Source organism: Collimonas sp. GW821-FHT02H07 (assembly GCF_059421505.1).
On sequence record NZ_JBWKVC010000019.1, the window covers coordinates 1 to 88,116 of the forward strand.

Here is an 88,116-nt window from a genome sequence, read left to right on the forward strand (position 1 = left end):
ATCCAGCTCGCAAAACCATTGCACCGTTGCGATGCAGGTGCGGCTGTGCAAATCGACGTGGGTGGTATTGCTTTTATTTGTTTTGAGAACGGTATTATTCATGATGCGTCCGTCGGTTTGGCGCCGTCGCGGCTCTGGATGAGATGAGCCCGGTAACCCTGGTTCGATAGCTGATGTTCACCACTGGCGGATAATTTCTGATGAACTTGTAGTTCCAGGTTCGTCCCGTCGCTTAATTTGACCTGATAGGCGGTGGTATCGCTTTGATGATTTTCAATTAAAATCTGTCCATATTCATCCGCCATACCGCTTTGTATCTTCGTTCCAGATTTGTAGAGTTGGTAGGGTTCGTTGGCAAATGCGCGACTTTGTTTTCCATGCGAAGTCAGATTCAATACCAGGCTGGCCGGCTCCGGCCGAGTGATTGGGGTAGCCAATATCGGGCTGGACAAGTTCGCCGGCCCAGTCAAGTTCTTGCTGGCTGAATGCACCAGCCAGCTGCCGCGAGTGCCGGTTTCAACTCCGCCAGCCTGCCACTTGGTATAGCTGCCGCCGCCGTTGATCAGTACCTCTTCCTTCGCAGTAATGGTGATACGGTTGGCGGTATGCGTAATGTTCAGCTTCGCAAGCACATTAATGCTGTCCTTGAGTGCCTTGATATCGATGTCGCCCGCCGCGGCGATCAGCTTCATGCCGAGCTGGTAGCTGAACAGACGGATGCCGTTCATGACACTGGCCAGGAGACGCTGCCCCACCGACAAGCTCAGATGCCCGCCGCTGGTCAGCGCAATATGCTCGCCGCTGGCAATATGCGTCGATTGCGGGGTGGTGCTCTCGATGCCGGCAGGGCTGGACAGCAGCAAATGCGGTGCCGTCAGTTCGCCCTGTTCGCCGTCTCCCTTGAGCGCATCGTTCTGCTCCTTGATTGCCTTGGCGACGTCGCTTTGGTCACCATTTTTGTCTTGAGCATCGAGCTGCTGTGCGTAGCCGGCATACTGCTCGATCTGGTCGCGAGCGTTGGTTAAACGCCGTAACGGTTCCTCAATTTCTTTGATGTGACCCTGGGCTTTATCGCGTGCATCGGTGGAAATGAGCATCCCCTTGCCGGCTCGGATAGCGCCGTGCCCCCCAGTCTCCAAGGCAAATCCTTGGCCCCGTTCATCCTTGCGGCCTTGATTATCTTCAATACGGGTGATGTACCCCAAACTCAGCTGGCTGTGCAGGTGATCCGATTTCAGCTGCGCCTGAATCTTGCCCTCACTGTCGTCCATCACCAGATGGTTGCTTCTCCCCCCTGCGGCGTTACCTCCGCCCGGTGTGAGCTCCCTGGAGCGAAAACCGGACAACGCTTGCTGGCTAGGTAATTGCCATGGCGGTAAATTGCTTTGGTTATGGACGCGGCCTGTGCAGATTGGCAAATCCGGATTGCCGCTGATAAATCCGATGAGAACTTCCTGCCCCATACGCGGGATATGCACGCCGCCCAGCTGGTTACCTGCCCATGGCGAAGAAACGCGGACCCAGCAGCAGCTGTTTTGGTCGTTTTGTCCGAGGCGGTCCCAGTGGAACTGTATCTTGATGCGCCCCAGATGATCAGTCCAAAGATCCTGATTTTCTGGCCCAACCACGATGGCAGACTCGACGCCAAACATCTTTGGCACCGACGTCTTGCTGGCAGGACGATAGCTGCCGGCGCCACGCAAGGGATAGACATCGAAATCGACCTCCACTTCGTGGCGTTGCGCGTTCGGATTACCCGGGCTTTGGGTTTCCTGGGCGACTTCCCGGATGGTCAGCTTGGTGCTGAGAATCAGGTAGTCGATATTGGCGGTGTTGCGTGGGTGAGCGTGGAGTTTGAAACTGTGACCTGGCTGCATACCCTTGAGGTGGCCACTGCCGTAGGCACGATAAGCCTTGCAGTGCAGCTGCTCCATGCGGATACGGGCCAGGAATTGGCCCTCGTCCAACGGTACATTGGTCGCCTGGTTCGGACCGGCTTTCGGCTGCGCGTAATGGCTATGACCGCTGCCAGCGCTGTGCCATTCATACACCTCGTGTTGATTATGGCCGGCATCCTTAATCGGGTCTTCCTGGGTGACGGTCAGGTCGGCGCGCGGTCTGGTGTAGTCGAAATCCCTGGTCGTAAAAATACCGGAAGCGAGTTTATTGGCGGGGACAAAGGCGTGGATATATTCTTCGTCAATCTTGGCGTTCGGCGTGTGGAACAGAACCGTTTGATAGGCTTCACTGGCATTGGGCCGATAACCGCCCATGTAGTCGGTAAAAATAAGACGATGCTTGCCATCGCTATGCTCAAAGAAATAGGAAATTCCCCAGGTTTCGCACAGCCGGCTCACAAAATGGAAAGTGCTTTCATTGAACTGGGTGGTGTAGTCGCGCTTCGGATAGGTGTCGATTAACCGCCATTCAATCGAATAGTTCAGACCGGACAACGACTCGTCGATGACTTCCTTGACCGTCTTGTCCTGATAAATTTTGCAGTCGGTGATCAGGGTGGCCATAGACAGCCAAGGCTTGAGCCGGACTTCGTAGAAGGCGTATCGGCCCTCGATGCGTAGGAACCTGGCATCGTCAATGATGCCGTTGATTTCGCGCACGCCGGCGCCGACGTTGCCCATGCCGCTCACGCCCATTTGTCCAGCAACGAAACTGCCGCTGCCTTCAAGCTGAATCTGTACGGACATTTCCTGGCCCAGCCATTCCTGCGTGTCGAAGTCAGCAGTTTGGCTAATCAGATGGTTTAAGGCATCGGGCGTCTTGAGGATGACTTGATAATCGAACAGGCTGTCCACGCCCTCTGTGCCAATAATCGATACCGCCACCAATGCTGGCTCGCTCATCAGTATCGGAATTACGGAACTGCTCACACTGAGTGTGCGGCTGGAGAATTTGTCAAATAGGGAAGTCATGCTCGGTCATCCTTTAGCTGTTTGTTCATTTCGCGACGGTGTGCTGCGGTTACTTTTCCCGCACGCCCCAGAGTTCCAGGCGCAATCCAGGGAAGTCGCCCGCAATGTGCATGGCCAGGCCGCCGTGCTTGAGAATGTGTTCCCACATCGGGCCGCTGTTGCCGAGCTCGTAATAGACGAAACCGGCATTGAACGGAATTTGCCGCGGCGGTACCGGCAACGCCGACATGCTGATACCAGGTAGATGCGAACGAATCAATTCCAGCAGGCGGTCGGATGGACCTACCTTGCTTTGCGCGGCGAATTGGGTGACCAGCAAATCCGGTGGCATCTGTGCGGCGACCGCGAGCACCACGTTGCCAAAACTCTGCAGCGTGGCTGGGTCAATCGACGCCAGGCGCATCCCATGCGGCCGGACTTCGAAGTCAATGCGTTGCGCGCTGCGCACCAGCACTTCGTTCAGCATCGCATGTACATCGTCAGTCAATTCCTTGAAAGTGACGTATGGATTGACGTGCTGGTAAGCTGGCCACTTCTTGGGACGACGGGTGGTGGTCCGAACGAAGGTCGACAGTTCGCCGCCAAAGCTGCACAGCAATGCATATAAGGCTTCTGGCGAAGTTTCCTGCACCGTGAGCATATGGTTGAGCAACGGCTCGTAGCGGTTGAGGATTTGCAGCAGCAGATAGTCGGAGACCTCGGCGGCGTCGGACGCCTTGCCGTCGGCGCCAGTCAGGCGCGATGCCAGCGTATTCCCGCGCAAATGGGTCAAACCTTGTATTTTTGTCACCCAGCTGGACAACAGCGTATTCGTGCCAATACCCGTCACCGGCGGAATCAGGTTGAAATCCAGTTCGGCGCTGCCATCCGAATGCAGCGCGGTGACCTTGGCAATCGGCAGGCCTATCCAGGCGTCCGTCAATTCCTTGTGCGGCAGCAGGCGTAAGCGCAACTGCGCCAGCTGCACCAACTTTGGGCCCTGGCCAATCGAATTGGCATCGCGCAGCTCTTCGTCTATCACAGCGTAGCGCGCCAGCGACCCGCCACTGCCTTCATCGAAGGTAGCTTCTTCGGCGTTCGGTGTGCGAATCGGCACTGCCAGATAAATCAGCTGGTCGATATGCTCCGGTTGAATGGTCAACGGCGGAGGCGGCGGCGTTTGCGCCGGCATCTGGAATGGCGTGCCGTCGGTAAAAATGCCCGCAGCACTCGAAATCACCAGTTTGCCAAGCGAGAGCGAGCCAATGTCGATGGCATAACGATGGAAACCCCAGTAGAACGGGGTCGACGATGCCGCGCGCAAATGCGCGTAGCTCTCCAGATAGCGCTCTTGCTGCTGAAAGAGTTGGGGCCGTAGGAACAAACCTTCGGTCCAGATGACTTTGTTATGCCAGCTCATGAAATACGCGCTTTCTACTTGATTTCGGTGATGTTGATGTCTTTGGTACGCAGCTCAATATTCAGCTTGGCCTTAGGCGAAGGCAGCACGCTGCGATACCAGGCGGCTTCCGGCGCGTCGGGCAATTTGTAGACTTGACGCCAGGTGGCATTGGGCAAATCGCGATACGCGGCCAGCACACCAATGGTGGTGGTGTCGGCATAGGATTGACGGCGGATGGTTTTACTGTCGCCAGGGCGCAGGATAAATTCGTCCTTGACCAGCATGTCGGCGCCTAACACAGCTTTGTCGGTATTCTGTAAGGTAAAAAAATCAGCTTGCTTGAATGCCTCGTCCGACTTCAATTCATAGATGCGTACCATGATGGGCGCGGCTTGTCCCTGGTCGGTTGGATTGACGCCGTCGGCGGCGCGAATCGCGATGTCGAGCTTGGTCGGCTCCTTGATCACCTGGGCATGACCGAGCGCCGGGATGGCAAGTAGCAGGAGCATCAAGCTCGACAAAACTGCAAGACGCCAGCGACGGAAATGTGTTCGAAGAGGGTTCATGAAGTTATCTGGTCATTCTCGGGGAGAGAGCATCGAAGCTCCGGTCTGACTAAATACCTGGGACCGGATATGCACGCAGGCATACCCAATCCCAGACGTGTCGATGCAACGGCAATTAGCCTTCTTTGTTGGCCTTGATGTCGTAGCTGGCAGTGACTGCGCCGCCGCTGCCGCCTTGCGCGTTCTGCACCATGTACTCTTGCATGACTTTGGCGAACGACAGACGCACTTGCTCGGAAATCCGTTCGTCTTTGCTGCTGCCGGAAGGCTTGACCATCGTCACGATGACATCGCTCATCGTGAGTTTCAGGTATTCCAACGGATTGCCGCCGGCTTTGCGCACCACGAGGACCGCCGTGTCGATGTGTTTGCCGCTCAGGCAGTACTTCATCAGGTTAGGGCTGGAACGGTCTACGAAATGGTCGAATGTCAGGTCTTCCACAGTCGCCTTGCCTGCACCGCCGCCGCTACCCGAATGCATATTGGTGTCCTGGCGGATTTCCCATGCCCAGTTGCTGACTTCGATTTCGTTCTTGTGCTTGTCGTCGCCAGATTCACCCTCGATGCCCGCGATTTTGATAAAAATATCTTGTGCCATAGTCATATTCCTTCTATTTGCGTTGAAAAAGTACTACCTAAAAATAGCAGACGAACTTGCGATATTCACGTTCCTTCTGCTGACTGCTACGAATCTTCGGTAAAACTAAAGTCGCAAAATGAGGCGCCGATTAAAGCTCCCCATCTTTCATCAAGCGGCTTGCTTAATAGACGGCAGCTTGGCGACGAGTCGCAGCGAAACAGTTAAACCTTCCAGTTGGAAGTGAGGGCGCAGGAAGAACTTGGCGCTGTAGAAACCAGGGTTGCCTTCGATTTCTTCCACAACGACTTCGGCCGCCGCCAACGGACGCTTGGCTTTGGTTTCCTGCGAAGAATTAGCAGGATCAGCATCGACGTAATGCATAATCCATTCATTCAACCAGCGCTGCATATCTTCACGTTCCTTGAACGCACCGATTTTGTCGCGCACGATGCATTTCAGGTAGTGCGCAAAGCGTGAGCTGGCAAACAGGTACGGCAGGCGTGCCGACAGGTTGGCGTTGGCCGTTGCATCGGCATCGTGATATTCCTGTGGCTTTTGCAGGGATTGGGCACCGATGAAGGTCGCGTGATCGGTGTTCTTGCGATGTACCAAGGGGATGTAGCCGGCGCGTGCGAGTTCAGCTTCGCGGCGGTCTGAAATGGCGATTTCTGTCGGACATTTCATGTCGATGCCACCATCGTCGGTCGGGAAGGTGTGGCATGGCAGGTTTTCGACAGTACCGCCGGATTCGACGCCGCGAATCATCGTGCACCAGCCGTAGTTCTTGAAGCTGCGGTTGATATTGACCGCCATCGCGTAAGCCGCGTTGCTCCAGATGTACTTCTTGTGATCCGCGCCGTCGGTTTGCTCTTCAAAATTGAATTCATCCACCGGGTTGGTTTTAGCACCATATGGCAGACGCGACAGGAAGCGCGGCATGGCCAAGCCGATGTAGCGCGCATCGTCGGTGTCACGCAGTGAATTCCAGGCGGCATGTTCCAGATTCGAGGTAATCTTGGCCAAATCGCGTGGGTTGGCCAATTCCTGCCAACTTTCCATTTGCAAAGAAGATGGCGACCCGCCCGCAATAAACGGAGCGTGTGCCGCGGCAGAGATTTTGGCAATCGCGCTCAGCAGTTCTACATCAGGTGGCGTGTGGTCGAAATAATAGTCGGCCACCAGGCAGCCGTATGGCTCCCCGCCGAGTTGACCAAACTCTTCTTCGTAGATGCGCTTGAAGACTGGACTTTGGTCCCACGCAATGCCCTTATGACGGCGCATGGTGCGGCGCAATTCGTCCTTGGAGATATCCATTACGCGGATTTTGAGTTGCTCATCCGTTTCCGTATTGGTGACCAAGTGACTCAGGCCACGCCAGGCCGACTCCAGTTGCTGGAATTCTTCCTTGTGCAGAATCAGATTGATTTGCTCGGACAGCTTGCGGTCAATCTCAGCGATGACAGATTCGATAGCCGAATAGGCGTCGTCGCTGATGGTTTGCGTATTGGCCAACGCTTGCTGCGCCAGGGTGCGCACGGCAGCTTCGACGGCGTCGCGCGCCTGGTCGGTTTTTGGCTTGAATTCGCGGTCAAGCAATGCCGAGAATTCATCGGGAGTAGCAAATTGGGTAGCAGCTTGACCGACAGATAATTTGGCAGTTGCGCCGGCAGCAGTCGTTTTTTGGACGCTCATGGTTTTCCTTCTCTTTTAATTCAACTTGGTTGCGGTGTCGGCGCCATTCGGCTTGGGAGTTGCCGCCAGGGCCTGCATCAAGGCAGGGTCCTGCAACAGCTTGTTGACAAGGCCTTCCGCACCGGACTTGCCGTCCATGTAGGTTTGCAGATTGGAGAGCTGTGTGCGCGCCTGCAGGAGCTGGTTCAGCGCATCGACTTTGCTGGCGACGGCCGCTGGCGAGAAGTCATCCATGCTCTCGAAAGTGATATCGACCATTAGATGTCCGTCGCCGGACAAAGTATTCGGCACCGAGAAGGCGACACGTGGGGCAATCGCTTTCATGCGCTCATCGAAATTATCAATATCGATTTCAAGAAATTTGCGGTCTGCAACCGCTGGCAGCGGTGCGACTGGCTTGCCAGACAAATCGGCGAGCACACCCATGACAAATGGCAGTTCGATTTTCTTTTCGGCGCCGTAGATTTCAACGTCGTATTCAATCTGAACACGGGGCGCGCGATTGCGGGCGATGAATTTTTGCGAATTATTGCTGCTGCTCATAAAAACTCCCTTCAAGTAAGGTGGGGCGATGATGCGATTGTTAAAATGGGCTTAGTCGTAACTGGTCTCGTAGCGAAGCCCTCCATCTGCGTGTTGTGGGTCAAAGTCGAGATGGATACGGGTAATACTGCGATGCGTGTTACGGTTTTCTTCCATTGAGGAAAACCAAAGCCGCGACAGCTTGGGCAAAATGCGCTGCTCAATAAAACTGACCAGCAACCGTGCGCCGGACTCGGAAGTGCCGCATTGGTCAACGATGTGGGCAACCACCGCGTCGCTAATTTCCAGGGCAACGTGGTGTTGCGTGCGCATACGCGCAATGACTTTGTCCAAATGCAGTCGAACAATACGAATGAGAGATGCGTCATCCAGCGGCAAATATGGCACCACGGCGAGACGGCCAAGGAAGGCTGCAGGAAAGACTTTGCGCAACTCAGGTTGCAAGGCTGACGCAAGCGCCTCCGAGGTAGGCGCCGTATCAGGGTCCTCACACAAGGCAGAAATCAATTCCGAACCGGAGTTGCTGGTCAACAGAATGACGGTATTCTTGAAATCGATGAATTTGCCTTCGCCATCTGCCATCCAGCCTTTGTCGAAGACTTGAAAGAACATTTCATGTACATCGGGATGGGCTTTTTCGATTTCATCGAGCAGTACTACGCTATAGGGCCGGCGACGTACGGCTTCTGTCAGCACGCCACCCTCGCCATAGCCGACATATCCTGGCGGCGAGCCTTTCAGCGTGGAGACGGTGTGCGCTTCCTGGTACTCGCTCATATTCACGGTGATGAGATTCTGTTCACCGCCATAGAGCGTTTCGGCCAATGCCAGTGCCGTTTCGGTTTTACCGACACCGGAAGGTCCGACCAGCAGGAATACACCAACCGGCTTATTAGGGTCCGTGAGGCGCGCCTTGGAAGTCAAAATGCGCTCACCCAACATTGCCAGAGCGTGCGGCTGCCCTATGACGCGTTGCTCCAGGGTCTGGGGCAACTCCAGCACCGCGCTGATTTCGTCCTTGACCATTCTACCTAGGGGTATGCCGGTCCAATCTGACACAATCGCGGCAACGATGGCTTCGCTGACATGCGGCGTGATAAGTGGCGTATCTTGCTGTAGCCCGGCAAGTTTCACTTCCAACTCACTCAGTTCCGCCAATGTCGGAGGTGATGCGCTATTGTCCTTATCCTCGGTTTTATCTTGTGCGGCAAGTAGTGCGCTGCGTTTATGAATGATTTCTTCGACGAGCGCGCGCTCTTCATGCCAACGCGCGTCCAGTTCGGATAGTTCTTGTTGAAGAGTTGACAGCCATATTTCAACCTCTGACAGACGCAGCGTATTAGCGTGGCCGATGCTGGCTTCACGAACAATAAGTTCGCGTTCAAGTTGTGCCGCGGCCATGCTTTGACGAAGATATTCCACACGTGCAGGCGGAGCGTGTAATGACATGGCGACTCGTGCGCAGGCTGTGTCCAGCAAACTAATGGCCTTGTCTGGGAGCTGGCGGGCAGGTATGTAGCGGTGGGACAGGGTGACGGCAGCGCGTACTGCATCGTCCATAATCCACACCTTATGGTGCTCGGTAAAAGTTCCGACCAATCCACGCACCATGTTGATTGCGGCGACTTCTTCCGGTTCCATCACCTGTAGCACCTGGAAGCGGCGAGTCAACGCCGGGTCCTTTTCGATATGGCGCTTGTATTCGCTCCAGGTGGTGGCGCCAATGGTTCGTAGCGTGCCGCGTGCTAAGGCTGGTTTCAGCAGATTGGCAGCATCGCCGGTACCGGCTTGTCCGCCGGCGCCAATCAAGGTGTGGATTTCATCGATGAACAGAATGACCGGAACCGGAGAGCGCGTGGCTTCTTCAAGTAGTCCTTTTAGGCGCGACTCGAATTCGCCCTTCATACTGGCGCCAGCCAGCAACGCGCCCACATCCAGGCTCAGTAGACGTACCTCGCGCAATGCCGGCGGCACCTCCTGTTTCGCAATCGCGAGTGCCAAGCCCTCGACGACTGCAGTTTTACCGACGCCGGCTTCCCCAGTCAGCAGGGGATTGTTTTGTCGTCTGCGCAGCAGGATGTCGACCATGGTACGGATTTCATGTTCGCGACCGATAACGGGGTCAATGCGCCCAGCGCGGGCGCTTTCAGTCAGGTCCGTGCAGTACTGCGCCAAGGGTGACTTATCCGACGCCGGATTCGTCATCGCGCGACTGGCTTCCCCTGGTACGGCTGCAGGCAGACCAGAACCATCGTGTGACGACTCGTGACTTTCCGGCGACTCAAGCACAATCGCAGGTAAAAGGTCGGCAAGGTCTTGTGAAGGAATTTTGGAAAATGCAGGAGAAATACTGAGCAGCACGCGCCGTAATTCAGGTGTTTCAACCAACGCGCACAGTAACCAGGCGCCGCGGATGCGGTAGTCGCCCGCGAGTAAAGTGGCAGTCACCCATGCACGCTCAATCGCAGTTTCAACATGATGAGAAAAATCGCTGATGGACGTCGCACCCGCTGGAAGCGACGCCAATGCGGAAGCCAAATCTCGGTCCAGTGTCGCTGTGTCGATTTGAAAATGCCGCAAGACACGCTGCCAATCGCCGTCAGGAAGTTGATGCAACTGGTTCAGCCAATGCACCAACTCGACATAGGGATTACCGCGCAGTTTGCAAAAGGTTGTCGCGGATTCTATCGCCTTGAAAAGCGTGGTATCGAGTTTGCCGAAAAGAATATTGCGGGAAAGACTCATCGCGATGTACCTATTCTGGGTTATTTTTCTGCGCGGCATCGCAGTGGGGGGATAGAAATCATAGTGAGCAACAACAGTATTTTTCGTAAATACCGCGTACATTTCACGACTCTTCATAGAATTTCAGAAGGGTCCATCTCTTTTCTGAAATTATTTTTCGCCGTACTACATGCCTGCAAATAATTTCACAGATAAATTAAACTAGCTATAAGACAAATCCCAATTTCGCCATTGTTTGCAAATATTTTTATCGAGAAAAAGTCATAGAATGTTAGGCAGTGTCATGATCTATAAAGTATGTTTTTCAACGTGCTATTTATTATCTGAATCGGCTCAGTAAAATGAAAACAGTCAGCGCGAATAATGGTGCTCAGCTTGAAGTTTTTCATTAATTGCACGCAGCCTTTACTGGCGCAAATCACATTTGAATTGCATAGAAAAAAACGAACGAATCAAGAGTCAATTGTCTGATTTACGATTGCGAAAACCAATAGGCCTAATTTCTAGGGGAAGTTAAAAATTGAGGTAATCTATAGGGTTACTAAAAATTTGCGCATTGCGGAAAATGGACGACTTTAAAAATTACGACCTCATCATCGATGCACGTTGCCCCCGTGAATTTGCGGAGGACCATATTCCTGGAGCTGTCAATTTTCCAGTGGTGAACGACGATGAATATGCAGAAGTGGGAACGTTGCATCGCACAGACCCGATGGGCGCCTATAAAATCGGCGTGCAGTATTCGTTGATGAACATCGCCAGGCATTTGGGTGAAAGTTTCGATACCTATAACCGCAAGAGCCGCATACTTGTTTACTGTTTTCGCGGCGGCAAACGTAGCCGCCTGTGGTGCGATGCGCTCGAGGTCATCGGCTATCGCGTAGAGCGCCTCAAGGGTGGGTGGAAGGAATATCGCCGCAGCGTCAACGAACAACTCAAGAACTTGCCAGGAACGTATCGCTACAACGTCTTAACCGGCCCGACAGGATGCGGCAAAACACGCTTGCTCACTGCATTGCATCTGGCCGGCGCCCAAGTCCTGGACCTCGAAAAATTAGCCGTTCATCGCGGCTCAGTCATCGGCGCCATTCCTGGGCACACACAGCCATCACAAAAACTGTTTGACAGTTTTTTGTTGCGCCAACTTTCCACCTATTCAGCCGACCGTCCAATATGGGTAGAGGCCGAGAGTAAGAAAATCGGGAATGTTCAGTTACCGGAAAATTTACTGGTGGCCATGAGAGCGGGCGTCACTCTGCAGGTGGAGACATCCATGCCGCAACGGGTAAAAATGTGGCGGGAAGATTACGCGCATTTCGAGAGCGACCCGAATTCGCTGGTGGCGAAGCTGCAATTCCTTCGGCCTTTGGTCGGCAACGCGGAAGTGGCCGCATGGGAGGATTTGGCCAACAAGCGCGAAATTCCGGCCTTGTTTGAACGCCTGATGCGCTCGCATTACGATGTTGCATATCGCCGGTCCAGCTTGCGCAACTATCCAATGATAGACAGTTCCCCAGTCCTGGCGCTTGGCGACTTATCCCCGGAAGCTCTCTTTCCAATTGCAAAGCAACTCATCGATCAATATGAGTGATGCAGCGTTAGCTGGCGTTCTATTTTTTCGAATGGCCGACAGCTAACGCCCCATACCTGCTTGTCGTAATTCTTAAAAGCAGACTCTCAACGCGATTGACCCTGCATATTTTTTTATTGTCTGTATCTGAGCAGTTTTTTGCCACCGACAGTTCAACTGGCAGCAGTTTAACCTCCGCTTCCGTCGAGTCAATCTGCATCACACTAAGTCGACAAATTTTATTGCCGATATCAAGCGCAACCGAGAAGCCGTGCTTGCAGCACCGCTCATTTCCCGATAGACCGGCATCGATTTCCTTCAAAAATCCAATGATCTGTTCTTCATTGAATCGCTTCTTCATCGTCCGTTCTTTTGAGAATCGGACCCTGCTGCGTTATGAAGCTTATGTTGGGAAGCAGACCAGTGGCGGGTCAGTGAGTGCCGCTTAATGGTTTTTAAAACGCCGGATATTTTTTGCATATTGCAATAAATATAGCTGCACGGATTTACTTGGATGTTTTTTTAAGACACGTCCAATTGCTAAATGTTGAAAAAAATTGCAAATTCATAAAAGACAATTTTCATCATCATTACGGAGATCAAAACTGTGAATCGAGATTTATCAGATAGCAATGGGCTCTGGAATGAAGACCTGGCACCGACCAAGGCCAGTCAACGTACATGGCGCTGGTATCACTTTGCCGCGCTGTGGATCGGCATGGTGATGTGTATTCCTGCCTACACACTTGCCGCCAGTCTGATTGAAGGCGGTATGTCGTGGAAGCAGGCTGTGGCGACGGTGTTTTTGGCTAATGTCATAGTGCTGTTGCCGATGTTATTGATTGGCCATGCCGGCACGAAATATGGCATTCCTTATGCCGTGCTTGCACGTTCTTCGTTCGGCACTGCTGGGGCACGTTTGCCAGCCCTGTTGCGCGCGATTGTCGCCTGTGGCTGGTATGGGATCCAGACTTGGTTTGGCGGCATGATGATCTATACCTTGATCGGTGTGATGCTCGGCCATCCTCTCGGCGGCGACAAGATCGCCGGACTAGGCATCAATGCTGCGCAATTTGCGTGCTTTGTCGGGTTCTGGGCCATTCAATTCTGGTACATCCTGCATGGTATCGAGTCGATTCGCAAGTTGGAAACTTATACCGCGCCGATCAAGATCGTGATCTGCTTTGTCCTACTTGGCTGGGTCTACAACAAGGCTGGCGGTTTTGGCCCAATGCTTGAACAACCGTCGCAATTCGTAGCCGGAGGAAAAAAAGCCGGGCAGTTCTGGGCGGTCTTCTGGCCGTCGCTGACTGCCATGGTCGGTTTCTGGGCCACCTTGGCATTGAATATCCCTGACTTCACCCGTTTCGCCAAAACGCAACGGGATCAGGTGATTGGGCAGGCGGTTGGCTTGCCTGTGCCGATGGGTCTGCTGGCAATGCTGGCCGTGGTCGTGACGTCGGCCACCGTTGTGCTCTATGGCGAGGCGATATGGGATCCCGTCGACCTGGCCAGCCGCATGACCGGAGTTGCAGTGTTGATCGCTCTGATTGTTCTCTTGATTGACACCGCCAGCGTGAATCTGGCCGCGAATCTGGTTGGCCCGGCTTATGATTTTTCATCGCTCAGCCCGAATCATATTTCCTACAAAGCTGGCGGCTATCTGACAGCATTCATTGCGATCGCGATGATGCCGTGGAAAATACTCGAAAGCTCCCAAGGCTACATTTTCACTTGGCTGATCGGTTATTCCGCGCTATTAGGCCCGATCGCCGGCGTTCTTATTGTTGATTATTATCTGATCCGAAAAACGCAACTCGACGTCGATGAACTCTATAAACATAACGGAAAGTATTCATATGGAAACGGCTGGAACACGGCCGCGATCATCGCCTGTGTTCTTGGGGTGTTGCCGAATATTCCGGGATTTTTGAATGCGGCTTTCCCGGTGTCTTTTGCGGATATCCCGAATGGATTCAAGATAATTTACACCTACGCCTGGTTTGTCGGCGTTGCCATTTCTGCTCTTGTCTATGGTGTGTTGATGGTCAGGAAGCAAGAGTCCTTTCCGGTTGCACCTGTGCGTCAGCGCTGAGGAAAAACATCATGTCTATCGTAATTTGCGGCGGTACCGTGGTTAACGCAAACAGTGAGTTTCGCGCAGACGTTCTGTGCCAGGACGGAAAGATCGTCGCCATCGGTGAAAATCTCGACGCCCCGCCGGGTGCGGAAGTGATTGATGCCGGTGGTCAGTATGTGCTGCCAGGCGGTATTGATCCGCACACTCACATGCAGTTGCCTTTCATGGGGACAGTCACTGCCGATGATTTTTTTACCGGAACGGCTGCGGGCCTGGCCGGCGGCACGACCACGATCATGGATTTCGTCATACCTAATCCACAGCAATCCTTGATGGAGGCGTATCAGACTTGGCGCGGCTGGGCCGAGAAGTCGGCAGGCGACTACACTTTCCACGTCGCGGTCACTTGGTGGGACGATTCAGTACACACCGATATGGAAATCCTGGTCCGGGATCATGGGGTCAATAGTTTTAAGCATTTCATGGCCTACAAGAACGCGATCATGGCGGACGATGAACTGTTGATGAAGGGTTTCGCCCGGTCATTGGAACTGGGGGCGATACCGACGGTGCATGCGGAGAACGGCGAACTGGTTTTTCAGTTGCAACAGGCGTTGTTGAAACAAGGGAGGACTGGTCCGGACGCGCATCCCTTGTCGCGTCCGCCAGTGGCGGAAGATGAAGCCGTCAACCGTGCAATCGCCATTGCAAATGTACTCAACACGCCCATTTATATCGTGCACGTTTCGTGTGCCGACTCGCTGGCAACGATCGCTCGGGCGCGCGCCAAAGGTCAACGGGTATTTGGCGAAGCACTGGCCGGCCACCTGGTGGTTGACGACAGCGTGTATTGCAATGCCGATTTTAATTTCGCAGCCGCGCATGTGATGAGTCCGCCGTTTCGCTCCAGGGAACATCAGGCAGCGCTTTGGCAAGGTTTGCAAACCGGCGATCTGCATACGACCGCAACTGATCACTGCACTTTTTGCGAAGAACAGAAAGCGAACGGACGCGGTGACTTCACCAAAATCCCGAACGGCTGTGGTGGCGTTGAAGACCGGATGGCCGTAATCTGGGACGCCGGAGTAAACACAGGAAAATTGACGCCTTCGGAATTCGTCCGTGTGACATCAAGTAATGCGGCGCAGATTTTTAATATGTTTCCGCGTAAAGGCGTCATTGCGGTTGGCGCAGATGCAGATATCGTGGTCTGGGATCCGCAAGGCACGCGCACTATTTCTGCCAAGACGCAATTTGCCAAAGGTGGCTTCAACGTGCTGGAAGGACGCACCGTTCGCGGTATTCCCAGCCACACGCTCAGCGCTGGAAAATTGGTGTTTCGTCACGGTGAGTTGCGCGCCGTGAGAGGTGCGGGACGTCATGTGGACCGCCCGCCATTTTCGCCGATGTTAGATGCCTTGGGTTGACTGGCCAAGACGTCTATCTCGATCCATTTTCCATGATGAAGTGCATTGAATGCGTAGATAGCAGGTACAACGCCCGCGTGGGTAGAGTTAAAAAAATAGGATTGCAAAGAATGGATACCGACACATTGGCAGTAAACGGTGAGCGCCTGTGGCGCTCCCTCATGGCGCTCGCCGAGATCGGAGCGACAGTAAAAGGCGGTGTTAAACGCCTGGCTTTGACCGATCTGGACAAACAAGGCCGCGACTTGGTCATTTCGTGGGGGAGGGAAGCCGGTTTGCATATCACAGTCGACAAAATCGGAAACGTGTTCATGCGGCGGGATGGCCTTAACAAGACGCTGCCGCCAATCATGTCAGGTAGTCATATCGACACCCAGCCCACAGGCGGAAAATTCGATGGCAATTATGGTGTGCTGGCGGCTCTGGAGGTGGTTCGTACGCTGAATGAACAAAACATCCAGACCCAAGCGCCGATTGAAGTCGCGATTTGGACCAATGAAGAGGGATCGCGCTTTGTTCCCGTGATGATGGGCTCTGGCGTGTTCTGTGGCGCTTTCACCTTGGAGCATGCGTACGCGGCGAGGGATGCCGACGGCAAGAGTGTACGTGACGAACTGGAACGTATTGGCTATATCGGCGACGAGCAGTCAGGACAACATCCGGTTGGGGCTTATTTCGAGGCGCATATCGAGCAAGGGCCCGTATTGGAAAATGCCGATAAAGTGATCGGTGTGGTACCTGCGGTGCTTGGCCTTTCCTGGTACGACTGCGAAGTCACGGGAATGGAGGCGCACGCAGGCCCGACCCCAATGCCACTGCGCAAGGATGCCTTGCAGGTAGCAATAAAAATCATGGAGGAAACGGTAAATATTGCGCATCGTTATCCGCCCTACGGACGCGGCACTGTCGGGTTCATCGAGAATTTTCCGAACAGCCGCAATGTGATTCCGGGGCGAGTCAGGTTCAGCATCGATTTGCGCAATGTAAGCGAAGTTTTGCTCAATAAAATGCACGACGAGATGTTGTCGTTTGTCGAGAAACTGCGTAAAGAAACCGGGCTTGAGATTAAGATTCAGCGCGTATCACATTACCCTCCGTGCCCATTTCATCCAGATTGCGTTGCTGCTGTACGGCAAGCGGCCTCCAAGCTTGGTTATTCCACGATGGACGTGGTCTCCGGTGCTGGTCACGATGCCATTTATGTCGCCCGGGTGGCGGCGTCTGGCATGATCTTTGTGCCTTGCAAAGACGGAATCAGCCATAACGAAATCGAGGATGCCAAGCCAGAGCATCTCGAGGCTGGTTGCAATGTCTTGTTGCACGCAATATTGGATCGCGCGCAGATCACTTCTACTTGACCAGACACAGACGGCGCGCAGCATGACCATTGAGGGCAACAAGCGGGTGTCCGACAATGCATGCGGGACTGTAGAAAAGGGGGATGCTGCTATTCAGATGTGGCTTGCCAGTGTCGAATAATTCCACGTCTATTACTTCCGTCCCCTTGCCCACTCAATAATTTTCAGCAAAGAACTTTATTTCCGAATATTGGACGAGGGCGCAGTCGAAGGCCTTTCAGCACATCTGAACCTGCTGGTGGCGGCGGAGATGACCGAGAGGCCGTGCCTTGCCGGGCGAAGTGCTGAAAGGAACGGTGGAAAGCCTGGGGCCGGCCAGCGGAGTCAGATATTCTGCCGTTGCGCCACACAACGCCACCGGCAACTTCACGAAGATCGTTCAGCGCTTGCCTGTTCGTATTCGCATCAATGCTGGCCAGCCTGTGGCGGCGAAGCTGCGAGTAGGTATGTCCGTAACACCGAAGATCCATATCGGCAATTGACTTTAACCAATGTTCAACCAAAGCTACCCCCAGTAGGGCCTTCGGCGTCAACCGTGCAATCAGCCAAAAGTGAAGGCAAACGCGCCGACGCCTGCATCGAGAAAACAAATTTCGAAGGTGGATTCCTTCACCCTGCCAAACTGGCGCACAAGTTGGTAAAGGCGTGACTCGGTGACGATACCGTTGCCTTCCGCATCGGTAACCCCCGCCGCTTGGCTATCGTAGCGTCGACGTGATGCGAAACCCCATGGCCCAGCCACGCGCGTGCGCACCAACACCAAACCGTCGGCGCAGATCGCTTTCAACCAACCGTTCAATGCTTGCATCAGCCCACTATAGCAAGATGAGACGAAGTGATATGTAGTTGCGCGATATCGGCATGGATCATCTTCCTCCAATGGTTTCTAATGAGGTTCTTTCAAACCTTAGGGGCCAGATATGGAAGCTAGAGACCACATCAAACAAGTGATAGAGACCATCTACGACAAAGTCTTCAACCAGGGACAAGGGGACTTGTATCCGGGCCTCGTGGCTGGCCCGTACATTCAGCACAACCCATTATTCCCGGATGGGCTGGAGGCCATCGTGGGCTACATCAATCAGGCCGGGCCCATCCCCTGTGAGGTCAAGCGCATCGCGATCGATGGCGATCTGGCCTTTGTGCACGTGCGCTACTTGAACTGGGCTGGCCAAGAAACCGCAGGCGTCGACATCTTCCGTTTCGATGCCGACGGCAAGATCGTCGAGCACTGGGATGTGCTGCAGCCGGTGCCGAAGAATGCAAACAACGCGAACACGATGTTCTGAGCGAACAGAAAGGATATTGACATGACGAAACCGATAGATATGGGTAACGTGGAATTCATCGAAGTCGATGGCTTGAAGATCCGCTTTCAACGCCATCGAGTCGGCGAGGGAATTCCCTTGGTGCTCACCAGCCCCTGGCCGGAAAGTCTCTACGCTTTCCACCGGGTCACTTCGCCTGGGAGGATTGTGCGGACGAGTACGCAGCGGCGATCCTTGAATGGATTCGAGGCAGCTACAAAACAATCTAGGGCGGCATGTGGTGGTGTCGTCGCCCCGCACTATGCGTTATTGCTTGCCACTCCCCCCGTTGTCTGGCAATGCCAGTTCCCACTATTCATCGACGTAACGGAAGTCAGACATTCTCGCGCCTGCCAATTCGCTGCGACTCCGACCGGAGCTCGGACGCGCCCTGGTTGAAGAGGCGCGTGTAGATGGTGCCGATTGCGGCTTAGAGACGATCCTATTCATGGTTTCACCCCCTGGTTGTGGTGGGCTGTATTAAATTAGCAGCGAAGAAGATGAACCATGCATAAAATTCATAAACACATATCAATTCGTCTTATTCTGCTAACGTATGGTGATGGACGCATTAAATGGTTGGTTGAAAGTAGTTCGGGCCGATGGCTTGGTGCTGGTGCGCACTCGCGTGGCCGGGCCATGGGGGTTTGCGGCGCAAGCTCGCGATGCTGTGGTGTTTCATTTCGTCGCAGAAGGACGAGCCTTCGTCCGCCAAGTCGATGCAGAACTCATCGAGCTTCAGGCTGGCGAAATGGTCATATTTCCGCGTGGCAGCGCGCATGAGGTGGCCTATTCGAAGCGCGGCCGAGTCATGCCGCTCGAATCCTTCCTCGCCCTACGCGATGGTGTTCTCGACAGCGTTCCAAAGGCCACCACGTTAATTTGCGGCCAGTTCGACCTGGATCAGCACCTGACGCTTCCTGCCCTGCGAGCATTACCGCAAGTCGTGGCGTTGCGCGCTGGAATGGAACCTGGCGATTCATCGCTGAGCGATACGCTGCGCATGCTGCGCCACGAAGTCGAGACGCCGAACTTCGGCAACCATATCGTAGTGCGCAACCTACTCTCGTCCCTGTTTGTTTACTTCATGCGCGGGTGGGCCGATGCTTCCTCGCCGGAGGCGAACGACTGGTTTTCAGCTTTGCGCTCACCGCACATGACGCGGGTTCTCGCGCGCATACACGAAGCCCCCGGCCATGCCTGGACATTGGAGCAACTCGCAAAAGAAGCTGGCTTGTCGCGCGCTGCTTTCGCCCGCAACTTCTGCGCTTTGGTCGGCGAGCCGCCGCACCAATATCTGACGCGCTGGCGCATGGGAATTGCCGCGCAACTCTTGGAGGAAACCGAGCTGCGACTTGGCGAGATCGCCTCGCGCGTTGGCTATAAGTCGGAGTTTTCGTTCAGTCGTGCCTTCAAGTTGGCGCGCGGGATCTCGCCGATCCAGTACCGCCGCGCACCACGGCGCCATGCTCCTACCGGCCAGCGTGATCCTGGATCAACTGCGACATAGGCCTTCGTACGAGTGCATTCAGGGACAGACGCTGATTACTATGGCCAAGACAGATATGTTCAAACTGACGGCCCACGCTTTCTGCCAAGCTCCCAGGACACGTCACCACCGCGGACTGTCGCGGCAAGTTGCTACCCCAGTCGACGTTCAAGCACCAGCTTCCACGGCACCAGGCTGAATACCATGCCGTCATCAAGCGTGCTCCAGCAGACTTTTTTCGTCGCCTCTTCTGGCAACCAAAGCAATATAGATTCGTCGCATTAGATCCCGACGATACTAGGCACCCATGTCATTTTCCGAATGGAATCGACAGTGTGGGCGAGAAAATTGAATGGCTGGAATTTCGCATTGATGAAACCCAAGAAGTGAAACACCGATTCGCCCTCCTTGATTGCCGCCCCAAAATGGGAGGATGAACACAGAGTTACGATTGTGATTCGCGACGGTATTCCAATCGGCATTGACGACTACTCGGTAGATTTAAAAAAATATGACAACGCCTAGCAGTCGTTCACTAATGCCTGTTATCGGCCAGGAGCTGCCGGTCATACAACAGCGGAAAAAGGTCTGCTTCACCGACTGATTGCGGACAGTCGGTTTTACGATCGGTGGGTGACGACCTTTATAGCGGACCTTCCCGCCCGTTGGAAATGTCACCCGCCAACGTTTCTGGTCAGTCGCTTGGACACGGGCTCGTCTCGGTCTAGCAGGCAATCAATGAAAGCGCGGAGCGCTGGTTGAGGGTGGCGACGATTCGAATAGTAGAGGTAGAGGCCGGGACTCGTCACTGACCAGTCTGTCAGGACGCGCTTGAGCCGTCCGTTCGCCATCGCCTCGCCTACGCGATCGTCGTCGTAGGCGTAGAGAATTCCGAGGCCCTGCAATGCGCCTTCGATGACGACATCCTGGTGATTCGAGATCAACGGCCCTTCCACGGCCATTTCAAGCTTCTTGCCCTTCTTCTCGAATTCCCATCGATAGATCCTGCCGCTGCCGGGAAAGCGCCAGTTGATGCAAGCATGGCGGTGTAGATCGGCGGGCGTCCTGGGCTCGCCGCGACACGAAAGATAGTCGGGTGACGCAAGGGCAAGCATCTTCACGTCAGGGGTGAGGCGCACGGCGATCATATCTTTCTCGAGGCGCTGTCCGACACGAATGCCTGCGTCGAACCGTCCGGCAACAATATCGCTCAGGCCATCGTCGATCACGATGTCGAGCACAACATCCGGGTGCGCCAAGTGAAACCGACCGAGTCGCGGCGCGATGATCTTCTTCGCCGCCATGCCCAAAGTGTTGATGCGCAAGGTGCCTGCTGTCCGGCCCGTGGCGGCGACCGCTTCGGCGACGGCAGCATCCATCTCCAGAATCATCGGCGCGACGCGCTCGTGGAGGCGGGATCCCGCCGTCGTCGGCGCCACGCTCCGTGTCGTGCGATTGAGTAGCCGCACGCCGAGCCTGGCTTCGAGTTGGCGGATGGTCTGGCTCAGGGCCGAGGGGGACAGCCCGAGATGATCGGCGGCGCGCGCGAAGCTCGCCCACTCGACGACGGCCGCAAAGGCTTTCAACTCGGCAAATTCCGATCCGCGCATTATGTATTAATTGCTAAATAACATATTCATATTATAGGTGATTCTCTAATCTTCGAAAGGAGGTCATAGTGATTTCACTGTACGAACAGAGGAGACCGCCATGACCGACCTGATTCTTCCCGAACCGATCGCCGCTTACTTCGACGCCGACACGCGCGACGGCGAAGCCGTGACGCGCTGCTTCACGAAGCAAGCCGTTGTCAAAGACGAGGGACAAACCCATTCCGGTCCCGAGGCCATCAAGGCGTGGAAAGCCGCGGCGTCTGCCAGGTACTCGTACACCAGCGCCCCCTTCGCCGTGGTGCAGAAAGACGAGCGATACATCGTCACGAGCCGGCTGACCGGCAACTTCCCGGGCAGCCCGGTCGATTTGCGATACGCCTTCCGCCTCGAGCGCGGAAAGATCGCGTCCCTGGAGATCACACCATGACCTTCGATCTACAGCTCGCCAATCGGCGCGCACTGATAACTGGCGGCACAAAGGGCATCGGCGCTGCGGTAGTGGAAACACTCCGCGACGCTGGAGCACGAGTCGTCACCACGGCGCGTTCCGCGCCTTCTCGGCCGGTCGACGGTGTACGCTTTCTTGCCGCTGATCTTTCGACCTCCGAGGGCGCCAGCGCGGTGGCCCAGTCGGTGCTGCAGCAGCTCGGCGGTGTCGACATCCTCGTCAACGTGCTCGGGGGCTCCAGCGCCCCAAGCGGAGGATTCGCGGTGCTGGACGACACGGAGTGGTCGAAGGAGCTAAACCAGAACCTCATGCCGGCAGTTCGTCTCGATCGAGCCCTGCTGCCGTCGATGATTTCGCAGAGCTCCGGCGTTATCATTCACGTGACGTCGATCCAGCGCGTTCTGCCGCTGCCCGAGTCGACGACCGCCTACGCTGCGGCCAAGGCGGCGCTGTCGACCTACAGCAAGGCCCTTTCGAAGGAGGTGGCACCAAAGGGAATCCGCGTTGTCCGCGTTTCTCCCGGCTGGGTCGAAACCGAGGCGGCAGTCGAATTGGCGCAGCGCCTCGCAGCCCAGGCCGGTACGAACTACGAGGGCGGCAAGCAAATCATCATGAAGGGCCTCGGCGGCATTCCGCTCGGCCGGCCCGCCAAACCGAAGGAAGTCGCGGACCTCATCGCTTTCCTGGTGTCGCCACGAGCCGCTTCGATTACCGGTACGGAATACGTGATTGATGGCGGGACCGTCCCGACTGTCTGAATGGTTGGCATCCGCTTCTGGCAGGGGCCTGCCGGCCGGCCGCGAAGATGGCCGACCGCTTCAGCTGCATTTCGGACGTTCGGACGCCAGCATCGTACTTCCGCTTTGGATCGTTTGCTGCCTGTCGCAACGCGCATCAGTCGGTCAATCGCGGACCGTAAGGCCAGCACCTTTTCAGGATAGGTCAGCGTAGACCAGCATAGTAGGTCAGTCAGAACCGGCCCAGTGACCAATTTGTACCAGCGCCTGCTTTCACCCCCAAAACAGCCTACAGATTCGAGGCCCGGCGATTTTCAACCTCGCAATCGATAGCAAGTTACGCGGTTGCGACCCCTCGTTTTTGCTAAATTCAAGACAAAAAAATGAGCTACGACTTTCATCGTAACTCACTGTTTTAATCGCTACTATATGTGCTGGCTCCCCGACCTGGACTCGAACCTGGGGCTTATGGGTTAACAGTCTTCCAAAAGGCATTATTGTTTCGGTTGTTAATGCCGATCGTTTGTTTTCAACTTTAATTGTAAGAAATATCGGGATCGAAATTTGCCTGCCCCAACCGGTTCAAAATGGCGTGTGCTTACGTCGTACCCATGCGCAGTTCATTGGCGTCAATAGATGATTTCGTGTGCAAGGTTGGAATTTACTATCCCAATCCCTCTTTTTTAGCGCAGGGGGGAGCATTTTTACGAAAGACAATAGTTTCGGATACAGCACATCAGCATTACCTTTCCGGCCTATATAAGGCATGCGTATCCGAAACTAATTGGTGTTCCCAACAGATATGTTCCGTGCAAATAAAGTCTGAGACAAAAATGGCCCAAAAGGCTCACAAAAGTCGACATTTTCATCAATTAATGTCTGAGACAATTAGCGTAATTCTACGCATTTTTTTGCACAAATTTCTTAATGTCTGAGACAAGTTGGGCTTAAGTATAACTCCTGCGTTCGTTTGCTTGCTGAGTGCCCCAGTCAGTTTGACCCGCCCGCCATACCCATGCGCACGCCGCGACCCTGTCCAGAGAGCCCTCAAAGCCCAATTCTTCAGGTCTTCATAGATCTGCTTAAATGTCCGCCGTTGCTTGCGTGACTTGGCTGCCTCGGTCTTCAGCAATGCCGATATCCGTTACGACATACCGTAATGAAATACACAATGGAAAAAGAAAGCGGCAGAAGCCTATGTCGCTTCATAAATTATCGTTACACTAAGGCAATTGAGAAAATGCTAAGAGGGCCATTTCATGCAGAAACCAACGATATTCTTTAGCCACTCATCCAGAGACAAAGATTACATCTCAGTTCTTCGGAAGAGAATTCTCAAGGTAACCGCCAAAACAATAGAGATATTTCAATCAAGCGACGGAGAAAGTATTCCTTTCGGGAACAACTGGGTGCACAAAATTGAAGAAAATCTGGACAAAGCAAAGATCATGCTGGTTTTTGTGTCGCCTCAATCTATCAATTCGAATTGGATTCATTTCGAATCTGGCTTTGCATACGCCAAGGGGGTAAAAGTAATCCCGATAGGAATCAAGGGGATAGATGTAGGAAAATTATCTCCACCGATTAATCTGTTGCAGGGATTTAATATCATGAGTGAAGCAGGGATGAACAACATAGTGACTGTCATTAATAGAGAGTTCAATTGCGATTTTTTGGAAGATTTTGAGTCGCAAGATTATGCTGAATTGTCCCTGCATGATGAAACAGCTGCCGTAATCATTCCCTCATCGGTTGATTATTTCCAATTCGATTTTCCGGCAAAAATTTCACTGGGGAGAAGTAGTGAGGTCCTAATTTCGGAAAAGCCTCTCGAAGCAATCGGACAATGCCTGGATAAGCTTGGTATTGAATTTGGATACAGCGCAGAAAAGAAAATATATTCCAACGGGGTGGTGATTGAGCATAAGCCCCCATCAAATGGGGAGCAACCTCCGACTCTAGGTCCCGTGAATTTAAAGATGGATCCATATAGATTTTCCACGAGCAAGGAAGTCGTTGAGGGTATGTGTAATGCTTTATACGGCGAGAATCAGTTAACTAAATTCTGGTGTCGGGTCTTTTTCAATGAGGGTACGATACTTGAAACTACAGAATTTAAAGTATCTGCTCGCCTACACAAAATCGGCTTGTCTATGTCCAAGCTAAATGCCAGTTTCTTTACATATAAAGGGTTGGATTTTGTATTGAAGAGGGACATTAACTCGCACCAAAAGATGGTGCCGGTAAAGAATCACATTCATGTAGTTTTTGACCCGAAAAATCTTGTCCCAAGTGAAATCCTTGAACTCATTTCCCTGATGTATGACGCGAAGGTAATCTGTCAGCAAAAAGAATAGTAATGGGTTTTGACGAGATTGTATGGTGCGGTAAGTCAACGCTCTGAGTGAATTTCCCCAAGGCGACCCTGTTGTATTACTGCCGCTGATTACTAGAGCGACCCGGTAGCCCGAGGGCGTCCTGATCCAATGCACTTGTTGTGAGTCGAATTTCGAATTGGGGTATATAAAAATGCCCATCAAATCCACGTTCTAATCAGTCGGTTTCGTCAGTCCCACTTGATGTGCTTCCGTCATTGCATGTTTGACCCATGGGGGAGTCAGATCGTCCGATAGTTGTGTGAATATATTATCCGTTGCATCACCCTTTGCCTCTGGAAACGTCCAACCCTTTTTTGTATTCAGCTCGATCACGGCTATCCCGTCGGGTAATAGACTGAGCGAGAACTGGCTCTGCGCTCTTGCAGTGTCTGTCAATGAACCGAGAAATTGCCCGTCAGGGTCAAGCACCAGGTTAGCTAGCGAGCGCAGGTTTTTTCTCATGCGAAATAGGGCGGACGTGACCATTCCTGATGTGGCAGCGGTCGTAACTCCCCCACCGGGTGAGAAATAGGCATTTCCATCAATTGTAAGCATCGGATCGATTCCTGCTTTGCGAAGTTGTGCCCGTTGCTCGTCAGTGTAGGAATTTTTTGGTGTAAGGACACCCTTAAGCCGAAACTGATCTATGTACGACGGCCAGTTTCTCGCGATAATTTTAATAAGTTCTTCCCTTGAAAAAAGGAATTTATCGCCTTTATGTGGTTGAATGTCGATGAAGAGAGTGTGATCTCTCCCGAAAACGGCAAATAGCAGAAAGCCAGCTCGACCAGAGAAATAACTACCTTCACCAACGGGACGATCAGAGAGATGAAGATGATGGATACCCCAATCGGCCCAAAGCAAGTCAGTTCTTGAACTCCGATTCTCCGCGCTGGTGTCATGGAAAAGCGTCAGGCCCTTCCCCTGGTAAGGGTTTACATCTTCCCCCGTAATGATCTTATTCTCGATCAAGTGAAGTGCTCGCTCAGCTTCATCATGAAGTTTCATCGGGAACTGATCTGAAACGTAGATTTTTCTTGGGCGAGGGTCGATAAATCTCAACCGAAAATCCAGCCAGCGAAGTAATGGTGAGTGCAGACGATCGACAGCGCGGTCATGTTTTACGCCAAAACCATCCAACAGTGTTTCAGCGATTTGGTTCGCGCTTTCAACGAACTCAGCTTCCAATGCTTCAAACTTCTGCATAGCATTTTCTTCTTGTCGATGTTGTTGACAATTTCCTAGACCTATAGCGATTGACGGTTTAATCAACTACAAGAATACGTAGGTAAGAAAATAATCAATTGGACGATTTGTATTTCTTGAGCATCGTTTCAGGTACAAAATACAAATTGCCTCTTGCCCTTGAACAAGCAACATAAAATTTGTTCTTGGTCTGCGGAGGCAGGCTTATTAAGTCCTGTTTTTTGTAAAGCTGATAGGTCGTTTTATTCAAGACAACACAAACGTCTGCGTAATGATCTTGACCTTTTGAGCCTCCCCAGTTTTGAGAGTAACAGTCATATTGGTCGTGGCCTTGGTAGAATAGTTTGATGGTCGTTTCGCATGAAAATAATTGATCAACTCCATCTTGATCATCAATCATTTGAACGTTAGTCTCTCTGTCCGTGTGAGAGTCAATTTCTATTCCAATATTTTCTTTGATGAACTTGCACACGGTTGCGCTACATCTATGACTATTAACAAGGGTTTTTAGATCAATATTTACATCGATCTTCTCAAAACGCTTTTGATACTTCAGATAGTCCTCATGTAAGGTTCGATTGGTTGCCCCATCTCGGCTAGTATCAAAGGTATGCTGATAAAAATCTCCTACGAGCAGTGTCCCTAATTTTGACGCAGAAATTGCAGTTAGTAGATTGAAGTCGTGGCCGGCAAAATCTTGGACTTCATCGACATAAAAAGTATCAAAATATTTTTCAACCCGTTTGATGACTTCATCAAAGACGTTCTTGATCGTCAGAAATTTGGCTATGCGGTTGTAATATAGCCGCTGACTGGCGTGTATGTAACGTCGCGTGTCCTCTAGTGGCAATTTGCCAGTCCACTCTGGTGGCATGTCCCAGAAGATACCCTTCGTACGGAGCTCAAGGGCCAGAAATGGGCGATAACAGAACGAATGCAAAAAGGAAAAATACGAGTAGAGCGTTATATTTGGGGGGAAGAAACCAAACTTTTGAATGATTTTGAAGCGTAGATTTTTTAGATTATTCTCAGTGTAGGTTACAACAAGAAACCGTTTCTCAAGATTGAGATTTGCGATGAGTAGAGTTGTTTTTCCTGATCCTGCTACAGCGAAAATTATTCTCTTATCCATTCTATCGCCTCCTTGATGTAGCTTGGCGATTTGAGATATTCCCCCTTCTTGCTCAACAATTCAAAGGCGACGTCCGCTTTATTATTGAGCATGTAATCTTGGACCGAGACAGTCCTCCGACCAGGTTTGAATAGTTCATCGCAGATTGCCACGTTGTCTTGATAGAGGCATATTTCAAAGGTACTTCTGGTATTGTCGATGTCTGAAAATACCTTGATGTGATCAGCTTTATATTCGTTGTAATTCTCGACGCAATTTTTATTGTGGTTCTTGTCATTGTCACGAACAATGGCGGTCTTAATGCCCAAAATTTTTGCAATGTCCAAATAACGTTTGAAGCTGGTTCCGCCGACGGAGATAACATGCACATCGTCTTTCTCAAGTGTCGAATCGGAAACGATCGTCTTATATAGAGCGTCAATTAGGATGAATTCAGCGTCACCTTCAACCAGGATGACTTTTTTTGACAGGACGAATTCAAGTATGTTGTTGTCGGGTGCTTTGATAAAAAAGCTTGCTGTACTCTCTGGCAACTCCTTCAATAGCAAAGGTTTGGCGCTGCTACTGTTAAGCATGATCGCCTTACGCAAATCAAGTCGGGTGCAAATGAGGTTGTTGTGCGTGGCGATGAAAAGCTGCTTCTTCTCGCTTTGATAAATTCGCTGAACGAGCTTCTTCATGCTCACGTGACTTAGATGATTCTCTGGCTCTTCCAGCAGTAGAGCATCGATCTTGTTTTCCACCGCATTCTTCTTGAGTGCAAATTCTGTCTTGATGAAACATTGCCGACCTTTACCCTTATTTTCAATTGGGATGTCATCCTCAGTGATGACTAAATCCGTTTCCAAGTTGGATTTGGAATTTGTTCGGAGGGAAAATTTGTAGTCTTCAAGTTTGTCGTTCATATCTGCAAGAACGGTGTCTTTGAATTCGGATTTGTGTTTGCGATACTCATTTTGATACCGGTTCTTTTGAGCGGTATCCGCATTGGCGCTGTAGATTGATTTGGTATATTCCCTGGTCGCATATTCATTGTTGATCTGCGAACTATCAATGATTATGTGTTTTAGGAAGCGTCTGTAGCCAGTGAATGGTTGATCAGCAAAGGTAGTAAACCTAATTGAATAGTACTCAAATGGAAAATTCGGACGATCCTGCTTGAGGATTTCTTGTATCTCTTTGCTATATTCCTCAATTGGTTCGCAGTCTAATCTAAGGCCGTCACAATCGATGTTGTCGAAGTTATTCCTGCCGAACAAATCTGGATTACCTTGTTCGTTTAAGTAAACTTCAACATACATGGATGGCAAATCAGTAATTTTCTTTGTGCCAGCTAAAAATTTACTCACAACGTCTATGTTGAGTAGACTTTCAATTCCAACTGTTTCAATCTTGCTTCTGCTTCCGCTCAAAACGAGATCCAGTGCCAGTAGAATTGAACTTTTCCCCGCTTCATTGTCGCCAATCAGGATATTTATTTCATCATCAAAGTTGACCTCAAAATCTTGAAATTTCTTGAAATTGGAAAGCTTAATTTTTGTTATGACCTTCATACATCATGTTCCCTGTTGTAAGCAGTCCAATACTCACGCGATTGACGAAATACTAAAGTTCCAAAGGGGGGGTAAGTTGGTTTATCAAGAAAATTTAAAAGGCTAATTGCTCACGCAGTATTGAGCACTCGCTTCTCAACCACCAGTGCTAGACAGCCAATCCAGCCAGTACAATTTTTTGCACAATTCAAGACGTTGCGCATATCTTCCTTTCGAAGCTTCAACTTTCCCGTTGCCATGGCGAGCAAGAATTCTCCCGCGGCAGCACCGGCCGGATCGTTATAGTATTGCAGCCACTTCAGAAGCAGCCGCTCCATGTCATGACTCATCTCTGGACTGACGCCGTAGTTCAGCTCCGCTGGATAGGCGGCACGCAGCAAGGCCGCTTGGATAACAGGGTCATTGAAACGTGTGAATGTCTCGGGGCAAATCAGTGCGTGTTGGAATAGCCCGGTTCTAAGACTGGTCTCATCCGTTTTCGATGCCGCGATCCTTGCCGCCTGAAGCAAGGCCGCAATGGAAAGAAGCACAGCCCCACCAAAATTATCGCCTTCGATTTCGCTGCTACCGGGCCATAGAAAAAATCCTGTTGACAAGGGTAGCGGCTTTTCTAGAGCCGACGGAAGAAAGACCGATTGGTCTTCGAGTGTTTTGAAATCGTCCAATAAATTAGTTCGCGCAGATACTGCGACGGCATTAACATTTTTTTCCGCCATGAGTTCGTCCAACTCATGTAAAACCTCGATCTCTAATGGCCATTGCACCGCTGTGTCTAATCTCCCAATTGGCAACGCAAACTGAAATTTAAACTCGTAACGGCTGTCGGCCGTAGCAACTGAAGCAATGTCACTCTTCAGTTGGTTAAGATGGGCCTGGGATTCCGGTAGCACTGCAAGTGCCAAAAATAGGCGCGGACCTTTCGGTTGTTTATGCCGTAATAGTGCACTGATTTGCTTAAAAGCGAATCCATTTCCAACAATAGGAGCAACAACTATGATGCTGCAATGCTTTAGATCGTGTTGGAATGGCTTACTCGATTTAGCGAGTTCGTCGCTGCTGAGCTTGAACACGGTAGCGCTCGGAGCCAATTCCTTTAAGACATCTTCCGTGCGTTGTGCAAGATCTAGCGCTGCTTGAGCCACTTCTGTTGCGGAAGAGCCATCCGCCGACGGATACACAATTGCAATTGGTGACGGTGAACTGTAATTTTTGAGCCAACTCTTCAATAGTGAATCTGCCTCATGATTTTCCGGCACGCATGCCATATTTATCAACTTAGGAAAGTCAAACGAAATCGACCATCGTGATCGTGCGTCGAATCGTCCACGTGCGATCTTAACTACATGCTTATTCGCAATTTTTGCAAGGATATTTTTCGTGGGGTCGTCAAGAAGCTTGTGAACCAATCGGACGCGCTTTGGCTTCGCTGGCTGACTCAGAAAGCGTTCTCCAACAATACTAATCGTTTCAGTACCTGGAGGAATAGATTTAATATCAGCTTGAAACTGGTCGCGCAGGCCGTCTAAGGCGGGTCGTCCTCTCAACCGACGCGGCAGTAGTGAAATGCACTTTGGTTCGGGGAGCTGAGCATCTTCCTTTTCTACAATCAGGGGAGCCAATGCCAGCAACGTCCACACCTCTGCGTTGGATACGCCAAGTTTCATGCTTACTCTTTCCGCCAGACCGCCGGAAGTTGAGGCAGAGATGATAACAAACGCCGGGCGCGGAGGAGGACTCCATTTCATTAGTCCGTCATAAGACTTGAAGCTCTCGATGTTGCATCGGATCGGAGCGGGATTACCAAGCTCATGAAGTTGGCGTAATTTTTCTGCTACGGGCCAAACACTCATTGTATCTAAGAAAATTCCAGCTTCACCGGTACCTTTTATCGTCGACTTTTCATACCAGTCGTTAAATGGTTTAAGTAGGCGCAAGGCAAGCATTTCAATGCAAGCGGTTGATTGAAGTAGTGCTTCTGCGCGGATAAAATGGCTTGAGAATCGAGTCGAAAGTTTGTCAAAATATGTGCCAGGTGGAGCGGGAATGACGACGTCAGCTTCTTCAATTTGAAGTTCGACGTATGCACGCACGGCGCGGTAAAACAATTGGGTCAGGTCAACAGGAGCATTTTCCTGACCATCTATCTTGGTCACATGGCCGGTAAAATCGAAACCACCTAGCACCACACTGCCTTGCGCACCGTGACCATATAGACGGTCCAGGCCAGGAAGTCGCCCCTGTGGATTGGCTAACTGTTGGAACTGCCGCAAAGCGTCAGCCCTTCCAATAATCAAGGTGGTGGGTGGCGGCACGTGAGATGCTGTCCAGCGGACATAAGCATCGTCAATTTCGGCGGCCACCGGTGTATCAAGACCAAGGAATATCACAACACAATCCGAATACAGATCTGTTGAATTGCCGATAGTTTCGAAAGGAAATACGTGCATATTGCTAGACCGGCAGAAGAATTGAGTACGAAGTTCCTTCAACCGCGCTGAGTGCTTCTTTATTCCACGGTCGAAGAAAGAACGCGACATCGTTATCTTCGGTGAACACATGAGTTCCGTCGTCAAGTGTATGCTGCAATGCTTGTCCGATCTTCCCCATGCCTTTCGTTCGTTGCTCAACGTCCTTCGCGGCTGATTCGGTTCCGAAAAGATAGGCGAGACGGCCGGTTCGTAGACGCATAAATCCGTTCTTTTCTCGCAGCATGCGAGCGACTGAAAACAAGCCGATACCACGCGTTGAGCTATGAGAAGAAGTCGCCCATTTTCTGAAGCACTCCACAACTGCTTCCTCTTCTTCTTTTAAGCTAATTTCATCCAGATTACTGACAAGGCGTTTCCCGTTCTCGCGGGAAGCTAACCAACGTCTAGCTAAGCCGGGGCCTGAGTCGACAACAGAAAGTTCGATAAATGTATTTCGTTTGATCGAACGCTTTCGTGAGCTAGAAATACCACCATCGGACTCACCATGTTCAAGCAAAATAGTTTGCAAATAACTGTGGAGGTGGTGGTTAGATCCACCAAAGCTAGCCGCGTTGTCGTCGTCAATCTCCACGAGGCGGAAACTCAATACTCTAAAGCTTTTCCCGCGGCGGTATAGTGTTCCTGTTTCGTCTGTCCGAGCCCACCAGTCCGCATTTTCCATAAGCTCTTTGACGAGCTGAGCAAGCGGTGCTGAAACCTCTCGCAATTCTCCGCCGGTCCACGTCGATGCCAACTGGGATAAGATATCTTGCACAAATAAGCGCACATCCGGATAAGGGCGAACAACCATTTTCCCCTTAACTTCGTGATAAAGCGGCTGAATAAATTCTCGTTTGGCTCCCTGCACGCAAACAAGATTAACTCGAAGTTGAGGGGTCGCATGGGTTCGCAGGAACTCGTATGAGTCCATCGCGTCCAAGTACCTGGAAAAAACCTGGCTCTCCGACTTAGGGATAATCTCGCCTTCTTCATCAAGAACCTTTGCTGCCATAATCCATCCACATAAGGCATGGGTGGTGCCTAAAGCATTGGCGAGCGCATAGTCGTAGTTCTTGCTTCCTCTTACAAGACCGTCGAGATGAACTGAGAATGCGTCGCCGGCTTTACGCGAGGCGGACGCGATAAGTTGGAGCAACGGCGCTTCTACACAAAATGGGAGGGGGGTCGGCAAAGAAGTTGGTAGCCATAGCGATGGATCAACCTCAAGTTTCCAGGCTGTATACGCTGCTTCTAGGCTATCCACGGTCAATGGGTCGGGCAACTTCATACGTTTCCTTGGTTATTGGCAAAATCTTAATCTGAATTAGGCAATAATGCGAGGCAAATGAATTCCCCCGGCTCACCACGAGTTTTGCTGATGCATTCGACCGGTCGTTGTGCGGGGGATTTCGGCTATTGTGGTAAAAAAAACAATGTCCGCTTACAGTTCGTAGCGGATTATCGTTGGGCACGCTCGACCGGTTCCAGTGGAACTGCTGTAGTGATTCAAAGGCGGCCCGTTCGCGATAAAATCTGGCATCCTACGGTAGGGTTGAGTCTGAATTAATACATTTGATAGATTAAGGCCTACGCTACATTTTCCCAATATGCAGCTTGTTTCTAATCCCAAATGACTCCGGAAATTAGACAGTCTGAACTCTTTCCGTTGACCGGAATTTTGGATTGGCTTCCAGATGAAATTGTTTTCAGTCTTTGTAGTAGGTACCATGCTTTAAGCGGAAATTCACGCGCCTCCATCACTTGCCAACAATTGTTCGGTGACTCCCTCAAAGGGACCTCGCATGACTTCCCGAGTCGATTAGCACATTTCACTAACAGGACCGGCGGTGTTCTCGGGGCATCTGAATCTGTAATACGACGTCGAACAATCCTCTCCTATTATTTTCCTTTTCGTTCAGCGGCAGATGAACTTGATGCGATTGCTTCCATGCAGGGCAACGGGATTGGATCGCTGAAATTTCGCTTGGGCATCCTGACCAGCAAGTTCGGCGCAAATCACCCTTTAAAGGCTTGTCCTGACTGTATGGTCGAGGACCGCCGGAAGCACGGTGTCGCATTTTGGCATTTGTCGCATCAATACCCTGGAACCTGGTTGTGTTTGGACCATCTTTCGCCACTCTTACAGTCGACCGAAAAATCTACAGGGGTTGGCCGTTTTCTTTGGTTACTTCCGGAAAAAGAGCTGCTATCTCGAGGTTTGTCGTTTGAGAAATCAAGCTCAACGGACCGTCCATTGACGCAATTACTTCTGGAGTTAGCAAAGAGCGCAAATCAACTCGCGGCACTTTCAGAGGGATTTCACTTTGACGCACAAATCTTGTTACGGACTTATCTAGCATCTCTCAGCGAGTATGGGCTGTTGGCTGCCAGTGGAACTCTTAAGGGGGCTTCAATCGGTGCATCATTTTTCTCTATGTTGAAGCCGTTGATCGGCACACCAGAATTTCCGACATTGCCAGAAAATGAAACTGCGGCATGGAATCAAATATCGCGCCTATTACGTATACCTCGTTCCGGCGTGCATCCGCTTCGACATCTTCTACTCATTCAATGGCTGTTTGGAGACTGGAAGAATTTTTTGAGTGCGTATCGCTACAACGAAAATACAAAACATCAATCAAGCTCAACTGACACAAATTATATCTTCGACACACATTCGGATTCGAAGAATATCGATCGCGAAAATCTACTTAAAATGCTTAGCGAAGAAGGTCTATCGATCACAGCGAGTGCACTCCGAATAGGCATTGATACCGCGACAGCTATGGCATGGGCCGCTGACGCTGGCATATCAATAAAAAGACGCTCAAAAAAACTCAAGCCTGTTGTTCGAGAACAACTGATTGCGGATTTGAAGCGAGGTCTTGATAAAAAAATAGTCGCCGAGAAGTTTGATATTTCTGTACAAACGATCACAACTACGTTGCGATCGGAAATCGGTCTCCATGAGACCTGGGCATCAGCAAGGAAGGAAGCTGTCCGCAGTTTCATGCGAACTCGATGGCAAGAGTTATGTGTCACATATGAGGATATGGGAATTAAACATGTAAGGGCGATAGATCCGCGCGCCTATGCCTGGCTATATCGGAATGATAGAGTTTGGTTAGAAAAAGCATCCCTTCAATTGGGAAAAGTAATCCGCGACAAGCAGAATAGAGTTGACTGGAGTAGTCGCGATCGTCAACTTTCTAATGACATCAAGCGCGTAGCATCAGAGATTTTTTTGAAACTTCCTGGTAAGAAGATAGCGCTCTGGCAGTTGTATCAGGTACTGCCAGAGTTGAAAATCAGACTTTCAAGCTTGAGTCATCTACCACTTACTAGGCGAGCAATTGATGTGATCATTCGCAAGAAACTGCCTCCGAACAAGCAACAGCATCTTTTCTGAAAATTTCATGATCTAGGACATGAACATGCATATTCCAAAGCCGTTACCGGATGAACTGGCACGGGGCTTGTTGGGACGTATTAGAATATTGAATGTTTTAGAAACGATAGAGGATGCTATTAGACGTCTTCACAATTTCATTGGGGATGACGGCCCTCCCAGGGCGAATCGGCATGATGCCTCATTGCTTCCCTCTGCTGCAAATATGTCTCCCATTGCTTTCGTCATGAAGCACACATTGGTGCCTTTTAATTTCGCGTTCTCAAACAATCGTGAAAAGGGGCGTCATGAGAGACGATTAGATGAATATTTTTCGACTTCACATCATGAGGCTAAACTCACAGAGGCATTCCTGTGTCCGAACTGCGTCCGAGAAGATCAGTTGTTATTGGGTTTTTCTTATTGGAGACGCACCCATCATTTACCAGGTATTCATTGGTGCTTGAAACATGAGTGTTCATTGCTACGCGTGATTGGCTTGAATCCTTATTTCGACACGCCAGCATTTCATGCAGATTCCGCGTTGTCGTATAGCCCTGACTATATTTTGGCAGCACAAGAAAATTCCGTCATCCAACGATACGTCGAAATTTGTTGTAATTTGCTCGATCGAGAAGCTTCTTTCGACTCTACAATTGTTGCAGATGCATTGTGTGGAAAGGCCGAAGAATTCGGACTCCATGTTGGGAAGCGGGGTGGCGCCGGTCGCCCTCTACTAAGCGACGTTGCTTTGACGGCACTACCAAACAGTTGGCTTACTACAAATTTTCCGTGGTTCGCTCAAAAAGTTCCTGGGCAAGATGTCCAATCTTTTAACCGACTAACTAGCCATCTTTTCAGTAGTATGTACGCTGAGAACTATGTATTGGCCGCGGCGTTGATGTCGACGCACCAATCTGTCGATCTAGCAAGAAAATTTGGTATGGAAGCGCGACAATATCGTCGTTCGATCGGACTAAAAACTGTGCGGCAGGTCTCGAGGCGACATGAAAAAAATCGAATCCGTGGAGTCGAAGAGAATCACTATTCTGACATTGCCCGAGATCTCTTCATCAGTCTGTCCTGAATAGGTCATTTTTTCGGAGTATTTTCTTCAGATTTGTCTTTGGGGCCGGTTACCTTCTCAATTTTATGGACGATGAGTTCTGTGTCTTTGCGTTCGATAACACGAGATACTTGGTCGTGTGAATCAAAAATCGCAATGTGAGTGGTGGAACTATCTAGAATAAAGCCGGTAGCGATTTTCTGTCCATTTTTTTTAATTTCATGACACTGCGAATCAGTAGAGATAACTTCGCAACCTTTGACATAGATTGCTCGTTTATTTTCCGCCGAGATTTTTCCCTGGCTTACTCCGATATATAACGGCACGCTAAAGATCATCCCGATCAGAATCAATATAATGGGTACGGTCAGAGCTAGCCCTCCCGTTAGGAGGAAACTACCAAACAGTTCTGACAGCCACTCTGGAATATCTCGCGTTTTACCTAATGGTTTCTTTGCGAATTTTCTAGTCGCAACCTGCATACCCCAAATGTAAAGCGTAACTATGAGCGCACCCAAGAGCAGGAATTTGAGGTATTTATTTATTCCATTCATCGCAGTGGTTACAAAATTTAAAAGCGTCACCGCGCCATAAATCTGAGTTTCATATGTACCTTTGGGGAAGTCAGATGAATTCACGCCGAAATTATCCAAAAAAACACTTTGCTGGATATATCCAAGGAAGTAGAACAAGATTCCTGCCCCGATAATTAACGCGGCAAAAATTTTTGCAAGCAACCCAAAAAAATGCAGAATCCTATTCTCGGAGGCGGAATTTCCGCTATTAGTCTGGGCAGGGAATTTATTTTTCGAAAGAGTTTTTGCCATATAACGATCAAAGATTATCGAGCATAAAATGCCGGGTCATGGGGGGGCGTTGGCCCATTGTAGATTAATCGTCGCACCCCGCGCATATTCCGGTAAAGTTGATCATCCGCGCCAGTAGTTGTTGACCGGCTTAACTACGTTTCGCTGGCATTGACTGTACCTATCAATGGCTTGAGGCAAGCTCCAGCCCGCTGTTGGGCGGTGTACCTTGAATGACGGATTAGGTCGGCGACGATAGCCGCGCAGGGTTGTGATATTCCGATGAAATAAAAAATGGGGCAAAAAATGGCAAATTGTTGGGCGGCGTGCATCGGAGATTGCAATGGCGGTATCAGTCGCGAGCATGTGGTATCGAAGTGTCTTTTCATATCACCCGGAGTGACGGTCCAAGGCCTTCCTTGGTGCAAGGACGAGCCAAAAACAGTAGGCCTCGAATCGCTCACCGCGAAGATCCTGTGCCAGTCCCACAATAACCGGCTCTCACCGCTGGACACGGCGGCGGGATTTGCTTTCGAATCGCTCAGAGAATTAATGTCGAAGGAAAACCATCGCCATAAGACCTCATTGTTGACTCGACTCGCGACGCCGCCACCGATCATCAATGCCAAGCTTCTCGAACGTTGGTTCTTAAAGACATTACTGAACCTCTCGCATGGCAGTGAGCTGTTTATCGGAGTGAATGGGGCCGAAAAAGGCATCGTTCCGGCCGATCTTGTCAAACTCTGCTACGGCGAAATGCCATTTGAGGATGCTGCGGGAATGTATGTGGCGGCCAACTCCGGCATGATTTTGAACTCGACCGACACCCTCCAGTTCTCCCCACTGCTCAAAGACGATCGAATCCTCGGAGGATTTTTTGAATTTCGAGGTGTGCGGTTCTTCCTCGCGCTAATGCCGGAGGGCTTGCGATTTCCCCTGTCGACTATTCCTGGCTTGGGCGACGGCTGGAAGCACGCCAACTTATTGCGGCCATTTCTAGCCATCAAAACTCAGATATCCGAACTCATCACGCTACCCGTGATACAACTCCAGTGGTGAAGACAACGCCCATCGCAGAGCACTCAAACTGGCTGCTTCGCTGAAGCAGTCGAGCCTCTCTACTTCCCTAGAATTATGGATCAAGAGCGTCTACAAGACTCGTGGTGATTTTTTTCTCATCGTACTTACATCAGGATAGAATGCAATGGAACTAGCTTTCGGAGCATCAGTCAAGGTGCACAATCGGACACACGCGGCCAGTCAGTTCCGCGACTGATGGTTGTTCAACGAATTTTCAAGCTAACGATGCCACAATCATCTGAACTCGCCGGCGGCGAGGGTTTCACCTTTGAGGGCGACGCGGCTGCGTTCTATCTCACCTCGCTGCTAGCCGAAGCATACGCACCCGGTATCGATGATAGAACTGTAGTCCGCGTGTCAGTTCAACAGCGCGATTTCGGTGAACCGCTCGATGATGTGATCGTCGATTTTGAAGACGCGGCAAAGAACCCCGCACGCCTTAGTCTTCAGGTGAAGCGTTCGCTAACGATCAGTAAAGCACAAACAAACACTGACTTTCGCGACATCATTCGCGACAGTTGGGCCACTCTCAAGAAGTCTGACTTCCGCATCAACACCGACCGATACGGGGCAGCAGTTGGTACGGTTACCCCTACCAAAGAACGAGCGCTCAAGACCCTTTGTGATTGGGCCCGTGAAAGTCTGACGGCTGACCATTTCGAGGCTCGCTTTGCCCAGGGCGGCAACTCCGGTGCAAACGTCAAAGCTGTTAAGAACGACGTCGTTGCTCTACTGGACGAAGATGCGAAGGGAACCCAGTGCTCTAGTGAATGATGCGGTCCAAGCAGCAAATGCGCGACCGGTCCGTAAGACTCAACTCAGTTGGATGGTGCCTAAGTTCCTCTTTGCGACAGGGCCGATCCGCGACCGCGCTTGTGAAGCAATCCTTAGTTTTAAGAACGATCTGCCATATCAGTACGAAGAGCACCGCGACCTTCCGGAGGCGAGGGAGCATCTTACCGCCCAAGCCCTTGAATATGCCGAGCTGACGGACCCGAAAAACTATCAGGTATACCGCACTGAAGAGGATTCAGACCAGTTTGCGATCGTCCATGTCAGTCCTTCTGCCACTAAACCTGAAAACATTGCTAGGTCCGAAGAGGCCTCCAGGTACCTTCGGCTGTCGAGTCTTTGGACATGGGCGTCCAAGTCCTTTGAAGAAAGGGCAATCCAAGGCACGTATACGATCGAGGACGCCATCTCATTGGCAAAAGAAGCTGACACCGGCGATTTGTTCGTGCATTCGAACGACGAGAATGAGGAACAAAGCTTGTCTATGAGTCGAGGCGCGGTCGCCGCTACTGCGGCCATCGTGCTCAACTTTCGAGAAGGGCGCATGCAAGAGGACCTTGAGTGGTCTCGTAACGTCTTAGGGCGCGCGATCCGTCTGCCAGAAAAGCCCGGTCTAATGTGGTCGCCTAGTTCAGATATCCCGTGGCACCAGGCGATCTGCGTGGCTCGAGGACTTGCAGCAGATCTCCGTGAAGGTACAGCAGTAGGCAACGCGGCTCGCGACCTCCTCGGACTGATTGCGCACCCACTTGAAATCGTTTCGTTGGCTGCGCTCGAAGAAGCCTGCAAGCTTTGGTCCAAAGACCCCAAGCTGACTTGGGCCGGACTGACATTGGCATTTTCGCTGTGCCACGTTCCACTGCGACCGCGCGATCAAGCCCGTCAACACGGTGAAGCGCTCCACTCGTTAGCTGAAGCACAAGCGGCGGTCGACGCGGCGCTTACGTTCTGTGAGAAAGGAAGCGGATGGGCCTCTCTTCCATTACCGCCTCCAGCCTGGGTCAAGGTCAAACCAGAGAATGGCCGGCGTAGGCGCCAGAGCAATGAAGAATACGACGTGGATGATGCTGCCGATGCGACTGAGGAGTGGGGTGAGCCGGATGTCTTCTGGCACTCAAAGCAGGCGGCAGAAGTCCTCAAGCGTATCCCCTTCGCAGAGATTCTCAACAGTAGCGCGAGAAGTGTACTCCTCGAATTCCTCGCCGGTGTTCTCGACTGGACCAACCAGAAGAATGCACCGCCTTGGGTGAAGCCAGGACGTCGAGATCGTTCGGCGACCCGCATCTTTGAATGGACTCACGCCTTAGGGTCGAGGCTCGGCCGGGTGGCTGGACTTCTCCCGCTTAGCGACTTTCAGGCCCGCTTCCTCGCCCCGATTTTGGGGCTCGAGGGTGACAATTGCTGGGCGCTGCTCTCTCCATTCGCGAGCACCTACGTCTGCGCCCACGTGTACGATGCGCCGGCCGTTCCGGCCGACGCAGTCGCGACGCTTGACCTCTGTCTAGGGCGACTTCTCCAGGCCCCTGCCTTCAAGCGCGACGCCTACCGGAGCGGTGAGTTCTCTGGCTTCGATCAGCCAGAACTTGTTCGAACGTTGATGTTTGTATCAGTCGAATGCGCGGACTTGGCCGCTCGCTACGTCAATGGCGACTGGTCCGAAATCAGCCGCATCCTGCCCTTGATTGATCGTTTCGTTCGTGCTGGCGGATGGGCTGCCTCCGTGATGGATCCGTTCCTTACGCTCTGTGAGCGAGCTAAGGCCTACTACCCCGCCGAAGCCTTCGCAGACCAAGCACTCGCGGTTATCGGTGGCGGTCCTGACAATCTAAAGGGTTGGCATGGTACGTTCATACTGGCTCGCATCGCGGAGCTGGTGCAGCACTTCGCACATCGTGACGCACCGATGACGCTGGCGCTGGCTCAGAAGTTCCTGCGGATTCTCGACATGTTGGTCGACATGGGTGATCGGCGAAGTGCAGCACTTCAGCTTGGTGAGGCGTTCCGCGAGATTCGTTTGCCTTCCTAGTCCGAGACGCCTGGGGCAGCAGGTTGCGCGGCGGGCGCTCATACTATGCTCTCTATGAAAACGTTATATCGATGACCTTTGCACGGGGGTATTAAGTCGTCGTCCTGTGCTTGGGGTCTTAGATGGCTGTTTCTCCTGCTTTTGCTAATGAATCCATCTGATGGCCGATTCCAGCATGGAACGTGCGGAGGCTACAGTATCTCCACCTCGATACGGACCAAGACGCGGTCGTTAGGCGAGTAATCATTTTTTCTGAAAAAACAGCCTCTTTTATAAAAAAGTACAGGCCGGAATATGGGACTAGGGTGACTCTGGATTTTTTAGGCGATTTCCTCTCAAAATACAATTTAATATGTTTTGAGAGGAAAAATGAATATGGGCAGTCATTTCGAAGAGCTTTCGCCGCTGCAAGCCAAAAATTCTATTGATATTCGGCAAATATTTGATGCTTGGCGCGTAGCGTCCGCGCAATACTTAGTGCAGTTAGCACTATTTAAGAAAATGACAGAATTATTCAAGAATATCGTTAATTAAGAGAAATTAATTTAATGGCAATTTTCGTTAAGTGCGCACCATCAAGCTCAGATTAAATAGCGCTATTCCAGAATTCCTTCCTACAAAGAGGATCAATTAGATCCGCTTCCGCCCGCGCCCAACATGCCCATTCCCGCAATTGCAAAACATCTTGCATAGGTAGTCCCTCTTGCGATTGCGCTAAGGCTGCTTCTACACAAGCACGTATGTCTGAAGCCCGTCGCCAATCCGCTGCGTCGGAAAATAATTTCTGCCGTTTTTCTTCTTCTATCTTTTCTATTCGTTCTTTCTCCAGCCGGATTTCCTCCTCTTTTCCTCGACGAATTGCTTCTTCCAAATCATTCTTCCGCTCCACGTGCAATTCATGCCGATAGACTGCTGCGGTCCGATACATCCACTCCCCGGCAATTAGGAAGCCGATAACAATGTCCTTGATTTGATTTTCAAGTGGAAAATCTGGCCTATCCTCCCACTGAAGGGTAATTTCAGACGGAGCTTTCCACCACGAAATCTCTAGTCGCAGTTTTTCTACTTCAGTCTCGGTAGCTGGTGCGCGATGGGTGACGCGTTTCCGCTGCTCCTCTATGGTGTCCAGCTCGAATAGCATGGATTGATCACCTACACGAACATGCAAATCTTTAGCATCGCTTCGGGGAGTAGAAGGCTTGCAACCGCAATGAGAAAAAGCCACGAACAAACTATTTAAAATAAGGAGGCGCCTGCGCCCCGGTCGTGAATCAAATAATGGGGGATTCCAAGAAAAACCAAACGGGCTGCTTATTTGTTTTTCTTTTCGCTCATTGTCTTTTGCGAGTAATTTGGCAATGATCGGATGAGGATTCGAGAGGCTTTTTCGTATCGGCGCCTTGTCAGCAATCTTGCGCGCGCGTTCAGTTACCACGTCCAAACTTTCTGGAAAATACGGTAGCGCTGGTATAGGTTCAGACAGAAGTTTATGTTTATCCTCTTCTGTTCCCCAGTTTCGATATTCGCCAAAGACGATTTTCTCCGTCTGACCGAGCTTACGCTGCGGTAGCGGTGGCTGAACAGTGGACTTTCCTGACTGGCGCTTCGCCCAGTAGCCTACGCCTGGCTTTGGAATATCTGCTTCCACACATATTTTCCCCAGTCGGACATCGGAGATTTCGAACCGTTTAGCTAAAATCGATAATGGTTCGGCCCACACTAGGTCATATAATTCTTGACGAGTAACTTCGTGATCGATCATTCGCCCCCCGGTTTTCGAAACGTTTAGTTTTTCCAGATCTCACCAGTATCTCAAATAACGAATTGTCTCGAATCACTATGCAATATTTGGCCTTTAGCCGCCACGCTTAGCGCAAGATTTTTCCGCTTCGCGAACTGATCCCTTATAGATGTCCGCTGCGTAATCCTGCTTGGCGAGAGGCGCGCAGCTCGTCGATGTCGCCAGGCCGGATTACGCGGCCGTTTTCGTCAGTGATGCCGCAGAAGCCGACCCCGTAGGCATCGAACCCCAATCGCTCCCGGCGGCTGCTGTAGTCGAGTCGGTCATGGTGGTGGCCGTGGAAAGTCGCGTGCACGCCCAAGTTGTGCGCCAGTTCGTCAATTTGCGCGAAGCCGTGGGGGTGGCAACTCGGAGCTTCGTGGGTCACGAGGATCTCCGCTTGCTCACTAGCGAGCCGGAAATAATCGCTGGGGAAAATAGAGCTACGATGCTTGCGCGGCAATCCGCCGCGCCACAGATTGCCTTTACCGCATCGAGCGACGAAATCCTCGGACGTCTCGAATGCGAATTGCTCGGGTGGTGCCCATACTTGGCCGCGAAAGATCCCGCCAAGGCCTGCGACAAGCACACCGGCAATTTTTACAACGCGGCCATGCAAGTTGCGATCGGCCAGCGTCGAGCCGAATAGGTGATCGTAATCGGCATCGCTATCGGTATCGTGATTGCCGTGAATCCACCAAATGTCGGTCAAATTGAGGATTTCTGCCAGCACGTGGTCAAGCGCCTGTGGGGACTGTAGGTCGCCCAAGAACACTACAGCCTCCGGCCTATGCTCCCTGACGGCTTCGATCACATGTTGAAAGCGGCCGTGCACGTCGCCGCAGAAGAAAATCCGCCCCATAAACTTTCACCTTTCAGGTAATTACTGTCAGACACGGGTAAGCGTGGTTCATGTTAATCATTGAAGGAGCGATATTTGGTTGGGCAACAAATCTTCATAACGCGATAATTTGTTAGGATCGTTTGACTGAAGTGCCTCGATCGCAGGTCGTAGTGGTGACATGTATGTATTCATCGCTAATACGAAATCTTCAACGGCAAGTGATTTGGCTTTTCGCTCCAATACACATCGCTGTGCAAAAAACCAGAGACAAGAGATGATGCGCTGTACGCCACCGGTCCAATCGAACATCATTTTTCGTAGCTCATCACTTGGGGCTAGTTTTTTGTCAAACCATTGGTATTCAAATAGTTTAGGGAACATATATTGTTTGAAATAGAAATCATTGGGTGATGCTATTTGAGGAATTTTATGAAATCCCCCTGTGATCAATCTCTGCGACATACTAAACCGTGTAGAAAACGCTGCCATTCCATCTGGTGTGCCAGCCGCGACGATAGCAATGCCCGACGTATTTGCTAACGTTAATACAAATTTGAGGGCTTCGTCTTCAACGATGCGTAATGCAAGACGATTTTCTTCTCTAAGTTTTGTTTGACGAGCCCTTTTCGTTGCTAGCTTAAAAAAATTCTGAATCTCATCCAATACTAAAATCCCTAGAAAGTGCGATTTGGCTTTTTGTTGCCATGCCCGCAGCATCTGAGGGCCATTTTTTCTAGAACTTTGTAAAATTGATTCGAAATGCTCCGAGCCGAGCGCATGGTCCAAACTAAGCATGAGTTGTTCTGCCAGGTCGATAGATTTTCCGCTGCCAGGAACATCAACTTTTAACCAAAGCACTTGTTTGAAATGACCTGCAATGGATGGGAATTGGTCGTGGAGAAAAGTTTGAGGATAGAGAGCGAGTGCTTTCTCAATGGCCCGAGTTTTTCCCACACCGGATATGCCAAATACTGCAGCTAACAAAGGTGACGGAAGTGTGTTGTCTTTTGTATGTGGCTCGTCATATAGATCTCGCCAAGTACTTGGACTGGTTGGCTTGCGTGGGACATAGCTCTGTCGAAGTAAGAAATCAATGGTCGACGCCACCTGAATACTTTCTTGCGTGGGGATATGCAGAGCATTTACGCTGCCTAGTTGATGAAGACGAATGTGATGCTCCACTTTCCCGGCATTACAAGGATATGGCGGAAAGTAGGTAAGTCTAGCCATCGTTTGGATCGGACTGAGAATAGGACCACAGGCATCGATAAGAGGATTGTTGGCATAATTCTCGACAGGTCTGTGTTCAGCATTTTTCATGATGTTCTTTGCTCCGATGATTCGAGTGAAAATAATTGATTCATCAGATCTTCATAGACCTCATTTCTACTCTCGGTAGGAGCTTTTACATCACTTGGTGTGGAAGCAACTGCTGACAAATCCCCAGACTGGTGCAGAGTATTCTCCAACGATTTTGCTTCGCGCAAACCGAGAAGAGGCCCCTGATAGTTGGCCTCCGCCTCTGCGGTCTTTTCTTTGGCATTCGTAATGAGCGCTTGTGTAGCATTGTGGTGCTGCAGAGCTCCCACTATTCGGCAATGCTCTCTGTCATTTGCTTTGAGCTTCTCGTAAGTACGTACATCCAACCATTCGTCGAAAGATGTTCTTGGTGAAGCTAACGCGGTCGGTGAAAGAGTTAATGTATCCAGTCCACGTTTTTCGGGATCGCTCCACCATATTTGGGAGTTACTACCAGGGAAATAGTGCATGCGTTCTTCCATGACACCGAAATTTCGTGCGAAGGCGGGCCACTCCTTTTCTTGTACAAACGGCGCCTCATATTTCAAACCACCAAAGTACACACCATCCTTGCGGATAATGGCGTTTTGAGTTGGCAATAGAGAGGTTATTAAGCGCGAAGATACCTCTTCTTTTTGGTAGCCAATGCCAACTTCATGACCAAAGCGCCATAGGCCAGACGGAGTAGGATCGACTCCGGCCGCCATCATTTCTGTATTGAGTCGATGAGAGCGATCAGAAAAGAAATTGTATTGGGCGAAGATACCAGAGAGATAAATCACGTACTCTTGTAAGGTGAATAGACTGTCTCTTGGATTGGCACGAAGCTCTAGCTCTCGTCTGCGGGCGTCGATTGTTCCCGGAATGAATTGAAATTGCTGGTCTTTAGCAATTCTATTGAGTACCTCAACAATTCCTTTTAAATCTGGACGATAGGACGGGTTATATTGCATATTTACGCCAAGACGATGTCCCGTCGCCGCAGCGCCCTTAGAGAGATATTCACCTCGATCACAAAGGAACGCATGCGGCAGATTCGGAGAAGGGGAGAGATGCAGGGTTGGTTCATATCCCCATAGTTCCCCAAGAACTGCTGGATTCGAAATCGTCGAGAAAAGCGCGACCTTAGCGGTTTCCCAAGACGGCCCAGACAGACAAACGTAAAAGCCAACCACCGCTGTTGACCATACATCTACGACGATATAAACGATCGGTCTGCCAATACACCAAGCCCGATTTATGCTGCTTCTTAGGAAAATGTCGCCAATCGTGGAATCAATTGCGTATACATGGCCAGGACCGGCAATGCCATTCCACGATTTCCCGAACAACCCACGAAAATTTCGAGTGAAATGACCAGCGGTGGTCTTGGCCATTTTTCGTTGTAGCTTATTTTCAGCTTGATGGATGATCCGCCTGACTTGCTGCTTATTGGGGTATGTTCCTTGCACAGGATCAATGGGGACGAGGCCGTTCTGTGTTTTTCGGTAGCTCTGAACAAAGCAGTTGGCTATGATTTTTGTATACTCACTGCCAAATTTCAGTTTCGGGTCCCGCTTAATGACTTGGTGCGCGGCGACTATTTTCTGTCGCATTTCTTCAGTGACGCCAACTTGGAGAAATGGCTCTTCCACTTTTAAGCGCTCTTTGAGAGTCTTGCGCCCTGCTTTTTTCTTGATTGCGTCGCATAACCGTAATTTACCTGGTGCACCTGATAGATCGTATCGAGGATTGAGAGCTCCTAAGTTGAACCCATGCAGGCAAAGTAGATCCCATAGTCGATAGCAGGTGGCGCGCGAAACCTTACAATTTTTTCTAATCTCTGCAATCAGGCTACCGATTCCACGGCGGGATAAAAGTGCGTCGCATACGTTTTGATGGTCTAGAAAGAAAGGTGCTATCTCGCTACGCTTATCAAATATCCGTTTGTCCGCCGGCGAAAGGGTATCTGGCTCAAAGAGGAGTTTTGCATCGACCTCGAGATCAACCTCTTGAAGCGAATGCAATTCCTGAAGAAGTAACAAAATCTCGGTTGGAACACGTTTGATTTTTACTGACCTCATTGAGATACTGATTGTTTCGTCTGAGCTTGGCTCAGTAATATTTCTCGGGATGTCCTCGTTGTCCTTCATACGAAATAGAAAAACGCTATCGTGCCCTGCGGGTCTGGCAATTATTCGATAAATCCCACCGAGATTCTTGTCAGTGATTCGAATCACTGTATTGAAATTCAGAGGCATATCGACCTCCTTGATGCCACTGGGTTTTGAGCCAGAAACTGTACGTCATTTAATAATCGTATGGGGGTACTTGGCCATGGTGAGCGACATAAATCGATTTTTAGGCGATTTTTCCAGACGGTTTGCCAGAACGCCCTTTGTGCCAAATCCATTGAAACGCCTAATTGGCTGCGGAGTAGCTGCAAGCACTCGGTAAGTGATTTTCCATTGAAAGAGGTTGCCTTAGCGGCGCATGCATCTAAGTAATTGATCTCAACAATGTCGCAGTTTTTCTTGGGAAGCCCCCATGGTAACGACATGCGAATGGTAAGGCCGACGGATTTCTCATATAGATCCGGCGTGATCAGTAACCATTCAACACCTTGTCTATTCCAATACTCCTTTTCGAGCTGAAGCAGTCGTCGTTGCCGTTTAGTTAAATTATTATTTGGCTTAACACTGACAGCTAAAAGTTCATAGTGTCCAACCTCGAATTGCAGCGCGACGACAATATCGGTAGTCATTACCCATGATTCTTTGTCAGAGTGCGTCTTCACTAAGGGATGCTTTATTTTCATTTCCTCAGCAATGGCTAGCGTCCCCGCGCTACAGATGTTTGTATGTGTTGCGCTGTAAGCGGCGAGTTCTATTTGATGCTCGTGTAAGTTAAGAGGAAATTGCTCGCAAACATCAATTGCCTGAGGAAGCATAGTGACAAAGCCAAAAACATCAGATTCGGTATCAGATAGGTAGTGATGACTTCGATCTGTGCGCGCCCATAGAGCCAGCTGAGATCGACCGCGACTAGCTGGATCGCCGCGCGTAATTTGATGCCATGGCTGGTAGTCTGCAAACGTACCAGTGCCTCGGCCGCTGTCCATCCAATTTCGAATCTTCGTAGGGGTGAATCTTTGTCCTTTTCGCATGTTTTTCCTTTTCGATGGACGAGCGAATTCCTCGCTTCAATATCGCTAATTAAAATCAATGAAAAAGGGGGATTGACGTGCTCCGACGAAGCGCGTAGATTTCTAGTACCTGCTATAGAAATCTGGGTTATCCCCCAGAGAAAAGCGCCAACGGTTTGCCGACCGTGGCGCTTTTTTATTGCCTATTTTTTTGTTGCCATGCAGTCTTCCCTTTCGTAGCTATAAGGAGATTGATCGTTATTTTTCTCAGACCTATCTTTGGAATGGTGGTCTTCATTCCGGATGACTTCATGTAACTTCTGTTTTAAGCCCAGGGCCACTGCAATTTTGTGACCTTCTCCGCGAAGACCCTTTTGGCGTCCAGCGAGAATTGCGTACACCATCTCGGCGCGAAAATTATTTTGCTTTGCCCAATCGACGATGCTTTCACCCCTTGCAATGAAAGCGTCTCTCAAAGCCTGTAAGCGCACTCGGTCAATTTCGTACACATTGGCACCTTTATGCATAAAAGCAGTTAAATTCGTACGTATTCTCATTTTTCACCGAGGGGCAGTGAAAATCTACGTACAACTGTCGGAATTTTTGTCGTTAGAAAAAGACGTCACGATCACTTGCAACACATGATCACAGTGGTCGAAAAGCACAGGTTGTTGGTGTTCGTGGGGGGACCTGCAGCAGTTGCTTATCCGTCGAACACTTTGAAAAAAATACTGAGTAGATTTTCAACGACACCAGTCTTTCGAACATGGTCTGCGAAGAGATCGGTGATCGGATGCGAAGCTCACCTTCTTTACCGGTGTTGCCGGATTGAACTCATAGACGGGGAGAATCCTCGGGAATGGAAGGTTTCGTATTGAATTCTTGAGCACGAGCCATCTTCGGCAAAACGCTTGGGTTGATACCTTGAAAGAAATCTAAACGGGAATCTGCGGGGCGCTTCCAAGTATGTGCGCAGGCACCTCATAATTTATCCAAGTAGGTAAATTGGTTGATTTCTTGTTCCCGGCGTTTTATGAGCGCGTAATCAGCAGGGGGAGGAGCTATGTTTCATATTGGCAAATATCTATAGAGTGTGATGTATAGTAGGTCGTAGTCGCCCGTGTTTCGCTAACCCATTTACAGGGAATCAGGTTAAATGACTACGAAATCCCGGGTGTTAAGGGAAGTATTTGCAGAGCTAAGACGGACTCTTGGTCCTGAAATTCCAGCAAGGCAGCTATTAGTATTGGCGAATGGATTGCTAGAGTTGTATCTAAATGACGACGAGCCTGGGCCATTATTTGACGATAAAACTGGATACATTCCTTTCGATGAGTGGCCCGTCGATATTGCTATGAAGGACGGCGGCTGGCGTATTGCTAAGTATGAAGAAGATCTTGAAAGATCGTTTGAATTATCTGAACTACGAGATTTGGTCACATCGGCGGGGATGCGAAATCTCAGACATTTCACTCGAATGGCAGGAACTTGCCGAACTAGCTTACGAGAATCGGATATTGAACAGGATGTCGACGAGAAATAATGGAGGATGAATAGATGAAAGTGACGCATGGACTGAGCGCGGCAGTGAGAGAGCATTTACTGACCGGGCAGCCAATAACGCGACTCGAAGCTCTAATATTCTTTGGCGTATCAAATTTGACTGATGTTATTTCTGAACTGAGGAAGCAAGGCTTCATCATAAAATCAAAATCAGTCACTTTCGCTTCTGCCGTCGTCCGTGTGAACAAGGTTGCCACGCTCCTGCCTCCCGCTAGCCTACCGACTAGAGAGATCTACCTGACGGAATATTGGATTTCTAAGTGAATTTGAATGGGACGAAGATTCTCATCAATTCAGCGCCGAATTTTGTTGTTCGTTGCGGGTGGATATTGCAAAAACTGTGGGACGCGGCTATCAGGCCGCTTTCATGCAGATCATATTGTTCCATGGTCCAAAAGTGGCAAAACGATAACAGCTAACGGCCAAGCACTATGTAGCGCATGTAACCTTAAAAAAGGGGCGAAAATGGCAAATCAACTCCGACCATGGCAGGAAAAGGCAATACATAAAGCTTTGAAATGGCTTGTTACGGAAAAGAGAGATCGACATTTTCTGATCAATGCAGCTCCAGGCTCGGGTAAGACGATAGCGGCTTGCGCACTCGCTAAGCAACTTTTTGATCTCGGTGAGATTGATCGAGTTGTCGTCATCGCACCCAGACGAGAAGTAGTAAAGCAATGGTCAACCGATTTTAAGACTGTTACTGGCAGATATATGTCGAAAGTGACAGGCGCTGACGGGGATATTGTTGAAATGGATCTCGATATTTGTGCCACGTGGGCGGCTGTTCAAGGACTTCAAGAAGCATGCCAGGCAATCTGTCGGTCTGCAAAGACGTTGGTGATTTGTGATGAGCACCATCACGCAGCAGTGGAAGCCACCTGGGGCGATGGGGCCAGCAGCGCATTTCTTGATGCAAAATATGTCTTGATTTTGACTGGTACGCCAATACGGAGCGATGGAAATAGTACTGTTTGGCTTGCCTATGATGATGCTGGCGCCATTGCTCATCCTGAAGAGGGGAGCTACACGCTTACGTATGGGGAAGCTGTTGATTTAGGGTATTGTCGGCCAGTGACTTTCCACCGTCATGATGGGTTCTTTACTGTTGATTTCGCCGATGAAAAAATTACTGTTTCGGGAAACAATCCACCTAACTTGACTAAAGAGCTAAAGCGAATCCCCGCGCTTCAAAAAGCGCTATCGTTTTACAAGCTTGCCTGTACGCCACAGTATGAGCCAATTGATTCTTCTAAGCCGCTAAAGGGCGGGTATCAATGGACGATGGTTGAGTGGGCAAGCGAGAAATTATCTGATCTGCGTAATCGAATGCCTGAGGCTGGTATTCTTGTTATTGCTCCAAATATTGAGATGGCAGAGTATTTTTCAAAAGTCATTGAAGCTGTTGATGGCGAAAAACCTGTAATTGTCCATAGCGAAAGACCTGACTCCGAGGGGAAAATTCAGGCCTTCAGAAACACAAACAAACGCTGGTTAGTATCTGTTGCTATGGTGTCCGAAGGTGTTGATATTCCCCGTCTTCGGGTGCTGATCTATCTTCCTTATGCCTCAACCGAGGTGGCATTCCGACAAGCGATAGGCCGGGTTGTGCGCACGTCTGGTCGCGATGACGATACTCGTGGTTATGTTGTAATGCCAAGCTGGGAGATATTTGAAGCCTATGCCAGGCGTGTCGAAGAAGAGATGTCAGCAACTGCAAGAAGGCAAGAGCATGTGACGACAAAAAAATGCCCTGCGTGTTCTACGGAATTGCCGCTAAATGCCGCGGTTTGTTCCGCTTGTGAATATGAGTTCCCTGTTCGCCCAAAGCAATTGAAGCCATGCGAAAAATGTGGCGCATTAAATCGAATGTCAGCAGGTGAATGTCATAGCTGTGGCAACAGTTTTCTTCAGGAATTTAAACTGACGCTTGACGAAGCGCTACGTGCTGGCGCTATTGTCCGAGGGATGGACATCACCGAGGATGAGATAAAAGAGTCAGAGGAAATTGCCGATGGTTTACGAACAATGATTCTCTCTTCGGGCGATAAGAACCTACTCAAATTTCTTAAGCTATTTCCCGAAGAGAGTTTCTCTAGGCTAGCCTCTATGATTTCCGAGGTTAAGAAGAAGCCATAAATCGATGTCGTAGGGAGTCGAGACACATCTTTTTCGATTTTGATCTCTTTTTATCAAAACGTAACGCAAGCCGTACGAAAATTTTCCCGAAGGATTTGAATTTTTGAGTGTTGGCCGCGCCGGAAATGAACCGGCGTTGGTAACTACAAATCTTACAAGCAGAGGCGCCAACCAGTGACGGTTGGCGTTCGCGAGGCACATTCCTGGTGGAAAAGAGGAATCGAACTACCGCACAAGATTTTTAATCCCTTACTTACTGATTAAATAGTTCTAATAAAATCAGTATTCGAAGAAAATAAATGTCTCAGACATTATTTGAATGTCTCAGACTTTAATTGCATGTCTCAGACTTTATTTGCACGAAACAAGATATATTCCTTACAATTAAAGTCGAAAACAGGGCCATAGCATCCATGCGGGTTCCAGGGCATGGAAATTCAGCTACATATCGTTCAAAGTCGAAAACACATTGACGTAAGCTCGGGGACTCGGCGTTCCTCGGGAAAATAAAGTCGAAAACTAACCGGTTCGATACTTCGGGATGTCGCCACAATCTTGTTCCAGCCTGAGAGTTTCTGTCCAAGGATGGATGAAGAATGAGCGAAAATCACCACCGGGGACTACGGGGCATCCAAAATTATCGTCGTATCATTCCTTTGAATCCTGGATGGGCCCGAGCGCGAATAGTATCGGCATTCATTTTCAGATACACAGATTTTCTGCTTGATAAGTCTCGATGTGACGACAGCTTGGTTGAGTCAGAAATCAGATTTTTCACCCGATAATTTGCGGAATGATCGCCGAGTGACTCAATAGTCACATCCCCGGTTTTAGTAGTGTAAATGGGGATTCCGAGTTCATGCAGCAAATCTCGAACATTCTGAGTTGGATGGTCATATTGATTGTCATAGTTACTGCTGCATATCGCAACGCTCGGTTTCACCGTCTCTAGAAATTTTTTTGTAGTTACTCCGCAGTCTGAACCATGGTGAGCAAGAATGAGAACATCCATTTCATTTGCGAAAGTTTTGCTTCTCCTAAGCATTGATCCGATGTGGGGCGACTCAATATCCCCAAGACTCCCAACATTGAAACAGCCACGGCGAAACAGCTTCACTGTCGAGTTGTTGTTGGAGCTTTGCAAATCTATTACCTTTGGGTGATAAAAAATATCCTTGTAACCTATTTCTGCCGCGTCCTCTAAGCTTGAGATATAAGGAGGATCAACTCGAATTAATTTTGTATCGAGTTGTTTGACAACGCGAAGCTCCCTGTATTTTTTTATGATTGCAAGACACTGCCTCGCAGTATCGCTATGCGGTTCATAGCCAGGGTATTCGATTTTTTTCGGACAAAATTCGTCCAAAATCCATTCAAGGTCAGCAGTTGCGCAGTGATCCTGATCCCAGCTAGTGATATGGAGAGTATCAATCTGGGTTTTTCCACACGTCTGAAGTTCCAGCAAAATGTTGGGATAACTGAGTGCCGTAAGCCTTGCTTCAATGAGTACAAACCGATCGTCTGCGAAATACGAAAATGATGATCCAGCGCTTCCCAATTGATATGCTCGAAATCTGGTTTTGACTTTTTTTAACATGTTGTTTCCCAGCTAGTCCTTTGTCATGTTGAATACTAGATCGTTCCAATAAGTGGACTCGTATCCATGTCGGGCGATCAAATTAAAGTCTGTCTCGCTCATTTGTCGTAGAGACGTGCGGTAGCACGCAGCTTGACGAACCATCGCAGGAGGCAGCCAACCGATTTCTTTTGCTGCTTGTAGTATCGTGGGTTGATCACTGGCATATGCTGTAATTCTTGATGCCGCGTCCGCACCTATCTGGAGGTAATAACCATGTCCTGGATTGGTTTTTGAAAAATTGGTTAGTGCCCGTACCCGAAGAGAACGTGTTTGGTCAAATGCGACGTTGGCAATACGCAGCAAGCGAGCCGGATTTAACGGACCTGGTATGTCGCTTCTGGCAAAAGCAGCACCGGCATCAGCAACAATGATTATGTCGACGTGTGGGCTGGATTTAATCTTTTGTGTACCGACATCGAATAGCGGCTCCATCCCGAGATTGTCATATAAGCCACCATCGTACAAATGCAGCAGTCGAGATTTGAGAGTGATCTGCTGCGCGGGTTCGGTGGTGCCCCACGACGCTCTCTTTTCCCATCGATAATTGGCGCTCCTCAGACTCAAAGGGCCAATCCCTCCAGGAAAAGCAGCAGAAACAGCCATCGCAGCAGCGATCTTCAGTTCCGGAGCCTCCGCATAGCCCGTCTCGTAGTCACCAATCTGAGTTCCTTTGAATCTGAAACGTCTGCCATTCTCCGCCGTTGTGGCATTTACGGACCAGACGGGAGTTTTAGGCAGATCTCCCAGACTTCCCTTTACTCCCCAATAATTTTCAATAACCTTTGCTGTGATGTTGGCACGAGAGAGAATAAGGGGCCAGTTGAAGGGGTTAAAAATGAGGCAGACGAAGGATCGCCATTGCAGCGATTTTTTTGTCAGTAGCCGAAAAATTTCGGGATATACTTCAGACAAATACTCTTGAGACGAAGGCCATTTATTGTCGGATAAACTGAATACCAAGCCCATAAATAGGCTGCCCCCCGATACCGTCGAAATATGATGAATCCGTTCCAGGCAATTATTTTCGGCAAGGTATTTGAAGACGCCGGCGTGAAAAGCAGCGGCTCTAACGCCACCGCCAGAAAGTGCTAGCCCAATTTTTTTCTGTGTATGCATCCTAGCGAATACTTTCTGTCACTTGTATGCTGATAGATTTATCGCCGACAATCATCGTGAGGAGTGGTTGGCCTGTTTCGCCCAATTCGTTGGCAAGCTCTGTTTGTTGTAGTTGATCGTGCTGGCTAGGCTTAGCAGAGCAATACCTTGGATGAGAATGCCACTCGCCGACGTAGTCGACGATGCTTGCAGTTTTTTGAAGAACTGTATTTCGCACCTCTGAAAGCCCATTCACTCCACGTATAAATTCATGTTCACGCTCGATGCTATCTGACGGCGCCGCTAGCACGTCCACGACGTAGATACCGCGTGACACCTGGTCGACATATCCTAAAATAATCCCGCCGGTTTCAACCGGTAGCTTCATTTCACGCAGCGTATTCAGCTTTGCTTTGATGCCCTCGTCCCAGTAGACTTTCCATCCTCGACATACTTCCGCCAACGAATGAAATATCTTGATATTGTCATTTTTGACCGCACCGGTTTCGGCGTTATACATCCAAATCCGTACTTGGGCATCTGGAAGTTGGCTAAGGGATCGAATCTGGCGAGCAAGAATCGATCCATGAAGATGAATCTGACCAACAGACATTACCAATGAGATATCGCGACATCCCGCGCCTACTGCAAGCTGGCCGCGGTGCCCAACGAGATGCGACTGCCCCCATTCGCTGTTAATTACAGCTCGATAGTACTGGGCCTCTAGCGCATCAAGCCGTATGCTTTGATTGGCAGGTTCAAAAAGGAGTACGGAATCGGCGCCAGATGGAGTTACGAACGCGGAACAGCCTCTAGGCATATCGGAATGCATTGAAATGGATCGAGGAACGTCAAGAGTCGTGGTTACATCTACCCACAAAGCTGCACTGTGGTACGCATCTAAGAGAGCCTGATTTGTACGCGAGGCGGCTCGATCCACGATCGCACAACTCTTATATTGCTCCTCAGGATGCGCCGCTTCGGTCAAGACCTTGACCGTGTTAGCTTTGGCATATCCAAGAAATTGGTCCAGTGCAAGGTGTCGAACCAAATTGTGCGGTTCAACGTGGTCATGATCGACGAAAGTCCAATTGCCCCAACATTCTCTTGACCATATCTCTGCGATGGCACTTCCCAATGCGCCGACACCAGCCAGCACACCTGAAAACGAGGCCGTCGTCACGTCAACTCCGGAGGCGCGCTGGTTAAATTCAGACGTCAACGCCGCTCTCACGCCCAAGGAGGCAATTTTTAAGTCTCTCCAGCCGCGGTCTTGCACTGCAGGCTCGACACCCACTTCAGTATCGACGCAGTAATTGGGGGAATCTGGAACCTCAGTCAGGACACCCAGTGACGATCCGACTTCGCAGCGGTTGGCAGCGATGAAATATGCTCTTCGCTCGATATTTTCAACGGTATTTTCTTGAGAGCGGATGATCGGGATTGATAAGATCAACAGGCATTTTTCGACTTTCGGCTCTAGTAACCCGCCTTGCAATCGCGAGCGCAAGACTTGATATAGCTCCTTAACAAGACTTGAACCTCGCTTTACCAGCTGATCGTCTAATTCACCCAACGTAAAAGGGAGGCTTTCCACCTGCCCGTGTACCACCGGCGCAAGCTCCAGCGTGATCGTGTATGCCGTAATTCGATGGTCGCTAGCCTTTTCATTGGATACGAAAAATCCACGCAGAAAAATTGGATTATCATTCTCCTTATCTGCGGCATAAAGTGCGAGCGACGTGTTGTTATCCTTCAGGTGTTGCTCGAATTGAGGCGGAAGAATTATTGTTTGTGGCGGTTCAAAGTAGATTTGTTCAACATGCTGCTCAGCAGGATGCAGCGTTCCCTTCGCGGTACCTGTTAGCCACCAAAGAATGTCTGCAAGGAATTTCTGTGGTGTCCAAGTGCGAGCGACAGCCTCCCATTTTTGCTGATGTAGACATAATCTCGGTGGCTGATTTTCCGATGCATAGCCCAAATGAGCCAAGTTCGCGGGGAAGTTTTCGCGAAGTGCAAACACTTCCGGTTCAGAGCCTGGATCGATGGGTAAAAGTAGGGCTAAACGTTCACGCCACTTAATACCTGGAACATTTTTGTGGCCGACGGCATCGTTAGTGCAATCGACGATCAGCACATCGGCAATGGTCTTTTCTCCACTAAGATACTGTCGAATTTCAACGAGTTCGTATTGGCGATGTCGTGCTACGGCTTGAAATACGGACCGCGCGCGCGAAGTGGACAGGGAGCCGATTTTTTCGTTGTCAGATGGCGCCCCAAAATTCCTATACGCGACCATTGCCAGCGCGAGGGGCAGGTTTACTTGTGATGGCGACTGCCGGGGCGGCAATGGGCATCTTCCGGCTTAAGCCATCATTTCCGATCTCAAATATGAGAGGAAGAGGTTTGGCCGCATTCGGCTCTGACATGGTGACCAAAAATGATCGTCCGTGGATGTCTTTTAAATAGCCTTCGTAACAATAGCGTGCTTGAATATGTGGAGGTCGTTCCTGTTTTCGGGAAACGGGGGTGTCGTTAATTGGGTCACTGGAACTTACAATGTATGCGTCTTCCTGCCCCGACAAGAGAAGCTCCTTGATCAAGGGTTTAGGCTCGGTCTTTTTCTCGCCTTTTTCATCGCTCAGTGCCAAATAACTACAATGATGAGGAATATTGAACAGATTCCACCTTAAACGATCCTCATTGTGATGGTCTTTGGTGGTTTGTACGATGTCCTCTAATACATGCCAAGTGGAGTCGCCTACCGCCAGATAATCGACTGTTTCATTGCCAGCCTTAAAGCGGACATTAAAGATCAACGATGCATCGTTGCGCAGGTCGTCCCCGTCGTCAACATGCTTGACGTAAGGGGAGTGACAGAAAAACTCAACGCCATCGTTCGCTAGCGTCAGGCCTTTGGCCAGCTTGCCGGCATCTGTAATAACGTTGAGGCGATCTTCGAGCTTGATTCCCTCATCTGCCAACCATTTCTTGAGTTTGTCAGGCTTGGAAAAGACTTGAATACCCTTTCCCTCTCGCAAACGGTGACGTGCCTCTTGGCGCCAGATCACAAACTCCGCACCTTGATTGTCTTTTGTTGCTTCTTCCAAGATCATTGCTGCAGGAACCCAGAGTTCCTTAATCTTAATGCGGCCATCGCCCTGATATTTTGCGGCATGCAGCAGCTCGAAAAATTCGGTGCTGTTATTAATATGATCTGCGTCGCAGTGTGTGAAGGCAACGACATCAAAGTAATCGCGTTTTGCCGCTCCCAGCTCCTCACTTAAATGTTTCTTTAAGTCAATTTCCGGACCTTTTCCTTCTTCAACGGACTTCAAGTGCCGGAAGTCAAACATGAGACGCTTGCCATTTTCGAGAATGATTTGGCTCGAATCTCCGTTCCCTACTGGATAAAAAATGACTTGATGCATGGCTCCTCCAATTTATCGGCTAATTTTTGCGCGGTAGCAAGCCAATAAACGGAAATTAGGCTTCCACTTCCTCCGGATATATGGTTGTGTTGCCATCTTTCAAGAGCAACAATGGTTCAGATGGAAATATTTTTTGTGATGCTCGATCAAAATCCAAAAATCGAGCTAGAAAATTACTTGCAGGGAGCGGTACCATTTCTCATCTGAAAGCCATCATTGTCAGCATAAAATTATTTTCCCAACACAATTTGTGTTCCAATATATTTTCATATCATCAATGTTTCCTATGGGTATATGGTAAATTGGCAACGTATTCAACTATGTATCTGCAGGCCCCGTGTTACCCAGACGTGACTCAGGTGAGTGCGGCAGATGCCTCGGGAAAGCGCGTTGCTTTTGCGTTTAATTTCTAGACTCCATGGGAAGCACAAATGTCTATCGTCAAGAGCTATGCAGTGGGTGCCGGCGACATGTTCTACATTCAGCATAACAGCGACAATTTCACAATCATTGATTGCGACCTCAGCGACGACAATGCGGATGAAATAATCGATGACATAAAAGCCGCCAAAGCAGGAAAAGGCATAGACCGATTCATCTCCACCCATCCTGACGAGGATCACTTCGGCGGAATCCACCTGTTCGACGACGCAATTCCTATCAACAATTTCTATGTCATAAAGAATAAAGCCATAAAAGAAACTGAAACCGATTCATTCAAGAGATATTGCGCACTACGAGACGGCGACAAGGCCTTCTACATTGAGAAGGGCTGTTCGCGCAAGTGGATGAACCAAAACGATGACGAGCGTAAAACGTCGGGCATCGCTATCCGTTGGCCCGAAGTGACAAACCAGCACTTCAAAGAGGCGTTGACAGCGTGCGAGGCCGGAGAATCTTATAACAATACATCCGCGGTGATTAGATATTCGGTAGAAGGAGGTGCAAGCTTTTTGTGGCTAGGCGATCTCGAGACCGAATTCATGGAGAACATCATCGACAGCATTGAACTCACCAAAACAACAATTGTATTTGCCGCTCACCACGGAAGAAAATCTGGAAAGATTCCCGATAGCTGGCTAGAGAAACTGGACCCTCAAATCATCGTTATAGGGGAAGCACCTTCTCGCCACCTCAATTACTACACTGGCTACAGTACGGTGACGCAGAATATGGCAGGCAACATAACCATGGACTGCGTAGACAACAAGGTTCATTTCTATGCATCCAACCAAAACTACTCGAACAAAAAACTGACCAATGAGGGTCTAGCAGATTTAGCTGTCGATAAATATGTAGGTAGCATCACGGTTGAGATGGAATAAACCTTGTAAATCGCCTCAAGCGTTCACATGCAGTCAGTAGAGACTGTGGCCACTCGTGAATCTAACAAACTGGGAAAATCTCGATGGACTGGACAGCAACAGTGGCAAAGTTTCTCGATCCATATGACCTAAAAGCACGAGTCTTTCCCGGCCTCCTCATTCTGCTTCCCGCCATAGTTTTTTTGGCTTTGATTTATGGGCCAAAAAATCCTGTATCAATGGCATTAAGCTCGGTGTTGATCAGCTGCGGCGGACCATATTTTTTGGCAAGCTTTATTCGCACTTGGGGCCAACGAGCCCAAGAGAGGCTGTATCGTGAGTGGGGAGGTCAACCGACAACCATTTTGTTTCGCCATAGGGACACACGCTTGCCCGTTCAAACGAAGCTCCGATATCACAAACTTGCAGAACAGAAGCTTGGGGTAGCAATGCCAACATCGGCCGAAGAAAGCGCCGATCCATTGGCGGCTGATCAATCTTACGTTGCCGCGGCCAACGTGTTGCGTCCGCGGACAACAGATAATCGGAAGTTTCCCTTCGTGTTCAAGGAACTCGTGGCCTACGGCTTCAACCGAAATGCATATGCGTCGAAATGGATAGGTGCCGGCGTAGCAGCATTGACAGGACTGGCTGTGCTCATTCACGCGGGGGGATTTTCCACCACAAATATTTTTTTCGACCTGGCACCACTGAAGTCGCTCAGCATGCCCCACGCACTCACTCTCATTGTGGCGGCCGTTTTACTTAGCATATGGCTACTGCACTTCACGTCAAAAACGGTCGAACAGGCTGGATTCAGCTACGCGCTGAGGTTGTGGGAGGCGCTGGAAAGGATTCCGAAGAAGTAGCTATTCTTGGAAACGGCGCCTATGGGGCCAGCAAAAGGAAAATGTAATGTCAATAGATCTGCTGCCAGAGCCAGCGGTGTACCTGTTAGCCGTCGTTGAGGTGAGTCGAGATAATCGCATCCTTTGCCAGGTTATAGGCTGCGGCCATTCAGTTTTTAAGCGCATTCACGTCGTGAAAGTTGATGGTGTATTTCAGGTGCTGGGTTCGGAATGTTTCAAACGTTTGTACGGGCAGTTGGGAAGGGATGCGTCGACCCCACGATACGCTTCTTCAGATGGAATGCGTTTGACCGATGATGAACGCCTCGTGTTGATTGATAACACCGAGCGCTTCATTGCTAGGCTGGAAGCAGAGAGGCTTGACGCCGAACATGCAGAAGTGCAACGAGCGGATGAGCGGCGACGAAAAGACGAACAACACGAAGAAAAGCGACAGCGCTTGGAGAAGCTTGCGGTGCTAAACAAGACTGCACGCAACGCGACTTACGTGAAATCACAACGTGTATCGTTTAGTAATGTCGCTGGAATGCGTTGGATGTGGGCACGTTCGCTTGACGAGGGGCGTAGCCGGATCGAACAATATAAATCCGGCGGACAGCGAACCCCAGAGAAGGATCTGATTGTCAGATATTTCGTTGGTAGCTTGCTGTCCGATCCTTGGGTATTTTCGCTCACGCTGAAACACCACCATGCCATTCTTGAGGAAACAACGCTCAACGTTTTGCATGAACTGGCGCTGATTGAACCGCTTCCAGCTTACGTATAGTCGGCATCCGCCATTATTAGTGACGAACAGAATTTCACGAATAAGACAAAAGGAAATCTTGCAGCGGTAACTCGATAGGTGCCTGGACGATGCTACGATGTTCACTAGTAGGCAACAATCCGCTGCTGACACAACGTTATATGTATGTGTATGTGTATGTGTTTGATGGTGGCATCATTGCTGACGATGTAGTCGTAAGCTGACTAAGGAAAAATTAGATGGGCTTCAAAATTGAAGGTTTAGACAAGCTACAGCGTGACCTCGAACAAGCAAGTAAGGCATTCGCGGCCTTAGATGGTCACCTCACGACCTTGCAGTTCAATCCCCTCGATCATGCGTCTGTTGAGGCTGCGATTGGCCAGGTGGAGCAGGCGATCGACGAAAAAACCGCGCCATATTTGGGTAACCAAATTATCATCGACCTTGCCGCTCAGATGAAACAGAAATATCAGAACGAAATCTTGGAACGTGCAACTACTGCCCGCCTCGAAAACGACAGTCCAAGCGTGAACAAGAGCGCAACACCAGCTGAATTGCGGCAGATCGAGGACGCTCTGACGGATTTGCGTTCTGCAAATTCCCAAACTTTCGATCGGCCTATCAAGAAACTGTCGAGGCTCTTGCATTCTGACGCCCTTGCGCCTTTCACGGATCGATTGACAGCAGGGACTGACATTGATGGCTTTCTGAAAAATGGCCATGCGACACAAGGCGGCATGATTGGCAGTGCAATATTAACGTGGCCTGAAAAACATCAAGACGAACTTGGCTTGGTGATTGCTCTGATCGATCGATTCGCAGCCAATTTGAGCGATGCTATAAATTTTTCCCATACGTTCTATACGAATGGCCGCAATATCACGGCCAACCTACGCAGCATGGTCGGACAAATGATCGTCCCGTTCACTCGGGACTACCTCAATTTTGTAAAGAATGAACGTGGAGTAGGTATGAGTGATACCAAAGCGCCAGAGGCAGCGACGTACAACCAGCAGTTCAACTTTCACCACTCATCAATCGGCGCGGTTCAGACGGGCAGCCATGCCATAGCAAATGTCACTCTGCAAAACAACTCGCATGAAGCAGCTGAACTCCTGAAGGCGCTTGACGTTGCTGCAGCCGCACTCTCGCAAATGGACGCCATCCCTGGGCATAACAAGGACGAGGTCTTAGAGCTGGTAGAGGACGGCAAGGCCGAATTGGCAAAACCAAAGCCCAATGTGACCAAGTTGACCTCCTATCTGGGAATGATCGGAGGAGCCTTGGGGGCTGTAGCGAATATGAAACCTGCATATGAAACGCTCAAGGCCTCAGCCGCCTTGGTTGGCATTCTCCTGCCCTGATTGAAAGAAAGGACATCCATGTGGCTATCGCCGCTTTAACAAGTGGAAGTTGTGATAGGAACGTCGGTGTGGGCTGGGAAGGGAAATCATGACTGAACAAACGGCGGGAACTATCAGCTATGCCACATTGGGCATGTTGAAGGAACGCGGCCTGACGACTCATTTTTTGGCGTTTGTCGCAATGTTTTGCAAGTTGGAAAGTGCATCGCAAGCAAACATCCATCAATATATGGAATGGGCAAAGCAGCAGCCAATAGTTCCAACTTATAAAAAACAACCAACGCAGAAGCAGTGGGTAGAAAAATTTCAGAAGCATGCCCCAGAATTCTTAAAATTATGATCTGAAAAAATGCGTGCATATATAGTTAAAACTCCTGATGGCTACTTGTATCCACACGATGGCGATGTGTCGTGGACAGACGACGAATCCAAAGCTGGTCACTTTTTGGACGAAGGGGAAGCGAATGACACTGCTCAAGCTCTCCAATATTCGCAAGGTGTGTACCAGGTAATTCCAGTCGAAGTCCTTATGGAAAAGCTCATCCGTTGATCAAGGAAAATCGAATCGTGCGGAAAGAGAACTCACCCCGCCCCCTCGAATCCATGTCTCAATTCGCGCAGCGAAGAAAAAATGGTTAACACTAAAGACGAATACTTTGCCTTGTCGCGACAGCAAGCTTTACCGAATCGCTGCCCAATACTCGACCGGTGCGAACGTCGTGCTCATACAATTGCGCTTGCAAATAAATGGGACGTCAATCAGGCACCAGTTTTTTTGAAAATGACGATGCCATTGGTTCCGAGTGTGGGCGAATCGGCCTATCTGATAAGCGGCGATAGCAATTTGATTATGGGTGGCCTATGCCCAGAGGTTAGTTTGTTCGAGAATACTATGATGATCGACCCGTCTGGAGTACCCAAGACCAAGTGGCAATATGATAAGTCCATGGACCCACAAGAAGAAGTACTTGAAACGGGTCATTTTTCGGAGTGCGCGGAATATGCTCGATGGTGTAGTGAGGTTTCTATGGACGGAATTGAGTCGGGGAACGGGAATGCAAAGCTGGAAACGTATAACCAGCAGTTTAATTTTCACAACTCTTCAATTGGTGCGGTGCAATCAGGTAGCGATGCCGTTGCAAACGTCAATTTGCAACACAATGCCCAAGCTTCAACGGAGCTCTTAAAGGCGCTTGATGCTGTTGCGGCCGCGCTCTCGAAAACAGATTCTATTCATGGCCACAATAAGGAAGAGGTGCTGGAGTTGGTCGAGGACGGCAAGATCGAATTGACGAAACAAAATCCCAACGTTACCAAATTGACTTCTTATTTCCGGATGATTGGCGGAGCCTTGGCAGCAGCTAACATGAAACCAGCATATGACACCTTCAAGGCCGCCACGGCTTTGTTCTGCATCTCATCGCCTTAGTCGAACAAAAGTTCGCTAGCAGGAAATGGGCGCGGCGCCAGGTGATCCAAGACAACGTTATTTGACCAAGGAATTTTTGTGCATGAGTAACTTTTCCGCAGTGAACGTTTATCAGATGTATGTCATGTCAAAAGGCGATCCAGGTGGTGTCTGGATACGACGCACAACTTGGGCAAACCTGTGCGCAAGGATCAAGTCCATAGGTGACTTTAAGGGGCCGGAGCCATACTACGGCAATCCCGAGATGCGGGCCGATATCTATACACTTGGCGGAGTACTACATCAAACAAATGTAATCATTCCGGTTCCTGGGACGTACAAAACTTGGCGGCAAATTGAAACACCCGCGTGGTGGAAGGAATAGCCTGTTAAAGAATTGAAGGATAGAGATATGCGCCACTCCTTCAATATTTGTTCAAATGGTCTTGTGCTTGGCGTGCTGAGGGTAACTATGGAGCAATATGGTCTTGGAACATCTGCATTCCTGTAGTTGAGTAATTTCTCAAAATATTTCTACAGTACGGATCTCAGACCGACAAAAATCACGCCCGTCATTGATCGCTTACCAAATTTCAGGCGGCGGAAAATAGCTCGTATCTTTGTCGTCAGAAAGCACATTTATGCGTCCCCAAATTTGGAATCGAATTTTTTGTTCAATGTCCTGTTGCATTTCCTCACTCCACGGCCCCAAGTCTTTGTCTGGGCCAATCACCGGATCGAAAGCAAATTTTACATATAGTCCCGAATCACCTCTGAGAAATTTCCACATTTGGTAATACTCTTCGCGCCACGAAATTGAACGTTTTTTAGCGTGTTGAGCTGTAACTCGCGCAGATTGATGAAGGATCTGAGCCCACAGAGGAAAATAATATTCATCAAAATAGAATTTATTTCCATTCCATCTTATTTTGTTAAATATTCGCTCAACGTAAATGTTGAACAGTGCTTCCGCAAGCCCTCGTTTCTCAAGTTGATACCCAATCATGAGAAGTACGCGAAAAGTGCTCAGCGCAAATGCCCAAGCGTGCTCATGACTGCCAGCTTCATAACATTTTATTGTCAAAATTGTCAGGCAAGCCAGTGCATCAATGCTGGCCCTCCGTTCCAGCTCACTTATACACGGTGCACCGCTATGACTACAGAATTGGTCGCCTTCTGCAAAAATTAGCAGTTGCAGTTCCGGTTTCAATTGTCGGAGCAAGCTCACCGCGTGTTTGGTGACGTTGACATCAGGGCGCAAAACTTTCCAAAGTACATGATCGAGTTCGTTGCGCGAGCCAGTAACGAGGTATTCCATCTTCAATACGAGGGGTTCACTCGGCGTGTGTCGACCATGTTGATAGGCTGCCCACTTGTTTCGATGGAATAAGGTGCCGTCCTTATTCCTCCCAAAACCTTTGGGCTCAACTCGACGTTCAAGTGCATAAGCAGTCGGCACTCTCGCCACAAGCCGAATGCCTTCGAACCAATAAATTGTCCGAATTCGGTCGATATCATCGCGTTTAGGGCGAGCCATTTACTTTGGGCTGAACTTATTGGGACAGGAGGTTGAACCCAGATATTTTAGCGGGAATTTATATAGTCCGAAGAGTCAGGAATATTTATTGTAAAAAAAGCGAGTAACGAAACGGGGTTTCGTGCCATCTAGATTTCTCGTATCGCTGTCGTTAATATTTAGTGTGACTACACGTGACGGTATAGGCGAAATGGAACTTCCAACTGTTGATGAGCCGCTTGCAGTTCTTCTGGATAGAGAGCTGACGAGTAGATACGGGCCGATGGTGTCAAACGACAATTTGCGGCTTGTGTTGGGTTACGCATCTAAGGAGGCGTTCAGGCAGGCGTTGTCACGTCAGACCATACCTATCCCAGTTTTTGAAATCGAAAATAGGCGAGGGAAATTTGCGCTGATTAGAGATGTTGCAGTTTGGCTGGCGGCGCAACGCGAAGGCGCTACCAATAAAAAGAAAGCAACAATTGTCGGAGTCGGGGTACAAACCACGCAGAAAGTTGGAGGAGTCCTATGACATAACACAAAGTCAATAATCCGAACCATAGCTGGGACGCTGAAACGACCAAAGCCCAAGAGCTAGAACTCTCGGGCTTTGTATTTGCTGCTTGGATATCGAACTCTCCAGCTTCAAGTATCGTCTCTCCCGAATCCTCTGTCAATACTTTGGCCTATCCCTGGATAGGCCGAATTGGATTCGCACGTCCCCCTTTTTTACCCATTTTCACGCCAGCGGAAGTGATTGCCGCAGCGCCGCATGCGCTCGCACGTCTATAAGCGGCGGGCACTGTCGCATCCAGATTCTAAGTCTTTTAACGAAGGCTGACGCGCGGCGTGAGATTTCTTTAAATAAAAGAGAGATTTATGCGAACTCAAAAGAGATTTACCCCAGATTTACTTGAGCGCTACGCGCGCTTGGGCCGCGGCCAGGGTACATACGAAAACTATATCCCATGGCATCGAGTCGGTCGCAGTGACCCCGCCAGCATCGGACGATCGCATCTGCAGGTTTGGAGGGGGCGGCAAAGAGAGCTTCTGAGTGATAAGGAATGGGTGGCATTTTTGTCTTGTACGATGCTCCCCGATATTGTTGATTGCCGAGAACAATTTCCATTAAGGCAAAAATACTCAGTGCATGAATTATCGATATATTTTCCGATGCGGCAATGGTCGCAGTACCCCGGAACATTGGAGATTGCGCGGGTTCAGCAGGTTAAACATCCAAAAGTATCTGGCGCCGGCCGGTCCGCAGATTGGGTAATGACGACCGACATGCTACTCACGTTGAAGCGCGCTGGACGCGAACTGGAACTTCTTGCCATTGCCATCAAGTTGGATGGAGAAATCAGTAAAAAAAGAACACGACAACTGCTTGCTATGGAGCGCCAGTACTGGCTGGAACGTGGCGTCCAATGGCTATTGATAACGCCTTCGATGTATCACTCTCTTTTTGCGGACGCACTGCGTAATTGTGTGTCGTGGTCACTGGGTACCGAAGTCGACGCGGCAGCAATCGACTATGTCGCCTCGAATCAACAGAAATGGGCCGGCCGCGCGGTTACCGACGTTCTCAATAAATTGGCGGTCGAATTCAACAGCTACGAACGGGCACAACGCGCATTTTGGCAAGCGGCATGGTCGGCTCGCCTGCCTCTTGATTTTCGTCGAGGATGGCGTCCACATGAACCCATAGTGCTCATCAGTGAATCGGATTTTTGGGGGTTAAATCCCATTGCATCCAGGAGGTCAGCATGGAAAGCCTGATGCAAAACCAAGTCATTCGGGTTCTTTCTGGCACTCTTGAAGGACTCTATCGCATGATCTTAGTCGAGAGGCGAATCGACATAGCAGTGATGGCAAAATTGGATTGCATGCCTTCAACGGACAGGAGCCGGGGAGGGAGAAAAAAAGCTGTTCGAAAAACATCTCGGAAGAAGGCGCCGCTACCGTTAGTTGGTGATCTGATCTGGGTCAATTACATGGAGCTTGATTGCCTTGAGGCAGAAAACATACTCACCAGAATAGAAATCGAGCACGAACAAAATCACTTCAATCCAATACTCGGAAAACGCGATAAGGATCGATATGAAAATCGCAAAAAAGTGATGGCTGGATTTCTTGACTGCGATAACCTGAGAGACAGTATCCTTGCCAGTCACGGGCTTGGGACTCTGGTAAAAGAGGCGATAGAAAAATCCGGTTCAAGTCGGGCACTCGTATATAAACTCTGGTCACTCTTATGCCGTTTTGGCATTAGTGAGGCCAGTCTCCGCCTTCGTAGTGATCGCTGCGGAGCACCCGGTATTCGCCGTCCCTGCGACCCAGGTGGTCGCAAAAAGGCGGGGCGAAAAACGGACAAGCAGCGGATTTCGAAAGTTTGTGGAATATCGCTACCTCCAGAACAACCTGGGATGAGTACTGTATGGCGTCAATTGATTATGGCCGCTGATCAAAAGATTCCAACGCCAAAACCCGATCATCCTGCCCGATATACGCAGATACTCAACAGTCATTTTGTTCGACGATATCACTTTGAAAACGGTGAATTGGTTCCTCTTGAACTAAAAAAGGGCGAGTATCCCAACAGCAGGCAAGTACGTCGGGTTTTGGCCGTCGAGGTGCCACGCCTGCAAAGATTATTGGAGAGAACCACCAAAGGTCACTTTTTGCGCAGTTACAGGGGGATGACCGGACGCAACTGGAAAGGGGTCGCAGGTCCAGGGCATACGTGGGCTATTGATTCAACGATTGGAGATATCTACCTTCGCTCCAGCGTGAACAGGGCGTGGATCATTGGACGGCCAGTGGTCTACATTATTGTCGATATTTGGTCTACTGCCGTAGTTGGCTTTTACGTGTGCCTGACTGGTCCCAGCTGGAATATGGCGAAGATAAGCTTATTTTCCGCTGCCGCCGCCCCTGATTTGCTTGCCGATCTCTGGCAATGCCAGCCAATGGAATGCCTCTCCCCATCGCCTACAATGCCGGCGGCTCTGATGTGTGATCGTGGTGAATACCTATCGCAGGCTGCGAGCGTGACCGGTTTAAAGTTGATTCCATGTCTGTCGTATGCGCCTTCCTACCGGCCCGACATGAAAGGACTGGTTGAGGTACTCCATCGCATCAAAAAAGGCCGTCAGTATTTATGGATACCGGGAGCTATTGATGCGCGCCGTGCAGAATATGAACTGCGCCGATTTAACCCCAATGACGCTGTCTTGACCGTGCGGGAATATGCCTGTTGCTTATCCGTGATCTTCAATGAGTACAATCTCACGGCGAACCGTAAGGCGCGGGTCGATACCCATATGAAAGCGGCTGGCGTGGTGGAGAGCCCAGCAGGTTTATGGCGTTGGGGACACGCAATTGGCATCGGAACGCGCCGAACCTTCCCTCAGTCGGAATTGATAACATCACTTTTACCCAGCGAAGGTGCAATTGTGTCGCGCGCCGGCGTCAGATTTGGCGGGCTGCATTACGAGTCGGACCAAGTCAATGAGGAACAATGGACTGCTTACGCGCGAAATTTCGGAAGTTGGAAGATTTCTGCTAATTACTTCCCAGGGTCGGTTTCGCGTATTTGGACTCCTAACGTAGCGGGAACAGGTCTTTTGAATTTGCAGCTTTCCGAACAAACACGCGCCTCACGCGAGCAAACATATGATGAAGTGCTAGACGCGTTCATGTTTGGCAAATTGAATCAAGCGGAAGCCGAGCATGCCAATGTGCTGCAAGCAATTAGGTCTCGTCAAAAAATGGAGGCTATTATTGCCGGCGCACGCGTTCTCACGGAAGAGGCCCTGGAGCGACAGCGAGGTACTGTGCCAAGCATGACGGAGTCTCGACACTTGGAAAGCTTGGTCGAGGGGCAATTATCGGTCGAACCTCAGGCGGCAAAACCGCCTCCTATCGATGAAGCCCAGGAGGCCTACGTCGATATGATGAAAAACGTGTTTGCGGCTGCAAACGCTACGGGAGATTGACAATGGCTATGTCCATTCATGATCCGTATAAAGGTAACATCTTAGTCCAAGGTCTTGGGCCCATTTTGTCGCGCAAAGAAGCACTAGCCGCGTTACTTCATTTACCACCAATCCCGGGAGAAATGAAAGGTATACCGGTCCATATCCGCCTACATTATTTAATGAGTCTGCGCGATCTGCATATTCCTTTCCTTGAAACCGCGCAATTGCTGACCACAATGGATGCGATGACCAGGCAGAACTATAGGTACCGAGATCCCATGCTCGCTGAAACCTGGCGCTTGGTGAGTGGTGAAGCCGGGGCACGCAAGACTACTCGTGCGCCAGCGTCCGCGGCAGTCGTTGTGGGACACTCAGGAACCGGGAAGACAGAAGCGATATTGCGGGGATTGAATACCAATCCTCAACAGGTCATTTTTCATGAAAATTTTCCACAAATGGCGCATGGCTTATGGCAGGTTGTTTGGCTATCCACAGATGTGCCTGCAAGCGGGCGTACTGCCGATTTGGCGAGCAATTTGATGATGGCTTGGGATAATGTCGTAAAGGGAGGACGTTTTGCCCATTCACTTGCCAAAAATCGCCGTAACGGGGTCCAAATGCTCGATGAATGGCGTCAGGTAGCATCGAGTCATTTTCTCGGGATTCTGCATCTTGACGAGGTGCAGAATTTCTTCAAGATTCAAAGCCTTGAGCGTCGCAGGAAGCAGAAGGAAATCGACAGCGGGCCTGAGCTGAGTATCGTGGAGGATGCCTGTCTTAAATGGATATTGAATCTAACTAATAACTGGCAAATTCCGTTAGTTCTATCAGGTACGCCTGATGGTGTCGGCGCTTTGACGAAACGAATGAGTACAACGCAAAGATTGGTGACGGCGGGTTATCATCCCTTGACGTACTTTGTGGGTGCTGAGGATCCGCGCTTTTTGGACGTGTTTTTCCCGAAGCTGTGCGAATATCAATACGTGAGGAAAAAGCTGCCTGCAAGCGACACATTCAGGGCAAAGATCATAGAACTCACCGGAGGTATTCCGCGTATTATCATTGCACTTTGGATTGCAGCTCATCGCGTGGCGTTCGAACGATCTACGGACGATCTAATAATTGAGGATTTCATAAAAGCATCGAATACCTATCTTGCGCCTGTCGGTCCGGCTGTTGCCGCGTTGCGTTCGAATGATCTGACACGTATGGGCCGGTATGAAGATTTAATGCAGCGAGACGACGGTTTCTGGGCGACGTTTTGGAACCCGGGCAATTGATTGATTTAGATATATAAATCATCAATAGATCTGACAAGATATGTTTGAACGTGGAGATCGCAAATCGAGCAAAAACGTCCTGTCAGATCCCTTTCCTTGAGTGGTTGAATCCACAAGTGCAATGAGTTGTTCACGATGCGCGGTCGACGGGCCGCAGTCATCGATCCAATAAATTCTATTTCTCTCATTCGAATTCCAGTGATTGCAACTTGCCAGGCGCAATCCAAAATAAAAGAAAATGGATGGCCTGTAGGAATGAGGTAAACCACGTGACACAAGTGGTCCGCGCACTGCAGAAGGCGACGCTCTCGACTCTGAATTGCATACGGTTACTTTATGCCTCCGCTACGCCACCTCGAAAGCGGGCGCAACATGCAAGTGGGTCGTCTCACAATGGTCGGCACTGTTGGTGGCCTCAGATTTAGACCGTCTGAAGTTTAACCACGGTGGGAGACTATGTCTTTCGGGTTGTTTCTTCAGGGCCCAAAGAGCTTCATCGGCCGACGCAAATAAGACGCAACAGGCGAGAATGTAGGGCGTAGCTGCGAATGCCAACCCCGATGCGGAAAATACATTGTCCATTTGATCCAGTTCCACGCCCGGTTCTTTATCTATGAAGACGGGTAATATGGTGCATAGCCAATCGTGCGGAAATTTCGCCAACACTTGGTCGCTTAACAAAGGTCTGGAAGATCTAGCGGTATGTGCGCACGAACGTCTGTTTCTGACGCCGGCCTTTCGACGAAGCAGCGCACGAATAGCGTTCAGATCAAATGGCTTTTCACGCTCCAACAGGGCAAGCGACATAACGAGAAATTGCTGGATGTAAGGGTGTTGCTGACTTAGTGCAGCCCATTCTTCGCTCACCATTTTGCTATCTGTTATGAAGCGCGAAGGCGCATTTAAGAATGCCTCCCCGTTGTTTACATATCGCAACGGTCGAAGATGCTTTGTACACACCGCAACTCCTGGTAATTGATGATAGCGTCGCCAATAACTCATGCCGTAGCTTTCAAGATCCAATCTGATGCAATCACTGCAAAGATATGCACCAAAACGCGCTGATCGCATACTTGTTTTGCGTACCATCGACCGAGCTTGACTGCTGCCATGAGCCATATTGAATCGGCATGACGTGAACGATCGGTGCAATGGAATCATTGTATGGTGACGAACAAATTGCGTGAGCTCCATATTGGCTGCACTACTGAGATGATCCACATAACAGGTATCACGGTGTAATGCTTTGGCGACGTTCGAGCATTGTGTGAGTAGATTAATTACCGCCGCAGGAGATGGTAGGCCGTTCACCCGCATGAGGCGCCCCAAATAGGAGCGATCTAGTTCGTCTGGTAATGGCAAAAGTGTGATCATCGGGAGCTCGCTTTCTCCGAGACGGGCTAAGTTTTAGTTTCGATGGGTGTCAGAAGCGCCAAGGAGCGAATAACTGCAGCAAGTGCTTTCGAATGAGCCGCGGTACCATCCCACGTTTCTGCTAGTGCATCGACCAATTCTTTGTTAGCGCGAATTGAGTCGACGGACGTCTTTTTTGCCATATTTTCTGCATAAATGCATAATTCTTCAAACACTCGGGACTGTCGTAGTCCTCTGCCATTTAAAATTCGGCTTACCTGCGACTGGCTGGCATGGATCGCAGATGCGGCCTTAGCCTGAGTGATGCCTTTGGACTTGAATACTAGAGCGGCTCTGAATGCGCGAGCCTGAGGATCTGTTTTTGTCATGGGTTAAGCATAGAAATATGCATATATGCATATTTCTACTATAGTTTAGATATCCGAAATGTCCAGTATTCAAACGAGCATGTCGATTTGACGAAGGGATTTATCGCGGCGTTTCAAGGCGATCTCAATGGCACGTACGGTACGCGGTAGGCGATCTAGTGCTGATAATTTTGCTTTGAGTTCGGGGATTTCTTGATAGAGATGCCAGAGCATTAGCTTCTTCTGGCCAAGTGTAGGTCGTAGGGCTAGCGCGGCTCGTTCGACTTCCCGACTTAACATCAAATCTCTCTCATCCCATTGCACTCTAGGCCGACGTTCGGGAGCACTGGTGTTGCGCGCGGGGGAGCGTTCGGTCAACCAGGCGCGGTCATTTCGATATAGCCAAGCATATGCGCCGGGATTCATGTTGCGGATAAATTTCACACCTAAAGTTGCATTCTCTGCCACAAGAGCTGACCATGAGGCGCGGGCAGCGTCTTGCGCGGCTTGGTACCGAGCATGTTGCCATTCGGCGTGAAGACCAATCTCTGTGCGGAGCACATGAGTCACCGTTCCGATGGATATATGAAAATTCTCAGCCGCATCAATTTTTTCCGCACCCTGTCGAAGTTGTGCAACGAGGGCCTGGCGGATCTCCGGCTTTAACCTCTTTGGTCGTCGAGAGACGGCGACACCCATTTGTGCCGTCCACACCATCGCGGTGGCGGTATCAATATTGAGTTCTGCAGCCGCGACCCGTACGGATCTGTGATCTTCCTGAATCCGTTTAGCTAATTTCAGTTTTTTGTCGTCTTGATCTATTGTTGGGGGAGGTGTCGCTAGTTGGCATCTCGGTGCAAGACCGACACCAGGTTCGAATGCCGGCAATATTTGCTCATAGCACCGAAAAAAATTCTCGTGGTTGCCGAGAAGCCAGTCGATCATCACCACGTGCCGCAATGGATGTGTTCCGGTACGAGGAGCTCTGAGGTGGCGAGACAATTGCTTATATGCTTCATCTACTGTTGCCGGAAGGGCAGAAAGCTCGGGAATCAGTCGTAAGGTTTGCGTATGCTGCATGAAATCGATTGCAATTTCACGGAGTCGGAATCCACCTTGAGGCGTCAACAAATTTCGCTTCGCTAGTTCTGCGTGATAAAGCCTGTGCAGTTTTGCCGTGTCGATTCGAAATGCCGCATCGCTTTCTATAAGGCCCAATGTTAATTGTGTCAGCCGAGAAAAATCATTAAGTGACGCATGATTTAAGTCGTTGAGGACGGGGGGCAATGGCCGAAAATGTGTCTCGTTCGGCAGGTGCCACAAAAATCGTTGGGCGCCACTGGCTTTGAGATTCGATTCTTGCAATGACAAGTCGTGTATGGGGCATACCCACACTCCCGGGTATTGGTGTTGCAAGTGCCAGTAAGCCCAACCCCTTGTTTCACGGTCTGCGGCCATACATGCCGTACAGGCTTTGAGAGGGTGATGCGCGCGAAATTGACTCGTCAATAATCCGAGTTCGAATTTCAAATTAGAGACCGTCGGGCCGCGAAGTGTGGCAACAACGCGAGCTTCTTCGCTCGCACTCATGAATTTCTTGTAGTAGTGAAGTAAGGTACGGTCAGTACATATCTCGAGCGCCGAGCCAAAGTTATGCTCCGTTCGTTTTACAAATTCGTCAATGCAACTAGGTAGATCGTGTTGGCTGCCGCTTCTAGGGCGACCAAATAGATGGATATTGGTATCCTTTGCATACTGATGGCCCCAAAAGTAGTGATGGCGACTGATTAGACTGAATAGAGTTTCGCCTGGGAGCCATGACAGTAGTTCCGCGCTGTCGAATAAATCATGAGAGGTGTTCATGTCATTTGAGGCCGATTCATCGTCGTTTAATGAAGCATCGATTCGAGCGAACTGTACTTTAAAATGGCAAGCTCACCAGTCACTTTGCGATCCAGTTAGGAACTTGTCGCAGATCGAGAGCTAGTTAGTCGCATTGTTGGCCGGACCAAGTAGGGATATTCACATGACCATAAAAGTATTTATTGATACTGAGTTTACCGATTTCATTGATACACATCTAATCAGTATTGGCATGGCAGCGGATTCAGGAGAAGAATTCTACGCTGAGGTTCCGTACCCCGACCTGCCGTGTAGCGCGTTCGTCCGTGAAGCAGTCATTCCCTTACTGGGCCGCCTTCCCGGAGCGGTTTGTTCGGTGGCGGAACTATACGAAAAGATGATAGCTTGGCTGGAAGTTGTAAGGAGAGGTACGGAAGATATTCAAATCTGTTTCGACTATCAAACAGATTGGGATTTGTTCGCCGATGTGTTGGATTATCGGATCCCACCATGGTGTCACGCGCGTCGGGTGGGTAATCATATCAACGAGTTATTACGCTACGAGTTTCATAAAGAAAATAATCTTCCCGAACATCATGCGCTCTATGACGCATTGGCAAACCGATATGCTTTCCAAGAGATTTCGTCTTCCCTGACGCCCTAGATAAAGCTGTCTTAGAATTGACGGTAGCATATGACTGTAAAAACAAGAGCGAGGCCCATGGCCAGTAGCCGAAGCTGCTATGCACGCACCTTTGTTTTTATATCAGATGCGTCGAATCGCACTAACGGTTTGAAAATTGACGGAGAAACTGATGGGTTTAGAGCAGCAAAGACACTCACTATACTGCGGCTTGCGGGCGGGTCTCTGTTTCGAAGTATTGAATGGTGAAGACGTCCTATATATCAGCGACGTTCCTTTTGAGTTGGAACGGATCGTGGGCAACTGGATTTTTTCCTTACCTGAGGATCTCCTTGAACCCACTTCACCTAATAGCATTTTTCGCGAAGATCCAATTAAGGGCAGGGCGATAACGCGAGCGGTATGCGAGGATTTTATTACCTGGATGCTTGAAGTACTCAAGGATGCCCAAGAGCAGCCAGATTTTCAGGAAAAAGTAATGGAGATAAAGCGCAAAAAGGAAAATTTTTCTGACTAGATAATTAGGAGGGAGCAATGGCGACCGAAGTTACCGAAAGAATCGTAGTGCAAGCAACGTCGAAAGAGAAGAAGGCTATTGTCAAAAAAGCCAAAAAACTCGGCTTGCCGGTTTCTGAACTAATGCGCCGTGGGGCTGTGGCCTACAATTCAGAAGCGGAAGGCAACGAATTATGTTTAGTTGCCGATGCTGCAAAGGCCGCGGCCGACCATGCGTCAGATTCAATTGACGAAGTGCTGGTATTTGTTGAGGCAAGCAATGCGCGAATTGCTGCGATGGAAGCAAAACAGCAGAAGCACAGAAGGCTGCACAATAAATAAGGGACTTTCACGCGATCCATTCCGATTCTGCTAGTAAAGCCCAGAAGCTGTATTTTTATGTGTGATTCACGGACATCGTTTCAATTAAAATGAAGCGATGGATGATGAAATCCGCAAGCGACTGAGATGGGTTCGGTTGTACGAAGAACTCGGCAATGCAGGCATTGTCTGTCTGCGTTGTGGTATATCACGACCGACACTGCGTAAATGGTGGTCTCGATATCAAGAGCATGGGCAGGATGGACTTCAGGAAAATAGTCGACGGCCAAAATCCTCGCCAGCGAGGAAGGTTCAGCCAGAGCACGAGCAGTTGATTGCGGATCTACGCAAGCGCAAACTTGGACACCGCCGAATCCAAAATGAATTAAAGCGTTTGCATGATATTTCGTTGTCTACAGCGACCATTCACAGGGTTCTGGAGCGCTTAAAGAAGCCTCTGTTCAAACACAAGCGGGCCTTCAGAAAACAAGTTATTCGATACAGTCGACCAACGCCAGGGGATCGGGTGCAAATGGATGTCTGCAAGATCGCGCCTGGAATATATCAGTACACGGCGATTGATGACTGCACGCGCTATAAGGTTTTACGGCTCTATTCGAGGAGAACCGCTAACAACACCATGGACTTCCTTGATGCCGTAATGGAGGAAATGCCATTTGCGATTCAACGGATTCAGACCGATCGCGGTCGCGAATTTTTTGCTACAAAATTTCAGGAGCGCCTACTCGAATGGGGTATAAAATTTCGCCGCATCAAACCGGCATCACCTCATCTGAACGGCAAAGTTGAGCGATCCCAGCGAACCGACCTTGATGAATTTTATTCGACAGTCGATCTTAAGGATTCTCAGCTTTCAGACTTGCTCGCGGAATGGCAGCATTACTATAACTGGGATCGCCCGTACAGTTCTCTGGAGGGAAAGACGCCTGTTGAACGACTTTCTGAACTTGCAGACAAAACCTTGCTTTGGGAGGAAGCTGCAGCGAAATTTGATTCGTCCAAAGAGCGTGTCCAGGAGCAAAATTATCGCGACGAATTGAATCGCACAATTTTTACCGATAGACCATCGATACTCATACGCATATCAACCGGTTCGACGGTAAGCTAGATTTGTTCCGGTTGGCCTCCACACTTTAACTTGTCGCAATCTGCGGTTGTGTCGCGCCACCGCCGTTGGCGATTCCATCCGTAGAAATTTGTATAATTATGCGATCAGGGTAGAGGTTTTGTAGTGTGTTGAATGCGGCGAGGTCAGCAGCGGCATCGCCATATTGCGTCATCAGCAAGCAACCTTTGGTAAGGCAAAAACCACCGTAGCCTGCACAAATCCATTGCTGTTAAAGGTGGTACTACCTTGGTTTCAACCATTTTTCGCAGTGACGACGGGTTGCAATGCAGTGAAGTTACGCGCACAAAGCCCCCGTTCAGTTCCGATATCATGCTCTTCGTACAGCAACTATGATGGCGCGCTTGGTAGAAATAACGTGATTAAATTACTAAGCTGCGGCCGACCGACGTGTAATCACTTCGCATGGATAAGTTCATAATTCATGTCTGGCACTTTCATGAGTGAATGTTCCAAAAATGAATTTTTGAACAAAATTTTTACGAATTCGTATTTGCATATTCTTCTACGGCTAGTGTCATGAGCTACACCAAAGTGTAACCATCGCTGGTCCCAATCACACCATACATAGAGGGTCTGCGATCACGAAAAAAACCCCACTCTTCGCGGATGTGTCGGCACTCTTCCAAGTCGAAAGTATGCAATAGGATGGCTTCATCTTCCCGGTCCGCCTCTACAATCTTTTGCCCGGTTGCATCAGCGATGAAACTTCGCCCATGAAATGTCACCTTGAGGGGAGCATGGGCTGCATTTCCTTTGCCGATTTCCGTGCCGATCCTGTTAGCGCAGATCAATGGCATAGCGTTGGCTGCTGCGTGGCCCTGCATAGTGCGCTGCCAGTGGTCGGAACAATCGGAATCGGGCCTCGCTGGATTACTTCCGATAATCGTTGGGAAGCATAGGATTTCTGCCCCCATTAGAGCCATTGCGCGGGCAGATTCCGGAAACCACTGGTCCCAGCAAATGCCGACGCCGATGCGGCCGAATTTCGTGGGCCAGACCTTGAAACCGGAATCGCCGGGATTAAAATAATATTTTTCCGAATATCCAGGGTTATCCGGAATATGCGTTTTCCGATACGTACCAAGGCGGCGTCCATCCGCATCGAACATGACAACGGAATTATAAAATGCATTTCCAGCCCGTTCGAAGAATCCCACCGGTAACACAATTCCCAATTCAGCAGCTAACCGGCCAAATCGCACCAGCTTTTCGTTGTACTCCAAGGGCTCCGCTAAATCGAAGTGGTCGCTATTCTCGTCTATGCAGAAATAGGGGCACATGAATAGTTCCGGACATATGACCAGATTCGCGCCCTTGTTGGCGGCTTGACGAATCAGGTTCATTGCGCGATCGATATTGGCTTCTAGGTTCCAATCGCTCGACGACATCTGGACTGCGGCAACAGTGATCAAGCGGGATTTCATAGTTTTCATCCTCGAAGTGAAATTAAAATTTTGCACTGCGGCAAGCAATGAATAAAGTTGGGGTGTCTTGCTGATGCTGTTCGATCAAATAACGTATTCAGATGTGAGTCAATGCGCATTGAACTTGTTGAATTAAGTTCACGAAGTGAATATTCTTTTCTTCGTGAGCGGTAATCTTATCCAGCGGTGATTGGTGTGTAAAATGAATAATGTCGGCGGGAATCATGATATTTTTTAATATCAAGCGCATTGGCTACCACATTGATGTGACCGTTAAGGCCATTGGGTAGGAGAGATGTCGTCTCACTGTTATATCGTCTCATTGTTCGGGAGCGTGCTTTAATTTTTATCGAGGGAATTGTTCCCATATCCTTCGATATGGGAGCCTGTCAGATTTAAGCAAGCCAACCACAACATCAGAAATCAGGGGTTGCAAAAAAGGGGATGACCATAGATTCTGTGTGAACGGGGTTATGAAATAATACCGAAAGAGAAATTCCATGACCGACGTAATGACCACAAAGAAACCGAAGAAGCAGAAAGCACCTAGCCTCATCCCCGTTGAGCTGATTGACCAGCTGCTGACCCAAGTGCAGAACAAGGACGCAGAGCCGATCCTTGGCGAATCTGGCCTGGCCGAGCGTATGTTGACGACGGAGTTGAGCCATCATCTGGCCAGCGAAGGCGAGGCGAGCCAGAACCACCGCAATGGCAGCAGCCCGAAGAAGGTGCTGACGCCAGGCGACGAACTGCACTTGGACTTTCCCCGCGACCGACTGGCGAGTTTCGAACCTAAGCTGGTCGCCAAGCACCAACGGCGTATGCCAGGCTTTGACGACCACGTCATCACATGTACGCACCCGGCATGAGCGTGCGCGAGATCCAGGGCCATCTGCTGGAGCTGTATGGCACGCAGGTGTCGCCGGACTTGATTTCCACCATCACCGACGAAGTCCTTGATGAGGTCACACAGTGGCAGAGACGACCGCTGGAACCGATGTACCCCATCGTCTATTTCGACGCACTGCGACTGAAGATCCGGGATGAAGGCACAGTCAAGAACAAGGCCGTGTACCTGGCACTGGGTATTCGTGCCGACGGCAAAAAGGAAGTGCTGGGGTTGTGGATCGAGCAAACCGAGGGCGCTAAATTCTGGCTGAAGGTCGTTAACGAGCTGAAGAACCGTGGACTGGACGACGTCCTGATTGCCGTCGTTGATGGCCTGCGCGGCTTCCCCGAAGCCATCGAAGCGGTCTATCCACAGGAACCGATCCAGACCTTCATCGTGCACCTGATCCGCAATTCCACCACGCTGGCCTCCTGGAAGGATTTGAAACCCGTCTACCAGGCCGCCAACGCGGACCTGGCAGCCGTGGCGCTGGATGAGTTTGCGCAGGGGGCCTGGGGCACCAAATTCCCGACCGTGGCAGCCATGTGGCGACGCCAGTGGCGCAGGTCATTCCCTTCTTTGCCTACTCGCCCGAGGTGCGGACCATCATGCCAGTTACCAACGCCATAGAGAGCCTGCATATGCGCCTTCGAAAGACCGTCAAGAATCGCGGCCACTTCCCCAGCGATGACGCCGCAATAAAATTGCTGTTCCTCGCCTTGCGCAATATTGAAAAAGATTGGAAGATGCAACAGCGGACATGGAAGCAAACAGCCAACCAGTTCGCCATCATGTTCGGCGAACGCTTCACGAACGCAATTAACTAACTACGAAATTCTGGCCCCGCACACAGAATTTCTGAAAGGTCCCGATATGGTAAAAGTTTCTTGATTTCGAGCTAGCGATCCTTCATCCCTACTTCAATAGCCTTCAATCAAAATTCAGGCTCGGCACAACGACCCCCCCCCCCAATATATCTATATTGATCAGGTCCGCATCAATGGTGAGATCAAATTTTCCGATCAGATCGGTGTTATGCAAAGCGACTTGCGATATTTCTCACACAACTTTACGTGTCCTTTGTTATCGGAGGATCACTATTGTTAATAAATTGTAATTACTAAATACCGATGTCGCTCTTCAGTGCGGTGCCAGTGGAAATCTGACCTCAGCCAGCAAGCCTTGCCCACTATCAGGCGAATGCAATTGTATCTGCGCGCCATGCTGGAACACGATTGACCTAGCGATCGTCAAGCCCAATCCGCTGCCGCTCTGAGTCTGGTCTGGATCGCGGAAAAACCGGTCGAATACGCGCTCGCGCAGGGAAGGTCTAATTCCAGGCCCCTGATCGGCTACGCTCAGGATGACCCCGTTTTGATCATCATTGCGCAGGCCAACCGTTACCGTGCCGCCACGCGGACTGTACTTGACGGCGTTGTCGACCAGATTGTCGATTAAGGACATCAGACTTTCATAATGGCCGAGGATGTAGAACTCACCTTTTGACGTCAATTCCAACTCGATTTGCCGCGGCTTGGCCAGTGCCGACAGTACCGCCAGACGGTCCTGCAACAGTGTGTTCAGTGCCAGCCTGTCCAGCGTGACACTGGTCGCGGGATCGCTACGCATCAACAACAGCAACTGACTGACTAGTCTGGTGGCGCGACTGTTGCTGCTCAATATCCCAGCCAGAAGTTCTTGCTGGCGATCATTGCTGGTCTGGCTTTGCAAGGCCTCCACATTCACCCGCATAGCAGCCAGTGGAGTACGCAGTTCATGCGCAGCGTCAGCAATAAAATTGTGTTCTCGTACGACACTTTCGCTTATACGCTGCAGCAAGGCATTAATCTTGTCGACCATGGAACTCAATTCCAAGTGCTTAGGCTTGAACGTCAAAGGCGTCAGATTCTGCGGACCGCGAGTTGCCATCTCACGAGCAACCCGGCTCCAGGGACGTAAGGCCAACCGTATCGAGAGCCAGGCAGGCAGCAGCAAGAACGGCAGGCTGATCAGCAAGGGCAAGGAATAATAGCCACGTGAGTTCATATCGATGAGCATGTCCATGGCATCTGCCGGCACGATGATAGTGACGCGGGTATCCGATTGCGGTGATTGGACGGTGCGTGCTCGCCAGCGCACGCCGTTGGCGTGGAGGACTTCCGGCTGGTCGAGGCGACTGTTATGAATACCGCTCGGTGTGTCTTCGGATTGATAAATCAGTTGCCCTCCCTGCCGCACCTGGATGCTGGGAGACAGTTTCGGCGTATTGCCGCCGATACCGTAACCTTCGCGTACCGCGAGATCAATCATGTGCAACACTTTGTGCTGGCGATCGGGATTGTCGGCCAGGTTTTCGACGACGCCGAATATTGCCTCATATGTGCGATCAAGGTTAATCGGGCCAGGTGCTCTGCTGGTCTCGAACATGGCGTAGCCGATAAACAGACTCCACAATACTGTCAACAGCAGCATCTGCGCCAGCAACAGGCGGCGCACAAGGGTCGGCTGCACCAGCCAGGCCCACCAGTGCTGTATCATTTTCGCACGCTGCATGCCGGCGCCTGCTGATCTATCACGAAGCCAACTCCGCGCACGGTGCGGATATAGCCATCACCGATCTTGCGGCGCAAATTGGCCATATGCACATCAAGGGTATTACTAGCATTGGCGTGTCCGCCGGGTAACGCCAGATCTTCCAGCGCACGGCGCGTCACTACACGGTCGGCGCGTATCAATAGGGTGCTGAGCAACGAGTATTCGCTGGCGGTCAGCTCTGTCGGCCGGCCTTGTACGCTGACACGGCGGGTCGGCACATGCAGCGACAGGCCGCGCAATTCCAGGGTTCCGTCGTCGAAACCGTAGCTACGCCGGGCCAAGGCACGCACGCGCGATACCAGTTCAGTCAGCACGAAAGGTTTGACCAGGTAATCGTCGGCGCCACTGTCAAGGCCAAGTAGGCGATCGCTGAGTGCATCGCGGGCACTCAGGATAATCACTGGCAAACTGCTTTTTTCGCGGCGCAAGCGCGTCAGCAGGTCCAGGCCGTCGCCGTCCGGCAAACCGAGATCCAGTAGTACCAAATCGCAGTTGTCGGATTCCATTGCATGAAGCGCATTCTCCAACTGGCGCACCCACACCACATTCATGCCTTGATCGGACAGGGCAATACGTATGCCGTTGCCCAGGTCCAGATCATCTTCGATCAGCAGTATTTTCATAGTTTCGTATTTAAACATTTTAATGTGAAGAAACGCTGAAGGACATGCTCCGCTGAGTATTATCGTCTTCATCAAGGCTTAATGAATGGCTCATGCTTTCTTCATGTTGGTATTAGATACTGTTTACTTTTCCAATGCGGTGTAGCTGAGCATGTCAAAGCCGCAATGTCATCAGGGGCGATGATGAAAAGCCGTTTTATTGAAAAAAAGCCAGGTCTCTTCTGTAGGTCTTACGTCAACACGAAATCGCTCTCATCCCTAGGAGGGTTGCTGGCGCCATTTAGCGCGGATTTGTCGATATTTGTTAATGGTGTCGCCAATCCTTCGATCCCGCCTTTGTCATTGCCCTTGGCGTGGGTAAATTTATCGTCAAACAGATGATGGTTCTGTAATTCGCCAAGGGTCTGAGTGTGACGTAGTTGACCATTGTCTAATATTTTTGTTTGACAAAGAAGGTTCGATTTTTTTCTATTCTCTTAGGAAATGTTCCAAGGAATGTGATGCGCGATACCTTTATTGTTTTGTTGAGTGTCACGGTTTTGCTGTCGATAAACGTATTCGCAATCGATTTGTTTCGAACTTGTCAAATGACGGTTGCCACCGATCCGGTAAGACCTGCACGCGTTACACGCTCAATGCTGCTAAGAAGGCCAGCATTCAAGGGCGTGCCGCCTTGTTGTCAACCGTCGTTTTTGCTGGCAACTATCGCCGTGCACAAAACACCAGAAAGACCATCACTAACAGTTGCAGCATGCAACATTTCCTGTCGCTTCTTTCGTCCACGTAATGGCCGGCAGCATCAGGAAAAAAACGGCGACCGCCAGCGAAGTTGAGTTTGCGCAAGTTCAATTGTTTGTTTTTTTAACAGTAGCTCCTTCACCAACAACATCCAAACAAAAACATGCGTCGGTACCAGCCTCCACGTTGACGCAAAACCTCTCTGCGTCTCAACCTTTACATAGCCCGATCTCTCAAAGGCAGTGTTTGCAATGAAAAATAATAAATTTCTTCTCGCTCTCGTTTTGATAATCGTCACGTTAAGCCAATTCGGATGCGGCGGTGGCTCTGGTGACAGTGGAGGATCATCGCCGACATCGATTGCGGCCCCCACTCCAGCAGCAGCTGTGAGTATCACCGCACTATCGGCATCGAGCGCATCGCCCGGCGCCACGCTCACTGTTTCCGGTGCGGGATTTAGAAAAGTGAATGCGGTCACTATCGGTAGTGTTTCTGTCACTTTCACGATCATCAATGACACGCAGATCGCAATTACAGTTCCAACCGCCGCAGTAAGCGGCGTGGTCACTCTGTCCGGCCCAGGTTTTTCGGTGCAATCGTCGACAACATTTATTTCCAACTCATCGTCACCGCTGGTTACCAGCGTGTCCGCCGCCAACGTTGTGGCCGGTGGTAACTTCACTATTGCAGGAAAAAATCTTGACCTGGTTACTAGCTACCAAATCGCGGGCCTCAACTTAGCCGTCGTTAATAGTTCCAGCACATCGGCAACATTGATGATGCCTACCCAAGCCATTTCCGGCTTCTTGGCGCTCAAGGTGGGCAACACCGTAGTCAACAGCACGTATCAAATCAACGGGTACCTGCCTGCTTCGATTGTCGCTGTGCTACCGCAAATCGGGATTGTCGGCAGCAGTGTGACCGTCAACGGCAGTGGTCTGATAGCGGTAACCAAGGTTCGTTTCGCCAATGGCGCGATTGCATCTGTTTCGAATCCGTCCAACACTGCAGTTAGTTTTACGGTGCCGCCGGACGCAGCCTCCGGCCAACTGACAGTGGTTGACCCCTATCAGGAAGTGCAAACCACAAGCTCGTTTACTGTCGCTCCGACAGTGACCGCGACCGGGTTGCAAAGTGCGAAAAACGGCAGCACCGTGATCTTGACGATTACAGGCACGAATTTGGATACTGTTACTGCAGCCAAGGTCGGTAACTCGAACGCGGCCATTGTCAGCCGCAGCAACGCGCAGTTGGTATTGACCGTGAGCATTGGTACCAGCGGCACAGTGATTTTGACGATGCCCGCACAGGCCGCCGTCAATGCCGGCACGATCGATAGTGCCGGCAATGTCGGATTGTTGATCAGCAGTGTTGACTTCGTGCATGTCTTCGCCAAGAGTGCTACCGATCCGACGTTGCGTCTGACGCCAAGCCGCCCTGCTTTGGTACGGGCAACAGTCCTTGCGCCATCTACCGGCATCAAGAGTCCGGTAGTGAATTTGTCGGCCAGCACTAAGACCGGTGCATCGCTGGGGGCGTTGGTGATGAGTGGACCGGCCACCTTGCCTACTGCGAAAGATGACTACAACCTGAGTAATAGTTTCAATGTGATGCTACCCGCTGCATGGGTTCAGCCCGGCGTCAAGGTGAGTATCAATGTGCTGGCCGGGGTTGGCAACAGTCCAGCTAATCTGGATGTGTCACCCACAGTTGGTGCGCCTACCCGCATCCGAGTCGTTCTGGTACCTCTGACGGTTGGTGCCGCCACCGGTGTATTGCCCCCCAATTTGTTTGAGGTTCAGAAAGCGTTGGCCAGAGTCTTTCCCTACGCATACGGTAATATCGTGGTCCAGAGGCGACAACCGTTGACGATTAATGGTGCAACTAGCACTAATACGATGAGCTGGTCAGCCGTGTTGAAACAACTTGACGCTACGCGCGTAATCGAAGACCAGAATGCGTTCTATTACGGTTTTGTTCCTATGTACAACCCCATCCCGCCAAGCTATACAGCGGGCATTGGTTATGTCGGCGATCGGAGTGACAACAATACATCGAATGTCACTGCAATCGGTTTAGACCAGGCTTCCACGGCGGCTCAAGGCGATCCATTTGATAACAGATGGCAGGAATGGCTAACCACCATGGTGCATGAAATGGGGCATAACCACTCTTTGCAGCATGCGCCATGCGGTGGCGCCAGCGACCCAGATCCGGCATACCCCAATTCGAATGCCGATCTGAGTTCGCTGGCGGTCTATAACAGTTTGTACGACAGCGACACGCAGATCGGCGTATTAAGTGCTCCACACACACCGAACAATATGCAAATGAAAGATGTCATGGGTTATTGCGACGGAACATGGTTCTCCGATTTCAGTTACGTCCGTGCGCAGCAGTTTGCCGAATCGCGCACCTCTGCCATCCCACAGCCGATGGTCCGGACTTCTGCTGCCAGCGTTGGGACGCAGAACGGTTATCTGACCATTTCAGGCGAGCTTACATCTAAAGGTGTGTTTCTGTATCCGGCATCAGCCACCGCCACCAAGCTGCAGGCCGATACGGTAACTGCTAAGTCGACCTATGAGCTACGTGTCCGTACGGTCACCGGTCAGAACTATAGATTGCCATTTAAACCAACCCGTGTAGCGGATGCAATCGATCAAACCAGTCACTTCTCAGTGAGTATGCCGAATCCTGGAGAGGTCGCCGCGATTGAAGTTATGTACAACGGGCGATTGCAGGTCATGCGGCAACCTGACCAGGTACGCCGTTTGAAGGCATCTCCCCAGACTGCGACCGGGAATTCGCAAGAGATGGCGTCATCAGTCGGTTGGAACATTCAGAACGGACATCTGACAGTTACGTGGAATGCAGTAGTAGAGCCATTCTTGTCGCTGGTCTATGTTGAGCCGAGCGGCGCCAAGATTATGATCGGCAATGGACTGGAAAAGGGCAGCGCGTCATTTGACATTAGTGGCTTGCCGCGCGGTGGGCGCTTTGACTTAAGCTTGTCGTCACCGATGCAAGCTCGATTGGTCAGCTTTCCTCATTGATCTGTCGTCGGTAATGTCCGCGTACAACGTAATGCGGACACGCATGCGTTGAGATAACTCCAGTCGCAGGCGGATTGACGGAAAAGCGGCCGGATTCTTAAAATTAATAACAACGATTCAAAAACCTTGATGGGAATGGCGGCTGCGAATTGTTCATGGTCGTCTAAATGTAGACAAAGATAGTGAGGGAAATATTCATGAAAACACCATTAATAGCAGCGATAGTTGGAGTTGTTATCGCCGCTCTAATGACGTTTGCAACACCTGTCATGGCTTCTAACGTTGATGTTTCTATCGACATTGGAACTTCGGGATTTTACGCACCGCCTCCGGAGCCGGTTTTTGTGCTGCCAGAGCCGATTTACGTGGAACAAGACCCGGTCTATATCCAACCCCGACCGGTATATGTTCAACCTCGACCATATTATGTCGAGCCGACGACTATTTATGTAGTTAGGGATAGGGCACATCGTGGGTACTGGAAAAGTAATCATCGTAGGTACCGTCGGCATGACGATGATGATGATTGATTTTCACCATTTTTCATAAGTCCAATCGACAAGATGTTTTTAGACGTATGAGCATGCAACGGTTGGATCAAAAATTGATTAAGTGTGCGCGTTACAATGGAAAGCCGACAGCTGTAATGTACAAAAAAATATCAAGAACAACATTCCGAGAGCGTTTATCTAACAACATCTTAATTAACGAAATTTAGCAATTTATGCTACATAGGGGAAATCAAAATGATGACACGACGCTATGTATTGAAGCAGGGGCTTCGAAAGTCCGCTGCAGTGCTGCTGGCGAGCCTGTTCGGCACCTCGAATAGCTCAGTCTTTGCCGCCACGAGCGAAGGTTGGCGCATGCCGGACGAAGGCGAGTTGCACGCTACCACCTGGATGGCTTTCGGTCCGGGTGAAGAAACCTGGGGCAAGCGGCTGCAGGCCGGCGCGCAGGACAATTTGGCAATCATTGCTCGGACCATTTCGGCCTTTGAGCCGGTGAATATGCTGGTACGCGATGAAGACTACGATATCGCTACCCGTAAATGCGGAGCCGCCATCAATTTGATCGTGCAGCCCATTGATGATTTATGGATACGAGATACCGGTCCTGTATTCGTCAAGGATAGTCAAGGAAAACGTGCAGCAGTTAACTTCAACTTCAACGGTTGGGGAGAAAAGCAGGATTACGAGCGCGATGCGCAAATCGCTGCCTTCGTGAGCGGGCAGACTGACACCAAATTATTGAAGAGCAAGCTCATCCTCGAAGGCGGCGGCATCGAAGTCGACGGTGACGGTACCGCCATTATTACCGAGAGTTGTGTGCTCAATCCCAATCGCAATCCAGGCGTCAGCAAGGGACAGTGTGAGGTCGAACTTAAACGGCTGCTTGGGCTGGATAAGATCATTTGGTTGCCGGGGATCGCTGGCAGGGATATCACAGATGGTCATACTGATTTTTATGCACGTTTTACCAGCCCAGGTGTAGTAGTCGCGGGCTACGAAGCCGATATCGGCTCAGAAGAAAACGCTGTAACCAAACGTCATTTGGAGATATTGCGTAGAACTACCGATGCCAAAGGCAGGAAATTGCAGGTCGTGGTGCTGCAGGGACCATCTACTGTACGTAGTAAATATGAAAACAAGGAATTTGCCGCAGGGTATATCAATTTTTATGTTTGCAACCGTGCCGTGATGGTGGCCGAGTTTGGTGATCGGAAAGCCGACAGCAACACCCGTGATATTTTGCGTGACCTATTTCCTAAGCGCGAAGTGATACAACTGAACATAGACGCGATCGCAGCAGGGGGAGGTGGCATTCATTGCACGACTCAGCAACAACCCGCCTGAATTGCACGGACACTGAAATGAAAATGCCTTAGAGCGACTGGCATTCGCCTATACTCGGGCCACAGGCGTGGCCGTATCTTGAATGTGCTCTGCATCCGATAGACCGCTTGGCAGCGACAGAAATTCCCAAAATAGTTTGGAACGGCAACAGGGTATACCGACCAGAAAATTATGCGTGACGCCTAAGGTTTTTTACTGCCTTTAGCGTCCGCCGTATTCTCTTCCGTTATGCTGAGCATTTTTACGCCGGGGGATCACTGCTGCAGCGCTACGTGCCGTACTCCAATCGTCAGGAGGTCATGCAATCGCGACGCTCGGTCGAAATAATCAAGGCAGCGTTCGGAGAAGTGGCGTGAGCGCCGTAGTAGTCCAATTATCTTTTGCGAATTAAAAGATAAAGATGGTAATCGCCTGCATAAAAATCGGATTCGCTCTTTATGCAGTCTTTGTCTTCCTTCTAGGATGCCTCATTTACCACTTCATCATAAAAGGAAATTGAAGCAAATTTCATAATCAAGGACGAGTTTGTGATCGGGGGGCTATCTGGTTCGTCAAGCGCTTGCGAGTGGTGCGGGGCAATAAAGTGTCTCGTCGCGCATCATTGCGTAAAGCACATCGCAACGCCGGCGGGCGAGAGCGATCAGGGCTTGATTGTGTCGTTTTCCTTGGCTGATCTTCCGGGCGTAGTAGACGCGTGAAACCGGATCGCGAAGCGCGGCAAAGGCTGAGAGGAACAGCGTGCGTTTGAGCACCTTATTTCCACGCCGGGATGGGTGCTCGCCGCGAATCGACGAGCCGGATCGGCGTGTGACGGGTGCCAGTCCGGCATAGGCGGCTAAGTGAGCTGCCGAAGCGAAGGCTTTGCAGGCGACCTCTGTGAGGAGTCTGGCCGCTGTCCTGACGCCGACTCCTGGCATGCTGGTCAGGACCGAGTAAAGAGGGTGGGCTTGAACCAAGCCTTCAACCGCGGTGGCCACTTCCTCACGTTGGCCACGCAGCCCGGCAAGCTGATGCGCCAAGCG

The 88,116-nt window shown here is 50.2% G+C and carries 72 protein-coding genes and 3 pseudogenes; 39 read left to right on the forward strand and 36 right to left on the reverse strand.

The annotated features are described in order from the left end of the window. Positions 1 to 98: 98 nt before the first annotated feature. The 7 genes from AC07V8_RS22845 to tssH form a co-directional block, all read right to left on the reverse strand. Positions 99 to 2,930, reverse strand: coding sequence for a type VI secretion system Vgr family protein (locus AC07V8_RS22845; protein ID WP_494680434.1), 2,832 nt, complete (start codon positions 2,928 to 2,930; stop codon positions 99 to 101). 49 nt (positions 2,931 to 2,979) lie between these two features. Beyond that, positions 2,980 to 4,329 carry a type VI secretion system baseplate subunit TssK gene (gene tssK / locus AC07V8_RS22850; protein WP_494680435.1) on the reverse strand — a complete coding sequence of 450 codons (1,350 nt, stop codon included), beginning with the start codon at positions 4,327 to 4,329 and terminating at the stop codon, positions 2,980 to 2,982. Between the two features lie 14 nt (positions 4,330 to 4,343). Beyond that, positions 4,344 to 4,820, reverse strand: a complete 477-nt coding sequence (tssJ, locus tag AC07V8_RS22855; RefSeq protein WP_494680436.1) for a type VI secretion system lipoprotein TssJ — start codon at positions 4,818 to 4,820, stop codon at positions 4,344 to 4,346. A 172-nt stretch (positions 4,821 to 4,992) separates the two neighbouring features. After that, positions 4,993 to 5,475 (reverse strand): Hcp family type VI secretion system effector, encoded by a 483-nt coding sequence (locus tag AC07V8_RS22860; protein ID WP_494680437.1) that lies wholly within the window; start codon positions 5,473 to 5,475, stop codon positions 4,993 to 4,995. Between the two features lie 150 nt (positions 5,476 to 5,625). Further along, the gene (gene tssC, locus AC07V8_RS22865; protein ID WP_494680438.1) at positions 5,626 to 7,149 is read right to left on the reverse strand and encodes a type VI secretion system contractile sheath large subunit; all 1,524 of its coding nucleotides are present in this window, start codon (positions 7,147 to 7,149) and stop codon (positions 5,626 to 5,628) included. A gap of 15 nt (positions 7,150 to 7,164) precedes the next feature. Further along, entirely contained in the window at positions 7,165 to 7,692 is a 528-nt protein-coding gene (tssB, locus tag AC07V8_RS22870; RefSeq protein ID WP_211443017.1) for a type VI secretion system contractile sheath small subunit, read from the reverse strand. A gap of 51 nt (positions 7,693 to 7,743) precedes the next feature. Continuing rightward, complete coding sequence (gene tssH, locus AC07V8_RS22875) at positions 7,744 to 10,437, reverse strand: type VI secretion system ATPase TssH (RefSeq protein ID WP_494680500.1); 2,694 nt, start codon at positions 10,435 to 10,437, stop codon at positions 7,744 to 7,746. A gap of 565 nt (positions 10,438 to 11,002) precedes the next feature. Between tssH and mnmH the strand changes: the two genes are divergently transcribed. After that, entirely contained in the window at positions 11,003 to 12,028 is a 1,026-nt protein-coding gene (mnmH, locus tag AC07V8_RS22880) for a tRNA 2-selenouridine(34) synthase MnmH (protein ID WP_494680439.1), read from the forward strand. 19 nt (positions 12,029 to 12,047) lie between these two features. Here mnmH and AC07V8_RS22885 read toward each other — a convergent pair whose 3' ends face one another. Next, entirely contained in the window at positions 12,048 to 12,368 is a 321-nt protein-coding gene (locus AC07V8_RS22885) for a hypothetical protein (protein ID WP_494680504.1), read from the reverse strand. Positions 12,369 to 12,614: 246 nt separating this feature from the next. Here AC07V8_RS22885 and AC07V8_RS22890 point away from each other — a divergent pair, with 246 nt between their 5' ends. The 4 genes from AC07V8_RS22890 (at position 12,615) to AC07V8_RS22905 (ending at position 17,354) form a co-directional block, all read left to right on the forward strand. Continuing rightward, positions 12,615 to 14,102 carry an NCS1 family nucleobase:cation symporter-1 gene (locus AC07V8_RS22890; protein ID WP_494680440.1) on the forward strand — a complete coding sequence of 496 codons (1,488 nt, stop codon included), beginning with the start codon at positions 12,615 to 12,617 and terminating at the stop codon, positions 14,100 to 14,102. 11 nt (positions 14,103 to 14,113) lie between these two features. After that, complete coding sequence (gene hydA, locus AC07V8_RS22895; protein WP_494680441.1) at positions 14,114 to 15,514, forward strand: dihydropyrimidinase; 1,401 nt, start codon at positions 14,114 to 14,116, stop codon at positions 15,512 to 15,514. A 110-nt stretch (positions 15,515 to 15,624) separates the two neighbouring features. Then, positions 15,625 to 16,872: a Zn-dependent hydrolase gene (locus AC07V8_RS22900; protein WP_494680442.1), complete on the forward strand. Its 1,248-nt coding sequence runs from the start codon at positions 15,625 to 15,627 to the stop codon at positions 16,870 to 16,872. Between the two features lie 269 nt (positions 16,873 to 17,141). After that, the gene (locus AC07V8_RS22905; protein ID WP_494680443.1) at positions 17,142 to 17,354 is read left to right on the forward strand and encodes a hypothetical protein; all 213 of its coding nucleotides are present in this window, start codon (positions 17,142 to 17,144) and stop codon (positions 17,352 to 17,354) included. A gap of 59 nt (positions 17,355 to 17,413) precedes the next feature. On the opposite strand, the pseudogene AC07V8_RS22910 reads toward AC07V8_RS22905, so the two are convergent. Next, positions 17,414 to 17,554: pseudogene (locus AC07V8_RS22910) on the reverse strand (hypothetical protein); the annotation flags it as partial. 238 nt (positions 17,555 to 17,792) lie between these two features. Here AC07V8_RS22910 and AC07V8_RS22915 point away from each other — a divergent pair. Together AC07V8_RS22915 and AC07V8_RS22920 are read left to right on the forward strand one after the other, a co-directional pair. Next, a complete protein-coding gene (locus tag AC07V8_RS22915; protein WP_494680444.1) occupies positions 17,793 to 18,161 on the forward strand; it encodes a nuclear transport factor 2 family protein in 369 nt (122 codons plus the stop codon). A gap of 574 nt (positions 18,162 to 18,735) precedes the next feature. Beyond that, positions 18,736 to 19,689, forward strand: a complete 954-nt coding sequence (locus tag AC07V8_RS22920; protein ID WP_494680445.1) for an AraC family transcriptional regulator — start codon at positions 18,736 to 18,738, stop codon at positions 19,687 to 19,689. A 59-nt stretch (positions 19,690 to 19,748) separates the two neighbouring features. On the opposite strand, the pseudogene AC07V8_RS22925 reads toward AC07V8_RS22920, so the two are convergent. Both AC07V8_RS22925 and AC07V8_RS22930 read right to left on the reverse strand, forming a co-directional pair. Next, a pseudogene (locus AC07V8_RS22925) lies at positions 19,749 to 19,895 on the reverse strand (DUF3363 domain-containing protein); the annotation flags it as partial. Between the two features lie 447 nt (positions 19,896 to 20,342). Next, positions 20,343 to 21,278, reverse strand: coding sequence for a LysR family transcriptional regulator (locus tag AC07V8_RS22930; protein WP_494680446.1), 936 nt, complete (start codon positions 21,276 to 21,278; stop codon positions 20,343 to 20,345). Between the two features lie 100 nt (positions 21,279 to 21,378). On the opposite strand from AC07V8_RS22930, the gene AC07V8_RS22935 reads away from it, so the two are divergent. The 3 genes from AC07V8_RS22935 to AC07V8_RS22945 all read left to right on the forward strand — a co-directional run bounded on the left by AC07V8_RS22935 (position 21,379) and on the right by AC07V8_RS22945 (position 24,823). Continuing rightward, on the forward strand, positions 21,379 to 21,708 hold the full coding sequence (locus AC07V8_RS22935) for a nuclear transport factor 2 family protein (protein WP_494680447.1): 330 nt from the start codon (positions 21,379 to 21,381) through the stop codon (positions 21,706 to 21,708). Further along, the gene (locus AC07V8_RS22940; protein WP_494680448.1) at positions 21,705 to 22,487 is read left to right on the forward strand and encodes an SDR family oxidoreductase; all 783 of its coding nucleotides are present in this window, start codon (positions 21,705 to 21,707) and stop codon (positions 22,485 to 22,487) included. Before AC07V8_RS22935 ends, AC07V8_RS22940 begins: the two co-directional genes overlap by 4 nt. A gap of 1,238 nt (positions 22,488 to 23,725) precedes the next feature. Continuing rightward, positions 23,726 to 24,823, forward strand: a complete 1,098-nt coding sequence (locus AC07V8_RS22945; protein WP_494680449.1) for a toll/interleukin-1 receptor domain-containing protein — start codon at positions 23,726 to 23,728, stop codon at positions 24,821 to 24,823. Between the two features lie 192 nt (positions 24,824 to 25,015). Here the strand turns inward: AC07V8_RS22945 and AC07V8_RS22950 are convergent, their stop codons facing one another. The 5 genes from AC07V8_RS22950 to AC07V8_RS22970 form a co-directional block, all read right to left on the reverse strand. Next, complete coding sequence (locus tag AC07V8_RS22950) at positions 25,016 to 26,050, reverse strand: hypothetical protein (protein WP_494680450.1); 1,035 nt, start codon at positions 26,048 to 26,050, stop codon at positions 25,016 to 25,018. 94 nt (positions 26,051 to 26,144) lie between these two features. Further along, entirely contained in the window at positions 26,145 to 27,182 is a 1,038-nt protein-coding gene (locus tag AC07V8_RS22955; protein ID WP_494680451.1) for a DNA helicase UvrD, read from the reverse strand. Further along, positions 27,167 to 28,735: an ATP-dependent nuclease gene (locus tag AC07V8_RS22960; protein WP_494680452.1), complete on the reverse strand. Its 1,569-nt coding sequence runs from the start codon at positions 28,733 to 28,735 to the stop codon at positions 27,167 to 27,169. The genes AC07V8_RS22955 and AC07V8_RS22960 overlap by 16 nt, the downstream gene beginning before the upstream one ends. A gap of 110 nt (positions 28,736 to 28,845) precedes the next feature. Beyond that, positions 28,846 to 31,272: a hypothetical protein gene (locus tag AC07V8_RS22965; protein ID WP_494680453.1), complete on the reverse strand. Its 2,427-nt coding sequence runs from the start codon at positions 31,270 to 31,272 to the stop codon at positions 28,846 to 28,848. Next, positions 31,187 to 32,491 (reverse strand): hypothetical protein, encoded by a 1,305-nt coding sequence (locus tag AC07V8_RS22970; RefSeq protein ID WP_494680454.1) that lies wholly within the window; start codon positions 32,489 to 32,491, stop codon positions 31,187 to 31,189. The genes AC07V8_RS22965 and AC07V8_RS22970 overlap by 86 nt, the downstream gene beginning before the upstream one ends. 342 nt (positions 32,492 to 32,833) lie before the next feature. On the opposite strand from AC07V8_RS22970, the gene AC07V8_RS22975 reads away from it, so the two are divergent. Then, entirely contained in the window at positions 32,834 to 34,612 is a 1,779-nt protein-coding gene (locus AC07V8_RS22975; protein WP_494680455.1) for a TnsD family Tn7-like transposition protein, read from the forward strand. Between the two features lie 25 nt (positions 34,613 to 34,637). Further along, positions 34,638 to 35,678, forward strand: a complete 1,041-nt coding sequence (locus AC07V8_RS22980; protein ID WP_494680456.1) for a TniQ family protein — start codon at positions 34,638 to 34,640, stop codon at positions 35,676 to 35,678. Positions 35,679 to 35,683: 5 nt separating this feature from the next. Here AC07V8_RS22980 and AC07V8_RS22985 read toward each other — a convergent pair whose 3' ends face one another. After that, positions 35,684 to 36,484, reverse strand: a complete 801-nt coding sequence (locus AC07V8_RS22985; protein ID WP_494680457.1) for a hypothetical protein — start codon at positions 36,482 to 36,484, stop codon at positions 35,684 to 35,686. Between the two features lie 273 nt (positions 36,485 to 36,757). On the opposite strand from AC07V8_RS22985, the gene AC07V8_RS22990 reads away from it, so the two are divergent. The 4 genes from AC07V8_RS22990 (at position 36,758) to AC07V8_RS23005 (ending at position 40,895) form a co-directional block, all read left to right on the forward strand. After that, complete coding sequence (locus AC07V8_RS22990; RefSeq protein ID WP_494680458.1) at positions 36,758 to 37,522, forward strand: hypothetical protein; 765 nt, start codon at positions 36,758 to 36,760, stop codon at positions 37,520 to 37,522. Between the two features lie 216 nt (positions 37,523 to 37,738). Then, positions 37,739 to 38,317 (forward strand): hypothetical protein, encoded by a 579-nt coding sequence (locus AC07V8_RS22995; protein ID WP_494721499.1) that lies wholly within the window; start codon positions 37,739 to 37,741, stop codon positions 38,315 to 38,317. Between the two features lie 52 nt (positions 38,318 to 38,369). Further along, entirely contained in the window at positions 38,370 to 40,361 is a 1,992-nt protein-coding gene (locus AC07V8_RS23000) for a hypothetical protein (protein ID WP_494680460.1), read from the forward strand. Positions 40,362 to 40,736: 375 nt separating this feature from the next. After that, on the forward strand, positions 40,737 to 40,895 hold the full coding sequence (locus AC07V8_RS23005) for a hypothetical protein (protein WP_494680461.1): 159 nt from the start codon (positions 40,737 to 40,739) through the stop codon (positions 40,893 to 40,895). Positions 40,896 to 40,947: 52 nt separating this feature from the next. On the opposite strand, the gene AC07V8_RS23010 is transcribed toward AC07V8_RS23005, so the two are convergent. From AC07V8_RS23010 to AC07V8_RS23035, 6 genes are all read right to left on the reverse strand, one after another. After that, positions 40,948 to 42,123, reverse strand: coding sequence for a hypothetical protein (locus AC07V8_RS23010; RefSeq protein ID WP_494680462.1), 1,176 nt, complete (start codon positions 42,121 to 42,123; stop codon positions 40,948 to 40,950). 142 nt (positions 42,124 to 42,265) lie between these two features. Next, positions 42,266 to 43,003 carry a metallophosphoesterase family protein gene (locus AC07V8_RS23015; RefSeq protein ID WP_494680463.1) on the reverse strand — a complete coding sequence of 246 codons (738 nt, stop codon included), beginning with the start codon at positions 43,001 to 43,003 and terminating at the stop codon, positions 42,266 to 42,268. Positions 43,004 to 43,060: 57 nt separating this feature from the next. Then, positions 43,061 to 44,305 (reverse strand): ATP-binding protein, encoded by a 1,245-nt coding sequence (locus AC07V8_RS23020; RefSeq protein ID WP_494680464.1) that lies wholly within the window; start codon positions 44,303 to 44,305, stop codon positions 43,061 to 43,063. After that, positions 44,302 to 45,564 (reverse strand): TnsB C-terminal domain-containing protein, encoded by a 1,263-nt coding sequence (locus AC07V8_RS23025; RefSeq protein WP_494680501.1) that lies wholly within the window; start codon positions 45,562 to 45,564, stop codon positions 44,302 to 44,304. Before AC07V8_RS23025 ends, AC07V8_RS23020 begins: the two co-directional genes overlap by 4 nt. Positions 45,565 to 46,514: 950 nt before the next feature. Beyond that, a complete protein-coding gene (locus AC07V8_RS23030; RefSeq protein ID WP_494680465.1) occupies positions 46,515 to 47,429 on the reverse strand; it encodes a TnsA endonuclease N-terminal domain-containing protein in 915 nt (304 codons plus the stop codon). Between the two features lie 182 nt (positions 47,430 to 47,611). Continuing rightward, the gene (locus tag AC07V8_RS23035; protein WP_494680466.1) at positions 47,612 to 47,965 is read right to left on the reverse strand and encodes a helix-turn-helix domain-containing protein; all 354 of its coding nucleotides are present in this window, start codon (positions 47,963 to 47,965) and stop codon (positions 47,612 to 47,614) included. Between the two features lie 599 nt (positions 47,966 to 48,564). On the opposite strand from AC07V8_RS23035, the gene AC07V8_RS23040 reads away from it, so the two are divergent. The 3 genes from AC07V8_RS23040 to AC07V8_RS23050 are packed head-to-tail and all read left to right on the forward strand — an operon-like array spanning position 48,565 to position 51,110. Next, on the forward strand, positions 48,565 to 48,951 hold the full coding sequence (locus AC07V8_RS23040; RefSeq protein ID WP_494680467.1) for a hypothetical protein: 387 nt from the start codon (positions 48,565 to 48,567) through the stop codon (positions 48,949 to 48,951). A gap of 14 nt (positions 48,952 to 48,965) precedes the next feature. Continuing rightward, positions 48,966 to 49,235, forward strand: a complete 270-nt coding sequence (locus AC07V8_RS23045; protein WP_494680468.1) for a helix-turn-helix domain-containing protein — start codon at positions 48,966 to 48,968, stop codon at positions 49,233 to 49,235. 6 nt (positions 49,236 to 49,241) lie between these two features. After that, positions 49,242 to 51,110: a DEAD/DEAH box helicase family protein gene (locus AC07V8_RS23050; protein WP_494680469.1), complete on the forward strand. Its 1,869-nt coding sequence runs from the start codon at positions 49,242 to 49,244 to the stop codon at positions 51,108 to 51,110. Between the two features lie 637 nt (positions 51,111 to 51,747). Here AC07V8_RS23050 and AC07V8_RS23055 read toward each other — a convergent pair. The 4 genes from AC07V8_RS23055 to mblB are packed head-to-tail and all read right to left on the reverse strand — an operon-like array spanning position 51,748 to position 57,275. Beyond that, the gene (locus AC07V8_RS23055) at positions 51,748 to 52,707 is read right to left on the reverse strand and encodes a ComEC/Rec2 family competence protein (protein ID WP_494680470.1); all 960 of its coding nucleotides are present in this window, start codon (positions 52,705 to 52,707) and stop codon (positions 51,748 to 51,750) included. A 12-nt stretch (positions 52,708 to 52,719) separates the two neighbouring features. Further along, positions 52,720 to 53,865 carry a patatin-like phospholipase family protein gene (locus tag AC07V8_RS23060; protein ID WP_494680471.1) on the reverse strand — a complete coding sequence of 382 codons (1,146 nt, stop codon included), beginning with the start codon at positions 53,863 to 53,865 and terminating at the stop codon, positions 52,720 to 52,722. A gap of 1 nt (position 53,866) precedes the next feature. Continuing rightward, positions 53,867 to 56,143, reverse strand: a complete 2,277-nt coding sequence (cap2-3, locus tag AC07V8_RS23065; protein WP_494680472.1) for an anti-phage 6A-MBL system cap2_3 protein — start codon at positions 56,141 to 56,143, stop codon at positions 53,867 to 53,869. Continuing rightward, the gene (gene mblB, locus AC07V8_RS23070) at positions 56,130 to 57,275 is read right to left on the reverse strand and encodes an anti-phage 6A-MBL system MBL-fold protein (RefSeq protein WP_494680473.1); all 1,146 of its coding nucleotides are present in this window, start codon (positions 57,273 to 57,275) and stop codon (positions 56,130 to 56,132) included. Before mblB ends, cap2-3 begins: the two co-directional genes overlap by 14 nt. Before the next feature lie 431 nt (positions 57,276 to 57,706). On the opposite strand from mblB, the gene AC07V8_RS23075 reads away from it, so the two are divergent. From AC07V8_RS23075 to AC07V8_RS23105, 7 genes are all read left to right on the forward strand, one after another. Then, positions 57,707 to 58,600, forward strand: coding sequence for an MBL fold metallo-hydrolase (locus AC07V8_RS23075; protein WP_494680474.1), 894 nt, complete (start codon positions 57,707 to 57,709; stop codon positions 58,598 to 58,600). 83 nt (positions 58,601 to 58,683) lie between these two features. Further along, a complete protein-coding gene (locus AC07V8_RS23080) occupies positions 58,684 to 59,448 on the forward strand; it encodes a hypothetical protein (protein ID WP_494680475.1) in 765 nt (254 codons plus the stop codon). Between the two features lie 46 nt (positions 59,449 to 59,494). Next, a complete protein-coding gene (locus tag AC07V8_RS23085) occupies positions 59,495 to 60,214 on the forward strand; it encodes a hypothetical protein (protein WP_494680476.1) in 720 nt (239 codons plus the stop codon). 218 nt (positions 60,215 to 60,432) lie between these two features. Next, positions 60,433 to 61,557, forward strand: coding sequence for a YuaX family protein (locus AC07V8_RS23090; RefSeq protein WP_494680477.1), 1,125 nt, complete (start codon positions 60,433 to 60,435; stop codon positions 61,555 to 61,557). A gap of 88 nt (positions 61,558 to 61,645) precedes the next feature. After that, entirely contained in the window at positions 61,646 to 61,897 is a 252-nt protein-coding gene (locus tag AC07V8_RS23095; RefSeq protein WP_494680478.1) for a hypothetical protein, read from the forward strand. Positions 61,898 to 62,188: 291 nt separating this feature from the next. Next, positions 62,189 to 62,986, forward strand: coding sequence for a hypothetical protein (locus AC07V8_RS23100; protein WP_494680479.1), 798 nt, complete (start codon positions 62,189 to 62,191; stop codon positions 62,984 to 62,986). Between the two features lie 82 nt (positions 62,987 to 63,068). Beyond that, entirely contained in the window at positions 63,069 to 63,350 is a 282-nt protein-coding gene (locus tag AC07V8_RS23105; RefSeq protein WP_494680480.1) for a hypothetical protein, read from the forward strand. Positions 63,351 to 63,548: 198 nt separating this feature from the next. Here the strand turns inward: AC07V8_RS23105 and AC07V8_RS23110 are convergent, their stop codons facing one another. Further along, positions 63,549 to 64,502, reverse strand: a complete 954-nt coding sequence (locus AC07V8_RS23110; protein ID WP_494680481.1) for a hypothetical protein — start codon at positions 64,500 to 64,502, stop codon at positions 63,549 to 63,551. 190 nt (positions 64,503 to 64,692) lie between these two features. Between AC07V8_RS23110 and AC07V8_RS23115 the strand changes: the two genes are divergently transcribed. From AC07V8_RS23115 to AC07V8_RS23130, 4 genes are all read left to right on the forward strand, one after another. Further along, on the forward strand, positions 64,693 to 65,013 hold the full coding sequence (locus tag AC07V8_RS23115) for a hypothetical protein (RefSeq protein WP_494680482.1): 321 nt from the start codon (positions 64,693 to 64,695) through the stop codon (positions 65,011 to 65,013). Positions 65,014 to 65,360: 347 nt separating this feature from the next. After that, a complete protein-coding gene (locus AC07V8_RS23120) occupies positions 65,361 to 66,260 on the forward strand; it encodes a TnsA endonuclease N-terminal domain-containing protein (RefSeq protein WP_494680483.1) in 900 nt (299 codons plus the stop codon). After that, the gene (locus AC07V8_RS23125) at positions 66,248 to 68,479 is read left to right on the forward strand and encodes a TnsB C-terminal domain-containing protein (RefSeq protein ID WP_494680484.1); all 2,232 of its coding nucleotides are present in this window, start codon (positions 66,248 to 66,250) and stop codon (positions 68,477 to 68,479) included. The genes AC07V8_RS23120 and AC07V8_RS23125 overlap by 13 nt, the downstream gene beginning before the upstream one ends. A 2-nt stretch (positions 68,480 to 68,481) precedes the next feature. Beyond that, on the forward strand, positions 68,482 to 69,741 hold the full coding sequence (locus AC07V8_RS23130) for an AAA family ATPase (RefSeq protein ID WP_494680485.1): 1,260 nt from the start codon (positions 68,482 to 68,484) through the stop codon (positions 69,739 to 69,741). Positions 69,742 to 70,086: 345 nt separating this feature from the next. On the opposite strand, the gene AC07V8_RS23135 is transcribed toward AC07V8_RS23130, so the two are convergent. From AC07V8_RS23135 to AC07V8_RS23145, 3 genes are all read right to left on the reverse strand, one after another. Further along, a complete protein-coding gene (locus AC07V8_RS23135) occupies positions 70,087 to 71,115 on the reverse strand; it encodes a TniQ family protein (RefSeq protein ID WP_494680486.1) in 1,029 nt (342 codons plus the stop codon). Positions 71,116 to 71,141: 26 nt separating this feature from the next. Beyond that, positions 71,142 to 71,483 carry a helix-turn-helix domain-containing protein gene (locus tag AC07V8_RS23140; protein ID WP_494680487.1) on the reverse strand — a complete coding sequence of 114 codons (342 nt, stop codon included), beginning with the start codon at positions 71,481 to 71,483 and terminating at the stop codon, positions 71,142 to 71,144. A 69-nt stretch (positions 71,484 to 71,552) separates the two neighbouring features. Beyond that, positions 71,553 to 73,325 carry a TnsD family Tn7-like transposition protein gene (locus AC07V8_RS23145; RefSeq protein ID WP_494680488.1) on the reverse strand — a complete coding sequence of 591 codons (1,773 nt, stop codon included), beginning with the start codon at positions 73,323 to 73,325 and terminating at the stop codon, positions 71,553 to 71,555. Positions 73,326 to 73,488: 163 nt separating this feature from the next. Here AC07V8_RS23145 and AC07V8_RS23150 point away from each other — a divergent pair, with 163 nt between their 5' ends. From AC07V8_RS23150 to AC07V8_RS23165, 4 genes are all read left to right on the forward strand, one after another. Further along, positions 73,489 to 73,968 (forward strand): 3'-5' exonuclease family protein, encoded by a 480-nt coding sequence (locus tag AC07V8_RS23150; RefSeq protein WP_494680489.1) that lies wholly within the window; start codon positions 73,489 to 73,491, stop codon positions 73,966 to 73,968. Between the two features lie 151 nt (positions 73,969 to 74,119). Continuing rightward, a complete protein-coding gene (locus tag AC07V8_RS23155; RefSeq protein ID WP_494680490.1) occupies positions 74,120 to 74,464 on the forward strand; it encodes a hypothetical protein in 345 nt (114 codons plus the stop codon). 17 nt (positions 74,465 to 74,481) lie between these two features. Then, positions 74,482 to 74,784 carry a plasmid mobilization protein gene (locus AC07V8_RS23160; RefSeq protein ID WP_494680491.1) on the forward strand — a complete coding sequence of 101 codons (303 nt, stop codon included), beginning with the start codon at positions 74,482 to 74,484 and terminating at the stop codon, positions 74,782 to 74,784. Positions 74,785 to 74,881: 97 nt separating this feature from the next. Next, complete coding sequence (locus AC07V8_RS23165; protein WP_494680492.1) at positions 74,882 to 75,892, forward strand: IS481 family transposase; 1,011 nt, start codon at positions 74,882 to 74,884, stop codon at positions 75,890 to 75,892. Positions 75,893 to 75,917: 25 nt separating this feature from the next. Here AC07V8_RS23165 and AC07V8_RS23170 read toward each other — a convergent pair whose 3' ends face one another. Both AC07V8_RS23170 and aguB read right to left on the reverse strand, forming a co-directional pair. Next, positions 75,918 to 76,112, reverse strand: coding sequence for an agmatine deiminase family protein (locus tag AC07V8_RS23170; RefSeq protein WP_494680502.1), 195 nt, complete (start codon positions 76,110 to 76,112; stop codon positions 75,918 to 75,920). A gap of 322 nt (positions 76,113 to 76,434) precedes the next feature. Further along, complete coding sequence (gene aguB / locus AC07V8_RS23175; RefSeq protein WP_494680493.1) at positions 76,435 to 77,337, reverse strand: N-carbamoylputrescine amidase; 903 nt, start codon at positions 77,335 to 77,337, stop codon at positions 76,435 to 76,437. A 644-nt stretch (positions 77,338 to 77,981) separates the two neighbouring features. On the opposite strand from aguB, the pseudogene AC07V8_RS23180 reads away from it, so the two are divergent. Next, positions 77,982 to 79,053 (forward strand): annotated as a pseudogene (locus AC07V8_RS23180) (IS256 family transposase). Positions 79,054 to 79,366: 313 nt separating this feature from the next. On the opposite strand, the gene AC07V8_RS23185 reads toward AC07V8_RS23180, so the two are convergent. Together AC07V8_RS23185 and AC07V8_RS23190 are read right to left on the reverse strand one after the other, a co-directional pair. After that, positions 79,367 to 80,779 (reverse strand): sensor histidine kinase, encoded by a 1,413-nt coding sequence (locus AC07V8_RS23185; RefSeq protein WP_494680494.1) that lies wholly within the window; start codon positions 80,777 to 80,779, stop codon positions 79,367 to 79,369. Further along, positions 80,761 to 81,444: a response regulator gene (locus AC07V8_RS23190; protein ID WP_494680503.1), complete on the reverse strand. Its 684-nt coding sequence runs from the start codon at positions 81,442 to 81,444 to the stop codon at positions 80,761 to 80,763. The genes AC07V8_RS23185 and AC07V8_RS23190 overlap by 19 nt, the downstream gene beginning before the upstream one ends. A gap of 500 nt (positions 81,445 to 81,944) precedes the next feature. Here AC07V8_RS23190 and AC07V8_RS23195 point away from each other — a divergent pair, with 500 nt between their 5' ends. From AC07V8_RS23195 to AC07V8_RS23210, 4 genes are all read left to right on the forward strand, one after another. Further along, a complete protein-coding gene (locus AC07V8_RS23195) occupies positions 81,945 to 82,277 on the forward strand; it encodes a hypothetical protein (protein WP_494680495.1) in 333 nt (110 codons plus the stop codon). Between the two features lie 156 nt (positions 82,278 to 82,433). Beyond that, positions 82,434 to 85,238, forward strand: a complete 2,805-nt coding sequence (locus AC07V8_RS23200) for an IPT/TIG domain-containing protein (RefSeq protein WP_494680496.1) — start codon at positions 82,434 to 82,436, stop codon at positions 85,236 to 85,238. A 197-nt stretch (positions 85,239 to 85,435) separates the two neighbouring features. After that, entirely contained in the window at positions 85,436 to 85,768 is a 333-nt protein-coding gene (locus AC07V8_RS23205) for a hypothetical protein (RefSeq protein ID WP_494680497.1), read from the forward strand. Between the two features lie 216 nt (positions 85,769 to 85,984). Then, positions 85,985 to 87,094 carry an agmatine deiminase family protein gene (locus AC07V8_RS23210; RefSeq protein WP_494680498.1) on the forward strand — a complete coding sequence of 370 codons (1,110 nt, stop codon included), beginning with the start codon at positions 85,985 to 85,987 and terminating at the stop codon, positions 87,092 to 87,094. A 551-nt stretch (positions 87,095 to 87,645) separates the two neighbouring features. Here AC07V8_RS23210 and AC07V8_RS23215 read toward each other — a convergent pair. After that, positions 87,646 to 88,116 (reverse strand): transposase (locus AC07V8_RS23215; RefSeq protein WP_494680499.1); only part of this gene is annotated, 471 nt, incomplete at its 5' end.

What these genes read in the sequence shown, in the direction of transcription:
- AC07V8_RS23090 (WP_494680477.1), top strand. Translation starts at nt 60,433, where the DNA reads ATGGGCTTCAAAATTGAAGGTTTAGACAAGCTACAGCGTGACCTCGAA.
- tssH (WP_494680500.1), bottom strand. Translation starts at nt 10,437, where the DNA reads ATGAGTCTTTCCCGCAATATTCTTTTCGGCAAACTCGATACCACGCTT.
- AC07V8_RS23055 (WP_494680470.1), bottom strand. Translation starts at nt 52,707, where the DNA reads ATGTTAAAAAAAGTCAAAACCAGATTTCGAGCATATCAATTGGGAAGC.
- AC07V8_RS23185 (WP_494680494.1), bottom strand. Translation starts at nt 80,779, where the DNA reads ATGCAGCGTGCGAAAATGATACAGCACTGGTGGGCCTGGCTGGTGCAG.
- AC07V8_RS23045 (WP_494680468.1), top strand. Translation starts at nt 48,966, where the DNA reads ATGAAAGTGACGCATGGACTGAGCGCGGCAGTGAGAGAGCATTTACTG.
- AC07V8_RS23145 (WP_494680488.1), bottom strand. Translation starts at nt 73,325, where the DNA reads ATGAACACCTCTCATGATTTATTCGACAGCGCGGAACTACTGTCATGG.
- AC07V8_RS22945 (WP_494680449.1), top strand. Translation starts at nt 23,726, where the DNA reads ATGCAGAAACCAACGATATTCTTTAGCCACTCATCCAGAGACAAAGAT.
- AC07V8_RS22950 (WP_494680450.1), bottom strand. Translation starts at nt 26,050, where the DNA reads ATGCAGAAGTTTGAAGCATTGGAAGCTGAGTTCGTTGAAAGCGCGAAC.
- AC07V8_RS23110 (WP_494680481.1), bottom strand. Translation starts at nt 64,502, where the DNA reads ATGGCTCGCCCTAAACGCGATGATATCGACCGAATTCGGACAATTTAT.
- tssK (WP_494680435.1), bottom strand. Translation starts at nt 4,329, where the DNA reads ATGAGCTGGCATAACAAAGTCATCTGGACCGAAGGTTTGTTCCTACGG.
- AC07V8_RS23135 (WP_494680486.1), bottom strand. Translation starts at nt 71,115, where the DNA reads ATGATCACACTTTTGCCATTACCAGACGAACTAGATCGCTCCTATTTG.
- hydA (WP_494680441.1), top strand. Translation starts at nt 14,114, where the DNA reads ATGTCTATCGTAATTTGCGGCGGTACCGTGGTTAACGCAAACAGTGAG.
- AC07V8_RS23165 (WP_494680492.1), top strand. Translation starts at nt 74,882, where the DNA reads ATGGATGATGAAATCCGCAAGCGACTGAGATGGGTTCGGTTGTACGAA.
- mblB (WP_494680473.1), bottom strand. Translation starts at nt 57,275, where the DNA reads ATGCATCAAGTCATTTTTTATCCAGTAGGGAACGGAGATTCGAGCCAA.
- AC07V8_RS22860 (WP_494680437.1), bottom strand. Translation starts at nt 5,475, where the DNA reads ATGGCACAAGATATTTTTATCAAAATCGCGGGCATCGAGGGTGAATCT.
- tssB (WP_211443017.1), bottom strand. Translation starts at nt 7,692, where the DNA reads ATGAGCAGCAGCAATAATTCGCAAAAATTCATCGCCCGCAATCGCGCG.
- AC07V8_RS22935 (WP_494680447.1), top strand. Translation starts at nt 21,379, where the DNA reads ATGACCGACCTGATTCTTCCCGAACCGATCGCCGCTTACTTCGACGCC.
- AC07V8_RS23015 (WP_494680463.1), bottom strand. Translation starts at nt 43,003, where the DNA reads ATGGGGCGGATTTTCTTCTGCGGCGACGTGCACGGCCGCTTTCAACAT.
- tssC (WP_494680438.1), bottom strand. Translation starts at nt 7,149, where the DNA reads ATGAGCGTCCAAAAAACGACTGCTGCCGGCGCAACTGCCAAATTATCT.
- AC07V8_RS22885 (WP_494680504.1), bottom strand. Translation starts at nt 12,368, where the DNA reads ATGAAGAAGCGATTCAATGAAGAACAGATCATTGGATTTTTGAAGGAA.
- AC07V8_RS23120 (WP_494680483.1), top strand. Translation starts at nt 65,361, where the DNA reads ATGCGAACTCAAAAGAGATTTACCCCAGATTTACTTGAGCGCTACGCG.
- AC07V8_RS23130 (WP_494680485.1), top strand. Translation starts at nt 68,482, where the DNA reads ATGGCTATGTCCATTCATGATCCGTATAAAGGTAACATCTTAGTCCAA.
- aguB (WP_494680493.1), bottom strand. Translation starts at nt 77,337, where the DNA reads ATGAAATCCCGCTTGATCACTGTTGCCGCAGTCCAGATGTCGTCGAGC.
- AC07V8_RS22980 (WP_494680456.1), top strand. Translation starts at nt 34,638, where the DNA reads ATGCATATTCCAAAGCCGTTACCGGATGAACTGGCACGGGGCTTGTTG.
- AC07V8_RS23125 (WP_494680484.1), top strand. Translation starts at nt 66,248, where the DNA reads ATGGAAAGCCTGATGCAAAACCAAGTCATTCGGGTTCTTTCTGGCACT.
- AC07V8_RS22970 (WP_494680454.1), bottom strand. Translation starts at nt 32,491, where the DNA reads ATGAAGTTGCCCGACCCATTGACCGTGGATAGCCTAGAAGCAGCGTAT.
- tssJ (WP_494680436.1), bottom strand. Translation starts at nt 4,820, where the DNA reads ATGCTCCTGCTACTTGCCATCCCGGCGCTCGGTCATGCCCAGGTGATC.
- AC07V8_RS23100 (WP_494680479.1), top strand. Translation starts at nt 62,189, where the DNA reads ATGGTTAACACTAAAGACGAATACTTTGCCTTGTCGCGACAGCAAGCT.
- mnmH (WP_494680439.1), top strand. Translation starts at nt 11,003, where the DNA reads ATGGACGACTTTAAAAATTACGACCTCATCATCGATGCACGTTGCCCC.
- AC07V8_RS22930 (WP_494680446.1), bottom strand. Translation starts at nt 21,278, where the DNA reads ATGCGCGGATCGGAATTTGCCGAGTTGAAAGCCTTTGCGGCCGTCGTC.
- AC07V8_RS23095 (WP_494680478.1), top strand. Translation starts at nt 61,646, where the DNA reads ATGACTGAACAAACGGCGGGAACTATCAGCTATGCCACATTGGGCATG.
- AC07V8_RS23030 (WP_494680465.1), bottom strand. Translation starts at nt 47,429, where the DNA reads ATGCGAAAAGGACAAAGATTCACCCCTACGAAGATTCGAAATTGGATG.
- AC07V8_RS22845 (WP_494680434.1), bottom strand. Translation starts at nt 2,930, where the DNA reads ATGACTTCCCTATTTGACAAATTCTCCAGCCGCACACTCAGTGTGAGC.
- AC07V8_RS22985 (WP_494680457.1), bottom strand. Translation starts at nt 36,484, where the DNA reads ATGGCAAAAACTCTTTCGAAAAATAAATTCCCTGCCCAGACTAATAGC.
- AC07V8_RS23205 (WP_494680497.1), top strand. Translation starts at nt 85,436, where the DNA reads ATGAAAACACCATTAATAGCAGCGATAGTTGGAGTTGTTATCGCCGCT.
- AC07V8_RS23155 (WP_494680490.1), top strand. Translation starts at nt 74,120, where the DNA reads ATGGGTTTAGAGCAGCAAAGACACTCACTATACTGCGGCTTGCGGGCG.
- AC07V8_RS23160 (WP_494680491.1), top strand. Translation starts at nt 74,482, where the DNA reads ATGGCGACCGAAGTTACCGAAAGAATCGTAGTGCAAGCAACGTCGAAA.
- AC07V8_RS23075 (WP_494680474.1), top strand. Translation starts at nt 57,707, where the DNA reads ATGTCTATCGTCAAGAGCTATGCAGTGGGTGCCGGCGACATGTTCTAC.
- AC07V8_RS23020 (WP_494680464.1), bottom strand. Translation starts at nt 44,305, where the DNA reads ATGAAAAATGCTGAACACAGACCTGTCGAGAATTATGCCAACAATCCT.
- AC07V8_RS23150 (WP_494680489.1), top strand. Translation starts at nt 73,489, where the DNA reads ATGACCATAAAAGTATTTATTGATACTGAGTTTACCGATTTCATTGAT.
- AC07V8_RS22990 (WP_494680458.1), top strand. Translation starts at nt 36,758, where the DNA reads ATGGGGCAAAAAATGGCAAATTGTTGGGCGGCGTGCATCGGAGATTGC.
- AC07V8_RS23190 (WP_494680503.1), bottom strand. Translation starts at nt 81,444, where the DNA reads ATGAAAATACTGCTGATCGAAGATGATCTGGACCTGGGCAACGGCATA.
- AC07V8_RS23010 (WP_494680462.1), bottom strand. Translation starts at nt 42,123, where the DNA reads ATGATCGATCACGAAGTTACTCGTCAAGAATTATATGACCTAGTGTGG.
- AC07V8_RS22920 (WP_494680445.1), top strand. Translation starts at nt 18,736, where the DNA reads ATGGTGATGGACGCATTAAATGGTTGGTTGAAAGTAGTTCGGGCCGAT.
- AC07V8_RS23210 (WP_494680498.1), top strand. Translation starts at nt 85,985, where the DNA reads ATGATGACACGACGCTATGTATTGAAGCAGGGGCTTCGAAAGTCCGCT.
- AC07V8_RS23000 (WP_494680460.1), top strand. Translation starts at nt 38,370, where the DNA reads ATGGTGCCTAAGTTCCTCTTTGCGACAGGGCCGATCCGCGACCGCGCT.
- AC07V8_RS22940 (WP_494680448.1), top strand. Translation starts at nt 21,705, where the DNA reads ATGACCTTCGATCTACAGCTCGCCAATCGGCGCGCACTGATAACTGGC.
- AC07V8_RS22960 (WP_494680452.1), bottom strand. Translation starts at nt 28,735, where the DNA reads ATGAAGGTCATAACAAAAATTAAGCTTTCCAATTTCAAGAAATTTCAA.
- AC07V8_RS23195 (WP_494680495.1), top strand. Translation starts at nt 81,945, where the DNA reads ATGCGCGATACCTTTATTGTTTTGTTGAGTGTCACGGTTTTGCTGTCG.
- AC07V8_RS23005 (WP_494680461.1), top strand. Translation starts at nt 40,737, where the DNA reads ATGGGCAGTCATTTCGAAGAGCTTTCGCCGCTGCAAGCCAAAAATTCT.
- AC07V8_RS23200 (WP_494680496.1), top strand. Translation starts at nt 82,434, where the DNA reads ATGAAAAATAATAAATTTCTTCTCGCTCTCGTTTTGATAATCGTCACG.
- AC07V8_RS23050 (WP_494680469.1), top strand. Translation starts at nt 49,242, where the DNA reads ATGGGACGAAGATTCTCATCAATTCAGCGCCGAATTTTGTTGTTCGTT.
- AC07V8_RS23080 (WP_494680475.1), top strand. Translation starts at nt 58,684, where the DNA reads ATGGACTGGACAGCAACAGTGGCAAAGTTTCTCGATCCATATGACCTA.
- AC07V8_RS22995 (WP_494721499.1), top strand. Translation starts at nt 37,739, where the DNA reads ATGGTTGTTCAACGAATTTTCAAGCTAACGATGCCACAATCATCTGAA.
- AC07V8_RS23040 (WP_494680467.1), top strand. Translation starts at nt 48,565, where the DNA reads ATGACTACGAAATCCCGGGTGTTAAGGGAAGTATTTGCAGAGCTAAGA.
- AC07V8_RS22915 (WP_494680444.1), top strand. Translation starts at nt 17,793, where the DNA reads ATGGAAGCTAGAGACCACATCAAACAAGTGATAGAGACCATCTACGAC.
- AC07V8_RS23140 (WP_494680487.1), bottom strand. Translation starts at nt 71,483, where the DNA reads ATGACAAAAACAGATCCTCAGGCTCGCGCATTCAGAGCCGCTCTAGTA.
- AC07V8_RS22900 (WP_494680442.1), top strand. Translation starts at nt 15,625, where the DNA reads ATGGATACCGACACATTGGCAGTAAACGGTGAGCGCCTGTGGCGCTCC.
- AC07V8_RS23035 (WP_494680466.1), bottom strand. Translation starts at nt 47,965, where the DNA reads ATGAGAATACGTACGAATTTAACTGCTTTTATGCATAAAGGTGCCAAT.
- AC07V8_RS23115 (WP_494680482.1), top strand. Translation starts at nt 64,693, where the DNA reads ATGGAACTTCCAACTGTTGATGAGCCGCTTGCAGTTCTTCTGGATAGA.
- cap2-3 (WP_494680472.1), bottom strand. Translation starts at nt 56,143, where the DNA reads ATGGTCGCGTATAGGAATTTTGGGGCGCCATCTGACAACGAAAAAATC.
- AC07V8_RS22965 (WP_494680453.1), bottom strand. Translation starts at nt 31,272, where the DNA reads ATGTCGCGTTCTTTCTTCGACCGTGGAATAAAGAAGCACTCAGCGCGG.
- AC07V8_RS23105 (WP_494680480.1), top strand. Translation starts at nt 63,069, where the DNA reads ATGAGTAACTTTTCCGCAGTGAACGTTTATCAGATGTATGTCATGTCA.
- AC07V8_RS23060 (WP_494680471.1), bottom strand. Translation starts at nt 53,865, where the DNA reads ATGCATACACAGAAAAAAATTGGGCTAGCACTTTCTGGCGGTGGCGTT.
- AC07V8_RS22955 (WP_494680451.1), bottom strand. Translation starts at nt 27,182, where the DNA reads ATGGATAAGAGAATAATTTTCGCTGTAGCAGGATCAGGAAAAACAACT.
- AC07V8_RS22975 (WP_494680455.1), top strand. Translation starts at nt 32,834, where the DNA reads ATGACTCCGGAAATTAGACAGTCTGAACTCTTTCCGTTGACCGGAATT.
- AC07V8_RS23085 (WP_494680476.1), top strand. Translation starts at nt 59,495, where the DNA reads ATGTCAATAGATCTGCTGCCAGAGCCAGCGGTGTACCTGTTAGCCGTC.